General features: G+C 58.1%; 87 protein-coding genes (1 of these 87 only partly in view). 64 read left to right on the forward strand and 23 right to left on the reverse strand.

Annotated elements, in window-relative coordinates:
• Nucleotides 1-855, forward strand: partial view of a polyphosphate:AMP phosphotransferase gene (gene pap, locus ACM6JM_RS15540; protein ID WP_103387092.1) — the 3' portion only. The gene continues 660 nt to the left of window position 1, outside the view; only the last 855 of its 1,515 coding nucleotides appear in the window; the start codon falls outside the window, past its left edge; its stop codon occupies nucleotides 853-855.
• Between the two features lie 102 nt (nucleotides 856-957).
• Nucleotides 958-2,142, forward strand: a complete 1,185-nt coding sequence (locus ACM6JM_RS15545; RefSeq protein ID WP_064383416.1) for a thiolase family protein — start codon at nucleotides 958-960, stop codon at nucleotides 2,140-2,142.
• A 136-nt stretch (nucleotides 2,143-2,278) separates the two neighbouring features.
• On the opposite strand, the gene ACM6JM_RS15550 is transcribed toward ACM6JM_RS15545, so the two are convergent.
• Nucleotides 2,279-2,473: a DUF6316 family protein gene (locus ACM6JM_RS15550; protein ID WP_039770586.1), complete on the reverse strand. Its 195-nt coding sequence runs from the start codon at nucleotides 2,471-2,473 to the stop codon at nucleotides 2,279-2,281.
• 213 nt (nucleotides 2,474-2,686) lie between these two features.
• On the opposite strand from ACM6JM_RS15550, the gene ACM6JM_RS15555 reads away from it, so the two are divergent.
• Complete coding sequence (locus tag ACM6JM_RS15555; protein ID WP_085668120.1) at nucleotides 2,687-3,646, forward strand: DMT family transporter; 960 nt, start codon at nucleotides 2,687-2,689, stop codon at nucleotides 3,644-3,646.
• A 36-nt stretch (nucleotides 3,647-3,682) separates the two neighbouring features.
• On the opposite strand, the gene ACM6JM_RS15560 is transcribed toward ACM6JM_RS15555, so the two are convergent.
• Nucleotides 3,683-5,077, reverse strand: coding sequence for a class II fumarate hydratase (locus tag ACM6JM_RS15560; RefSeq protein ID WP_414882156.1), 1,395 nt, complete (start codon nucleotides 5,075-5,077; stop codon nucleotides 3,683-3,685).
• A gap of 193 nt (nucleotides 5,078-5,270) precedes the next feature.
• Between ACM6JM_RS15560 and ACM6JM_RS15565 the strand changes: the two genes are divergently transcribed.
• The 7 genes from ACM6JM_RS15565 to ACM6JM_RS15595 all read left to right on the forward strand — a co-directional run bounded on the left by ACM6JM_RS15565 (nucleotide 5,271) and on the right by ACM6JM_RS15595 (nucleotide 13,273).
• Complete coding sequence (locus ACM6JM_RS15565; protein WP_085668122.1) at nucleotides 5,271-5,789, forward strand: DUF2059 domain-containing protein; 519 nt, start codon at nucleotides 5,271-5,273, stop codon at nucleotides 5,787-5,789.
• A 12-nt stretch (nucleotides 5,790-5,801) separates the two neighbouring features.
• Nucleotides 5,802-6,101: a BolA family protein gene (locus ACM6JM_RS15570; protein ID WP_007950896.1), complete on the forward strand. Its 300-nt coding sequence runs from the start codon at nucleotides 5,802-5,804 to the stop codon at nucleotides 6,099-6,101.
• Between the two features lie 117 nt (nucleotides 6,102-6,218).
• Nucleotides 6,219-7,160 (forward strand): rhodanese-related sulfurtransferase, encoded by a 942-nt coding sequence (locus ACM6JM_RS15575; RefSeq protein WP_011335384.1) that lies wholly within the window; start codon nucleotides 6,219-6,221, stop codon nucleotides 7,158-7,160.
• A 35-nt stretch (nucleotides 7,161-7,195) separates the two neighbouring features.
• Nucleotides 7,196-7,798, forward strand: coding sequence for a DsbA family protein (locus tag ACM6JM_RS15580; RefSeq protein ID WP_170844877.1), 603 nt, complete (start codon nucleotides 7,196-7,198; stop codon nucleotides 7,796-7,798).
• A complete protein-coding gene (locus tag ACM6JM_RS15585; RefSeq protein ID WP_108562942.1) occupies nucleotides 7,791-9,608 on the forward strand; it encodes an ABC transporter ATP-binding protein in 1,818 nt (605 codons plus the stop codon). The genes ACM6JM_RS15580 and ACM6JM_RS15585 overlap by 8 nt, the downstream gene beginning before the upstream one ends.
• Nucleotides 9,609-9,969: 361 nt before the next feature.
• Nucleotides 9,970-12,432: an EAL domain-containing protein gene (locus ACM6JM_RS15590; RefSeq protein WP_414882157.1), complete on the forward strand. Its 2,463-nt coding sequence runs from the start codon at nucleotides 9,970-9,972 to the stop codon at nucleotides 12,430-12,432.
• A 46-nt stretch (nucleotides 12,433-12,478) separates the two neighbouring features.
• Nucleotides 12,479-13,273, forward strand: coding sequence for a TenA family transcriptional regulator (locus tag ACM6JM_RS15595; protein ID WP_039770573.1), 795 nt, complete (start codon nucleotides 12,479-12,481; stop codon nucleotides 13,271-13,273).
• Nucleotides 13,274-13,334: 61 nt separating this feature from the next.
• Here ACM6JM_RS15595 and ACM6JM_RS15600 read toward each other — a convergent pair whose 3' ends face one another.
• From ACM6JM_RS15600 to ACM6JM_RS15620, 5 genes are all read right to left on the reverse strand, one after another.
• Nucleotides 13,335-14,261 carry a GGDEF domain-containing protein gene (locus tag ACM6JM_RS15600; RefSeq protein WP_074688038.1) on the reverse strand — a complete coding sequence of 309 codons (927 nt, stop codon included), beginning with the start codon at nucleotides 14,259-14,261 and terminating at the stop codon, nucleotides 13,335-13,337.
• A gap of 362 nt (nucleotides 14,262-14,623) precedes the next feature.
• Entirely contained in the window at nucleotides 14,624-15,364 is a 741-nt protein-coding gene (locus ACM6JM_RS15605) for a YciK family oxidoreductase (RefSeq protein WP_085668124.1), read from the reverse strand.
• An 89-nt stretch (nucleotides 15,365-15,453) separates the two neighbouring features.
• Complete coding sequence (mupP, locus tag ACM6JM_RS15610; RefSeq protein ID WP_074688036.1) at nucleotides 15,454-16,125, reverse strand: N-acetylmuramic acid 6-phosphate phosphatase MupP; 672 nt, start codon at nucleotides 16,123-16,125, stop codon at nucleotides 15,454-15,456.
• Between the two features lie 4 nt (nucleotides 16,126-16,129).
• The gene (ubiG, locus tag ACM6JM_RS15615) at nucleotides 16,130-16,828 is read right to left on the reverse strand and encodes a bifunctional 2-polyprenyl-6-hydroxyphenol methylase/3-demethylubiquinol 3-O-methyltransferase UbiG (protein ID WP_039770564.1); all 699 of its coding nucleotides are present in this window, start codon (nucleotides 16,826-16,828) and stop codon (nucleotides 16,130-16,132) included.
• 57 nt (nucleotides 16,829-16,885) lie between these two features.
• Nucleotides 16,886-18,220, reverse strand: coding sequence for a TRZ/ATZ family hydrolase (locus tag ACM6JM_RS15620; RefSeq protein ID WP_414882159.1), 1,335 nt, complete (start codon nucleotides 18,218-18,220; stop codon nucleotides 16,886-16,888).
• A gap of 108 nt (nucleotides 18,221-18,328) precedes the next feature.
• Here ACM6JM_RS15620 and mtnA point away from each other — a divergent pair, with 108 nt between their 5' ends.
• From mtnA to ACM6JM_RS15745, 25 genes are all read left to right on the forward strand, one after another.
• Nucleotides 18,329-19,405: an S-methyl-5-thioribose-1-phosphate isomerase gene (gene mtnA / locus ACM6JM_RS15625; protein ID WP_074688034.1), complete on the forward strand. Its 1,077-nt coding sequence runs from the start codon at nucleotides 18,329-18,331 to the stop codon at nucleotides 19,403-19,405.
• Nucleotides 19,406-19,829: 424 nt separating this feature from the next.
• The gene (gene gyrA / locus ACM6JM_RS15630) at nucleotides 19,830-22,493 is read left to right on the forward strand and encodes a DNA gyrase subunit A (protein WP_039770558.1); all 2,664 of its coding nucleotides are present in this window, start codon (nucleotides 19,830-19,832) and stop codon (nucleotides 22,491-22,493) included.
• A gap of 64 nt (nucleotides 22,494-22,557) precedes the next feature.
• Nucleotides 22,558-23,643 (forward strand): 3-phosphoserine/phosphohydroxythreonine transaminase, encoded by a 1,086-nt coding sequence (serC, locus tag ACM6JM_RS15635; protein WP_085647505.1) that lies wholly within the window; start codon nucleotides 22,558-22,560, stop codon nucleotides 23,641-23,643.
• The gene (pheA, locus tag ACM6JM_RS15640) at nucleotides 23,643-24,737 is read left to right on the forward strand and encodes a prephenate dehydratase (RefSeq protein ID WP_007950913.1); all 1,095 of its coding nucleotides are present in this window, start codon (nucleotides 23,643-23,645) and stop codon (nucleotides 24,735-24,737) included. Before serC ends, pheA begins: the two co-directional genes overlap by 1 nt.
• A gap of 12 nt (nucleotides 24,738-24,749) precedes the next feature.
• Entirely contained in the window at nucleotides 24,750-25,862 is a 1,113-nt protein-coding gene (gene hisC / locus ACM6JM_RS15645) for a histidinol-phosphate transaminase (RefSeq protein ID WP_414882161.1), read from the forward strand.
• A 28-nt stretch (nucleotides 25,863-25,890) separates the two neighbouring features.
• Entirely contained in the window at nucleotides 25,891-28,098 is a 2,208-nt protein-coding gene (locus ACM6JM_RS15650) for a bifunctional prephenate dehydrogenase/3-phosphoshikimate 1-carboxyvinyltransferase (protein WP_246883691.1), read from the forward strand.
• Nucleotides 28,095-28,784, forward strand: a complete 690-nt coding sequence (gene cmk, locus ACM6JM_RS15655) for a (d)CMP kinase (RefSeq protein ID WP_039770555.1) — start codon at nucleotides 28,095-28,097, stop codon at nucleotides 28,782-28,784. The genes ACM6JM_RS15650 and cmk overlap by 4 nt, the downstream gene beginning before the upstream one ends.
• 119 nt (nucleotides 28,785-28,903) lie before the next feature.
• Nucleotides 28,904-30,589 carry a 30S ribosomal protein S1 gene (gene rpsA, locus ACM6JM_RS15660; protein WP_085647508.1) on the forward strand — a complete coding sequence of 562 codons (1,686 nt, stop codon included), beginning with the start codon at nucleotides 28,904-28,906 and terminating at the stop codon, nucleotides 30,587-30,589.
• A 204-nt stretch (nucleotides 30,590-30,793) separates the two neighbouring features.
• The gene (locus ACM6JM_RS15665; protein WP_414882162.1) at nucleotides 30,794-31,072 is read left to right on the forward strand and encodes a hypothetical protein; all 279 of its coding nucleotides are present in this window, start codon (nucleotides 30,794-30,796) and stop codon (nucleotides 31,070-31,072) included.
• 151 nt (nucleotides 31,073-31,223) lie between these two features.
• On the forward strand, nucleotides 31,224-31,517 hold the full coding sequence (ihfB, locus tag ACM6JM_RS15670) for an integration host factor subunit beta (protein WP_414882163.1): 294 nt from the start codon (nucleotides 31,224-31,226) through the stop codon (nucleotides 31,515-31,517).
• 27 nt (nucleotides 31,518-31,544) lie between these two features.
• On the forward strand, nucleotides 31,545-31,784 hold the full coding sequence (locus ACM6JM_RS15675; protein WP_414882164.1) for a LapA family protein: 240 nt from the start codon (nucleotides 31,545-31,547) through the stop codon (nucleotides 31,782-31,784).
• A 227-nt stretch (nucleotides 31,785-32,011) separates the two neighbouring features.
• The gene (rfbB, locus tag ACM6JM_RS15680) at nucleotides 32,012-33,088 is read left to right on the forward strand and encodes a dTDP-glucose 4,6-dehydratase (RefSeq protein ID WP_414882165.1); all 1,077 of its coding nucleotides are present in this window, start codon (nucleotides 32,012-32,014) and stop codon (nucleotides 33,086-33,088) included.
• Nucleotides 33,085-33,978 carry a dTDP-4-dehydrorhamnose reductase gene (gene rfbD / locus ACM6JM_RS15685; protein ID WP_414882166.1) on the forward strand — a complete coding sequence of 298 codons (894 nt, stop codon included), beginning with the start codon at nucleotides 33,085-33,087 and terminating at the stop codon, nucleotides 33,976-33,978. Before rfbB ends, rfbD begins: the two co-directional genes overlap by 4 nt.
• The gene (rfbA, locus tag ACM6JM_RS15690) at nucleotides 33,975-34,874 is read left to right on the forward strand and encodes a glucose-1-phosphate thymidylyltransferase RfbA (RefSeq protein WP_414882167.1); all 900 of its coding nucleotides are present in this window, start codon (nucleotides 33,975-33,977) and stop codon (nucleotides 34,872-34,874) included. The genes rfbD and rfbA overlap by 4 nt, the downstream gene beginning before the upstream one ends.
• Before the next feature lie 165 nt (nucleotides 34,875-35,039).
• A complete protein-coding gene (locus ACM6JM_RS15695) occupies nucleotides 35,040-35,777 on the forward strand; it encodes an ABC transporter permease (RefSeq protein ID WP_414882168.1) in 738 nt (245 codons plus the stop codon).
• A 5-nt stretch (nucleotides 35,778-35,782) separates the two neighbouring features.
• Nucleotides 35,783-36,529 (forward strand): ABC transporter ATP-binding protein, encoded by a 747-nt coding sequence (locus ACM6JM_RS15700; RefSeq protein ID WP_414882169.1) that lies wholly within the window; start codon nucleotides 35,783-35,785, stop codon nucleotides 36,527-36,529.
• On the forward strand, nucleotides 36,522-38,051 hold the full coding sequence (locus ACM6JM_RS15705) for a glycosyltransferase family 61 protein (protein WP_414882170.1): 1,530 nt from the start codon (nucleotides 36,522-36,524) through the stop codon (nucleotides 38,049-38,051). Before ACM6JM_RS15700 ends, ACM6JM_RS15705 begins: the two co-directional genes overlap by 8 nt.
• A gap of 33 nt (nucleotides 38,052-38,084) precedes the next feature.
• A complete protein-coding gene (locus tag ACM6JM_RS15710) occupies nucleotides 38,085-38,507 on the forward strand; it encodes a sugar 3,4-ketoisomerase (RefSeq protein ID WP_414882171.1) in 423 nt (140 codons plus the stop codon).
• 438 nt (nucleotides 38,508-38,945) lie between these two features.
• Nucleotides 38,946-39,467, forward strand: coding sequence for a GNAT family N-acetyltransferase (locus ACM6JM_RS15715; protein WP_414882172.1), 522 nt, complete (start codon nucleotides 38,946-38,948; stop codon nucleotides 39,465-39,467).
• Nucleotides 39,464-40,591 (forward strand): DegT/DnrJ/EryC1/StrS family aminotransferase, encoded by a 1,128-nt coding sequence (locus tag ACM6JM_RS15720; RefSeq protein WP_414882174.1) that lies wholly within the window; start codon nucleotides 39,464-39,466, stop codon nucleotides 40,589-40,591. Before ACM6JM_RS15715 ends, ACM6JM_RS15720 begins: the two co-directional genes overlap by 4 nt.
• An 80-nt stretch (nucleotides 40,592-40,671) precedes the next feature.
• Nucleotides 40,672-41,562 carry a glycosyltransferase gene (locus ACM6JM_RS15725; RefSeq protein WP_414882175.1) on the forward strand — a complete coding sequence of 297 codons (891 nt, stop codon included), beginning with the start codon at nucleotides 40,672-40,674 and terminating at the stop codon, nucleotides 41,560-41,562.
• A gap of 67 nt (nucleotides 41,563-41,629) precedes the next feature.
• A complete protein-coding gene (locus tag ACM6JM_RS15730; protein WP_414882176.1) occupies nucleotides 41,630-42,592 on the forward strand; it encodes an NAD-dependent epimerase/dehydratase family protein in 963 nt (320 codons plus the stop codon).
• Nucleotides 42,589-43,734: a glycosyltransferase gene (locus ACM6JM_RS15735; protein ID WP_414882177.1), complete on the forward strand. Its 1,146-nt coding sequence runs from the start codon at nucleotides 42,589-42,591 to the stop codon at nucleotides 43,732-43,734. The genes ACM6JM_RS15730 and ACM6JM_RS15735 overlap by 4 nt, the downstream gene beginning before the upstream one ends.
• 30 nt (nucleotides 43,735-43,764) lie before the next feature.
• Nucleotides 43,765-44,727: an NAD-dependent epimerase/dehydratase family protein gene (locus ACM6JM_RS15740; RefSeq protein WP_414882178.1), complete on the forward strand. Its 963-nt coding sequence runs from the start codon at nucleotides 43,765-43,767 to the stop codon at nucleotides 44,725-44,727.
• Nucleotides 44,724-45,734 carry an MraY family glycosyltransferase gene (locus ACM6JM_RS15745; protein ID WP_414882179.1) on the forward strand — a complete coding sequence of 337 codons (1,011 nt, stop codon included), beginning with the start codon at nucleotides 44,724-44,726 and terminating at the stop codon, nucleotides 45,732-45,734. Before ACM6JM_RS15740 ends, ACM6JM_RS15745 begins: the two co-directional genes overlap by 4 nt.
• Before the next feature lie 121 nt (nucleotides 45,735-45,855).
• Here ACM6JM_RS15745 and ACM6JM_RS15750 read toward each other — a convergent pair whose 3' ends face one another.
• Nucleotides 45,856-47,058: an acyltransferase family protein gene (locus ACM6JM_RS15750; protein WP_414882180.1), complete on the reverse strand. Its 1,203-nt coding sequence runs from the start codon at nucleotides 47,056-47,058 to the stop codon at nucleotides 45,856-45,858.
• Between the two features lie 476 nt (nucleotides 47,059-47,534).
• Between ACM6JM_RS15750 and ACM6JM_RS15755 the strand changes: the two genes are divergently transcribed.
• From ACM6JM_RS15755 to fabF, 5 genes are all read left to right on the forward strand, one after another.
• A complete protein-coding gene (locus ACM6JM_RS15755) occupies nucleotides 47,535-48,062 on the forward strand; it encodes a hypothetical protein (protein ID WP_414882181.1) in 528 nt (175 codons plus the stop codon).
• 428 nt (nucleotides 48,063-48,490) lie between these two features.
• Nucleotides 48,491-50,485, forward strand: coding sequence for a polysaccharide biosynthesis protein (locus ACM6JM_RS15760; RefSeq protein ID WP_414882182.1), 1,995 nt, complete (start codon nucleotides 48,491-48,493; stop codon nucleotides 50,483-50,485).
• A gap of 112 nt (nucleotides 50,486-50,597) precedes the next feature.
• Nucleotides 50,598-50,933, forward strand: coding sequence for a ComEA family DNA-binding protein (locus ACM6JM_RS15765; RefSeq protein WP_414882183.1), 336 nt, complete (start codon nucleotides 50,598-50,600; stop codon nucleotides 50,931-50,933).
• Between the two features lie 214 nt (nucleotides 50,934-51,147).
• Nucleotides 51,148-51,942, forward strand: a complete 795-nt coding sequence (locus tag ACM6JM_RS15770) for an SDR family NAD(P)-dependent oxidoreductase (RefSeq protein WP_085668130.1) — start codon at nucleotides 51,148-51,150, stop codon at nucleotides 51,940-51,942.
• Between the two features lie 26 nt (nucleotides 51,943-51,968).
• Nucleotides 51,969-53,243, forward strand: coding sequence for a beta-ketoacyl-ACP synthase II (fabF, locus tag ACM6JM_RS15775; RefSeq protein WP_414882184.1), 1,275 nt, complete (start codon nucleotides 51,969-51,971; stop codon nucleotides 53,241-53,243).
• Here the strand turns inward: fabF and ACM6JM_RS15780 are convergent.
• The gene (locus ACM6JM_RS15780; RefSeq protein ID WP_085668132.1) at nucleotides 53,240-53,797 is read right to left on the reverse strand and encodes a TetR/AcrR family transcriptional regulator; all 558 of its coding nucleotides are present in this window, start codon (nucleotides 53,795-53,797) and stop codon (nucleotides 53,240-53,242) included. The two genes, fabF and ACM6JM_RS15780, sit on opposite strands and share 4 nt — an antisense overlap.
• A gap of 175 nt (nucleotides 53,798-53,972) precedes the next feature.
• Here ACM6JM_RS15780 and ACM6JM_RS15785 point away from each other — a divergent pair, with 175 nt between their 5' ends.
• A complete protein-coding gene (locus tag ACM6JM_RS15785) occupies nucleotides 53,973-54,824 on the forward strand; it encodes an urea carboxylase-associated family protein (protein WP_085607190.1) in 852 nt (283 codons plus the stop codon).
• Between the two features lie 45 nt (nucleotides 54,825-54,869).
• Here ACM6JM_RS15785 and ACM6JM_RS15790 read toward each other — a convergent pair whose 3' ends face one another.
• Complete coding sequence (locus ACM6JM_RS15790; protein ID WP_064598378.1) at nucleotides 54,870-55,037, reverse strand: DUF2897 family protein; 168 nt, start codon at nucleotides 55,035-55,037, stop codon at nucleotides 54,870-54,872.
• 119 nt (nucleotides 55,038-55,156) lie between these two features.
• Nucleotides 55,157-56,521, reverse strand: a complete 1,365-nt coding sequence (gene eat, locus ACM6JM_RS15795; protein WP_039770512.1) for an ethanolamine permease — start codon at nucleotides 56,519-56,521, stop codon at nucleotides 55,157-55,159.
• 302 nt (nucleotides 56,522-56,823) lie between these two features.
• On the opposite strand from eat, the gene kdpF reads away from it, so the two are divergent.
• The 6 genes from kdpF (at nucleotide 56,824) to ACM6JM_RS15825 (ending at nucleotide 64,790) form a co-directional block, all read left to right on the forward strand.
• Nucleotides 56,824-56,913: a K(+)-transporting ATPase subunit F gene (kdpF, locus tag ACM6JM_RS15800; RefSeq protein ID WP_007950940.1), complete on the forward strand. Its 90-nt coding sequence runs from the start codon at nucleotides 56,824-56,826 to the stop codon at nucleotides 56,911-56,913.
• Nucleotides 56,914-56,921: 8 nt separating this feature from the next.
• The gene (gene kdpA / locus ACM6JM_RS15805; protein WP_414882185.1) at nucleotides 56,922-58,616 is read left to right on the forward strand and encodes a potassium-transporting ATPase subunit KdpA; all 1,695 of its coding nucleotides are present in this window, start codon (nucleotides 56,922-56,924) and stop codon (nucleotides 58,614-58,616) included.
• A gap of 10 nt (nucleotides 58,617-58,626) precedes the next feature.
• Entirely contained in the window at nucleotides 58,627-60,693 is a 2,067-nt protein-coding gene (gene kdpB, locus ACM6JM_RS15810) for a potassium-transporting ATPase subunit KdpB (protein ID WP_414882186.1), read from the forward strand.
• Nucleotides 60,694-60,750: 57 nt separating this feature from the next.
• Nucleotides 60,751-61,296 carry a potassium-transporting ATPase subunit KdpC gene (kdpC, locus tag ACM6JM_RS15815; protein WP_414882187.1) on the forward strand — a complete coding sequence of 182 codons (546 nt, stop codon included), beginning with the start codon at nucleotides 60,751-60,753 and terminating at the stop codon, nucleotides 61,294-61,296.
• A 95-nt stretch (nucleotides 61,297-61,391) separates the two neighbouring features.
• Nucleotides 61,392-64,043 carry a DUF4118 domain-containing protein gene (locus tag ACM6JM_RS15820; RefSeq protein WP_414882189.1) on the forward strand — a complete coding sequence of 884 codons (2,652 nt, stop codon included), beginning with the start codon at nucleotides 61,392-61,394 and terminating at the stop codon, nucleotides 64,041-64,043.
• Nucleotides 64,044-64,091: 48 nt separating this feature from the next.
• Nucleotides 64,092-64,790, forward strand: coding sequence for a response regulator (locus ACM6JM_RS15825; RefSeq protein WP_039770498.1), 699 nt, complete (start codon nucleotides 64,092-64,094; stop codon nucleotides 64,788-64,790).
• Here the strand turns inward: ACM6JM_RS15825 and ACM6JM_RS15830 are convergent.
• Complete coding sequence (locus ACM6JM_RS15830; protein WP_011335324.1) at nucleotides 64,787-65,824, reverse strand: patatin-like phospholipase family protein; 1,038 nt, start codon at nucleotides 65,822-65,824, stop codon at nucleotides 64,787-64,789. The genes ACM6JM_RS15825 and ACM6JM_RS15830 overlap by 4 nt on opposite strands.
• 216 nt (nucleotides 65,825-66,040) lie before the next feature.
• Here ACM6JM_RS15830 and ACM6JM_RS15835 point away from each other — a divergent pair, with 216 nt between their 5' ends.
• The 3 genes from ACM6JM_RS15835 (at nucleotide 66,041) to ACM6JM_RS15845 (ending at nucleotide 68,080) form a co-directional block, all read left to right on the forward strand.
• Entirely contained in the window at nucleotides 66,041-66,319 is a 279-nt protein-coding gene (locus tag ACM6JM_RS15835) for a hypothetical protein (RefSeq protein WP_007950948.1), read from the forward strand.
• Between the two features lie 77 nt (nucleotides 66,320-66,396).
• Nucleotides 66,397-67,164: a CHAD domain-containing protein gene (locus ACM6JM_RS15840; protein WP_039770496.1), complete on the forward strand. Its 768-nt coding sequence runs from the start codon at nucleotides 66,397-66,399 to the stop codon at nucleotides 67,162-67,164.
• 121 nt (nucleotides 67,165-67,285) lie between these two features.
• On the forward strand, nucleotides 67,286-68,080 hold the full coding sequence (locus ACM6JM_RS15845; protein ID WP_414882190.1) for an acyl-CoA thioesterase: 795 nt from the start codon (nucleotides 67,286-67,288) through the stop codon (nucleotides 68,078-68,080).
• A gap of 1 nt (nucleotide 68,081) precedes the next feature.
• Here the strand turns inward: ACM6JM_RS15845 and ACM6JM_RS15850 are convergent, their stop codons facing one another.
• The 3 genes from ACM6JM_RS15850 to ACM6JM_RS15860 form a co-directional block, all read right to left on the reverse strand.
• A complete protein-coding gene (locus ACM6JM_RS15850) occupies nucleotides 68,082-68,447 on the reverse strand; it encodes an Mpo1-like protein (protein WP_039770492.1) in 366 nt (121 codons plus the stop codon).
• Between the two features lie 124 nt (nucleotides 68,448-68,571).
• The gene (locus ACM6JM_RS15855) at nucleotides 68,572-70,053 is read right to left on the reverse strand and encodes a methyl-accepting chemotaxis protein (RefSeq protein ID WP_085668137.1); all 1,482 of its coding nucleotides are present in this window, start codon (nucleotides 70,051-70,053) and stop codon (nucleotides 68,572-68,574) included.
• Between the two features lie 108 nt (nucleotides 70,054-70,161).
• A complete protein-coding gene (locus ACM6JM_RS15860; protein WP_414882191.1) occupies nucleotides 70,162-70,968 on the reverse strand; it encodes a TatD family hydrolase in 807 nt (268 codons plus the stop codon).
• A gap of 235 nt (nucleotides 70,969-71,203) precedes the next feature.
• On the opposite strand from ACM6JM_RS15860, the gene ACM6JM_RS15865 reads away from it, so the two are divergent.
• The 3 genes from ACM6JM_RS15865 to ACM6JM_RS15875 all read left to right on the forward strand — a co-directional run bounded on the left by ACM6JM_RS15865 (nucleotide 71,204) and on the right by ACM6JM_RS15875 (nucleotide 73,726).
• A complete protein-coding gene (locus tag ACM6JM_RS15865; RefSeq protein WP_074687998.1) occupies nucleotides 71,204-72,625 on the forward strand; it encodes a transglycosylase SLT domain-containing protein in 1,422 nt (473 codons plus the stop codon).
• A 107-nt stretch (nucleotides 72,626-72,732) separates the two neighbouring features.
• Nucleotides 72,733-73,167 carry a DoxX family protein gene (locus ACM6JM_RS15870; RefSeq protein WP_007950955.1) on the forward strand — a complete coding sequence of 145 codons (435 nt, stop codon included), beginning with the start codon at nucleotides 72,733-72,735 and terminating at the stop codon, nucleotides 73,165-73,167.
• 250 nt (nucleotides 73,168-73,417) lie between these two features.
• Nucleotides 73,418-73,726, forward strand: a complete 309-nt coding sequence (locus ACM6JM_RS15875; RefSeq protein ID WP_011335317.1) for a hypothetical protein — start codon at nucleotides 73,418-73,420, stop codon at nucleotides 73,724-73,726.
• A gap of 3 nt (nucleotides 73,727-73,729) precedes the next feature.
• Here the strand turns inward: ACM6JM_RS15875 and greB are convergent, their stop codons facing one another.
• The 3 genes from greB to ACM6JM_RS15890 are packed head-to-tail and all read right to left on the reverse strand — an operon-like array spanning nucleotide 73,730 to nucleotide 77,449.
• Entirely contained in the window at nucleotides 73,730-74,227 is a 498-nt protein-coding gene (greB, locus tag ACM6JM_RS15880) for a transcription elongation factor GreB (RefSeq protein WP_039770483.1), read from the reverse strand.
• 34 nt (nucleotides 74,228-74,261) lie between these two features.
• Nucleotides 74,262-76,766 carry an ABC transporter permease gene (locus tag ACM6JM_RS15885; protein ID WP_414882192.1) on the reverse strand — a complete coding sequence of 835 codons (2,505 nt, stop codon included), beginning with the start codon at nucleotides 76,764-76,766 and terminating at the stop codon, nucleotides 74,262-74,264.
• Complete coding sequence (locus ACM6JM_RS15890; protein ID WP_414882193.1) at nucleotides 76,766-77,449, reverse strand: ABC transporter ATP-binding protein; 684 nt, start codon at nucleotides 77,447-77,449, stop codon at nucleotides 76,766-76,768. The genes ACM6JM_RS15885 and ACM6JM_RS15890 overlap by 1 nt, the downstream gene beginning before the upstream one ends.
• Nucleotides 77,450-77,459: 10 nt before the next feature.
• Between ACM6JM_RS15890 and ACM6JM_RS15895 the strand changes: the two genes are divergently transcribed.
• From ACM6JM_RS15895 to ACM6JM_RS15905, 3 genes are all read left to right on the forward strand, one after another.
• Nucleotides 77,460-78,065, forward strand: a complete 606-nt coding sequence (locus ACM6JM_RS15895) for an arylesterase (RefSeq protein WP_007955652.1) — start codon at nucleotides 77,460-77,462, stop codon at nucleotides 78,063-78,065.
• Between the two features lie 57 nt (nucleotides 78,066-78,122).
• A complete protein-coding gene (locus tag ACM6JM_RS15900) occupies nucleotides 78,123-78,416 on the forward strand; it encodes a hypothetical protein (protein ID WP_003226812.1) in 294 nt (97 codons plus the stop codon).
• Between the two features lie 109 nt (nucleotides 78,417-78,525).
• Nucleotides 78,526-79,497, forward strand: coding sequence for a L,D-transpeptidase family protein (locus ACM6JM_RS15905; protein ID WP_039770479.1), 972 nt, complete (start codon nucleotides 78,526-78,528; stop codon nucleotides 79,495-79,497).
• 123 nt (nucleotides 79,498-79,620) lie between these two features.
• Here the strand turns inward: ACM6JM_RS15905 and oprI are convergent, their stop codons facing one another.
• Nucleotides 79,621-79,872: an outer membrane lipoprotei OprI gene (oprI, locus tag ACM6JM_RS15910; protein WP_025113130.1), complete on the reverse strand. Its 252-nt coding sequence runs from the start codon at nucleotides 79,870-79,872 to the stop codon at nucleotides 79,621-79,623.
• A gap of 637 nt (nucleotides 79,873-80,509) precedes the next feature.
• Here oprI and ACM6JM_RS15915 point away from each other — a divergent pair.
• Nucleotides 80,510-80,791 carry a GNAT family N-acetyltransferase gene (locus ACM6JM_RS15915; RefSeq protein ID WP_007955658.1) on the forward strand — a complete coding sequence of 94 codons (282 nt, stop codon included), beginning with the start codon at nucleotides 80,510-80,512 and terminating at the stop codon, nucleotides 80,789-80,791.
• Nucleotides 80,792-80,859: 68 nt separating this feature from the next.
• Here the strand turns inward: ACM6JM_RS15915 and ACM6JM_RS15920 are convergent, their stop codons facing one another.
• A complete protein-coding gene (locus ACM6JM_RS15920; RefSeq protein WP_007908583.1) occupies nucleotides 80,860-81,936 on the reverse strand; it encodes a 3-deoxy-7-phosphoheptulonate synthase in 1,077 nt (358 codons plus the stop codon).
• 130 nt (nucleotides 81,937-82,066) lie between these two features.
• Complete coding sequence (locus ACM6JM_RS15925; RefSeq protein ID WP_039770477.1) at nucleotides 82,067-82,510, reverse strand: PilZ domain-containing protein; 444 nt, start codon at nucleotides 82,508-82,510, stop codon at nucleotides 82,067-82,069.
• On the opposite strand from ACM6JM_RS15925, the gene ACM6JM_RS15930 reads away from it, so the two are divergent.
• The 5 genes from ACM6JM_RS15930 (at nucleotide 82,509) to cysB (ending at nucleotide 86,467) form a co-directional block, all read left to right on the forward strand.
• The gene (locus tag ACM6JM_RS15930; protein WP_039770475.1) at nucleotides 82,509-82,895 is read left to right on the forward strand and encodes a thioredoxin family protein; all 387 of its coding nucleotides are present in this window, start codon (nucleotides 82,509-82,511) and stop codon (nucleotides 82,893-82,895) included. The two genes, ACM6JM_RS15925 and ACM6JM_RS15930, sit on opposite strands and share 2 nt — an antisense overlap.
• The gene (locus tag ACM6JM_RS15935; protein WP_074687990.1) at nucleotides 82,895-83,848 is read left to right on the forward strand and encodes a putative 2-dehydropantoate 2-reductase; all 954 of its coding nucleotides are present in this window, start codon (nucleotides 82,895-82,897) and stop codon (nucleotides 83,846-83,848) included. The genes ACM6JM_RS15930 and ACM6JM_RS15935 overlap by 1 nt, the downstream gene beginning before the upstream one ends.
• A 23-nt stretch (nucleotides 83,849-83,871) precedes the next feature.
• On the forward strand, nucleotides 83,872-84,777 hold the full coding sequence (locus tag ACM6JM_RS15940) for a 5'-nucleotidase (protein WP_039770472.1): 906 nt from the start codon (nucleotides 83,872-83,874) through the stop codon (nucleotides 84,775-84,777).
• Between the two features lie 98 nt (nucleotides 84,778-84,875).
• Nucleotides 84,876-85,379, forward strand: a complete 504-nt coding sequence (locus ACM6JM_RS15945) for a universal stress protein (RefSeq protein WP_007955683.1) — start codon at nucleotides 84,876-84,878, stop codon at nucleotides 85,377-85,379.
• 113 nt (nucleotides 85,380-85,492) lie between these two features.
• A complete protein-coding gene (cysB, locus tag ACM6JM_RS15950) occupies nucleotides 85,493-86,467 on the forward strand; it encodes an HTH-type transcriptional regulator CysB (RefSeq protein WP_003183769.1) in 975 nt (324 codons plus the stop codon).
• 8 nt (nucleotides 86,468-86,475) lie between these two features.
• Here the strand turns inward: cysB and ACM6JM_RS15955 are convergent, their stop codons facing one another.
• Nucleotides 86,476-86,958, reverse strand: a complete 483-nt coding sequence (locus ACM6JM_RS15955) for a GreA/GreB family elongation factor (protein WP_414882194.1) — start codon at nucleotides 86,956-86,958, stop codon at nucleotides 86,476-86,478.
• Nucleotides 86,959-86,960: 2 nt separating this feature from the next.
• A complete protein-coding gene (locus tag ACM6JM_RS15960) occupies nucleotides 86,961-87,368 on the reverse strand; it encodes a hypothetical protein (RefSeq protein WP_414882195.1) in 408 nt (135 codons plus the stop codon).
• A gap of 124 nt (nucleotides 87,369-87,492) precedes the next feature.
• On the opposite strand from ACM6JM_RS15960, the gene earP reads away from it, so the two are divergent.
• Nucleotides 87,493-88,635 carry an elongation factor P maturation arginine rhamnosyltransferase EarP gene (gene earP, locus ACM6JM_RS15965; protein WP_414882196.1) on the forward strand — a complete coding sequence of 381 codons (1,143 nt, stop codon included), beginning with the start codon at nucleotides 87,493-87,495 and terminating at the stop codon, nucleotides 88,633-88,635.
• Between the two features lie 48 nt (nucleotides 88,636-88,683).
• Entirely contained in the window at nucleotides 88,684-89,253 is a 570-nt protein-coding gene (locus ACM6JM_RS15970; protein ID WP_007955690.1) for an elongation factor P, read from the forward strand.
• Nucleotides 89,254-89,312: the final 59 nt, after the last annotated feature.

An 89,312-nucleotide genomic window follows, 5' to 3' on the forward strand; every position in this document is an offset into this window, starting at 1 on the left:
CTGACGGTCGGCAAGATTCTGCTCGAAGGGCTGCAAAACGCCTTGAAGCGTCCCGATGTGCATCCCCATGAGGTCAACGCTGCACCGTTGGGGACTTCCGTCGATCAGTTGAACCTGCTCGACAGCCTCGACCTGACTCAGCGTCTGGACAAAAAAGATTACGAAGAACAACTGATCACCGAGCAGGCAAGGCTGTCGGGGCTGATGCGTGACAAACGCATGCGCCGGCATGCGCTGGTGGCGGTGTTCGAAGGCAACGATGCGGCGGGCAAGGGCGGTTCGATCCGTCGGGTGGCGGCGGCACTCGATCCGCGTCAATACAGCATCGTGCCGATTGCCGCGCCGACCGAAGAGGAACGGGCGCAGCCGTATCTGTGGCGGTTCTGGCGGCACATTCCGGCGCGGGGCAAATTCACCGTGTTCGACCGCTCGTGGTACGGCCGGGTGCTGGTGGAGCGGGTCGAGGGCTTTTGCAGCACTGCCGACTGGATGCGCGCCTATGGCGAGATCAATGACTTCGAGGAGCAACTGGCCGATGCCGGAGTGATCGTGGTCAAGTTCTGGCTGGCCATCGACAAGGACACGCAGATGGAACGCTTCCAGGAGCGCGAAGAAATCCCGTTCAAGCGCTTCAAGATCACCGAAGACGACTGGCGCAACCGTGACAAGTGGGACGCCTATCGTGCCGCCGTGGGCGACATGGTCGACCGCACCAGCACCGAAATCGCGCCGTGGACCCTGGTCGAGGCCAATGACAAGCGCTGGGCCCGGGTCAAGGTGCTGCGCACGATCAACCGGGCACTGGAAGAGGCTTTCGAGAAATCCGACAAGCGAGCCAAAAAGCACAAGGACTGAACCGATGGGCCCGCATACGCGAGGTGAATGATCGTCGCGGTCGGCGATTGGGTGGACTTATGCTCGTTCCACTCTCAACCGACTGCAACAATGAGGTATGCCATGCGTGAAGTGGTGATCGTCGACAGCGTACGGACCGGCCTGGCCAAGTCCTTTCGCGGCAAGTTCAACCAGACCCGTCCCGATGACATGGCGGCCCATTGCGTCAATGCGTTGCTCTCGCGCAACGACATCGACCCGGCCAGCGTCGAGGATTGCATCGTCGGCGCCGGCTCCAACGAGGGCGCCCAGGGCTACAACATCGGCCGCAACGTGGCGGTGCTCTCGCAACTGGGCACCGGCACCGCCGGCATGACCCTCAATCGTTTCTGTTCGTCGGGTTTGCAGGCGATTGCGATTGCCGCCAACCAGATCGCGTCGGGTTGCAGCGACATCATCGTTGCCGGCGGCGTCGAGTCGATCAGCCTGACCCTGAAAAGCGTCAACACCGATCACCTGATCAACCCGTTGCTCAAGCAGCAGACGCCGGGCATCTACTACACCATGGGTCAGACCGCCGAAGTGGTGGCGCGCCGTTATGGCGTCAGTCGCGAGGCGCAGGATCGTTACTCGCTGCAAAGTCAGATCCGCACCGCCCAGGCGCAGGCAGCAGGCCTGTTCAACGATGAAATCGTGCCGATGGCGGTGAAGTACCGCGTTGAAGACAAGAACAGCGGTGAAGTGCAGATCCTCGACGGCATCGTCGACCGCGATGACTGCAATCGCCCGGACACCACCTATGAAAGCCTTGCCGGGTTGAAACCGGTGTTCGCCGAAGACGGTTCGGTGACCGCCGGCAACTCGTCGCAGTTGTCCGATGGCGCCTCGATGACGCTGGTGATGAGCCTGGAAAAAGCCCTGCAACTGGGGCTCAAGCCAAAAGCGTTTTTCCGTGGGTTCACCGTGGCCGGTTGCGAGCCGGACGAAATGGGCATCGGCCCGGTGTTTTCGGTGCCAAAGCTGCTCAAGGCCAAGGGCCTGCAGGTGGCGGATATCGATCTGTGGGAATTGAACGAAGCGTTCGCCTCGCAATGCCTGTACGCCCGTGACCGGCTGGAAATCGACAACGAGAAGTACAACGTCAACGGCGGTTCGATTTCCATCGGTCACCCGTTCGGCATGACCGGGTCACGGCAGGTCGGGCATCTGGTGCGTGAGTTGCAGCGGCGCAATCTGCGCTACGGGATCGTGACCATGTGCGTGGGCGGGGGGATGGGGGCGACCGGGTTGTTTGAGGCTGTGCGCTAGGCCTTGAACGATGCGTTGACCGGCAAATCGTAATCGCGGGCAAGCCCGCTCCTACAGTGTTCGAGTGTGCTCACAATTCAGTGGCCAACCCGGAACCTGTGGGAGAGGGCTTGCCCGCGATTGGGTTCAGCACGGCTTATCTGCCGGAATCCAGCAATTGCATCCGCGCGATGTACGCGCGGATTTCCTGCTCGGCTTTCTCGTGGCTGTCGAATGGCCCTTCGAGGGTGTTTTCCCGGGTGCTGAAATACAGTTCGCCGTTGACCCGGCACACGCGGTCGCTGCGAAAGTGCGTGGCGGGGGCGGTGTCCTGGGCGCGCATGCCTAACATGACGGGTCTCCTTGGTGAGTGATGTCCCGGGCTGGATCCAATGAGCTTATGCCTGAACCACTTATCCCGCCCGGCCAGCCGATCAACGGCCCAGCGTCAATTTTCTGCTGCGACCTGCACAGTTTCATTTGCGGCTGAAACGCAACTGTCCCTGTGTAGGGCTGGTCCGTACGCCTAGAATGAGCGCTCCTGTCTCTGGCGCTTGGGGTTCTCATGCACGTTTCATCGGGTCGTTGGGTGTACGGCATGTTCCTGGCGTTATTGACGGCGTTTCTCTGGGGAATCCTGCCGATCAAGCTCAAGCAGGTGCTGGTGGTGATGGACCCGGTCACGGTGACCTGGTTTCGCCTGCTGGTGTCCGGCGGTTGCCTGTTCATTTATCTGGCCGCGACCAAACGCTTGCCCAGTCGCAAGGTGCTCGGGCGGAAGGGCGGCTGGCTGGTGCTGATGGCGGTGCTCGGGCTGGTGGGCAATTACGTGCTGTACCTCATGGGCCTGAACCTGCTCAGCCCCGGCACTGCGCAACTGGTGGTGCAGATGGGGCCGATCATGTTGCTGATCGCCAGTCTGTTTGTGTTCAAGGAACGCTTCAGTATCGGTCAGGGCATTGGCCTGGCGGTGCTGCTGATCGGGTTCGCGCTGTTCTTCAATCAGCGTCTGGCGGAATTGCTCACGTCTTTGTCTGATTACACCGCTGGTGTGTTGCTGGTGCTGCTCGCTTCGACCGTCTGGACCTTCTATGCGCTGGGCCAGAAGCAATTGCTGACGGTGTGGAATTCGTTGCAGGTGATGATGGTGATCTACCTGTTCTGCGCCCTGTTGCTGACACCTTGGGTGCATCCGCTCGAAGCACTTTCGCTGAACCCGTTGCAGGGCTGGCTGCTGCTGGCGTGCTGCATGAACACCCTGATCGCCTACGGCGCATTTGCCGAGGCGCTGGCGCATTGGGAAGCTTCGCGGGTCAGTGCGACGCTGGCGATCACGCCGTTGGTGACGTTCGGTGCGGTGGCCGTGGCGGCCGGAGTGTGGCCTGAATATGTACATGCCGAGCAAATCAATCTGCTGGGGTATGGCGGGGCGGTGCTGGTGGTACTGGGTTCGGCGCTGGTGGCGCTCGGGCCTTCGCTGATTGCCGGGCTCAAGGCGCGGCGGGCGAAACTGTTGGTCGGATGACCTTCCCGTGCCGGGCACGGGAAGGATCGGCATGACTCAGCCCTTGGCCCCGGCCTCGATCATGTTTTCCGGCCGCACCCAGGCATCGAACTCCTCATCGGTCAGATAGCCCAGCTCCAGCGCCGCTTCGCGCAGGGTCTTGCCTTCGCTGTAGGCCTTCTTGGCGATTTCCGCCGACTTGTCGTAGCCGATGTGCGGGTTCAGCGCCGTCACCAGCATCAGGCCGCGTTCCAGATGCTTCGCCATGACTTCGGCATCCGGTTCCAGCCCGGCGATGCAATGCTGCTGGAAGTTGCTGCAACCATCGGCCAGCAGGCGGATCGATTGCAGCAGGTTATGAATGATCACCGGTTTGAACACGTTCAACTGCAAGTGCCCCTGACTGGCGGCGAAACCGATCGCCACGTCGTTGCCCAGCACCTGGCAGGCCAGCATCGACAACGCCTCGCACTGGGTCGGGTTGACCTTGCCGGGCATGATCGAGCTGCCCGGTTCGTTGGCCGGCAGGCGCACTTCGGCAAAACCGGCTCGTGGGCCGGAACCCAGCAGGCGCAGGTCGTTGGCGATTTTCATCAGCGCCACGGCGAGGGTTTTCAGGGCGCCGGAGAGGGTAGTCAACGGCTCATGGCCGGCGAGGGCAGCGAATTTGTTCGGTGCGGTGACGAACGGCAGACCCGACAACGCCGCCAGTTCAGCGGCAATCGCTTCGCCGAAGCCGTGGGGCGAGTTGAGCCCGGTGCCGACGGCAGTGCCGCCCTGCGCCAGTTCGCAGACCGCCGGCAACGCCGCGCGAATCGCCCGTTCGGCGTAATCCAGCTGCGCTATGAATCCGGAGATTTCCTGGCCGAAGGTGATCGGCGTGGCGTCCATCATGTGGGTGCGGCCGGTCTTCACCAGTTTCATGTGCCGCGCTGACAGCTCGGCCAGACCGCCCGACAGCTCGGCGATGGCTGGCAGTAGTTGCGTCTGTACCGCTTGCGCGGTGGCGATGCTCATGGCCGTGGGGAAGCAATCGTTGGAGCTCTGCGAGCGGTTGACGTGATCGTTGGGGTGCACCGGCGTCTTGCCGCCGCGCGGGTTGCCGGCCAGTTCGTTGGCGCGGCCGGCGATCACTTCGTTGGCGTTCATATTGCTTTGCGTACCGCTGCCGGTCTGCCAGACCACCAGCGGGAACTGGTCGTCGTGCTGGCCGTCGAGCACTTCGTCGGCGGCCTGTTCGATCAGGCGGGCGATGTCGGCAGGCAGGTCGCCGTTGCGGTCGTTGACCCGGGCCGCGGCTTTCTTGATCAGGGCCAGGGCGTGCAGTACCGGCAATGGCATGCGTTCCTGACCGATGGCGAAGTTGATCAGCGAGCGTTGCGTCTGAGCGCCCCAGTAAGCGTCGTCCGGGACCTCGATCTGGCCCAGGGTGTCGGTTTCGATACGGCTCATCGTGCACACTCCTGTTGGTCTGTTTGCGCAGTTTAGGCCGGTGTCGGCCCGGGTGGTTCCATCCGGTCGATTGTTGACCGGCAAATCCCCGCCAATCAAGCGCGGCAAGGGCCGGGGGTTGAGCCGCAGCGTTATTCAGGCGCAGAATGGTCGCCCTTGGGGTTTTACCTCGCCTAGCTGAAAAGGAAACTCGATGACTCGTCTTCGTGCCATCTGCACCGCGGTTGCCCTGGTTTGCGCCAGCGGCCAGGTGCTTGCCGATACCGCCAGCCACAACGCCAGTGCCGAAGCTTTCCTGACCCTGGCGCACGCTGACAAGCTGGGCACTCCGGTGTACATGCAGGTTCAGCAGATGTTCGCCCAGCGTTTTGAACAGACCAAGGCGCCGGAATCCAAGAAAGCCGTTCTGGATACCTATCAGGCCAAGGCCAATGCCGCTCTGGACCAGGCCATCGGCTGGAACAAGCTGAAGCCGGACATGGTCAAGCTCTACACCAGCAACTTCAGCGAACAGGAATTGAAGGATCTGGTCGCGTTCTACCAGTCGCCACTGGGCAAGAAAGTCCTGGAAAAAATGCCGCAGCTGACCCAGCAATCGGCCCAAATGACCCAGGCCAAACTGGAAAGCGCCGTACCGGTGGTCAACAAGCTGCTGGACGACATGACCAACGAGCTGGCTCCTAAAGGCGCGGCTCCGGCCAAGAAGAAGTAAGCGGAGTTCGTGATGACCATGCAACAACGCATCGAATCGACGCTGGCGCTGCTTCAGCCTGAGCATCTGCAAGTGCTGGACGAAAGCCACATGCACAGTCGCGGGTTGCAGACCCACTTCAAGGCAGTGGTGGTCAGTGCGCAGTTCGAAGGCCTGAACCGGGTCAAGCGCCACCAGAAAGTCTACGGCACGCTCGGCGAGCTGATGGGCGAGTTCCATGCGTTGGCGCTGCACACCTACACCCCGCAGGAATGGGCAGAGACAGGCGTCGCTCCGGCGTCGCCGACCTGTGCCGGCGGCAGCAAGCATTGAGCCTTGCAGCAATGAACTGAGGTTTTTTGCTAGAATCCGCAACGCGCCGCTCACCCGGCGCGTTTTTTTTCGCATCCGGTTCACCCTTTACGAGGGTAGCCACCTGGAGAAATACCCATGACACAACCGATTGTCGTGGCGGCACTGTACAAGTTCGTCACCCTCGAAGATTACGTCAACCTGCGCGAGCCCCTGCTGCAAGCGATGGTCGACAACGGCATCAAAGGCACCCTGCTGATCGCCGAAGAAGGCATCAACGGCACGGTTTCCGGCAGCCGTGAAGGCATCGACGGCCTGCTGGCCTGGTTGCGCAACGATCCGCGCATGGTCGATATCGATCACAAGGAATCGTACTGCGATGAGCAGCCGTTCTACCGCACCAAGGTCAAGCTCAAGAAAGAGATCGTGACCCTGGGCGTCGAAGGCGTCGACCCGAACAAGAAGGTCGGCACCTACGTCGAGCCCAAGGACTGGAACGCACTGATCAGCGATCCGGAAGTGCTGCTGATCGACACCCGCAACGATTACGAAGTGTCGATCGGCACCTTCGAAGGCGCCATCGATCCGAAAACCACCAGTTTTCGCGAATTCCCCGACTACATCAAAGAACACTTCGATCCGGCCGTGCACAAGAAGGTCGCGATGTTCTGCACCGGCGGCATTCGCTGCGAGAAGGCCTCGAGCTACATGCTCGGCGAAGGCTTCGAAGAGGTCTATCACCTCAAGGGCGGCATCCTGAAGTACCTCGAAGAAGTACCGCAGGAAGAAACCAAATGGCAGGGCGACTGCTTCGTCTTCGACAACCGCGTGACCGTGCGTCATGACCTGAGTGAAGGCGACTACGATCAATGTCATGCCTGCCGTACCCCGGTCAGCGTTGAAGATCGCGCCTCCGAGCATTACGTGGCCGGCATCAGCTGCCCGCATTGCTGGGACACCCTGAGCGAGAAGACCCGCCGCAGCGCCATCGACCGCCAGAAGCAGATCGAACTGGCAAAAGCGCGCAACATGCCGCACCCGATCGGCTACAACTATAAGCAAGCATCCACCGAGGCTTAATCATGTCTGCACGCCTGCTCTATGTGATGGATCCGATGTGTTCGTGGTGCTGGGGATTTGCCCCGGTGGCCAAGGCATTGGTGGAGCAGGCGCAGGCAGCCGGGGTGGAACTGCACCTGGTGGTCGGCGGATTGCGCACCGGCAGTGGAGCGGCGCTGGAACCGACCACCCGGCGCTACATTCTCGAACACTGGCAGGCGGTCACCGAGGCCACCGGCCAGCCGTTCAAGCTGGAAGGCGCGTTGCCGGACGGTTTTGTCTACGACACCGAACCTGCCTGCCGGGCCATCGTCACCGCGCGCAGCCTGGCGCCGGATTGCGCGTGGAAACTGGTCGGGTTGATCCAGCACGCGTTTTACGCCGAAGGTCGTGATGTCACTCAGGCCAGCGTTCTGGTGGAGCTGGCCGAGAAGGCCGGCGTCCCGCGTATCGAATTTGCTGCCCTGTTTGATCATGCCGATCAGCACAAGGCGACCCAGGCCGATTTCACTTGGGTTCAGGATCTGGGCATCGCCGGATTCCCGACCCTGCTCGCCGAACGCAACGGCCAACTGGCGTTGCTGACCAACGGCTACCAGCCGCTCAGTGAACTGTCGCCGCTGCTCGGTCGATGGCTGGAGCGCGCGGCCTGTGTCTGACCCGGCCGATGACACGCCAGCCGTCAAGCGTGTCGACCGGCTGAGCTGGGCTGAAGTCCGGCGACTGGCACTTCATCACAAAAAATCCCTGTGGATCGCCAACGGCGTGGCCGTACTGGCGACGCTGTGCAGCGTGCCGATTCCGTTGCTGTTGCCGTTGCTGGTGGACGAAGTCCTGCTCGGCCATGGCGATGCTGCGCTGAAAGTCATGAACCACGTGCTGCCCTCAATGTGGCAGCAAGCGGCGGGTTACATCGGTCTGATGCTGGTGGTGACGCTGACCCTGCGCTGCAGCGCCCTGTGTTTTGGCGTGTTGCAGGCGCGGTTGTTTGCGCGGCTGGCCAAGGACATCGTGTATCGGATTCGCGTGCGGTTGATCGAGCGTCTGAAACGGATCTCGCTGGGTGAATACGAAAGCCTGGGCAGCGGCACGGTCACCACGCACCTGGTCACCGACCTGGACACCCTCGACAAATTTGTCGGCGAAACCCTCAGCCGTTTTCTGGTGGCGATGCTGACGCTGGTCGGCACCGCCAGCATCCTGATGTGGATGCACTGGAAACTGGCGCTGCTGATCCTGCTGTTCAACCCGCTGGTGATCTACGCCACGGTGCAGTTGGGCAAACGGGTCAAGCATCTGAAGAAACTGGAGAACGACAGCACCTCGCGCTTCACTCAGGCGCTGAGCGAAACCCTCGATGCGATCCAGGAAGTGCGTGCCGGCAACCGTCAGGGCTTCTTCCTGGGGCGCCTTGGCCTGCGGGCTCAGGAAGTGCGCAACTACGCGGTCAACTCGCAGTGGAAGACCGACGCTTCGAACCGCGCCAGCGGCCTGTTGTTTCAGTTCGGCATCGATATCTTTCGCGCGGCGGCCATGTTGACGGTGTTGTTCTCCGACCTGTCGATCGGGCAGATGCTCGCGGTGTTCAGCTATCTGTGGTTCATGATCGGCCCGGTCGAACAGCTGCTGAACCTGCAATACGCCTACTACGCCGCCGGCGGAGCGCTGTCGCGGATCAACGAACTGCTGGCCCGCGCCGACGAGCCGCAATACCCCGGCGGCGTCGATCCGTTCAAGGGTCGCGATACCGTCGGGATTCAGGTGCAGGGTCTGAGCTTCGGTTATGGCGACGAACTGGTGCTGGATCAATTGAACCTGTCCATCGCCCCCGGTGAGAAAGTAGCGATTGTCGGTGCCAGTGGCGGCGGCAAAAGTACCCTCGTGCAATTGCTGCTGGGCCTGTACACGCCACTGGCGGGGACGATCCGTTTCGGCGGCTCGAGCCAGCAGGAAATCGGCCTGGAAACGGTTCGGGAAAACGTCGCTGTGGTGTTGCAACATCCGGCGCTGTTCAACGACACCGTGCGCGCCAACCTGACCATGGGCCGTACCCGCAGTGACGAAGCCTGCTGGCAGGCACTGGAAATCGCCCAGCTCGAACCCACCATCCGCGCCTTGCCGGACGGCCTGGACAGCATCGTCGGCCGCTCCGGCGTGCGTCTGTCCGGCGGCCAACGGCAACGTCTGGCCATCGCCCGGATGATCCTCGCCGAGCCCAAAGTGGTGATCCTCGACGAGGCGACGTCAGCCCTCGACGCCGCCACCGAATACAACCTGCACCAGGCCATGGCGCGCTTCCTCCATGGCCGCACCACGCTGATCATTGCCCACCGCCTGTCAGCGGTAAAGCAGGCGGACCGGGTGCTGGTGTTCGACGGCGGGCAAGTGGCCGAGGATGGCGACCATCAGCAACTGATTGCCGATGGTGGGTTGTACGCCAAGCTGTATGGGCATTTGCAGCGGTTGTAGGTCAGCCCTGCAACACCTTGAGTCTTTGACATATCGTTCGCATTACGCTTTTTTGGGTGTGCTGGCATTGGCGTGTGCCTGCCTGTCGAGCAATAACGAAGTGCTGATGCTGCGCCTGGGTGCGCAGCTCTGCCCGGGTAGTTTTGCGTGTAATTGAAGCTCGGTATGAGCGCCTGTAACGAAGGTCTGAAGTACCTGGTGAATCGTTCTCACCAGTGACCATGGCCATGCATAAGTCTATTCTGCGTTTGTCCTGAACTGAGGCGGATCCGTCGCTTGCCGGAACCCCGAACGCCTCCTAGTCTTGGGGGGATGCTCGCAAAGAGAAGGACGACCAGGCAGTGCTCATGCAAGGAATCCCATGAAGCAAAAGCGGACTCTCGGAACGCCACGGTTGTTGGGCATCGTCTGGCCATTCATTGCCGTCGTGTTGTTTCAAGCCTTGCTGGGGGGCGTGAGCCTTTACGTCCTGTCAGCCGTTCGCGGCTATGTCGCGGGCGAAAGTCTCTGGTCCAAGGGCCAGAAAGACGCGATCTATTACCTTAACCTGTACGCCGACAGTCGCGACGAGGCGATCTACCTCAAGTACCAGAACGCCATTGCCGTGCCTCAGGGCGGTCATCAATTGCGTCTGGCACTGGACAAGCAACCGCCCGACCTGCAGGCGGCACGCGAAGGCATTCTCAAGGGCGGCAACCATCCCGACGACGTTTCCAGCCTGATCTGGCTGTACCTGAATTTCCGTCACTTCAGTTATCTCGAAACCGCCATCGACCGCTGGACGCTGGGCGATGCCTATCTGGTGGAGCTCGATGGCGTGGCGCAGGAGATGCATCAGCGCATCACCGCCAATGCCGCCACCGAGGCCGATATCCGCCGCTGGAAGGACCGGATTTTTGCCATTAATGACGGGGTGACTCCGGCCGCCAAGGCGTTCAGCGATGCCCTGGGTGAAGGCTCGCGAATGATCCTGCGCCTGCTGCTGTTCACCAACCTCGCCACCGCGCTGGGCCTGATCGTGCTGGCGCTGCTGCGCACCCGCAAGTTGCTCAAGCAACGGCATGCCTTTGCCGAAGCGCTGCAACTGGAAAAGGACCGTGCGCACGTCACGTTGCACTCGATTGGCGACGGGGTGATCACCACCGACGTGAGCGGGGCCATCGAATACATGAACCCCGCCGCCGAAGCCCTGACCCACTGGAAAGCCGAACAGGCGGCCGGGCTGCCCCTCGCGGCACTGTTCAATCTGCTGGACGACAACGCCCAGACCGAGGGACTGACCCTGATCGAGCATATTCTCAGCGGTCAGCTCAGCGGTGGCAGTGAACACTCCAAGCTGATCCAGCGGCTCGATGGCAGTACCGTGTCGGTGACTCTGGTCGGGGCTCCGATCCGCAATTCCGACAAGGTCAGCGGCACCGTGCTGGTGCTGCATGACATGACCCAGGAGCGGCAATACATCGCCAATCTGTCGTGGCAGGCCACCCACGATGCACTGACCGGGCTGGCCAACCGTCGCGAGTTCGAATACCGCCTCGAACAGGCCCTGCATAACCTGACGCGACAGGCCGGGCGGCATGCGCTGATGTTCCTTGATCTCGATCAGTTCAAACTGGTCAACGACACCTGCGGGCATGCGGCCGGCGATGAATTGCTGCGGCATATCTGCGCGTTGCTGCAATCCGGCTTGCGCGAGGGCGACACCCTGGCGCGGCTGGGGGGGGACGAGTTCGGCATCCTGCTGGAGAACTGTGCCCCGGAGGCCGCCGAGAAGATCGCGGAGAGTTTGCGCCAGACCGTACAGAACCTGCATTTCGTCTGGAAGGGGCGGCCGTTCCTGACCACGGTGAGCATTGGCCTGGTGCATGTGGCGCAGACGCCGACCACCCTCGAAGCCTCGCTGAGGGCTGCCGACATGGCCTGCTACATGGCCAAGGAAAAGGGCCGCAATCGGGTGCAGGTCTACCATGCCGACGACTCGGAACTGTCCCTGCGCTTCGGCGAGATGGCCTGGGTTCAACGTCTGCACATGGCCCTGGAAGAAAACCGCTTTTGTCTCTACGCCCAGGAAATCGCGCCATTGGGCTCGGTTGCCGGTGGTACCCGCGGGCACATCGAGATTCTGCTGCGTCTGCATGATGAAGCGGGCCGGATGATTCTCCCGGACAGTTTCATACCGGCGGCCGAGCGTTACGGATTGATGACATCGCTGGATCGCTGGGTTGTGCAGAATGTATTTAAGGTTATTGCCCAATGTATTAACGATAAGTGTCAGGGTCCTCTGGCAATGTGTGCGATTAATCTTTCAGGCATTACTATCGGAGATGACGCGTTCTTGCACTTTCTGCGGGAACAGTTTGATAACTACTGCGTACCGCCTGAAATGATTTGTTTTGAAATTACAGAAACCAGTGCCATTGCAAATCTGGGTAGTGCAATCAGATTTATCAATGAACTCAAAGGCTTGGGTTGTTACTTTTCCCTGGATGATTTTTGCGCCGGAATGTCTTCATTCGCTTATCTGAAACATTTGCCTGTAGACTTCCTGAAGATCGACGGGAGTTTCGTAAAGGATATGCTGGACGACCCGATTAACCGCGCTATGGTCGAAGTGATCAATCACATCGGGCATGTCATGGGTAAGCAGACAATTGCCGAGTTTGTCGAGACAGCGCAGATCGAGCAGGCATTGCTTGAAATCGGCGTGGATTACGCTCAGGGTTATGTTATTGAACGCCCGCAGTTGTTTACCTGTGACAGTTTGCAAAGTCGGCCCGCCAGACCGCAGCCGTTGTTGTTCAAGGCGCCTGGCACATTCCGTTGAAGTCTCTTGCCGATCCTTACAATCACAAATCAAAAGGAGCCGAACAGTGATCGACACATTCAACCGAACCGGACCACTCATGGAAGCTGCAAGTTATCCCGCCTGGGCGCAACAGTTGATCCAGGATTGCAGCGAGAGCAAACGCCGGGTTGTCGAACATGAACTTTATCTGCGCATGCGTGATAACAAGCTCAGCGCCAGAACCATGCGCCAGTACCTGATCGGGGGCTGGCCCGTCGTTGAGCAATTCGCGTTGTACATGGCGCAGAACCTGACCAAAACCAAATTCGCCCGCCACCCGGGCGAGGACATGGCGCGGCGCTGGCTGATGCGCAACATCCGCGTCGAACTCAACCACGCCGATTATTGGGTGCACTGGAGCCGGGCCCATGGGGTGAGCCTGGAAGACCTGCAAGCGCAACAAGTGCCACCGGAGTTGCATGCTCTGAGCCACTGGTGCTGGCACACCAGTTCGGCGGATTCACTGATCGTGGCCATCGCGGCCACCAACTACGCCATCGAAGGCGCAACCGGGGAGTGGTCGGCGCTGGTGTGTTCGACGGGTGTCTATGCCGCCGCTTTCCCTGAAGAAGATCGCAAGCGGGCCATGAAGTGGCTGAAAATGCACGCCCAGTACGATGACGCGCACCCGTGGGAAGCGCTGGAGATTATCTGCACCCTCGCCGGGCTAAACCCGAGCAAAGCCTTGCAGGCGGAACTGCGACAGGCCATCTGCAAGAGTTACGACTACATGTACCTGTTCCTTGAGCGCTGCATGCAGCTTGAGCTGTCGGAGCGGGTGTTGGTCGGGCGTGAGCGTCGGGCGCTGGTCGAGAGCTGATTTGGGCGACACCCATAAAAAACGGGAGCCTTGGCTCCCGTTTTTTGTTGGCGCAGAAAATCTAGCCTGCCATGGTCAGGCGATTGCGGCCTTCGCGCTTGGCGACATAGAGCGCGCTGTCGGCGCGACGCAACAGGCTGTCGGCGGATTCGCCCGGCAACAGGGTCGAGCAGCCGAGGCTCACGGTCAGTTCGATCAATTGATTATTGGCGTAGTAATCCTGGGTCTGCGCCGCCTGACGAAGGCGCTCGCCGACCATGGCGGCCGCATCGCGACCGGTGTTGGACAGCAGGATCAGAAATTCTTCCCCGCCATAACGGAACACCATGTCGACATTGCGCAACTGGCCCTTGATTGACGCGGCCACGGCTTTGAGGACGTCATCGCCGGCGCTGTGACCATGAAGGTCGTTGACCTGTTTGAAGTGGTCGATATCCAGCATCAGCACCGACAGTGGTTGCAGGTGCCGGCGCGACATTTCGATTTCTCGCAGCAGCGTCTGCTCCATCGCAATGCGGTTACCGGCTCCGGTCAACGGATCACGCAGGGCGCTCTGAGTGGCGGCGCGGTAAAGCAATGCATTGCGCATCGGGTACAGCAGGGCCGACAGCAGTGATTCGAGATAACCCAGTTCCTGTTCGTTGAAGCGCTGGTTGCGGCGGAACACCAACTCACCCATATGCTCGCCTTCGTGGCTGAGGCTATAGCTGGCCGAATGGTGCCCGCGAGCACCGAACTCCAGGCGCAGGTCGCTGCCGTCGTGCACGTAGGTCAGGGCGTCCAGGGGCACCAGGCGCTGAACTTCGCGGAAAAACAGACCGAGGATGCGTTGAGGCTCAAGGCTGGTTTGCAGTTGCAGGCTCATGTGCTGGCGCAATTGCGCCAGGCTGACAGGTCGCGCCAGCAGGGGAGGCTGCTGACCAAAGCCCAGGCGTTGCAATTTGGCACTGTCGAAGTCAATTGCAGTGGTCTGGGAGGGTGATTTCATATGGCGTGAGCCCCTAAGCAGTAAGTCTGTCTTACAGGCTGGGTGAGAGCGGCTATGGGCTGCGCGTCATACTGATCCATCAGTCCCGTAGGACATTTGGGGTAAGTTTAGTCTGCCCGATGACGATTAGTCAGCTATCGCATCAGGCCCTGCCCGGCTGCCTTCACACGGCGTGCTTTGAGGAGATGTAGAGCGAAAGTCATGCCATACGGTTCATATTTTTTGAAAACCGTTGAGAATCAATAGTTTGGATTTTTTAGAGCGGAGTAGGTGGTGGTTGTTTGACAGAGTTGGAGGTACTGAAGGCGGCAATTGCCTGCCGCGACGGGATTCCGTCACGGCAACAATTGCGACGTATGGCATTACTGGGCGTTGAAGGCCTGGCCATTGATACCCGTGCTGTCCGGGCCCATCAGGTACAGATAGACCGGCATGATTTCTTCCGGTGTCGGGTTGTTCAGTGGGTTCTCACCGGGGTACGCCTGTGCGCGCATGCTCGTGCGGGTGCCGCCCGGATTGATGCTGTTTGAGCGTACCGGCGCCACGCCGTCGATTTCATCGGCCAGAGTCTGCATCAACCCTTCAGTGGCAAACTTCGACACGCCATAAGCGCCCCAGTAAGCCCGGCCCTTGCGCCCGACGCTGCTGGAGGTGAACACCACCGAAGCATCCTGTGAAAGCTTCAGCAGCGGCAGCAGGGTGCTGGTCAGCATGAACATCGCGTTGACGTTGACCTGCATGACACGCATGAAGTTTTCACCGGACAACTGCTCGATCGGCGTGCGCGGCCCAATGATCGAAGCGTTGTGCAACAGGCCGTCGAGGTGGCCGAACTCGGTCTCGATCATCGCCGCCAGCTGATCGTATTGATGGGGCAGGGCGGTTTCGAGGTTGAACGGGATCACGGCGGGCTGTGGATGCCCGGCTGCTTCGATCTCGTCATAGACCTGGGTCAGATTGGCTTCGGTCTTGCCCAGCAGCAGCACGGTCGCGCCGTGGGCGGCGTATGTCCTGGCGGCCGCCGCACCGATGCCACGACCGGCACCGGTGACCAGAATGACCCGATCCTTGAGCAATTCGGGGCGAGCGGTGTAATCAAACATAAAAAACCTCATCAAGAGTCAGATCGTTCCCGCGCCGAACGTCGAACCGCCCGCGCGGGAATGCAGCCAACGACGCTCCGCGTCAGGTCTCAGCAGCTGCAGAGTGCGTTATCCAGCACCTTGCGCAATTCCAGCGGATGATCCACCACCACGTCCGCGCCCCAGTGCCGAGGGTTGTCGTCCGGGTGGATGTAGCCATAGGTCACGGCAGCGGTTTTGGTGCCGGCGTCACGGCCGGATTCGATATCGCGCAAATCATCGCCGATGAACAGGACGGTCGACGGATCCAGATCAAGCATCTTGCAGGCCAGGGTCAGCATCTCGGGATCCGGCTTGCTGTTCTTCACGTGATCCGGGCAGATCAGCAGCGCGGAGCGCTCGGCCAGCCCCAGTTGCTGCATGATCGGCTCGGCGAAGCGCAGCGGCTTGTTGGTGACCACGCCCCAGACCAGATTGGCTTTCTCGATGTCGGCCAGCAATTCGCCCATGCCGTCGAACAGCTTGCTGTGCACGGCGCAGCCCACCAGATAGCGCTCGAGGAACTCCAGGCGCAACTCCTCGAAGCCCGGCGACTCCGGATCCATCGAGAACGTCACCGCGACCATGGCCTTGGCGCCGCCGGAGATTTCATCGCGGATGTGTTTGTCGTTCATAGGCGGCAAACCGCGATCCGCGCGCATCGCCTGGCAGATGGCGATGAAGTCCGGCGCGGTGTCGAGCAGAGTGCCGTCCATGTCGAAAAGGACTGCTCTGATGGCCATCGGCTTACTCCTCGCGCAGGGTCTGGATCATGTAGTTGACGTCAACGTCCGCCGCCAGCTTGTAGTGCTTGGTCAGCGGGTTGTAGGTCAGACCGATGATGTCCTTGACGGTCAGGCCGGCCATGCGGCTCCAGGCGCCCAGCTCGGACGGGCGAATGAATTTCTTGAAATCGTGAGTGCCGCGCGGCAGCAGCTTCATGATGTATTCGGCACCGATGATGGCGAACAGGTAGGCCTTCGGGTTGCGGTTGATGGTGGAGAAGAACACCTGGCCGCCGGGCTTGACCATGCGGAAGCAGGCGCGGATCACCGAGGACGGATCCGGTACGTGCTCGAGCATTTCCAGGCAGGTGACGACGTCGAACTGCTCGGGCATTTCTTCGGCCAGGGCTTCGGCGGTGATCTGGCGGTACTCGACGTTCACGCCGGATTCCAGCTGATGCAGTTGCGCGACCGCCAGTGGCGCTTCGCCCATGTCGATACCGGTCACGGTCGCGCCGCGCTGGGCCATGGCTTCGCTGAGAATGCCGCCGCCGCAACCAACGTCGAGGACCTTCTTGCCGGCCAGATTGACACGCTCGTCAATCCAGTTGACCCGCAGCGGGTTGATGTCGTGCAGCGGTTTGAACTCGCTTTCGCGGTCCCACCAGCGGTGGGCCAGGGCTTCGAATTTGGCGATTTCGGCGTGGTCGACGTTGCTCATGATTCAATCCTCTAAAACTTGAAAAAGGCTGTAGCCCCGGAGTTTGCGCCGGGGTGTTTACGATTCGGTGTGGCCGCTGATGCGTCGGCCCCAGGCCCGGGCGGTTTCGCCTAGCTGTTGTTCGTCCAGTCGGGTCAGGCGGCGGTCGTCGAGCAACTGCTTGCCTGCGACCCACAGGTGTTTCACGCAGTCGCGGCCGGTGGCGTATATCAGTTGCGAGACCGGGTCATAGATCGGTTGTTGCGCCAGGCCGGACAGGTCGAAGGCGACGATGTCTGCCGCCTTGCCGAGTTCCAGCGAGCCGGTCTCGGCTTCGATTCCCAAGGCACGCGCGCCGTTCAGCGTGGCCATGCGCAGTGCCCGATGGGCGTCCAGTGCGGTGGCCGAGCCGGCGACAGCCTTGGCCAGCAGGGCGGCGGTGCGGGTTTCGCCCAGCAGATCCAGGTCATTGTTGCTCGCCGCGCCATCGGTGCCGACCGCGACGTTGACCCCGGCCTGCCACAGGCGCTCCACCGGGCAGAAGCCGCTGGCCAGTTTCAGGTTCGACTCCGGGCAATGGATCACGCTGGTGTTGCTTTCTACCAGTAACGCCACGTCGTCATCGCTGATCTGGGTCATGTGCACGGCCTGGAAACGCGGGCCGAGCAGGCCGAGGCGACCGAGCCGGGCCAGCGGGCGTTCGCCGCGCTGTTCGACCGCTTGCTGTACTTCGAACGCGGTTTCGTGGACATGCATGTGGATCGAGGCGTCCAGCTCTTCGGCGATCACGCGGATTTTTTCCAGGTTCTCGTCGCCCACGGTGTAGGGTGCATGAGGGCCGAAAGTGATCTTGATGCGCTCGTGATGCTTCAGGTCGCCAAACAGTTCGACGCCCTGACGAATGGCTTCATCGGCACTGGCGGCACCCGGAATCGGGAAGTCGAGGATCGGAATCGCGATCTGCGCACGGATTCCGCTGTTGTGCACGCGCTCGCTGGCAACCTTGGGGAAGAAGTACATGTCCGAGAAACAGGTGATGCCACCTTTTATCTGCTCGGCGATGGCCAGGTCGGTGCCGTCACGCACAAAGTCTTCATCGACCCATTTGCCCTCGGCCGGCCAGATGTGGTTTTCCAGCCAGGTCATCAGCGGCAAATCGTCGGCCAGACCACGGAACAGCGTCATCGCGGCGTGGCCGTGGGCGTTGATCAGGCCGGGGCTGAGCAGAACGTCCGGCAGTTCGCGGACTTCGGCGGCGTTACACTTCAGCGCTTCGGCACGCGGGCCGATGAACACGATGCGGCCGTCGCGAATGCCCAGGCCGTGCTCCTTGAGCACAACGCCTGCGGGTTCGACGGGTACCAGCCAGGTCGGCAGCAATAATAAGTCGAGCGCAATGGCAGGTTTCGGCATCGAGGGTCGGTTCCAGTGCTTTTGTAAAGGATGGCGAAGTATACCCGAGCGTCTTCGCGGGGGGATCGCTATAATCGGCGGCTTTTGTTCATGAGTGCGGGGTGAGGGATGCGCGATCGACTGTTGGCTGCGGAGAAAGTAAAGGCCATCGATTGGCGTGATGGCGCGCTCCACCTGCTGGATCAGCGCGTTTTGCCGTTCGAGGAAAACTGGGTCGCCTACACCAGCGCCGCCGGCGTGGCCGAAGCGATTCGTTCGATGGTGGTGCGCGGTGCGCCGGCCATCGGCATCAGTGCCGCCTACGGCATCGTACTGGCGGCCCGTGCCCGGATTGCCGAGGGGGGCGACTGGTACGCGGCGCTGGAAGAGGATTTCATGCTGCTGGCCGATTCCCGGCCGACAGCGGTCAACCTGTTCTGGGCGTTGAATCGCATGCATGACCGGCTGGACCGTTTGAAGGAAAACGCCGATCCACTGGTGGCGCTGGAAGCCGAGGCCATCGCAATTCATGAAAGCGATCGCGAGGCCAACCTGACCATGGCTCAGCTCGGCGTCGACCTGATCCGCAAGCATCAGGGCAATGCCCAGGCGATTCTGACGCACTGCAACACCGGCGCCCTGGCCACCGGCGGTTTTGGTACGGCGCTCGGGGTGATTCGTGCTGCGTTCATCGAAGGCATGGTCGAGCGCGTCTACGCCGACGAGACCCGGCCGTGGCTGCAAGGCTCGCGCCTGACCGCGTGGGAACTGGCCAACGAAGGCATTCCGGTGACCCTGAATGCTGACTCCGCTGCCGCGCACATCATGAAAACCAAAGGCGTGACCTGGGTGATCGTCGGCGCCGACCGGATTACCGCCAACGGTGACGTGGCGAACAAGATCGGCACCTATCAACTGGCGGTCAACGCCATGCACCACGGCGTGCGTTTCATGGTGGTGGCGCCGAGCTCGACCATCGACATGAATCTGGCCAGCGGTGATGACATTCCGATCGAAGAACGCGATGGCGCCGAGTTGCTGGAGGTTGGCGGCAAACGTGTCGGGGCTGACGTTGAGGCGTTCAACCCGGTGTTTGACGTGACCCCGGCGGACCTGATCGATGCGATCGTCACCGAAAAAGGCATCGTCGAGCGCCCGGATACCGCGAAAATGGCGCAGTTGATGTGCCGCAAGCGCCTGCATTGATTGGCTTGATGTCTGCGTTATCTTCTTCGCGAGCAGGCTCGCTCCCACAGGTTTTGTGATCGCCGCAGAACCCTGTTGGAGCGAGCTTGCTCGCGAAGGGGTCTTGAAAGTCAATAAACATCCGTAATTTCGTACCGAAATTTGCATTCAGGGAGGCTCTGAGCCTCTCTCGTCCCCGTTAAGCCTGTCATCGGTCATCTAACTATGCTCCATGCGCATCTGGGGGATAGGTGCGTGGCGGCTCTTGTGATAACATCCGGCGTTTTCCGAGGCAGTCCCACGGGGTTGTCTTCACTGCGCAAATCCAGGGTCAACTTGTCGATTTGTCGTAAGTCGACGCATGGCACTCGGCCTGCATCGACGAGCTTCGTGCGTCCCCTATGGATATGGCGAAGTTTCACCAGAAAAAGGAATCAGGCTTCTCATGGGCGAACTGGCCAAAGAAATCCTCCCGGTCAATATCGAAGACGAGCTGAAACAGTCCTATCTCGACTACGCGATGAGCGTGATCGTCGGTCGTGCACTGCCGGATGCGCGCGATGGCTTGAAGCCCGTGCACCGTCGCGTGCTGTTCGCGATGAGCGAGCTGGGCAACGACTTCAACAAGCCGTACAAGAAATCTGCCCGTGTCGTCGGTGACGTGATCGGTAAGTATCACCCGCACGGTGATACCGCGGTGTACGACACCATCGTCCGCATGGCGCAGCCATTCTCCCTGCGTTACCTGCTGGTCGACGGCCAGGGCAACTTCGGTTCGGTGGACGGCGACAACGCCGCGGCCATGCGATACACCGAAGTGCGCATGACCAAGCTGGCGCACGAGCTGCTGGCCGACCTGCACAAGGAAACCGTGGACTGGGTGCCGAACTATGACGGCACCGAACTGATCCCGGCGGTCATGCCGACCCGCGTGCCGAACCTGCTGGTCAACGGTTCCAGCGGCATCGCCGTGGGCATGGCGACCAACATTCCGCCGCACAACCTCGGTGAAGTTATCGACGGTTGCCTGGCCCTCATCGACAACCCCGAGCTGACCGTCGATGAGCTGATGCAATACATTCCCGGTCCGGACTTCCCGACTGCCGCGATCATCAACGGTCGCGCCGGCATCATCGAAGCCTACCGCACCGGCCGTGGCCGCATTTACATGCGCGCCCGTTCGATCATCGAAGACATCGACAAGGTCGGTGGCCGTCAGCAGATCGTCATCACCGAACTCCCTTACCAGCTGAACAAGGCACGCCTGATCGAGAAGATCGCCGAGCTGGTAAAAGAGAAGAAACTCGAAGGCATCACCGAACTGCGCGACGAGTCCGACAAGGACGGTATGCGCGTCGTGATCGAGCTGCGTCGCGGCGAAGTGCCTGAGGTGATCCTCAACAACCTCTACGCCCAGACCCAGCTGCAATCGGTATTCGGCATCAACATCGTTGCGCTGATCGACGGTCGTCCACGGATCCTCAACCTCAAGGACCTGCTGGAAGCCTTCGTCCGTCACCGCCGCGAAGTGGTTACCCGCCGTACCGTGTTCGAACTGCGCAAGGCGCGTGAGCGTGGTCACATCCTCGAAGGTCAGGCCGTTGCCCTGTCGAACATCGACCCGGTGATCGCCCTGATCAAGGCTTCGCCGACTCCGTCGGAAGCCAAGGAAGCGCTGGTCAGCACGCCGTGGGAATCCACTGCCGTGGTGGCGATGGTTGAGCGTGCCGGTGCCGATTCGTGCCGTCCGGAAAACCTCGATCCGCAATACGGTCTGCGCGACGGCAAGTACTTCCTGTCGCCTGAGCAGGCGCAAGCCATTCTGGAACTGCGTCTGCACCGCCTGACCGGTCTGGAACACGAAAAGCTGCTGGCCGAGTATCAAGAGATCCTCAACCAGATCGGCGAGCTGATCCGCATCCTCAACAGCGCCGTGCGCCTGATGGAAGTGATCCGCGAAGAGCTGGAAGTGATCCGCGCCGAATACGGCGACGTGCGCCGTACCGAAATCCTCGATGCCCGTCTCGACCTGACTCTGGGCGACATGATCCCGGAAGAAGAGCGCGTCGTGACCATCTCCCACGGTGGCTATGCCAAGACCCAGCCGCTGGCTGCGTACCAGGCCCAGCGTCGTGGCGGTAAAGGCAAATCGGCTACCGGCGTGAAGGATGAGGACTACATCGCTCACCTGCTGGTCGCCAACAGCCACACCACGCTGCTGCTGTTCTCCAGCAAGGGCAAGGTGTACTGGCTGAAGACCTACGAAATCCCTGAAGCATCCCGCGCCGCCCGTGGTCGTCCGCTGGTCAACCTGCTGCCGCTGGATGACGGTGAATACATCACCACCATGCTGCCGGTCGAGGAATACACCGAGGGTCACTACATCTTCATGGCGACCGCCAACGGCACCGTGAAGAAGACGCCGCTGGAATCCTTCAGCCGTCAACGCAGCGTCGGTCTGATCGCGCTGGAGCTGGACGAAGGCGACGTGCTGATTTCCGCAGCCATCACCGATGGCGAACGTGAAGTGATGCTGTTCTCCGACGGCGGCAAGGTGACCCGCTTCAAGGAATCCGACGTTCGCGCGATGGGCCGTACCGCCCGCGGTGTGCGCGGCATGCGTCTGCCGGAAGGACAGAAGCTGATTTCGATGCTGATCCCGGAAGAAGGCAGCCAGATCCTCACCGCTTCCGAGCGTGGTTATGGCAAGCGCACCGCGATCACCGAGTTCCCCGAGTACAAGCGTGGTGGCCAGGGCGTGATCGCCATGGTCAGCAACGAGCGTAACGGCCGTCTGGTCGGTGCGGTTCAGGTGCTCGACGGCGAGGAGATCATGCTGATTTCCGACCAGGGCACGCTGGTGCGTACCCGTGTCGATGAAGTCTCCAGCCTGGGTCGTAACACCCAGGGCGTGACCCTGATCAAGCTGGCCAAGGATGAAACCCTGGTCGGTCTGGAGCGGGTTCAGGAGCCTTCGGAAGTTGAAGGTGACGAGCTGGAAGGCGAAGAAGGTGTCGAGCTGGAAGAAGGCGTGATCGGCGCCGAACCGGACGATGCGGTCGACAACCTGCAGGCGGACGCCGCAGACGAAGAAGAGTCGCAAGACTAACCAAATCGTAGCAGGGCAGAGTGTTTGCTCTGTCCGCTACCGTGATTGCATAGCGAGAGTGGATGTGAGCAAACGAGCCTATAACTTCTGCGCAGGTCCCGCTGCGCTGCCTGAAGCTGTCCTGTTGCGTGCCCAGTCCGAGATGCTCGACTGGCACGGCAAGGGTCTGTCGGTCATGGAAATGAGCCATCGCAGTGATGACTACGTGGCCATCGCCGAGAAGGCCGAACAAGACCTGCGCGACCTGCTGTCCATCCCCTCCAATTACAAAGTGCTGTTCCTGCAGGGCGGTGCGAGCCAACAGTTCGCCGAGATTCCGCTGAACCTGCTGCCCGAGAACGGCACCGCCGACTATGTCGAAACCGGCATCTGGTCGAAGAAAGCCATCGAAGAAGCGCGTCGCTTCGGCAATATCAACGTTGCCGCCAGCGCCAAGCCTTATGACTACCTGGCCATCCCTGGTCAGAACGAGTGGAAGCTGACTCCGGGTGCGGCCTATCTGCACTATGCGTCCAACGAAACCATCGGCGGTCTGCAGTTCGACTGGGTTCCCGAGGCCGGTGACGTTCCGCTGGTGGTCGACATGTCCTCCGATATCCTCTCGCGTCCGATCGATGTGTCGCAGTACGGCCTGATCTACGCCGGCGCGCAGAAGAACATTGGTCCGAGCGGTCTGGTTGTCGTGATCGTCCGTGAAGACCTGCTGGGCCGCGCCCGCAGTTCGTGCCCGACCATGCTCGACTACAAGGTCTCGGCCGATAACGGTTCGATGTACAACACCCCGGCCACCTATTCCTGGTACCTCTCGGGCCTGGTTTTCGAGTGGCTGAAGGAGCAGGGCGGCGTCGCCGCGATGGAACAGCGCAACAAGGCGAAGAAAGATCGCCTGTACGGCTTCATCGACAACAGCGATTTCTATACCAACCCGATCAGCACCAACGCCCGCTCGTGGATGAACGTGCCGTTCCGTCTGGCTGACGAGCGTCTGGACAAGGCTTTCCTGGCCGGCGCCGACGCTCGTGGCCTGCTCAACCTCAAGGGTCATCGTTCGGTCGGCGGCATGCGTGCCTCGATCTACAACGCCCTGGGTCTGGACGCCGTCGAGGCGCTGGTTGGCTACATGGCTGAATTCGAGAAGGAGCATTCCTGATGTCCGAGCAGGAGCTCAAGGCGCTGCGCGTTCGCATCGATAACCTGGATGAGAAGATTCTCCAGCTGATCAGTGATCGCGCGCGCTGCGCCGAAGAAGTTGCTCGAGTCAAGATGGCCAGTCTGGCCGAAGGTGAGCAGCCGGTGTTCTACCGTCCCGAGCGTGAGGCGCAGGTCCTCAAGCGCGTCATGGAGCGCAACAAGGGGCCGCTGGGCAATGAAGAGATGGCGCGTTTGTTCCGCGAAATCATGTCTTCGTGCCTGGCCCTCGAGAATCCGCTGAAAGTCGCTTATCTCGGTCCGGAAGGCACCTTCACCCAAGCGGCGGCCATGAAGCACTTTGGACACGCGGTGATCAGCAAGCCGATGGCGGCGATCGACGAAGTGTTCCGTGAAGTGGCGGCCGGTGCGGTGAATTTTGGCGTGGTGCCGGTGGAAAACTCCACTGAAGGCGCGGTCAACCACACCCTCGACAGCTTCCTCGAGCACGACATGGTGATCTGCGGCGAAGTCGAGCTGCGGATTCACCACCACCTGTTGGTCGGTGAAAACACCAAGACCGACAGCATCAGCCGCATCTATTCCCATGCCCAGTCGTTGGCGCAGTGCCGCAAGTGGCTGGACGCCCATTACCCGAATGTCGAGCGCGTGGCGGTGTCCAGCAACGCCGAGGCGGCCAAGCGGGTCAAGGGTGAGTGGAATTCGGCGGCGATCGCCGGTGATATGGCGGCCGGGTTGTACGGCCTGACCCGTCTGGCCGAGAAGATCGAAGATCGCCCGGACAACTCCACGCGCTTCCTGATGATCGGTAACCAGGAAGTGCCGCCGACCGGCGACGACAAAACTTCGATCATCGTGTCCATGAGCAACAAGCCCGGCGCGCTCCACGAGCTGCTGGTGCCGTTCCATGACAACGGGATCGACCTGACCCGGATCGAAACCCGTCCGTCGCGCAGTGGTAAATGGACCTACGTGTTCTTCATCGACTTCGTCGGCCATCACCGTGATCCGCTGATCAAGGGTGTACTGGAAAAGATCAGTCAGGAAGCAGTAGCACTCAAGGTGCTGGGTTCCTACCCGAAAGCAGTTCTTTAAGGGGTGGTAGCAATGAGTGGCAACTTCCTCGCTCTGGCACAGCCGGGCGTGCAACAACTTTCGCCATACGTACCGGGCAAACCCGTGGACGAGCTGGCTCGCGAACTGGACCTGGATCCGGCGAGCATTGTCAAACTGGCGAGCAACGAAAACCCGTTGGGCGCCAGCCCGAAAGCGCTGGTCGCAATCCGCGAAGCGCTGGATGAGCTGACCCGTTATCCGGACGGCAACGGTTTTGCCCTGAAATCCCTGCTGGCCGAGCAGTGCCGTGTCGAGCTGAACCAGGTGACCCTGGGTAACGGCTCCAACGACATTCTCGAGCTGGTGGCGCGCGCCTATCTGGCGCCGGGCCTGAATGCGGTGTTCAGCGAGCACGCGTTCGCGGTGTACCCGATCGCGACCCAGGCGGTCGGCGCTCAGGCCAAGGTCGTTCCGGCCAAGGATTGGGGGCATGATCTGCCGGCCATGCTGGCCGCGATCGACGCCAACACTCGCGTGGTGTTCATCGCCAACCCGAACAACCCGACCGGTACCTGGTTCGGCGCCGAAGCGCTGGACGAGTTCCTGCAGGATGTGCCGGAACATGTGCTGGTGGTGCTGGACGAGGCCTACATCGAATATGCCGAAGGCAGCGATCTGCCGGATGGTCTGGATTTCCTCGCCGCTTACCCGAATCTGCTGGTCTCGCGCACGTTCTCAAAGGCCTATGGTCTGGCGGCGCTGCGCGTCGGTTACGGCTTGTCCACTCCGGTGGTGGCGGACGTGCTGAACCGTGTACGCCAGCCGTTCAACGTCAACAGTCTGGCCTTGGCTGCGGCGTGTGCGGCGTTGAAAGACGAGGAATATCTGGCGCAGAGCCGTCAGCTCAACGAATCCGGCATGCAACAGCTGGAAGCGGGTTTTCGCGAGCTGGGTCTGAGCTGGATTCCGTCCAAGGGCAACTTTATCTGCGTCGACCTCGGTCAGGTGGCGGCTCCGGTGTTCCAGGGCCTGCTGCGCGAAGGCGTGATCGTGCGTCCGGTGGCCAACTACGGCATGCCGGACCATCTGCGGGTGACCATCGGTCTGCCGGCGGAAAACAGCCGCTTCCTCGAAGCGCTGCGCAAGGTTCTGGCTCGTGGGTGATGTCACTGCGCTGCAATCTGTTGCACCTATGATCGGGCGCCTGGTGGTGGTCGGTCTGGGGTTGATCGGTGGTTCGTTTGCCAAAGGCTTGCGTGAAATCGGCGTGTGCCGTGAAGTGGTCGGGGTCGATCTCGACCCGCAATCGCGCAAGCTGGCGGTCGAGTTGGGCGTGGTGGATCGTTGCGAAGACGACCTGATGGCGGCTTGCCAGGGCGCGGACGTGATCCAGTTGGCGGTGCCGATCCTGGCCATGGAAAAAGTGCTGGCCCGTCTGGCCGGCATGGACCTGGGGCAGGCGATTCTCACGGATGTCGGCAGCGCCAAGGGCAATGTGGTGCGCGCGGCGACCGAAGCGTTCGGCGGCATGCCGGCGCGTTTCGTGCCGGGGCATCCGATTGCCGGCTCCGAGCAGAGCGGGGTGGAAGCCTCCAACTCAGAGCTGTTCCGCCGTCACAAAGTGATTCTGACCCCGCTGGAGCAGACCGATCCGGATGCGCTGGCGGTGGTGGATCGCTTGTGGCGCGAGCTGGGCGCCGACGTCGAGCACATGCAGGTCGAGCGTCACGATGAAGTGCTGGCCGCAACCAGTCATCTGCCGCACCTGCTGGCCTTCGGTCTGGTCGATTCGCTGGCCAAGCGCAATGAAAACCTTGAGATCTTCCGTTACGCTGCGGGCGGTTTCCGTGATTTCACAAGAATCGCCGGAAGCGACCCGGTCATGTGGCATGACATCTTTCTCGCCAACCGCGAGGCTGTCCTGCGCACTCTCGATACATTTCGCAGCGACCTCGACGCCTTGCGCGACGCGGTCGATGCAGGGGATGGGCACCAATTGTTGGGCGTCTTCACGCGCGCCCGGGTTGCCCGCGAGCATTTCAGTAAAATCCTGGCCCGCAGGGCCTATGTGGACGCTATGAATTCCAACGATCTGATTTTCCTGGCTCAACCTGGTGGCCGCCTGTCCGGTCGGATTCGCGTACCAGGTGACAAATCGATTTCCCACCGTTCCATCATGCTCGGTTCCCTGGCTGAAGGCGTCACTGAAGTCGAAGGCTTCCTCGAGGGCGAAGACGCTCTGGCGACCCTGCAGGCGTTCCGCGACATGGGCGTGGTCATTGAAGGCCCGCATCACGGTCGCGTGACCATCCACGGTGTCGGCCTGCACGGCCTGAAGCCTGCGCCGGGCCCGATCTATCTGGGCAACTCCGGCACTTCGATGCGCCTGCTGTCCGGCCTGCTGGCCGCGCAGGATTTCGACAGCACCCTGACTGGTGACGCTTCGCTGTCCAAGCGCCCGATGAACCGCGTCGCCAACCCGCTGCGGGAAATGGGCGCCGTGATCGAAACCGCTGCCGACGGTCGTCCGCCGATGACCATTCGTGGCGGTCACAAGCTCAAGGGCCTGACCTACACCATGCCGATGGCCAGTGCCCAGGTTAAATCCTGCCTGCTGCTGGCGGGTCTGTACGCCGAAGGCAAGACCACTGTCACCGAGCCGGCACCAACCCGTGATCACACCGAGCGTATGCTGCGCGGCTTTGGCTATCCGGTGAGCGTCAGCGGTGCCACGGCATCGGTTGAGTCTGGTGGCAAGTTGACCGCGACCCACATCGAAGTGCCTGGCGACATCTCGTCGTCGGCGTTCTTCCTGGTGGCCGCGTCGATCGCCGAAGGTTCGGAGCTGGTGCTCGAGCACGTCGGCATCAACCCGACACGCACCGGCGTGATCGACATCCTGCGTCTGATGGGCGCCGACATCACTCTGGAAAACCAGCGTGAAGTGGGTGGCGAGCCGGTTGCCGACCTGCGTGTGCGAGCAGCTAAACTCAAGGGTATCGAGATTCCGGAAGCGCTGGTTCCACTGGCCATCGACGAGTTCCCGGTGCTGTTCGTGGCCGCGGCCTGCGCCGAAGGGCGCACCGTGCTGACCGGCGCCGAAGAGCTGCGGGTCAAGGAATCGGACCGTATCCAGGTCATGGCGGACGGTTTGCTGGCGCTGGGCGTCAAGTGCGAACCGACCCCGGACGGCATCATCATCGACGGCGGCCAGATCGGCGGCGGCGAAGTGCATGGTCATGGCGATCACCGCATCGCGATGGCATTCAGCGTGGCCTCGCTGCGCGCCACGGCACCGATCCGCATCCATGACTGCGCCAACGTCGCGACATCGTTCCCGAACTTCCTGGCGCTCTGCGCGCAGGTCGGCATTCGTGTGGCGCAAGAGGCTCAGTCGTGAACAACATTGCACCGGTCATCACCATCGACGGGCCAAGCGGCTCGGGCAAAGGCACCGTAGCCGGGATTCTGGCCAAGCGTCTGGGCTGGAACCTGCTGGACTCCGGTGCGCTGTATCGCCTGCTGGCATTTGCTGCGCACAACCACGGTGTCGACCTGACCAATGAAGAGCTGCTGAAGAAACTGGCTGCTCATCTGGATGTGCAGTTCATCGCGGCGACCGACGGTCAACTGCAACGCATCATTCTGGAAGGTGACGAAGTCAGCGATGTCATCCGTACTGAAAGCGTCGGATCAGGCGCTTCCCAGGTGGCCGCATTGCCGGCTGTGCGCGAGGCGCTGCTGCAGCGCCAGCGTGCTTTCCAGGAATTTCCGGGTCTGGTGGCCGATGGTCGCGACATGGGCACAGTGGTGTTTCCCGATGCGCCGCTGAAGATTTTCCTGACCGCCAGTGCCGAGGAGCGGGCGCGCCGCCGATATTTGCAGTTGAAGGGCAAAGTCGAGGGTGTTAGTCTGTCGAGTCTGCTAGATGAGATCCGTGCGCGCGACGAGCGTGATACCCAGCGAGCGGTGGCCCCGCTCAAGCCGGCGGCTGACGCCATACAGCTGGATTCCACGGAGTTGTCCATCGATCAGGTGCTTGAACGCATCATGAGTGAGATCGCCATTCGCGATATCGCCGGGTGACCAAGAAGGCTGCAGGGGACCAGTCATAGTCCTGTGGCGCTTCTTTTAAATGAAACTAACCCACATTGTCTGGGATGTGGAGATGGGCGTATTTTTCGCCCTAATCAACAGGAATTAAAATGAGCGAAAGCTTTGCGGAACTCTTTGAAGAAAGCCTAAAGACCCTGAACCTTCAGGCAGGCTCCATCATCACCGGTGTTATCGTTGATATCGATTACCAGGCTCGCTGGGTAACCGTTCACGCTGGCCTGAAGTCCGAAGCACTGATCCCGCTGGAGCAGTTCTACAACGACGCTGGCGAACTGAACATCAACGTCGGTGACGAAGTTCACGTTGCTCTGGACTCGGTTGAAGACGGTTTCGGTGAAACCAAGCTGTCCCGTGAAAAAGCCAAGCGCGCTGAATGCTGGATCGTTCTGGAAGCAGCCTTCGCAGCTGAGGAAGTGGTCAAGGGCGTTATCAACGGTAAGGTTAAAGGCGGCTTCACTGTCGACGTTAACGGCATCCGTGCGTTCCTGCCAGGTTCCCTGGTTGACGTCCGTCCAGTGCGCGACACCACGCACCTGGAAGGCAAAGAGCTGGAATTCAAGGTCATCAAGCTGGACCAGAAGCGCAACAACGTTGTCGTTTCCCGTCGCAGCGTCCTGGAAGCCGAGAACTCCGCCGAGCGTGAAGCTCTGCTGGAATCCTTGCAGGAAGGCCAGCAAGTCAAAGGTATCGTCAAAAACCTCACCGATTACGGCGCATTCGTCGATCTGGGTGGCGTGGACGGCCTGCTGCACATCACCGACATGGCCTGGAAGCGCATCAAGCATCCTTCCGAGATCGTCAACGTTGGTGACGAAATCGACGTCAAGGTTCTGAAATACGATCGCGAACGCAACCGTGTTTCCCTGGGCCTGAAGCAACTGGGCGAAGATCCATGGGTTGCTATCAAAGCTCGTTACCCAGAAGGCACTCGCGTTACCGCTCGTGTAACCAACCTGACCGACTACGGCTGCTTCGCTGAGCTGGAAGAAGGCGTTGAAGGTCTGGTACACGTTTCGGAAATGGACTGGACCAACAAGAACATCCACCCTTCGAAAGTCGTACAAGTCGGCGACGAAGTGGAAGTCATGGTTCTGGACATCGACGAAGAGCGTCGTCGTATCTCCCTGGGCATCAAGCAGTGCAAGTCGAACCCATGGGAAGACTTCTCTGGCCAGTTCAACAAGGGCGACAAGATCTCCGGCACCATCAAGTCGATCACCGATTTCGGTATCTTCATTGGTCTGGACGGCGGCATCGACGGTCTGGTTCACCTGTCCGACATCTCCTGGAACGAAGTGGGCGAAGAAGCCGTACGTCGTTTCAAGAAGGGTGATGAGCTGGACACCGTTATCCTGTCGGTTGACCCGGAGCGTGAGCGTATCTCCCTGGGTATCAAGCAACTGGAAAGCGATCCGTTCTCCGAGTACGTCTCGGTTAACGACAAAGGCGCAATCGTTACTGGCACCGTGAAAGAAGTTGACGCCAAAGGCGCCATCATCGTTCTGGCCGACGATATCGAAGCGACTCTGAAAGCCTCCGAAATCAGTCGTGACCGCGTTGAAGACGCGCGCAACGTTCTGAAAGAAGGCCAGCAAGTAGAAGCCAAGATCATCAGCGTTGATCGCAAGAGCCGCGTAATTCAGCTGTCGATCAAATCGAAAGATGATGCTGAAGAGAAAGAAGCCATCCAGAGCCTGAAAACCGCTCCGGAAGGTGAAGCAGCTGACACCACTATGGCTGCACTGCTGCGTCAAGCAATGGCCAAACAGAACTGAGTTCTGTCTGATCATGAAAAAGGGCGACTTCGGTCGCCCTTTTTTGTGCCTGCGATTTGGTGAGGTATCGCTCTCTGGCTATTCGGGTGAAACCATTCCCTTTGCGTGGCGGTCTGTTTCTTTAATCGGATCAATCGTCTATTCGCGTCTAGGCTTAGTCTGAAGATCGCAGTAGTCTGGCAGGCGCCTGGTATAAGGAAGTGAATGAACAAGTTTATAGTCTTGGTGAGTGTGTTGATGTTGGCGGGTTGCACTACCAGCGCCAAGACCCATGCGGTGCGTGGAGTCAGCGGCATCGAAGTCGACTGCTCGGGCTTGGGCTCAGGCTGGGAGAGGTGTCAGAAGCGCGCCGCCAAGGAGTGCAAGGGCGCAGGCTATAAGGTGATTACGCGTTCTGATGATGCCCGGGAAGAAGATGAGTTTCCCTTCGGCTTCAATCCTGCTGGCTACGTCACTCGAACCATGCTGGTGATTTGTCGGTGAGTGGGCGTTCATGGGCTTGCAATCCGATGCCCTGAAAATGGGCGTTTTGGCGAGCGGAAAGATATGTCAAGCCCTGGGCTGTTCAAAATCTTCCGGGCGTGCTAAAACCTTTCAAGCGCTGATCTAGCTGCTTGAAAAAGAAGGGAAAAATATGACGAAGTCGGAGTTGATCGAACGAATTGTCACCCATCAGGGGCTGCTCTCATCCAAAGATGTAGAGCTGGCCATCAAGACCATGCTTGAGCAAATGTCCCAGTGTCTGGCCACAGGGGATCGTATCGAGATCCGTGGTTTTGGCAGCTTTTCTTTGCACTATCGTGCGCCGCGGGTCGGTCGTAATCCAAAGACCGGTCAGTCTGTCAGCCTTGACGGTAAATTCGTTCCGCATTTCAAGCCAGGCAAAGAGCTGCGTGATCGCGTAAATGAGGAAGAGGAGTCGGATTGATGTCATCTTTCATGAGTGAGGTTGACAATGCGTAGCTTCCAACGTCTTCTGTTTGGGCTAATTGTCCTTTTGTTGGTTTTGGGTATCCTGGCTTTTGTCCTCGAAAACCAGCAATCGGTTTCCTTGGCATTCCTTGGCTGGTCAGGCCCCGAGTTGCCAGTGTCCGTATTGATGGTTCTGACGCTGCTCATCGGCATGCTGATCGGTCCCGTGCTTGGATGGATCCTTGGTCGCACATCGAGAGTGGGTCGCAGGCGTCTTGTCTAATCGCGCCAACCCGAAGACTTGTATCGAAATTGCGTCACAGCTTGTCTATATCCATTAGTAAAACCCTCATTAAGCTGTAAAATGCTGCTCTTGATCGATAGTGGCATATTCCTCTTCGTATCAGACTGACTCTGACGAGAGCCTTGGCAGCTTGATGGCTTTTGTATTCATGGATTAGACAGTGCTCGGTGGACGGCCCTGTCAGCAACTCAAGGGTATGGTTTCGCGTGAAAATTCTAGTAACCGGCGGCGCCGGGTTTATCGGTTCGGCGGTCATTCGCCATATCATCTCCAACACCTCCGACTCTGTTGTTAACGTCGATAAGCTTACCTACGCCGGCAACCTCGAATCATTGGCTGAAGTTAGCCAGAATTCACGATACGTGTTCGAGCGCGTTGATATCTGTGATCGTGAACAAATTGACCGCGTTTTTCGTGAGCATCAGCCAGATGCCGTTATGCATCTGGCTGCCGAGTCCCACGTTGACCGTTCGATTACGGGGCCGTCCGAGTTTATTCAGACCAACATCATAGGTACTTACACCTTGTTGGAGGCTGCGCGTCACTATTGGCTTGCGCTGGACGAATCGCGTAAAACTGCGTTTCGCTTCCATCATATTTCTACCGACGAAGTTTACGGCGATCTGGAAGGTCCTGAAGATCTCTTTACGGAGACCACGCCTTATCAGCCAAGCTCCCCATACTCTGCGAGCAAGGCTAGCTCCGACCACCTGGTAAGAGCTTGGAGTCGTACCTATGGATTACCGACACTGGTAACCAACTGCTCGAACAACTACGGCCCTTACCACTTCCCTGAGAAATTGATCCCTTTGATCATTCTCAATGCATTGGAAGGCAAGCCACTTCCTGTATACGGCCAAGGTACCCAGGTACGTGATTGGCTTTATGTAGAAGATCACGCACGCGCACTCTACAAGGTAGTGACCGAGGGCGTTATCGGCGAGACTTACAATATTGGTGGGCATAATGAAAAACAGAACATCGAAGTAGTGCGCACCCTTTGCGCATTGCTAGATGAGTTGCGTCCCGACTCCAGTCATTGCCCACATGCGAGCCTCATTACCTACGTTCAGGATCGTCCGGGGCATGACCTGCGTTACGCCATCGATGCCAGTAAGATTCAGCGCGAACTTGGTTGGACACCGGAAGAAACCTTCGAGACTGGTATTCGTAAAACTGTCGAATGGTACCTGAGCAATACGGAGTGGGTTGCCCACGTGAAAAGTGGCAGTTATCAACAGTGGATCGAACAAAATTACGCGGATCGTTCGAGCCAGTCATGAAAATCCTCTTGCTGGGAAAAAACGGCCAAGTGGGATGGGAGTTGCAGCGTTCTCTTTCCCCGCTAGGTGAGTTGATTGCGCTTGATCGTCATTCCGATAACGGACTTTGCGGAGATCTGCACAATATTGATGGGTTGCGTTGCACTATTCGTCAAGTCAAGCCAGATATTATCGTAAATGCCGCGGCTTATAACGCAGTCGACAGGGCTGAATCTGAAGCTGACTTGGCTTTTGCCATCAATGCACTTGCTGTTCAGGCTATGGCCGAAGAAGCCAAAGCCTTGGATGCCTGGCTGGTTCACTATTCGTCGGACTATGTTTTTAATGGTGAGGGACAGGACGCCTGGAAGGAAGCCGATACCGCCAATCCTCTTAATCTGTATGGCAAAAGTAAATTGGCTGGTGAGCAGGCGGTACAGGCGTCTGGCTGCAAGCACCTGATCTTTCGTACCAGTTGGATTTATGGAACCCGTGGGCAAAATTTTGCCAAGACGATGTTGCGGCTGGCACAAGAGCGTGAAGTGCTGAATGTCATTGCGGATCAAGTAGGTTCCCCGACTGGAAGTGATTTGATCGCAGATGTGACAGCCTTGGCACTGCAACAGGCCTTGCATCAAACGGAGCTATCGGGTCTGTACCACTTGGCTGCAGGTGGCGAGGTCTCATGGCATGGTTACGCATCTCATGTGATTGATTTTGCGAGGACTCATGACGATAGCCTTCGTGTTAAGTCAGTTAATCCAGTTTCGAGCGATGAGTATCCTACCGCTGCGCGCCGTCCGTTGAACTCGCGCTTGAACACTCAGAAACTGTGTAACAATTTTTCTCTGCACCTGCCGGATTGGCAAAGTGGTGTAACCCGAATGCTTAGGGAAGTTCTAATCAAATGATCACGACAAATCGTAAAGGCATCATCCTCGCAGGTGGCTCCGGAACTCGTTTACACCCTGCAACGCTTGCGATTTCGAAGCAACTTTTGCCGGTTTTTGACAAGCCGATGATCTATTACCCGCTAAGCGTACTGATGCTTGCCGGAATTAGAGAGATTCTGATTATTTCGACTCCGCAGGATACTCCGCGATTTGAGCAACTGTTAGGTGACGGTCAGCGCTGGGGCATCAACTTGCAATATGCTGTTCAAGACTCTCCGGATGGCCTTGCGCAAGCGTTTGTAATTGGCGAAGAGTTTCTCGATGGGCAGGCCTGTGCGCTTGTCCTTGGCGATAACATTTTTCATGGTCATGATTTTCACAATCTGCTGATGAATGCGATGTCTCGCACTGAGGGGGCCAGTGTCTTTGCTTATCATGTCAATGATCCAGAACGTTATGGTGTTGTTGAGTTTGATAGCAAGGGAAAGGTCATTAGTCTTGAAGAAAAACCTGTCGTACCAAAATCGAGTTATGCGGTGACTGGTTTGTATTTCTATGATTCGCAAGTCGTAGAGTTTGCTAAATCCCTGAAGCCTTCCTCCAGGGGAGAGCTTGAAATTACTGACCTGAATCGACTCTATTTGGAAAAAAATCAGTTGGATGTTGAAATCATGGGTAGGGGTTATGCTTGGCTGGACACAGGCACGCACGAATCCTTGTTGGAGGCCGGGCAGTTCATTGCCACGCTTGAAAGTCGCCAAGGTCTAAAGGTTGCGTGCCCTGAGGAAATTTCGTTCAGAATGGGCTGGATTGATCGCGCACAACTCGAAACTCTCGCCGCACCCCTCGCGAAAAATGGTTATGGAAAGTATCTACTTGCTATTTTAAAAGAGATCAATAGTGAGCGAGCTTGAGAGTGCCCAATTCTTTGCGCTAAATTTCCGCAAAAAAGGCATATTCGGCTAGTAGAAAGGCAAGAGAATGAAACGGAATATTTTTGATTTTGCTGTAATTGCTGAGGTAATCGCGTGATTAATTCGGCATTCAGGCAGCTTTTTGAACTATGCAGTAGTCATGCCGTGCTGTGGCAACTGGTTCGGCAACACTTGATCCTGCGTTATCGTAGGACAGCGCTTGGTTATCTGTGGACGTTAATCAATCCACTGATGATGATGACTGTTACAGCTGTTGTTTTTTCTACCTTGTTCAAGGCAGATCTCAAAACGTACGCGGTTTTCCTGTTTGCAGGAATGATTCCATGGAACTGTTTTAGCGCAATTGTTACGCAGTCCGGTGCGGCATTCATTAATAATGAAAGTCTGATTAAAAAGATATATTTACCAAAGCTGATCTTTCCACTGAGCGTCGCTTTGGGTGTCTTGATTGATAGCTGTCTATCATTTATTGCACTGTTTTTGATTATCTTTGCAATAGGTGGGCATTTGACTTGGGCTCTCTTGTTTATTCCCGTTGCCTACGTCTTGTTGTTTGTTTTCGCATTGGGTATTGCATTGTTTGTATCGATTGCGACAGTTTTTTTTCGCGACTTGCAACACATCATTCTGATCGCAATGCAGGCTTGGTTTTTCCTGACTCCGATCATGTACAAGAATGACGCCTTGATGGGCAAGGTAGCCTGGTTGGTGAGCTTTAACCCAGTCGTCCCGTTTGTAGATATGTTTCGCGCGCCTTTGACTCAGGGAGTATTGCCAAACTCCTCGACGGTTCTGGTTTGCGCGGGATTGGCAGTGACAAGTATTTTTCTCGGTTTTGTTTTTTTTCTCCTTAAAGAGAAAAAAATCATTTTTAGGCTGTAACTGACATGTCGAATGTATCCATTGTCGATTTATCAATTAAGTTTCGTATTTATCACGATTCGACGCCTTCTTTCAAAGATTATTTTACCGGAATATTCAAAAGAAAGAGTACGTCAGCGTATTCGGATTTTCTTGCGGTAAATAACGTCTCCTTCAATCTTAATGCGGGTGATCGTGTTGGTATTGTTGGTCACAATGGCGCAGGCAAGAGTACTTTGTTGAAGGCGTTGTGTCGTATTTATGAGCCTTCGGATGGGACGATCAAGGTGTCGGGGCGGATTGCCCCGCTCCTGGAAATTGGGGCGGGGTTTCACCCGGAGTTCAGCGGGCGAGAAAATATCTATCTCAATGGTTCTATTCTCGGATACTCAAAGGCCCAGTTGGCAGAGATCGAGCCGGAAGTCATCGCATTCGCCGAGTTGGAGGAGTTTATTGATACGCCGGTCAAATATTATTCCACCGGTATGTATATGAGACTGGCATTCTCTCTGGCGACCGCTGTGCACCCGGAAGTGTTGATTTTGGACGAGATCTTTGCTGGTGGTGATGCTGCCTTCATGGAGAAGGCCAAGGCGAGAATGCACTCAATGATCGATAAAGCCGACATCATGATCATGGTATCTCACGATCACAATCTGGTTAAGACCTTGTGCAATCGCGTTATCTGGATGGACCATGGGAAGATGGTGGCGGATGGTAGTCCGGACGAAGTAATTGAGATGTATCTCAAAGGAGCGCCTCAACATGGATGAAATGAGCATGACTGAGCTCAGAGAGCAACTGCGGCTACTTGAGGCTAAAGTAGCCAGGCATGAAGAACAGTTGCGTTCGTTGAGCTTGATGCTAAACGCACAGGGACGTATTTTCGAGGTGTCGAGATGGACGCCCTCCGCCAGCGCTGGGGTAAAAGAGACTCTACCGCCTGAAATAGAAGTTCAAAGGGTCGAATTCACGGCGGAGAAGCCTCACAACAAGGTCGAGGCACTAAGAAATACGGTTTTCGGCCAATTCTATCTCAAACACCTGAAGCAGAATTCTTTTGTTCGCTGGGTCGTATTATGGCTCTGGCGCAACGGGTATCCTGTTTACGCCAATGTTCGGGCTCATTTGTCTGGCAATAAAAATCAGAGTTGGCGCGGGCTCTCTAGCCATAAAGAATATATTGCGGATAATAATCTGGCCGTAAAAGTTCTTGTGAAGGAGGAGCGGGTTGATACGCCTGCGCCCCGCGTGCTGCCTGCGAGTGATCAGGAATATCTGGTTTCTCCGCACGAGGCGTATACTTATCCGAAAATCTATACGTTCTTCCTTAATCAAGCGACCGTATATGGCGGCACAAATCTGGTGTTGGTCGATAATAAAGTCCTACATCACGACTTATATGATTTCACTCGAGATTACACGAGCGAAGAGTTGCACGGCAGGTTGATTCTCGATAAAGATTTTAGTAGAGCCCGTTGGGTATCGCACGACCCATTACCTGAAGTTATCCCGGTCGCGGCGTCGTTTCTCGACTCTTGCGCCTCTAATTATGCTCATTGGATGACAGAGGTATTGCCCCGCGTCGCAGTTTTTTGTGCGGACGATGATTATAAGGATGTTCCAATCCTGGTAAATGATGGCTTGCATCCTAACCTGATGCAATCGCTGAGGGTTGTCTCGGGCAATGATCGTAAAATTATCGCACTTCCTACTGGCAAGGCCGCAACTGTTGGGCAGCTATTTATCACTTCAGTAGCGGGCTACGTGCCTTTCGAGCGCCGCCCAAACGCCCTTGGCGAACATTCGCATGGCCTTTTCAGTCCTGCTGCATTTGATTTGTTAAAACTTCGTTCAAATAGCTTCGCTGCTGAATCGGGTGGAGACTGGCCAGAAAAAATTATCCTTAGGCGTAGAACCGGCGCACGGTTGGTCAGCAATTTTGCGGATCTGGAGTCGGCTTTGGTACCAAAAGGCTTTAAGGTCGTCGAGACTGAAGGTCTGAGCTTTATCGAGCAAGTGGCGTTGTTTAGTCGTGCCAAAGTTATTATCGGTTCTTCCGGGGCGGCGCTTGCGAGCCTTGTTTTTGCACCGAAGGATGCACAGATTTTCATACTGATCAGCAAGTTTCCAGACACAAGTTATTGGTACTGGCAGAATATGGCCTGCTCATCGGGAAAAAAGGTCAACTACGTACTTGGTACGGCGGATTCCACTGGGAAGGGCATTCATGCAGATTTCAGCATTGATTTGAAAAACTTTCTGGTTGAGCTTGATGCGGATATTCCCGCGTGAGTTTTCTTGACCCGACGAGAAGAGGAGTTTGAAATGAATTTGGACAAGTGTGACGTATTGACCTTGCCGAGAATCAATGATCCTCGGGGTAATCTTACCTATGTCGAAGCCGGTCGCCATATTCCGTTTGATATAAAGCGTGTTTATTATCTTTATGATGTACCAGGTGGCGCAGAGAGAGGAGGGCACGCACACAAGGCTTTACATCAATTAATTATCGCCATGTCCGGTTCTTTTGATATTCATATTGATGACGGTTATGGAAAAAAAACCATTCATATGAACCGAAGCTATTCCGGTTTATATGTTTGTCCAATGATTTGGCGAGAGATCGATAATTTTTCTTCTGGTGCAGTTTGTATGGTTTTGGCGTCTGACTTTTATGATGAAGATGATTATTATAGAGACTACGATAAGTTTATTGCCGACGCTAATCCCGGGTTGAGCGCTCGTTGATGCTATATAGCCAAATCCTGTAACTCAGGGTTTGGCTTTTTTGTGCGAAATCTTGTAATTTTTTTTCTTCAGTTCCTTTCCCGTGCTTTATATCCCACTCTGCAATTATAAAACGGCGTAAGCATTCATTCTTTAGCTCTCAGCAATAGGATGATTGCTGGGGCGGTAGTTGCCATTGTATTTATTACTGAATTGAATCGATCAGGATAGTGAGGTACCTACCCGGGATCACCCGCATCAAATGGATAACCGGTTCCAAGACGTTCTGGTATTTTTAAGAAGGGGCCGCTACAATATTTTCAGCTCTTCGAACCTGTCGAGCCGCTCAAGCAGTGCGCTCCGCTCGCCAGATTGAAAAAATAGGCCTGCAACAAATTAACGAGAAGTGTGATTTGGTTTTTATTTGATTCCGATTACACACTGATGGAGAAATTGATAGTGAACTTACAGCATTCCACAGTACGCCTCAGGTTTGTAGAAGTAGAGGACGCGGAATTCATCCTGAGTTTGCGTTTGGATGACAGGTATAACAAATTTTTATCAGGGGTTTCTCCAGATCTCGAGTCACAAAAAAGCTGGATCAAGAAGTACAAGGTCGACGAGGCGGAGCAGAAGCAGTTTTATTTCATTATTGAAAAGCTCGATGGCACACCATGCGGGACAGTACGAGTCTACGATATTCGGGATGGATCATTTTGTTGGGGGAGTTGGATCCTCAATGAAAACAAGACACGCTTTGCAGCCATCGAAAGTGCGTTTCTGATATACAAGTTTGGCTTTGAACATTTAGGATTCAAGAAGTGCCATTTCGATGTGATGAAGGGTAATGATAAGGTTATATCCTTCCATAAAAAAATGGGCGCGGTTCAGGTGGGTGAGGATGAGGCTAATAATTACTATGAAATTACGCCTGACGCGGTAAAAAAATCAGAAGAGCAACTTTCGGGTATTTTTAAATGACGACTATTCCATTTCTTGATCTGGCTTCGGTAAATGCGGCTTCTCGCGATGAGCTGATTGAAGCAGTTACTCGGGTAATTGATTCCGGTTGGTATATTGGCGGAGCGGAACTTGAAGCATTTGAGAAAGAATTCGCAGAGTACTGTGGCGTAAAATATTGCATCGGTGTTGCTAATGGTCTTGATGCTTTGATATTGACGCTGCGCGCCTGGAAAGAACTGGGCAAGCTTAAAAATGGTGATGAGGTTATCGTACCCGCTAATACCTACATCGCTAGTGTTATGGCTATTACCGAAAACAACCTTACTCCTGTACTGGTAGAGCCTGATGCCAAGTCCTTCAACATATCTCCAGAAAATGTAAAGGCAGCTTTGACCGAACGAACTCGAGTCATTTTGCCTGTGCATCTGTACGGGCAAATCGCGAATATGCCCGAACTCTTGGCTATCGCGAACGAACACAAACTTCTGGTTTTGGAAGACTCTGCTCAATCGCATGGTGCAAGCATCGATGGTAAGCGTGCCGGTAATTGGGGAGATGCTTCCGGATTCAGTTTTTACCCAGGCAAGAATCTCGGTGCATTGGGAGATGCCGGCGCAATTACTACCAACGATCCAGAATTGAATGAAGCTCTTCGAGCTATTCGCAATTATGGTTCGCATGTCAAGTACAAAAGTTTGTACCAGGGCGTAAACAGCCGGCTGGATGAAATTCAGGCAGCGATTCTGAGTGTAAAGCTAAAAAACCTCGATGAAACTGTTGCTCATCGCAGAGAAATTGCTCAAATCTATTCAAGCGGTATTGATAACCCATTGATTACATTGCCTGTCGATAAAGGCTCCGACGTTACTAAAATGCACCAGCATGTTTGGCATTTGTACGTTATCAAGTCTGCGCAGCGTCAAGAGTTGCAAAAACACTTGGCTGACTTGGGTATTCAGACTTTGATTCACTATCCAATTCCTCCGCATAAACAACAAGCTTATGCTGAGTTCAATCATCTGAGTTTCCCACTAACTGAGCAAATTCACGATGAAGTTTTGAGTTTGCCAATGGGTCCAACTTTGAGCTTGGAGCAGGCTAAAGAAGTGATTAAGGCCTGTAATTCTTTTAAGAAAAATTAATTGCTCCAAACCCGTCAGGCGTTTCTGCCCTGGCGGGTTATGATTTGTTGTTGGTGAGTGTGTGACTTTGGGAAATTAGAATGTACTCACGTAGTGCAGGGCCGCTTGTCAGTATATGTATCCCGGTGTTTAATCACTCGAGATTCGTCGCAGAATGTATCGAGAGTGTCATTGCGCAATCCTATCAGAATATAGAGCTCATCATTATTGATGATGGTTCTACAGATTCTTCCTTTGCCGTTGTTGAGCAATACTTGGCTGCCTGTAAAGCGCGTTTTCGGAGGTTCAAAGCGATTTCTAGACCTAATGTTGGCGTTTCTGCAACATTGAATGAGGGGTTGGAATGGGCAGACGGTAAGTACTTTTGTGGTTTGGCTTCCGACGATTTGATACTTCCTGATAAGACTCGGGTCTTGGTTGAGTATCTTGAAAACCACCAATCATGCGTTGCAGCATTTGGTTCGGTTTACATGATTGACAATGACTCCAGAAAGATAGGAAAGCGTGTAGGTAATGCAGTCTATAATTTCAAGGATGTTTTTTTGCTTCGTGCCGAACTTCCTGCACCGGCGGCTTTGATAAGGCGAGAAGTGTTAGAGCTTGTAGGAGGATTCGACAAAGATACGAAAGTTGAAGACTGGGATATCTGGTTGAGAGTATCAAAGGCAAGAGATTCAGCTGTCGCTGTAATTCCGGATCTGTTGGCGAACTATCGTGTTCATTCGACAAATACATGGAAAAATATTGATGCTATGCATTCTGCCAAGATGGAAATTATTCAAAAATATTCAAATGATGAAAATTATGATCGAGCGCAAGCAGTGTTGGAGTGTGCTCTTTTCAGGGATTTATCGATAGCAAGGAAGAAGGAAGCCCTTAGGGTTTTTTTTAGTATTTTTAGACGAGTTCAGGTATACAGGGAAATTCGTTTTTATCAGGGTGTTTTTTATCTTTTTTTTCGGTGGAAGTGATGCCTGATAATAATCGTTTTCGGGGGGGTCTAATAATTTTTCAATGCTTTAATGGCAAAGGAGAAGTATGAAGTTCTTTGTAACGGGAGGCAGCGGCTTTATCGGTAGAGCGTTATGTCGTGCGTTGGTGGGTCGCGGTGATGAAGTAATTGTTTTAACTCGGAATGCACGGCTCCATATCCCAGGGGTAAAGATTTTAGTCGGCGATGTTCACGAATGGTGTGGAGAATTACCGGCTCAGCTACAGGATGTTGATGTAATAGTTAACTGTATGGGGGAGATTTCATCCGAATCAAAAATGTATAGTCTGCATGTAGCAGGTACGCGAAAAGTCATTGACAGCTTTCTGAATAGTTCAAAGGAAAATAATAGGCCGATTCACATAGTTCAGTTGAGCAGTGTGGGCGCCTATGGAATGGTCTCCAGGTCAAACGGGCACAAGATAATAGTAGATGAGAAAGACTTCCCTTGTCCGGTAGGTCTCTATGAAGTGACAAAGACCGTCGCAGATGAAATTATTGTCAGCTATTGTGCAGCAGAACCTGCGTTAAGCTATACAATTGTTCGACCTACGAATGTTGTCGGGCATGATATGTCAAATCAATCGTTTCGTCAGTTGTCGCAGGTTGTACGCCGGGGTCTGTTTTTTTACATAGCCGATAAGCAGTCGATTGCTAACTATATTCATGTTGAAGATGTCGTTCGCGCACTTGTGCTTTGTGCTTTAGATGAACGTGCAAAGAATAAGACCTATATTGTTTCGAATGATTGCCTATTGTGCGAAGTAGTGGACGCGATGGCGGATTTTCATAAAGTTAAAGCTCCTGCGCTCGTCGTTCCTGAAAAGCTGGTTCGTGTTTTTACCGCACTGTGCTCGCATATTCCGAAATTTCCTTTGAAAAAAAGCAGGGTTGATGCGCTGGTTTCAAGAGTCGAGTACTCAAGTGCGTTGATCCGAAGAGAATTAGGGTTTAATGCCTCCTTTAGTATTCCCAGTTCTATCTCTTCCATTCTGGCGCATCAACAATGAAGAGTAGAAAGAGAATTTGTATTGTCTCGACTGTTCCAGTCGTTCTGCATGTCTTTATGCGTGCCCATATCCTGAAGTTGTCGAAGGCCTTCGATGTGACATTGGTAACTTCTGGTCCAGTCGATGGCGTAGATAAATTGTTGTCCAAAAACGTTAGTTTTGTACGTCTGGACATTGAGCGAAAAATTTCTATCGGCAAGGATCTTTGTGCACTATATTTATTATCCAGGCATTTAAAAGCTTTTCAGTATGATTGTGTATTTTCCCTTATGCCGAAATCTGGATTAATTGGGATGCTTTCAGGGCTGATAGCCAGGATTCCCGTTCGACTACACATTTTCACCGGCCAGGTATGGGCGACTAAATCTGGATTGTTTCGCCTGTTGTTGACGATGCTTGATACGCTAATGGCTATGTGTGCAACTCATCTTTTGGCAGACAGTCATTCGCAAAAAAGCTTTTTGGAAGGTAATCGAATAGCCCCTCTCGGAAAAATTAAAGTACTGGGTAACGGCTCTATAAGTGGTGTGGATACGGCGAAATTTTCCGAAAACTATCCTGTAAGGCAAGCACTCAGATCGGCGTTAGGCATAGAAGAAAGTGACGTGGTTTTCCTTTTTCTGGGGCGTGCTGCGCGGGCAAAGGGAGTCCTTGATCTCGCAAGTGCATTCAGAAAATTATCCGAGCAGTATTCCAACGTTTACCTACTTATAGTTGGGCCTGATGATGATGATGGTGTTGATATCGAGTTAAACGCCATTTTGAAGGGGCATGATTCACGCTATCATCGGAAGGGATTCTCGGAAACCCCAGAAGAATGGATGGCCACTGCTGATATATTTTGCCTCCCCAGCTATCGAGAAGGGTTTGGTACTGCAGTTGTAGAGGCGGCGAGTGTTGGGCTGCCGTCAATTGCCTCGAGAATCTACGGACTTACTGATGCTGTTGAGGAAGAGGTCACAGGAATTTTTCATTCTCCAGGCAATAGAGATGAAATATTTTCTTGTATGAAGAGACTTCTTGAAGATACCGATTTCAGGAGAAGACTTTCACTGCAGGCCCGTCAACGGGTTGAGGATTTGTTCTCTCAGGATTATGTCACCAGTGAGATGGTATGCTTTTTGAAGTCTATCTTGAAGTGAAGACTTGTTTATATAGTTGGAGTTGTCTCAGTGAAAATATTAATAACAGGTGCCACAGGGTTTGTTGGTGGTGCGTTGCTGAAGCAACTCGGTCAAATGCCTGGATATCATATCGTAGCGCTGGCGCGTCGCCCCATTGGTGATATTCCGCATAATACAACTGTCGTTATTTCTGATGATTTTAGTGTCCCGGATGATGATTATCCATTGTTGAAGGGGCTCGATGTTGTAGTTCATTGTGGCGCCCGAGCTCATCAAATGCATGATAATCCAGAGACCTGTCTGGAAGAGTACCGCCGTGTAAATGTGACCGGTACCTTGATGCTGGCGAAGCAGGCAGCGGAAGCGAAGGTCAAGCGTTTTGTCTATCTCAGCTCAATTAAAGTAAATGGAGAGATGACTGAGGCAGGAAAAAGTTTCACTGCAGAAGATACACCTGCTCCTGCTGATCCATACGGCGTATCAAAAATGGAAGCCGAGTTAGAGCTTCAACGTTTCGCGAGCTCAGTAGGTATGGAGTTAGTGATAATCAGGCCGGTCCTTGTCTATGGGCCCGGAGTCAGAGCTAATTTTCTGACACTTATGAGTCTGATAAGCAAAGGCATCCCGCTTCCCTTTGCGAGGGTTAATAATAAGAGAAGTTTTTTATATGTTGGGAATTTGGTTGAGTTTATTAAAGTATGTATGACGCATCGCGCAGCCAGGAATAATATCTTCTTGATTAGTGATGGTGAAGACCTTTCGACGCCCTCTCTTATTGTGAAAATTTCAAAGGCGTTTGGGCGAGCTGCCATATTATTGCCAGTCCCTGTCAGTCTTATGGTTTTTTGTGCAGCTGTTCTAGGCAAACGGGCCATAACAACCCGACTCTGTTCATCCTTACAAGTCGATTTGCAAAAAAATTCGAATTTATTGGATTGGAAGCCCCCATTTAGTGCTGATCAAGGTATAGAAAGCACGGCAAAAGCGTTCTTGGAGGCAGAAAGAGCATGAGATATTTTTTTATTATAGCATTCTTCGTATTGCTTTCATTTTTCCTGACCTTCGGTTTGCGACGTTATGCAATAGCGCGCAATCTCATCGATGTTCCGAACTCGAGGAGTTCGCATGCCATTCCAACCCCCAGGGGAGGGGGGGTGGCAATAATTATCTCCTTTTTGTTGGCCGGTGCATTGTTGTTTTCACTGAATCTTATTCCCTCAAGCTTGTTCCTCGCCTTGTTGTTCCCAGGGCTGTTAGTGGCTGTTTTGGGGTTCGTTGATGATCATGGGCATGTCTCAGCCCGCTGGAGATTGCTCGGTCACTTTGCGGCTTCGCTCGGAGTATTATGTTTTTTTCAAGGCGCCCCTTCGTTATCGATTCTGGGAGCTGTGATTGAGTCTTGGTATCTATGTGGAGTGTTTGCCGTTTTTTACTTGGTATGGATGATCAACTTATATAATTTCATGGATGGTATCGATGGATTGGCAAGTGTCGAGGCTTTGACCGTCACGCTTTCAGCCGCATTTTTGTATTGGTGGATGGGCTTCGACGGCCTTGTTTGGGCGCCACTGATAATGGCCGCTGCTGTTACAGGGTTTCTATTTCTCAATTTTCCCCCAGCTCGAATTTTCATGGGGGATGCGGGAAGCGGGTTCATCGGTCTGGTGATAGGTATCTTTTCGTTATATGGTGCGATGGTTTCTCCCCAACTTCTATGGAGTTGGTTGATTTTGTTGGGCGTCTTTATTGTTGATGCGACTTATACGCTGGGCCGACGGTTGCTGCGTGGCGAAAAGATCTATGAAGCCCACAGGAGTCATGCCTACCAATCAGCCTCTCGAGTGCATGGTAGCCATCTGGTTGTGACGCTGACTGTCAGTCTGATCAATATCTTTTGGCTGCTACCTATCGCAGCAATGGTTGCGTGTCAGAAAATTGAAGGCTTTCTGGGGGTGCTAATTGCCTACTTGCCTGTGCTACTGCTAGCGCGTACATACCGGGCAGGCGAAGCAGAATAGGGATAGGTGTAATTTTTTCGCGTCGCTGGGCGCGTAAAGAGAATTTTGCGCCCAGTAACATCAGCCTCTTTGTTCTATCCGTCGCGTCTAGATAATCTGATCAAAAAGGACCGGTTCGATACTATCGAGTTATCGGCAAGCTCTGGTTATCAATCGTAGCAGCGTCTGGCGTGCCAGTTCTTGCTGAGATATTCTTTTTATCAAAACGCTTGATGATCCACTTTCTCGCGGGTTCCTCGATAAGGTGGTGCGCAATTGCTGATGCGGCAATGAGCACCAATAGCGCAGTTACCATAAGTATCTTAGGATTATTAAGTGCGTTGAATTTCTGGGTTATTGTGTCGTGGTGTTTGATTAAGGGGACAATGATCAGGAACTGTAATGAGTAAAAGCAGTAGCTGATTTTGCCTAGCCATACAATCATCCTGGATGAAAGGATTTTGGTAAAAATTCCATTTCCATTAGAGAAGGATATCAGTAAGAAAGCTATCGATGGAACGATGATCCAATGATGCCCCACATAAAGTGGCATTTTACTTCCAATGAAGGCCAGATAAATGACTACGCTTATAATTAATATGGCTTGTACGAGTGGTGAGCAATATTGTTTGTACCCTCTTAGAAAAAAAAGGCAAGCACATATTCCGACAATAAACTCCGGCAGCCTGAAGATGGGAATCGAGTAGAATACCTTGTTGGACGGATCATCGAAGACCGCTACGCTTACTCCTATCATTGCCGAGAAACATACGCATACAATGGTTAGTAAGGCAAGACGTTTATCATCGAGCCTGGTCAAGGCCGGAAGTAGAAGTGGTAGCAGGAAATAGCAGAATACTTCAACAGAGATCGACCAACTTGCCCCATCATTCCAATAACTAAACATCTGAGGAAACCATGCCTGAATTACCAAGGCATTGGATATCAATAGTAACGCTATCTTGGCCCCGCCTGTAATGCTCTCTGTCATTGTGCCGTTGCCGAAGTCGACCCCGATCCATGGCAGCGTAGCAATTGCAGCAAATGCGTAAATTGGATAGATTCTTGAAAATCTGTTTATTAGATATGATCTATAAGATGTATTGTCGTTCGAATACCTGTAGGCGAGCACAAAACCCGAAAGGATAAAAAATAGGCTCATCCCTATCGCACCTTGTTCGAGTACATTCTTTACATAGATGTTGCCGGACAGTGGCCAGCGTATGTGTATATGAAAAAGAAAAACGTAAAGTGCTGCAAAAAATCTCAACCCGGTAAGCGGGAGAATTTCTGATTTTGCAATCATGTTGCTGATTCCGTCGAATATTTGAGCTGATTTTAACATGAGGCCTCCTCCGCTTGTGGCGGCTTTTCGCCGGGTGGCTGCAAGAGCGATTTCCTGCAGACCATGCGGAGGCCGTTGTTTGCGGCGCCGGAGGTGTGGCGGGTCTTCTGGTAGACGTTAGCTCTGGCTGTTGGCCCGGCAAACCACCTTTGGCTCAGGAAAGCCTTCTGAGTCTGAAATTCCCGTGCTGATTCAACTCTTGGACTCTCAGGGTGTTGTCGCGGACGCTGTTTGTACAAAACGGCCAGACCTTTGGGAACAAGCAGCTATTCAATCATGAGAGCAAACATACTTAATCCTTTGTTTTTACTAGGGCTTGCCATCCGTTTTTTTTACTAGCGGCGATTACCCCTACTGCGGTTGCTGATTGGTACGCTCATTTTTTGCAGGCAAGTATCAGTACCTTCAGTTTGGATCCGTGGTCTGTCTGGCTCTAGCAAGGTGGTGACATCGCGGCTTTTCCTTATGGTTTTGCCATGTGGCTGGCTTTCTTGCCAGCAACATTGCTGTGTGAGGCTATAGGAATACCCGTTTCCTATGCGTATGGCGCTACGCTGTTTCTGGCGGTCCTGGCGATACTGTATCTTTTGAAGAGACTTTTACCAGGTCGAGATCGATTGCTGTTGGCCACGTATTGGCTGTCTCCGATAGTGATCGTTGCCAGTTATTTTGGGTTTAATGATCTGATACCGGTACTGTTGTTGGTTGTGTCCTTGCACTATGTAAGGCAAGCAAGATTGTTACTTGCGGGTCTGGCCTGTATGGCGGCTGTATCCGCGAAGCTGAGCATGTTGTTGGCGTTGCCATTCTTCATGATCTACTTTTTTCATAATCGCGCGTTGCGTCAGTTTCTACGCTATTTTGTTAAGGGTTTGCTCGTCGGTAGTTTTTTTACTTTACTTCCATTTTTTCTAGTCTCGGACGCAGGCGTAGCGATGTTGCTCAGCAATCCAGAGATAGGGAAAATTTATCGCCTGCCGGAAAGTACTGTGATCGGCCGTTAGACTTCGTTGTTCTCGATAAACATGCCCAAGGGTGGTTGCCCGATTCGGAATTCAATAAAAAGCTTGCGGTGATGGACTCGAAGCTTGTAAACGGTGTTAAAACTGATCGTTTGATGCGCTTTCAGTTGTTGGAAAGAAACACGTTCAATAATCAACAGTTCAAGCGAATTTGTGAGTTACCTTCTGTGGACGTTTTCGAGGTTGTCAAGTAATAACGGCAATGACACGGGGCCGAAAGCCTGCGCGTCGCTGAGTGTCCCCCGTTAACCGGGCCTGGGGCAGTTTTTACCCAAAGTGCACCCGGCCTTGGTGAAAATCGATCTGCGGAGCCGCTTCGATTGTGATTTTTCTGTGACGTCCCACTAGACCTACGTACAATGGGCCTGCCGATTCAACCAAGGGAGTAGGCCAGATTGGTAAAGGGTTGCATGGATAAATTACGAGCGTTTTTGCTGGCGTTGCCGCGTCGGCGAAAACGGACAATTCAGGTTTTGACGGACGTCGCACTCGTCTGGGTAGCCTTGTGGATGGCATTTATTGTTCGTTTGGGCATCGACGATATAGTCAATCCTTTCCGCGAGCACCTTTGGCTGTTCGTGAGCGCGCCCGTAATCGCGATTCCGCTTTTCATTCGGTTCGGCATGTATCGAGCGGTGATGCGTTATTTCGGTAATGATGCACTCATCGAAATTTTCAAGGCGGTGACTTTGTCTTCGCTGATTCTTTCGGTAATCGTCTACTGGTATAGCAACCATCAGACGGTCGTTCCCAGGTCCATCATCTTCAACTACTGGTGGTTAAGTCTGGTCATCATTGGCGGACTTCGCCTCGCCATGCGCCATTACTTCATGGGCGACTGGTTTTCGGCTTCTCAACGTTCGCCGTTTTCCGGTCGTGATGACGGTCTCACCAAAGTGGCAGTCTATGGTGCGGGTGCTGCAGGCAATCAGTTGGTTGCAGCGTTACGAATGGGGCGCGTTATGCGTCCGGTTGCGTTCATTGATGACGATGCCAGTATTGCTGATCGTGTCATTTCCGGATTGCAGGTCTACAAGCCTAAACAGATTCAGCAAATGATTGATGTGACGGGCGCGCAGGAGATTCTTCTGGCGATACCTTCCTCCAGCCGTGGGCGCCGTCGCGAGGTCCTTGGTTTTCTGGAAGGGTTCCCCCTGCACGTGCGAAGCGTGCCCGGCTTTATGGATCTGGCGAGTGGCCGGGTGAAAGTCGATGATATTCAGGAAGTGGACATCGCCGACTTGCTCGGCCGTGACGCGGTGCCGGCGCAGGAGGTCTTGCTGGAGCATTGCATCAAAGGACAGACCGTGATGGTCACCGGCGCTGGTGGTTCGATAGGATCGGAATTGTGCCGACAGATTATTGAGTTGGCGCCTACTACGCTATTGTTGTTTGATCACAGCGAATTCAATTTGTACACGATTCTTTCCGAACTTGAGCAGCGGATACAGCGTGAATCGTTGCCAGTGCGGATATTGCCGGTACTGGGCACCATTCGAGATCCACACAAACTTCTCGACGTGATGAAAACCTGGCGGGTTGATACGGTTTACCATGCGGCTGCCTATAAGCATGTGCCAATGGTTGAGCACAATATCGCCGAAGGGGTACTTAATAATGTAATGGGGACCCTGAATACGGCGCAGGCTGCATTGCAGTCGGGGGTTGCCAATTTTGTTCTGATCTCTACCGACAAGGCGGTACGGCCGACCAATATCATGGGTAGTACTAAACGACTCGCCGAGTTGACGCTCCAGGCATTGAGTCGCGAATTGGCGCCTGTGTTGTTTGGAGACAAATCCAATGTCTCCCGGGTCAACAAAACCCGTTTCACGATGGTGCGCTTTGGCAATGTCCTAGGGTCGTCCGGCTCGGTGATTCCGTTGTTTCATAGCCAGATCAAATCGGGTGGGCCTCTGACTGTCACTCATCCAAAGATCACCCGCTACTTCATGACTATCCCGGAAGCCGCGCAACTGGTGATCCAGGCCGGATCGATGGGGCAGGGGGGAGATGTGTTTGTGCTGGATATGGGGGAGCCGGTCAGGATCGTCGAGTTGGCGGAGAAGATGATTCATTTATCGGGCCTGAGTATTCGATCGGACAAGAATTCCCATGGCGACATTTCTATCGAATTCACCGGATTGCGCCCTGGCGAAAAGTTGTACGAAGAATTGCTGATTGGTGACAACGTTGCAGCCACTCAGCATCCGATGATCATGTGTGCCAACGAAGATCATTTGCCCTGGGATGTGCTCAAGGGCTGTTTGACAGAGTTGTTGGCTGCCGTGGAGCAGGATGACTATTCACGTGTTCGCCAACTGTTGCGTGAGTCCGTCAGTGGTTACACGCCTGACGGTGAGATTGTTGACTGGATTCATATTCAGCGTCGACTTGAACCCTGATTGTTTCATATTTTGTAACTGATGCATTTTTGACAGGTACCAGAGATCGCCTAGGTTTGGGAGGCAGCTTCGGAAAAGCTGCTTTCTCATTCGACGTCATGGAGCTTCAATTATGCGTACTGGTTATTTCTACTCTCTGCTTTTCGCATTTCTTACTACGGCCTCGATTGCGGCAATTGCCGCCCCGACGGCCGCTGTTGGTAATGCTTCTGTGCCGGCGGTGACGACAGTCACTGCCGAGAAGGCTTCGGAAAAAATCGATCTGAATGCGGCTGATGCAGCAACGCTGCAGAAAGAGCTCTCTGGAGTGGGAGAAGCGAAGGCGAAGGCGATTGTTGCTTATCGTGAAACAAACGGGCCGTTCGCATCGGTGGATGAGTTGCTGGAAGTGAAGGGTATCGGCAAGGCGATTCTGGATCGTAATCGCGACAAGCTGGAAGTGAACTAAGCTGATTGTTCAACGCCAAGGGGCCGGTCATTGACCGGCCCTTTTTGCTTCCAGGTGGAGCACAACACAGGAGGGCTACAGCCTTTCCGTCGGGAAATAGAAAATTATGGCTGTCATATTGCCTTGAGATTATGCCTATAATAATTTCAGTCGCCACTGAAGCCTTCTGCTTTTCAGCGGTCGTTCATTCCTCACGCATCCCAGGAGTATCGTCATGAATTCCCCGAAATCCCAAGGTACGGCGCTGGTCACGGGCGCTTCTTCCGGTATTGGTGCGGTGTACGCCGAGAGACTGGCGGCGCGTGGTTTCGATCTGCTGCTGGTCGCTCGTGACAAGGCGCGTCTGGAATCGGCTGCGAGCAAACTGCGAGACGTCCATGGCGTTGAAGTTGAAGTGCTCAAGGCCGATCTGACGCAAAAGGATGATGTGATCAAGCTTGAGCAGCGTCTGCGCAGCGATTCCAGCATCACGCTACTGGTCAACAATGCTGGCGTAGCGTCCAACGGATTGCTGGCCAACGCCGATCCCGATGAACTGGAGAAGCTGATCCAGCTGAATGTCACGACCCTGACCCGACTGGCTTCGGCCGCCGCCGCTGCTTTCACCAGCGCCGGGCGCGGCACGATCATCAACATTGCATCGGTGGTTGCCCTGTTTCCTGAGCGTTTCAATGCCACCTACAGTGCCAGCAAGGCTTATGTATTGAGCCTCTCCCAAACGCTGAATGCGGAACTCGAAGGCACTGGTGTCAAGGTGCAGGCGGTTCTGCCCGGAGTGACGCGCACCGAAATCTGGGAGCGTTCGGGTCTGGATGCCACCAATATTCCGGCGGAAATGGTCATGGAGGCGGGCGAGATGGTCGATGCCGCGTTGTCCGGTCTGGATCAGGGCGAGCTCGTCACGATTCCTTCGCTCCCCGATGCCGGGGAATGGCAAGCCTTCGTCGCCGCACGCCATGTGATGGCGCCCAATCTGTCCCATAGCTCGGCCGCCAGTCGTTACAAGTAAATCAAGTCGAGAGAGGTCAACCCGATATGGATCAGCGTCGAGTAGTTGTCACGGGTATGGGCCTGGTATCGCCCTTGGGAAGCAGCGTCGAAGTCGTCTGGCAGCGCCTGCTGGCCGGGCGTTCGGGATTGCGAAATCTGCCGGAAGCGGTGATTGCCGATCTGCCGACCCGGGTTGGCGGCGTGGTGCCGACGATGGAGGAGGACGCCGAAGCGGGTTTCGATCCTGACCGCGCCACGCCACCCAAAGAGCAGAAGAAAATGGACCGTTTCATTCTGTTCGCGATGGAGGCTGCGCGGCAGGCGCTTGAACAGGCCGGCTGGCACCCGGCCGAATCCGGCGCTCAGGAACGCACCGCCACGATCATCGGCTCCGGTGTCGGCGGCTTCGGCGCTATCGCCGATGCGGTACGCACCACCGACAGTCGTGGTCCGCGACGGTTGTCGCCGTTCACCATTCCCTCGTTTCTGGTCAATCTCGCCGCAGGGCATGTCTCGATCCAGCACGGTCTCAAGGGCCCGCTCGGTGCGCCGGTCACCGCGTGTGCCGCCGGCGTGCAGGCGATCGGTGATGCGGCCCGGCTGATTCGTGCCGGTGAGGCCGACATCGCGGTGTGCGGCGGTGCGGAAGCCTGCATCGATCGGGTCAGTCTTGCCGGATTTGCGGCGGCGCGGGCTTTGTCCAGCGGCTACAACGACACCCCTGAACGCGCCTCGCGTCCATTCGACAGCGGACGTGACGGGTTCGTGATGGGCGAGGGCGCCGGGCTGCTGGTGATCGAGTCCCTGGAGCACGCATTGGCACGGGGGGCGCAGCCATTGGCTGAACTGGTCGGATATGGCACCAGCGCCGATGCCTATCACCTGACCGCCGGGCCGGAAGACGGCAGCGGTGCACGGCGGGCAATGGAATTGGCGTTGGCCCAGGCCGGTATCGCGCCGGATCAGGTGCAGCATCTGAACGCACATGCGACCTCGACACCGGTGGGCGACCTCGGTGAACTGGCCGCAATCAAATCAGTATTTGGTGTGCAAAACAGGATCGCCGTGACCTCGACCAAATCCGCGACGGGGCATTTGCTGGGGGCGGCTGGAGGTCTGGAAGCGATCTTCACGCTGTTGGCGATCCGCGATCAGATCGTTCCGCCCACCCTTAATCTGGAAAATCCCGATCCGGCAAGCGAAGGCGTGGATATCGTCCACGGTCAGGCGCGGTCGATGCCGATCGAGTATGCGTTGTCCAACGGGTTCGGCTTCGGTGGGGTCAATGCCAGCGTGCTGTTCAAGCGCTGGCAGGCTTAGTCTTCCGAGCGTTTGAGGTGTTCGCGGGTGACGTCCAGAATCTGCTGCGCAAATTCAGGATCCGCGACACTGCGTGACAGCAGGAGCGCCCCGGCCAGTGTCGCCATGATGACGATGCTGCGCTCGGCGGTGCTCTCGCCTTCAAGGGTGCCTTCGATCTGGCCCAGGCGCGCCTTGAGCACTTCATCGCTGGTCGGGCTCGGCTGGCCGCGCAACCCCAGCTCCGATGAAATGGTAACCAGCGGGCAGCCTTCATGCGGCGTGGTCTGATGCCACTCGGACAGGTAGGTGTCGATGAACAGCTCCAGCGGGTTTTCCTGGGCGAAGATCTCCGCACACAAGCCGGCCACTTGATCTCCGGCCGCTTGCAGTGCTTTTTCAACGAGTTCGTCCTTGGACTTGAAGTGCGAGTAGAAACCGCCGTGCGTCAGGCCCAGCGCTTTCATCAATGGCTGCAGTCCGGTCGCACCGATGCCGTCCTTGCGAAACCGCTCGGACGCTTCCTTGATAATGCGCTGATGGGTCTGGGCTTTATGATCCTGCGAGTAACGCATTTAAACTCTCCGCAACAAGATCGCCATCTTAACCAATGCAAATTGAATGGTGACTGTACTTCTACTTCTAAAAAAACGGCCGGTGACTCCGACATGTTCGTAACAGCCACTCGCGGTTGGCACGGATAGTGGTTGCAGCTTGCAAAGTTGCCATCGCTTGAGGAGCAGGAGAATCATGTACAAAGACTACCCGGCCGCCTATCAGGTCAGCAAAGGCTCGGCGTTACAGGTCAATACACCTTTCTACGAACGGATTCGCGACCGCAAGGACGGGCGCACGCTGATCGAACAATTCGAAGTGCCGATCCGCACCGGGCGGGCCTGGCACGTGCCGGCGGGGCATGTGTTTCGTGTCACCACACCGGTCGGGCCCCAGGTGGGCGATTTCAATGTGTGGAACGCACACGATCCACGTGAACGGATGTGGGCGGCGCGCACCCGGCAGCTGCAGGGCGCGCATGTCAGCACTCATGACCGGTTGTGGTCGAACCTGCCTTTTCTGCGTCCGCTGGTGACCATCACCGATGACAGCCTGGCCGACTATGGCATCGACGAGCACGGCGGGCGCCTGCACGATTTGCTCGGCACCCGTTGCGATCCTTATGTGAACAAAATGCTCACCGGCGAGGATTTCCATCATCACTGCCATTCCAACCTGACCCGCGCCGTGTTGCCCCATGGCCTCACCGAGTTCGATGTGCATGACGTGCTGAACATCTTCCAGTGCACCGGCCTGAATCACGATGACCTGTATTTCATGAAGGCCTGCCCAGCACAGAAGGGCGATTATCTGGAGTTCTTCGCCGAAATCGACTTGCTGTGCGCGTTGTCGACCTGTCCCGGTGGTGATCTGTCACTGGCGATGTGGGGGCCGGATGCGCAGGATCCGCTGACCGTCTGCCGCCCGCTCGGGGTGGAAATCTATCGTCTGGACGACGCGCTGCTCGAAGGCTGGAGCCAGCCGGAACGTGCAGCGTACAAAGGCCTGCATGGCTTGCACATTGCCAAGGCCGAGTGGGAAAAGTAACCGCGACAAAAAACAAACCCCGCCGATTCAGGCGGGGTTTTTCGTTCAGCGGTCCTGCGCGTCCTTGATGTCCGCTTCGGCGTTGCGTTCAGCAACACGCTTGCGTTGTTCTTCGGTCAGTTCGACCTTGTTGGCGGTGTCTCGCAACATCATCAGACCGCCGACGATCGAGCCGATTGCAACGACCAGAATCAACCAGGCATACCAGGGCATAACGGCTCTCCTTAAAGGCAGGTCGACGGGCGAGGGTTTCGCCGTGCGACGCTGCATACCACTTTGAGCGAAGTGCATTCGCAGTGGTTCCATTCTAGGCCGGTTATGCCCGTCGCGGTTTACAGTCCGGTGAGCATGGCGTCTGCCGGAGCGTTGGCGCGCAATTGGCCGGTCAACAGGAAGTAGCCGAAACCGACCGCCATGAAGCCGAGAAAGATCAGCCCGATCAGCGCATTGAACCAGGCCATCGCAACCAGGCACACCACGGCCAGCGCCAATGCAATCAGCGGAATCAGCGGATAGCACGGCGCACGGAAGGTGCGCTCCAGATTCGGTTCGGATTTACGCAGTTTGAACAGGCTGAGCATGCTCATGATGTACATCACGATCGCGCCGAACACCGCCATGGTGATCATCGCGGCAGTGAGGGTCATGCCGCCGAGGTTGATCAGGCCGTCGCTGTAGATCGCCGCGATGCCAATCACGCCGCCGGCGATGATCGCCCGGTGCGGGGTCTGGAACCGCGAGAGTTTAGCCAGCGAGGCGGGCAGGTAACCGGCGCGGGCGAGGGCGAAGAATTGCCGCGAATAGCCAAGGATGATCCCGTGGAAACTCGCCACCAGCCCGAACAGACCGATCCACACCAGCATATGCAGCCAGCCGGAGTTGTCGCCGACCACCGCTTTCATTGCCTGAGGCAGCGGGTCGTTGATGTTCGACAGGGTGCGCCAGTCGCCGACGCCGCCTGCAAAGAACATCACGCCCATGGCCAGCAACACCAGCGTCAGAATGCCACTGATGTAGGCCTTGGGAATCGTGCGTTTCGGGTCCTTGGCTTCTTCGGCCGCCATGGCTGCGCCTTCGATGGCGAGGAAAAACCAGATCGCAAATGGAATCGCCGCGAACATCCCGGCAATCGCCGGAGCGCCGAAGATGTCCGAACCGGCCCAGCCGTTGAGGGCGAAGTTGCTGAAGCTGAACGCCGGGGCGACCACGCCCATGAACACCAATAGCTCGGCGACGGCCAGGACGCAGACGATCAACTCGAAGGTCGCGGCCAGTTTCACGCCAAGAATATTCAGACCCATGAACACGATGTACGCGCCGACCGCCGCGTGTTTCGGATCGAGGGCCGGAAACTGCACGTTCAGGTACGCACCAATCGCCAAGGCAATCGCCGGCGGGGCGAAGACGAACTCGATCAGCGTCGCCAGTCCGGCGATCAATCCGCCTTTTTCACCGAAGGCGCGGCGACTGTAGGCAAACGGCCCGCCCGCGTGGGGGATCGCCGTGGTCAGTTCGGTGAAGCTGAAGATGAAACAGGTGTACATGGTCGCGACCATGAACGAAGTCACCAGGAAACCCAGGGTTCCCGCGACGCCCCAGCCGTAACTCCAGCCGAAGTACTCCCCGGAAATCACCAGCCCCACCGCGATGCCCCACAGGTGCAACGTGCCCAGTGTGGGTTTGAGTTGTGTGTTCATGCGTTTGCTCCCTGAACGGTTTGGAAAGCTCGGGGAAGGGCGTGTGCAGTGGGCGTGCCATTTTGTATTGGCGGGTCGTAATGGGCTGAAAGCTGTCGTATCGGGGATGTTCGCGGCTCGATGGCCACATTTGCGTGCGCCAGTCAGGTGCGCCGCCAGCCGGATACAGTCGTAAAGAAGGCATAAACCCACTCTTTACGCTTTCTTTATGCCCCGCCCACACCCTCGCTCTCGTTCCTTTACAGCCTCCTTTCCGACAATGCCTCCACACGCGGCAATACGCCGTAACACGGAGATCTTCCATGAGCGTTCTGGACGGGGTGTCACTGCTGCTGGCAGTGGGGCTGTTCATTTATCTGTTGGTTGCGCTGTTGCGCGCGGATCGGACTTAGGAGCGGCTATGCACAGTTATGACTATTGGCTGATCCTCGCTTTCTTCGCGGTGGTCTTGCTGCCGGCGCCGTTCCTCGGGCGCTTCTACTACAAGGTGATGGAGGGCCAGCGCACCTGGCTGACGCCGATTCTCTGCCCGGTCGAGCGCGGCTGTTACCGCATCGCCGGGGTCAATCCGCAGGACGAACAGAGCTGGCAGAAGTACACGCTGGCGCTGCTGGCGTTCAACCTCGCCGGTTTTCTGCTGCTGTTCGCGATCCTGCTGTTCCAGGATCACCTGCCGCTGAACCCGCAAAACCTGCCGGGTCAGGAGTGGACCCTCGCGTTCAACACCGCCGTCAGTTTCATGACCAACACCAACTGGCAGGCCTACAGCGGCGAAGCGTCGCTCAGCTACCTGAGCCAGATGGTCGGCCTCACCGTGCAGAACTTCGTCAGCGCCGCCACCGGCCTCGCCGTACTGGTTGCGCTGTGCCGTGGCATCGGGCGCAAGTCCACCAAAACCCTCGGCAACTTCTGGGTCGACATGACCCGCGCCACCCTCTACGGCCTGCTGCCGCTGTGCCTGCTGCTGGCGCTGTACCTGGTGTGGCAGGGCGTGCCGCAGACCTTCGCCCAATATGTGAATGCAGTGACGATGCAGGGCGTTGATCAGGTGATCCCGCTCGGCCCGGCCGCCAGCCAGATTGCGATCAAGCAACTGGGCACCAACGGCGGTGGTTTCTTCGGCGTCAACTCGGCGCATCCGTTCGAGAACCCGACCGCCTGGAGCAACCTGTTCGAAGTTGCGTCGATCATCCTGATCCCGGTGGCGCTGGTGTTCACCTTCGGCCACTACGTGAAGGATCTGCGTCAGAGCCGCGCCATCATCGGTTGCATGCTCGCGCTGTTCATCATCGGCGGCGCCACTTCGCTGTGGGCCGAGTATCAACCGAACCCTGCCTTGAACAACGTCGCCGTTGAACAGACCGCGCCGCTGGAAGGCAAGGAAGCGCGCTTCGGCACCACTGCCACCGTGCTCTGGTCGGTGACCACCACGGCGGCGTCGAACGGTTCGGTCAACGGCATGCATGACAGCCTCAACCCGCTCAGCGGCATGGTCGCGCTGGTCAACATGATGGTCGGCGAAGTGATCTTCGGCGGCGTCGGCGCGGGGCTCTACGGCATGTTGCTGAACGTGCTGATCGCGGTGTTCCTCGCCGGCCTGATGATCGGCCGCACCCCGGAATACCTCGGCAAGAAACTCCAGGCCCGTGAAGTGCAGTTGCTGGTCGTCACCCTGCTGGTGATGCCGGTCGGCGTGCTGGTACTCGGCGCGATCGCTGCGAGCCTGCCCGGCCCGGTGGCGGCGGTGAGCAACCCCGGCCCGCATGGTTTCAGTCAGTTGCTCTACGCCTACACCTCGGCCAGCGCGAACAACGGCTCGGCGTTCGGCGGTTTCGGTGCCAACACTGCGTTCCACAACCTGATGCTCGGTCTGGGCATGTTGATTGGTCGCTTCGGTTACATCCTCCCGGTACTGGCCCTGGCCGGCAGCCTGGCGATGAAGAAAACCGCACCGATCGGCCAGAACAGCTTCCCGACCCACGGCCCGCTTTTCGTGACCCTGCTGACCGTGACCATTTTGCTGGTGGGCGGCCTGACCTTCTTGCCGACCCTCGCACTGGGCCCAATCGCTGAACACCTGAGCATGGGCTTCTAAGGAATCCATCATGAATATGCATGTTCCAGCTTCAAAACCAGCGGCAGCTGCCAAGTCGACAGAGGCGCCCAAAACCGCGATCAGCGCCCTGTGGCGTCCGGCGCTGGTGCAAGCGTTCGTCAAGCTCGACCCGCGCCAGTTGCAGCGCTCGCCAGTGATGCTGGTGGTCGAACTGACAGCGATCCTGACCACCGTGCTGTGCTTCATTCCCGACAGCAGCGTGCCGACCTTCGTTGCCGCGCAAATTGCCCTGTGGCTGTGGTTCACCGTGCTGTTCGCCAACTTCGCCGAAGCGCTGGCCGAAGGTCGCGGCAAGGCCCGCGCCGACAGCCTCAAGGCTGGCAGCGAAGGCCTCAGCGCCCGACGCAAACTGGCCAACGGCAGCTTCCAGGTCGTGCCGGCCACCAGCCTGCGCAAGGGCGATGTGGTGCGCGTCGAAGCGGGGGAGATGATCCCCGGTGACGGCGAGGTCATCGAAGGCATCGCGGCGGTCAACGAAGCGGCGATCACTGGCGAATCGGCGCCGGTGATTCGTGAGTCCGGTGGCGATCGTTCCGCCGTCACCGGCAACACCCGGCTGGTGTCCGACTGGCTGCTGGTGAAGATCACTGCCAACCCCGGTGAATCGACCCTCGACCGCATGATCGCGTTGGTCGAAGGCGCCAAGCGCCAGAAGACCCCGAACGAAGTGGCGCTGGACATCCTGCTGATCGGCCTGACCCTGATCTTCCTGCTGGTGGTCGTGACCCTGCAGCCGTTCGCCCACTTCGCCAACGGCAGCCTGCCGCTGGTGTTCCTGGTGGCGTTATTGGTCACGCTGATTCCGACCACCATCGGTGGTCTGCTGTCGGCGATCGGGATTGCCGGGATGGATCGTCTGGTGCGCCTGAACGTGATCGCCAAGTCCGGTCGCGCGGTGGAAGCGGCGGGTGACGTGCACGTGTTGCTGCTGGACAAGACCGGCACCATCACGTTCGGTAACCGTCGTTGCAGTGCGGTATATGCCGCGCCGGGTGTGAACGCCCGTGAGCTGGCCGAAGGCGCGCTGTTCGCCTCGCTGGCTGACGAAACCGCTGAAGGCAAGTCCATCGTCGAGTACCTGCGCGGCACCAATCCGCAGCCGGAACCGGCGCCGGAAACCCTGACTGCCGTGCCGTTCAGTGCGGAAACCCGCTTGTCCGGTGTCGACTACCAGGGCCGTGTATTCCGCAAGGGCGCGGTGGATTCGCTGCTGGCGTTCCTTGGTCAGCAACGCAAGGATCTGGCCCCGGCGCTGTCCCGGGAAATCGACAAGATCGCCCAGAGCGGCGGCACCCCGTTGCTGGTTTGTGCCGACGGCAAATTGCTCGGTGCGATTCATCTGAAAGACGTGGTCAAGCCAGGCATCCGCGAGCGTTTCGCCGAGCTGCGCAAGCTGGGGATCCGCACGGTGATGGTCACCGGTGACAACCCGCTGACTGCTGCCGCGATTGCCGCTGAAGCAGGCGTCGATGACGTACTGGCCGAAGCCACCCCTGAGAAAAAGCTGGCGCGCATCCGTCACGAGCAGAACGACGGTCGGCTGGTCGCGATGTGCGGCGACGGCGCCAACGATGCCCCGGCACTGGCCCAGGCTGACGTCGGCATGGCGATGAACGACGGCACGCAAGCCGCGCGCGAAGCGGCCAACATGGTCGACCTCGACAGCGACCCGACCAAGTTGCTGGACGTGGTGCAGATCGGCAAGGAATTGCTGGTGACTCGCGGCGCGCTGACGACCTTTTCCATCGCCAACGACGTGGCCAAGTATTTCGCGATCCTGCCGGCCCTGTTTGCCGCGATCTACCCGCAGCTCGGCGTGCTGAACATCATGCAGTTGAGCAGTCCGCAGAGCGCGATCCTGTCGGCCATCGTGTTCAACGCTTTGATCATCGTGGTGCTGATTCCGTTGGCCCTGCGTGGTGTGCGGGTGCAGGCGGCGAGCGCGGCGGCGCTGCTGCGTCGCAATCTGCTGATCTATGGCCTGGGCGGGATTCTGGTGCCGTTCGTGGGGATCAAGGCGATCGACATGCTGTTGACGGCGTTGCATCTGGTTTGAACCTGAACAGCGGTGTGCCGGGCACACCGCTTCAAGCACGAATTCGAGGATTTTGAAATGTCCACACTGTTACGTCCGGCCCTGAGCCTGCTGGTGCTGATGACCCTGGTCACCGGCGTTGCCTATCCACTGGTGGTGACCGGCGTTGCCCAGGTCGCCTTCCCCGAGCAGGCCAACGGCAGCCTGGTGCGCGATGCCGAAGGCAAGGTGCGCGGCTCCTCGCTGATTGCTCAGGATTTTGTCGGCGATGCCTGGTTCCATCCGCGTCCATCGGCCGGTGCCTTTGCCACCGTTTCGAGCAGTGCGAGCAACCTGTCGCCAAGCAATCCGGCGCTGGCCACTCGGGTGATCGATGACGCCAACAAGCTGCAGGTGCCCGGTCAGGGCCCGGTGCCGCTGGCGCTGCTGACCACCTCCGGCAGCGGTCTCGATCCGCACTTGCCACCGGCCGCGATTGCCTATCAACTGGCGCGTGTCGCGGCAGCGCGCAATCTGCCGGTGGCGACCCTGCAGCAACTGCTCGACACGCACATCGAACAGCCGCTGGTAGGCCCGCCCGTGGTGAATGTGCTGGCGCTGAACATGGCGCTGGAAAAGTTGTAATGGATGGGACGCAGAGCGTCCCGGGCTGCATTCCCACGCAGACGGTTCGACGCCTCGACGTGGGAACGATCAACTTCAGGAAGAGAGCTTCAAGCATGAGTGACTCCGGCCGCGCCGACGCGCTGTTAGCAGACTTGCCCCGCGATGGACGCGGCCGGCTCAAGGTTTTCCTCGGCGCCGCGCCGGGCGTGGGCAAGACCTACGCGATGTTGCAGGCGGCTCACAGCCAACTGCGTCAGGGCGTGAAAGTCATCGCCGGGGTGGTCGAAACCCACGGCCGCGCCGAAACCGAAGCGCTGCTCGGCGGCTTGCCGCAACTGCCGCTGGTACGCTCTGAATATCGCGGCGTGACGCTTGAAGAAATGGACCTCGACGGCCTGCTCGCCGCCAAGCCGAAGCTTGTGCTGGTGGATGAACTCGCCCACAGCAACGCACCCGGCAGCCGCCACGCCAAACGCTGGCAGGACATTCAGGAACTGCTCGCTGCGGGCATCGACGTGTACACCACGGTCAACGTCCAGCACCTGGAAAGTCTCAACGATCAGGTGCGCGGCATCACCGGTGTGCAGGTACGCGAAACCCTGCCGGACTGGGTGTTGCAGGAAGCCTACGAACTGCTGCTAATTGACCTGCCGCCCCGTGAACTGCTCGAGCGGTTGCGCGAAGGCAAGGTCTACGTGCCGGAACAGGCGCGGGCGGCGATCGATGCATTTTTCACCCAGACCAACCTCACCGCCCTGCGCGAACTGGCGATGCAGACCGCTGCCGCGCAGGTCGATAACGATCTCGCTCAGGGCTATCGCCAGCTCGGTCAGGCCGCGCCGGCGGTGCGTGGGCGCTTGCTGGTCGGGGTCGATGGCGATGCCCAGGCCGAACGGCTGGTGCGACACGCCAGCCGCGTCGCTCAGCGTCGGCATTTGCCGTGGAGTCTGGTGCACGTCGACAACGGCAGCGTGCGTGACGAGCAATCGCGCCTGCGCCTGCAAAGCGCCCAGCAACTGGCCGAACGCCTCGGCGGCGAAGTGGTGTTGCTACGGGCCGGTGAAGTGGCGAAAACCCTGATTCAGCATGCCGCTGAACGTCGGGCGAGTCTGGTGCTGGTCGGCCAGTCCCGGCCGCGTCTGCGCAGGCGCCTGTTCGGTGGTGGGCTGGCGGCGCGTTTGCTGCGTCAGGCCCATGGTCTGGAAATCAACGTGCTGGACAGTGATCAGGAACAGCATCAACCGCGCCCGCGTGTAGCGCCGACGCTGGTGTGGTTCGACTATGCGCTGGCGCTGGTCGCCACGCTGTTGGCCAGTGCGCTGGCGTGGGCGGTGTCCAGCGTGTTGCCGTTGCCGAACATCTCGCTGGTGTTCCTTGCGGCAGTGCTTCTGGTGGCGGTGCGCAGCAGTCTCGGCCCGGCGCTGGCCTGTGCGGCGCTGTCGTTTTTGACCTACGACTTTTTGTTCATCCCGCCGAATTTTTCCTTCAGCATCCAGCGCGAAGAAGACGTGCTGACGTTGCTGTTCTTCCTGCTGATGGCGGCGCTCACCGGCAACCTCGCGGCGCGTCAGCGGCGGCAATTGCAGGCGCTGCGCGATACCCAGGAAGAAACCACCGAGCTGCTCGACCTGTCGCGCAAACTCACCGCCGCCACCGACCGTCAGGCCGTGGTCAGCGCCGCAGCCCAACACCTCAATGGCTGGAGCGATCTGCAACTGTGCCTGCTCAATCGCGACGGGCAGGGCGGCTGGAAAGTCGAAACCGGCGGGCCGCTGCAATTCACTGAATCCGAACGCGCCGCCGCCGACTGGGCCTGGCAACACGATCAGCCGGCGGGCATGGGCACCGGCACGTTGCCGTTCGGCCGCTGGTGGTGGTGGCCATTGTCGGTGGAAGACGGTCCGCTGGCGCTGCTCGGTGTGTGCGCCAAAGAGGGCCAGACCCTGAGCGGCCAGCGCCGTCGCTTGCTGACCGCGTTGAGTCAGCCTTTGGCTCAAGCATTGGCCCGGGCGCAACTCGCCGATGACCTGGAAGCCGCGCGCCTGCACGGCGAAACCGAACAACTGCGCAGCGCCTTGCTGGCCTCGGTGTCCCACGATCTGCGCACGCCGCTGACCTCGATGCGCGGCAGCATCGACAGCCTGCTGGCCCTCGGCGAAGCGATCCCGCTGGAGGATCGCCGCGAGCTGCTCGAAGGCACCCGCGATGAAGCCGAACGTCTCGACCGCTACATCCAGAACCTGCTGGACATGACTCGTCTCGGCCACGGCGCCCTGAAGCTGGCGCGGGATTGGGTGTCGCCGGCGGACATCGTCGGCAGTGCGTTCAATCGTCTGCGAGCCGTATTGTCGTCGTTGCAAGTGAGCACTGATGTACCGGCCGAGTTACCGCTGCTGTATGTGCATGCCGCGCTGATCGAGCAGGCGCTGGTGAACGTGCTGGAAAACGCCGCCCGCTTCTCGCCATCCCACGGCCGTCTGCAATTGCGCGCCGGGGCGGATGACAGCGAAGTGTTTTTCTCGGTCAGTGACGAAGGGCCGGGGATTCCGGTCGATGAGCGGGCGAAGATTTTCGACATGTTCTACACCGCCGCCCGGGGTGATCGCGGCGGGCAGGGCACGGGGCTGGGGCTGGCGATCTGTCAGGGCATGGTCGGCGCCCATGGCGGGCGGATCAGTGTCGGCGACGGCATCGACGGGCGCGGCACTTGCATCACCCTGCACCTGCCGTTGCAGACGCAACCGGGGATGGACGGTGAAGCCTGATCCGCGCTGCGCTACTCTCTTGCCACTCTTTTGTGTTGATGTGAATTCATGAGCCAGACCGCGACCATTTTGGTCATCGATGACGAACCGCAGATCCGCAAGTTCCTGCGTATCAGCCTCGCTTCCCAGGGCTACAAAGTGCTGGAGGCAGGCACCGGCGCCGAGGGCCTGGCCCAGGCGGCGCTGAATAAACCCGATCTGCTGGTGCTCGACCTCGGCCTGCCGGACATGGACGGCCAGCAAGTGCTGCGCGAGTTTCGCGAATGGGCCACGGCGCCGGTGCTGGTGCTGTCGGTGCGCGCCAGCGAAGGGCAGAAGGTCCAGGCGCTGGATGGCGGCGCCAATGACTACGTGACCAAGCCGTTCGGCATTCAGGAATTTCTCGCCCGGGTGCGCGCGTTGCTGCGTCAGGCACCGGCCGGGGAAGCGCAGCAGGCCGCGTTGAATTTCGGCCCGCTGACCGTGGACCTGGCGTATCGCCGGGTGCTGCTGGACGGCGTTGAAGTTGCCCTGACCCGCAAGGAGTACGCGGTGCTGGCGCAACTGGCGCGGCATCCGGGGCGGGTAATCACCCAGCAGCAATTGCTCAAGGACATCTGGGGCCCGACTCACACCGAGGACAGCCACTACCTGCGGATCGTGGTCGGGCATTTGCGGCAGAAGCTGGCAGACGATCCGACCCGGCCACGCTTTATCGTGACCGAGGCGGGTGTCGGTTATCGGTTGTTGAGCGAGAGCAGTCTTTAGTTCTGCTCGCTCTCGTAGCGATCCAGCGTATCCCGGGCAATCTCCCGGCCCAGCGCGATCAATTCGGGCGCCTTGTAGAACTCGAAGAACCGGCACACTCGCTTCGGCACGTTGATCAGGATGTCCGGCGGATACCCGGCGATCTTGTACTGCGCCAGCGAGGTCTGCATCACCTCGAAACTCTGGTTGATCAGATCGAGCAATGAAGCCGGCCCGACGTTATCGACGATGAACGATCCGGTGGCGGATTTCGGTGCGCCGTCGCGTTCAGGCGCGGCGGCGGGTTGCTGGGCTTCCGGCTCGGCACTTTCGACCCACGGATTGATTTCCGCCGCTTCGGCACGCAACGCTTCCTGTTCCAGCAACAGCAATTGCTCGGCCTGTTTGCGGCGGAACGGCATCTTCGAACCGAGTGAACTGATCAGACTGTCGAAGCGCGTGCGGAACGCGGCGGGGCGCTGGATCACCGGCAATTTGTAATGGCGCTGGTTGGTCGAGTTGAGATTGACCGCGATGATCAGGTCGCAATGGCTCGACACCACCGGCACGATAGGCAACGGGTTGAGAATGCCGCCGTCCACCAGCATCCGGTTGCCCTGCATCACCGGAGTGAACAGGCTGGGAATCGCCGCCGAGGCGCGCATCGCCTGATGCAGGCAGCCTTCCTGGAACCAGATTTCCTGTTGATTGGTGAGGTCGGCGGCCACCGCCGTGTAGGGGATGCGCAGGTCTTCGATGTTGATCTCGCCGACGATCTTGCGGATCTGGCCGAAGACTTTTTCGCCACGGATTGCGCCGAGGCGGAAGCTGACGTCCACCAGGCGCAGCACGTCGAGGTAATCCAGGCTTTCGATCCAGTTGCGATACTCGTCGAGCTTGCCGGCGGCGTAGATTCCGCCGACCACGGCCCCCATGGAACAGCCGGCAATACAACTGATGTCATAGCCCCGTCGTTCGATCTCTTCAATGACCCCGATATGGGCATAGCCCCGGGCGCCACCGGAGCCCAGCACCAGCGCGACACGCTTTTTCATCAAACTTCCTCCCGACAAGGTTGCACAATGCACCCATCGAGGGCCGGGCTTCAATCGCCGGGGTCGCTCGGGGCGGCGATGGCGTCGTTTTTTCGATACTTCATGACCCGTCGGCGTTATCTTGGCCGTGCAGCGCAATGGCGGGGCCCAAGGCACTTTTTCGCTGGCGCACCGTCTTACCTGCACGACTGTTGACCTATCTTTGAGGTGTGAGTGATGAAAGCCTGGATCTGTGTGCCGTTGATGGCTCTGGCATTGGCCGGTTGCGCCGGCAAGACCGCTTATCGTGACAGCTGCGGCAGCCAACTCGACGCGGCGTGGCATGAACTGGATCTGGCCAAGGCCGAAGGTTTTGCCGGCACCGTCAGCTATTCCAAGGCGCTGTCGCTGTTGACGGCGGCCAAGACCCAGCAGCAATTCGAAGGCTTCGAAGGCTGCACCAAGAAAGCCGAAAAAGCACGTTTCTACATTCGCGAGTCCCGCGCCGGGCGCTAAGCTGCTGACGTAGCGCAAGGGCAGGTCGCTTGCGCCGGCGCACACTCGTGCAAAGTCATTGAATTCAGGAGCAAGCGATGTCTGCGTTGGTTGATCGGCTGGTGGCCCATGTCCTGAGCCTGGAAGTGCGGCTGCTGGCCTGTCAGGCGCGTCTGACCGCGCGGACCGACCCTGAAGCGCTGCACGACCTGCGCACTACCGTACGGCGCTTGCGCAGTCTGTTGCGACCGTTGCGCGGCTTGCCCGGTGTCGAACAACTGGAAAGCGCGGCGGCCAGCGTCGGGCAACTGACCACGCCGTGGCGCGACCGCGAGGTGCTGGCGGCCTGGCTGATCAAGCATGATCAGCCGGAAGCTGCACAGCGCCGGATGGCGCAAATGGCCGAGGCGTACCCGACGCTGGCGGCCAGCGCCGAAGTGGCTTCGCTGCTGATGATCATCGATGCCTTTCCACGTTTTCTGCGTGCGTCCCAGCGCCAGGGATTGCTCAAGCGCCTGGACAAACGCCTCGAAAAACGTCTGGGCAAACAGTGGAAGCACCTCGACGTGGCGCTGCACGACCCGGCCCACGACCGCCATCGCCTGCGCCTGCTGATCAAGCGTGTGCGCTACGGCATTGAGGCTTACCCGGAACTCGATCGACTGCCCGAAGCCGCATTACCCCGATTGAAATCCGCACAAGGCGCCCTCGGTGACTGGCACGATTGCTGGCAATGGCTGGCACGCGCCGAACTGGAGCAGGATCTGCAACCCTGCGTCGCCACGTGGCAGGCAACCATGGCCAAGGCCGAAATCAAGGCCGACCGGGTGCTGGATAAGCTCAGCGCGGCCTGCTTCAAGTCCTGAAACCCGCTGGCGCGCAGCACCGCTGTCTTATCTGTCAGTCTCTTTGACCGGAATGGACGCTGCGCCGCTCTGCCGTGCTGGTTAAGATCCGCTCATTCCCTTTTTCGTGTCCGAGGTTTCCATGCGCTTTTGCGATCTGATCGATGCTGTCCGTCGTCAACCGGAGGTCACGATTCTGGCGGAGTGGGGCCAGGGCCGGGCCAGCTTTGGCGGCTTGGTGGCCGCGCTGCAATTTGAAGTGATGCGCACTAAAGTGTCGGCCGATCGACCGGTGCGTTCGCTGGCGATCACCTTTGTCGGCCCGGTTGAGCCCGAAGTGCCGGTGAGCTTTGAAGTCGAGGTGCTGCGCGAAGGCAAGGCAGTCAGCCAGGTGCTGGGGCGCGCCGTGCAGAACGGTCAGGTAGTGACGATGGTGCAAGGCAGCTTCGGGGCTTCGCGGTCGTCGGAAGTGGCGGTTGAAGCCTATCCCGCACCGGAGATGAAACACTGGGACGACTGCCAGGAGCTGCCGTACATCAAAGGCGTAACCCCCGAGTTCATGCGTCATCTGGCGATGCGCTGGAGTGTCGGCGGCATGCCGTTCACCGGCACTCAATCGCGGCTGATGGGCGGCTGGGTGCGTTTGCGTGGGGATGTGAAAGAAGAGCCGGTCAACGAAGCGCATCTGCTGGCACTGGTCGATGCCTGGCCGCCGGCGCTGTTGCCATACCTGAAGAAACCGGCACCGGGCAGCACCCTGACCTGGACCATCGAATTCGTTCAGCCGTTACGGGATTTGAGCACGCTGGATTGGTGCCAGTATCTGGCGGACATCGAATATGCGGCTGACGGTTATGGCCATGTCGCCGCCAAGCTGTGGAGCGCGAAGGGTGAACTGATTGCCATGAGTCGGCAGACGGTGACGATCTTCGCCTGACTCAATGGCGGCGATGGCGTTCACGCCAGGCGCGATACCAGCCGCCACTGAGGAAGAACCGCGGAAACGTCAGAAACTGCTCGACCAGCAGCCGCGAGACAGCGTCCTTGCGATCACTGAACGGCTCGGAGGCTTGCGCCTCCAGGCTGTGACCGTGACGCTGCAGACCCAGCGCCGCGATGATGCCGATCACACCGATCGCCACGCTGGCCAGACTCAGGCTGAACACACCTGAGACGATCAACAGAAACGCAACGATGAACAGCGGCACGGCAATCAGGTGCAGCACCAGATTGGTCGGGTGCTGATGGTTGTTCGGGTACGCGCGCCATTGCCACGCGGGAAGGTTGGGGTGACGCTTGCCCATGTTGCTGCTCCTCGATCCATGTTCGTTCGGTACATGGTTGAAGAATAGGCCGGGGCAGCGAGGGCGGCGAATCAAGGTTGGCTATTGAAGTGATAGGAACAATGGCCATTCTTGATGTTGCCCCCTAGAGCTTCAATTGGCCGATCGCCTTGTTCAATTCCCCGGCCAGTGTCGCCAACTCGTTACTGGTGGTCGCCGAATCCACGGTCTGTTGCACGGTGTTTTCGGTCACATCACGAATGCTCACTACCGCGCGGTTCATCTCTTCGGCCACCTGGCTCTGCTGTTCCGCCGCCACCGCAATCTGCGTGTTGCTCTCACGCATCTGCGCCACCGCACCGGTGATTTCCGCCAGTGCTTCTCCCGCCTCTTGCGCCTGCTGCACGCAGTCGTCGGCCTTGTACGAACTCTCCTGCATGAAGTCCACCGCATCGCGGGTGCCCGCCTGCAATGCCGAGACCATGGTGGTGATTTCATCGGTGGAGGTCTGTACGCGTTTGGCGAGGTTGCGCACTTCATCGGCGACCACCGCGAACCCGCGACCCATTTCCCCGGCACGGGCCGCTTCGATGGCGGCATTGAGCGCCAGCAGATTGGTCTGCTCGGCGATGCTGTGGATCACGCTGACCACGCCGTTGATCTTCTGGCTGTCCTCGGCCAGGCGCTGGATCATCTCGGCAGTCTGCTGCACGCCGCTGGACAGGCCGGCAATCGAATGCTGGACGCGGGTCACCACTTGCTGGCCGCTGCCGGCCAGGCCGTCGGCGGTCTGCGACAGGTCGCGTGTGGCGCCGGCGTGCTGGGCGATGTGGTAGACGGTGGCGGTCATTTCGTTGATCGCCGTGGCGGCCTGATCGGTTTCGCTCTGCTGGCCGAGCATGCCGTGACGCACCTCGTTCATGCTCGACGCCAGTCGCGCGGCGCCGACGTCCAGTTGCCGCGCAGTGTTGGCCACGGTGGTCACCACTCGCTGATAACCGGCCTGCATCGCATTGAACGCGTTGGCCATCTGCCCGACTTCATCCTTGCAGGCCAGTGGCACCCGGGCGGCGAGGTCGCCGGTTTTCTCCACGTGCAGCATCACGTCCTTGAGAGTGTTGAGCTGGCTGAGCAGGAAACGGATCAACAACTGTGAAGCGCCGAGCATCGCCAGCATCAGGATGAACACCGCCACCGCGTAGTTGGCGAAGCGCTCGCTGAATACCTGGCTGAGGCTGGGGGCGTAGGCGATCACGGCGACCTGCTGGCCATCGGCGCGGCTGAAGACCTCGGCGCCGAGCAGCGGGTTTTCACCAAACAATGGCAAGTGACTGATCTCGATCCAGCCGCTGCTGTCGGTGATTTCCAGCAGCGGTTGATCGTTGAGGCGCGGCGCTTCACCGCGTTTGAAGGTCAGTACCTGATCGGATTTGGGTAAGGCCTGTCCGGCCGGCCACGCTTTGAGCAACTGCGCCTGGGCCTGGGCCGAGGTTTGCGCGGCATGGCTGCGGGCCTGTTGTTCGAGCTGCACGGCGTACAGCACCAGCAACAGGGTGGTGACAAAGGCGACCGCGTTGACCGCCCAGAATTTGTATTTCAGCGAGATATTGCTAAGCCAGGCACCCATGGAGGTCTTCTCTGATAGCGGAAACAGTTTTGGCAAGGTGCCATTATTGTGCCGCTACCCAGGTGCCCGGTTCTTGATATGCATCAACAACCGATGCATCTGCCTCTTTCAGGGCAGGATAGGTAAACCGTAGAACGCCCGCGCGCAGGCGGTGGTATGGGCCGCCAGATCTTCCTCGGTTTCGCCTCGATGCAGCGCAACCTCACGCAGCACTTCGGTCAGATACGCCGGCTCGTTGCGCCCGTTCTTCGGCTTTGGCCGCAGTGTGCGTGGCAGCAGATACGGCGCATCGCTTTCCAGCATCAGGCGACCGCGTTTGATCTCCTTCACCAACGGATGCAAATGGGTGCCGCGACGCTCGTCGCAGATCCAGCCGGTGATGCCGATGTGCAGGTCCAGATCGAGGTAGCTGAACAAGGCTTTCTGCTCGCCGGTGAAGCAATGCACCACGGCGGCGGGCAATCGGTCGCGGAAGTCACGGAGGATTTCCAGCAGGCGCTGGCTCGCATCACGCTCGTGCAGGAACACCGGCAATTGCAGTTCGGCGGCCAGCGCCAGATGTTCTTCGAGGACTTTTTCCTGCTGCGGGCGCGGCGAGAAATCGCGGTTGAAATCCAGTCCGCATTCACCCACCGCCATTACGTTCGATTCCTGCAGCAGGCTGCGAAGACGCCGTGCGCTGTCGGCGTTCCAGTCGCTGGCCGAATGCGGGTGAATGCCGGCGGTGGCAAACAGTCGCTGGCCGTCCGGATCCAGTTGCTGGCAGAGCTCCAGCGCCTGTTCGCTGCCCTCGACACTGGTGCCGGTCAGCACCAGTTGGCAGACCCCGGCAGCGTAGGCGCGGTCGAGCACGGCCTGGTGTTTGTCGGCGAAACTGGGGTTGGTCAGGTTGACGCCGATATCGATGAGTTGCATGGTGCTACCTCGGGCCGAAGGCCGGAAAGCATATCAGAGCTGTAGATTTATAAGAAAAGCCAAGAACTACAACGGCTTATGGCTGTCTGTTGAGGCCGCGTAGCAGGCCGGGTTGGCAGAATTGCCATCACTGTGCCAGTCTTTCGCACTTTATCAGCGCTCCAGGCGCTCTGTTTTCGTCGGTGTTTTACGACCGCTCAGCGGTGAAACGCCCCGTATTCTTTCCGGAGAGTGGATGATTCGTCCCTCGGTTTTGCTCCTGCTGTGTGGTTCGCTGCTGTTGCCGATGACGGCGGTCGCGCGGCTGCCCGGACCACTGCAAGCCGTGCCGGCCGCCAAGGTTCGCGACCTGACCGAAATCCGCAGCAGCCGCGTCTTGCGGGTGCTGGTCAACCAGAGCCGCAACAGCTCCGGCGAAGTCCAGGGCCAGGCCATCGGCATCGAATACCACCGGCTGCGCGCCTTCGAGCAATACCTCAACGGCCACGCTCGCGACGGCCAGGAAATCACCCTCAAGATCATCCCCAAAGCCAAGGATCAATTGCTCGGTGCGTTGCAGCGTGGCGAAGGCGATCTGGTGGCGCCGGGCGAACTGCTCGAGCTGCAACCGGGCCACGCAGTCGCCAGTAGCGAGCCGATTGCCAGCAACGTGCCGCTGGTGCTGGTCGGCATCAAGGGTGAAAAGCGCTACACCAAGGTTGAACAACTGGCCGGCAAAACCCTGGCGTTGCCCACCGGCAGTGCGGCGGGGGAGGCGGTCAGCCAGCTCAACCAGAAACTGGCGCTGCACAAACTGGCGCCGATCAAGATCGAATGGGTCGATCCAACGCTGGCGGTCGAGGATGTGCTTGAGATGGTTCAGGGCGGGATTTTCCACCTGACCATCGTCGAGCAACCGATTGCCGAGCGTTGGGGCAAGATCCTGCCCAAGCTGCGTTTCGACCGGCAGGTAATGATCAACGAGCCGGGCGAGGAATACTGGTTCGTGCGCCGTGATGCGTCGATGTTGCGGGCGAGCATCGACCGCTTCCTCACCGGCTACAAGAAGCCGGCGAACGAAGATGCGGCCTTCCTGCGGATCTACCGCCGTCTCTATCAAGTGCACTATCCGTTGGCCAAGGCTGACCGTCAGCGTCTGGAAAAACTGCGCCCGACCCTGCAGAAGCACGCCGAAGCGCAAAACATGGACTGGCTCAACCTGGCGGCGCTGGCCTTCAAGGAATCGGCGCTGCAGCCCAACGCGCGCAGCGGCAGCGGGCCGACCGGGCTTATGCAGATCACCCCGTCGGCGGCACAGCGGGTTGGCGTCAACAACATCCAGAATCTCGATGCGAATGTGCAGGCCGGGGCCAAGTACCTGGCGATGATCCGCCGCAAGTTCTTCAACAGTCCGAAACTCAATGAGCGCGAGCGCATGGCGTTCACCCTGGCGGCCTACAACATTGGTCCGGAGCGAGTGCAAGGCATGCGTGCCGAAGCGCGGCGTCGCGGCCTGAATCCCAACCAGTGGTTCTTTCAGGTCGAGCGCATCGCCATGGAGCAGGTGGGAATGGGCCCCGTCAGCTATGTTAATAGCGTGAACAAGTATTACTTGGCGTTCGACCGGGAGCGGGAGTCGTTGGAGCCCGGGGGGCAGAAAGTTGTCTCACGCAAATGATCAAATAAGTTGATTGTTATGGCGGAATTTTTGCGCTTTTAACATGAAAATAACTGATTAATATAGCGGCCAACCAACAAGCACTTCTGACAACAAGGAAACGCAACATGAGCTCTCTGATCAACAAGGTTCTGTTCACCCGCGCCGGCTACGGTCTGACCATTCTGCGCATTGCCGTCGGCGTGATCTTCGCTGCCCACGGCTCGCAGAAACTCTTCGGCCTGTTCGGTGGCTACGGTCTGGCGGGCACTGCGCAATACATGGAAAGCATCGGCCTGACCCCGGGTTACCTGATGGCCACTCTGGCCGGCGGTACCGAGTTCTTCGCCGGTCTGGCGCTGATCATCGGCCTGCTGGTTCGCCCGGCGGCACTGGGTCTGACCTTCCTGTCGCTGGTGGCGATCTTCACCGTACACATCAGCAACGGTCTGTTCATGGCCAACAACGGTTACGAGTTCGCCCTGGCTCTGCTTGGCGGCAGTCTGGCAGTACTGATCGAAGGTGCCGGCAAGCTCTCGGTGGATCGCGCCATCGCCGGTTGACCGCTCTGGCTCAAGCAAAAGGCCCGCATTCTGCGGGCCTTTTTTGTTGCGGCTGATTCTTGACACTGGGCGGTCACGTTCTCTAGGATGCCGCTCATGCGCCGATTTAAACAGCTACTTGCGGGGCGCCAGGTGACTATTCTTCAGTTGCCGTCAGAAGCCGGAACAGGGCTTCGAAATACCGCTAAAGCGCTGGTTCGGTGTTGCCTCTCACCTGCCATGCAGACTTTTGAGGCAGAGACACGACACGATGAATGCACTACGCCCTCCAGCACGTCCCGCGCCGATCACGGCACATATCACCCAGCGCAATCCGAAAATCCTGCTTGGCGGCAAACATCAGCCGACGCTGTTGCGTTATCTCGATGGCTGGCCACGTCGCAGCGGCGGTCCTGCCGCATTCCTGATCCAGTTCGTTGAAGACGGTGAGTCGCTGGCGCGTTTTGCCGATGACAGTTTCGATCTGGCCGTCATTCAGGCCCCGAGCCGTGAAGAGGCGCCGGAAATGATTCGCCAATTAACCCGCGTCGCACGCCAGGGCCTGATCACCCGGCGCTGAGTGTCAGGGATATTCGATCGCCACGATGTAGACGAACTGTTCGCCGGTTGGCGTCTGTACCCGAACTTCGGCATCCAGCGCCTTGCCGATCAGGGCGCGGGCCAGCGGTGAGTCGATGCTGATCAGGCCGAGTTTCAGGTCCAGCTCGTCCGGGCCGACGATGCGATAGCGCGACTGTTTGCCGTCTTCGTCTTCGATGGTCACCCACGCGCCGAAGTAGACCTTGTTCGGATCACTGGGTTTTTCGCTGACCACTTTCAACGCCTCAAGGCGTTTGGTGAGAAAGCGCACGCGGCTGTCGATCTCGCGCAGCATTTTCTTGCCGTAGGTGTACTCGGCATTTTCCGAACGATCACCCTGAGCCGCCGCTTCGCTGACCGACTGCGTCACCTGCGGTCGGCGCACATGCCACAGCTCATGGAATTCGGCGCGCATCCGCGCTTCACCCTCGGGGGTGATCAGCGCGGTGCCGGCGGTGCGGGGAGGGCGATAACGGCTCATGGCAACTTCTTTTGATGGAGATCGCTGGAGTCTATCAACCCTCGCGCAACACTGTCAGCGGGCTGGCGTTCAGCGCACGTCGCGTGCCGAACACTCCAGCGCCACCGATCAGCGCCGCGCCGATCAACGGCAACAGCAGCAACCATGGATGGGGGTGCCATGGCAGGTCGAAGGCGAAGCGATACAGCACGAGGCTCACCACTTCCGAACCGATCGCCGCGAGCAATCCACTGACCGCGCCGAGCAAGCCGAACTCGATTCGTCGCGCCTTGATCAGCAACTGGCGCTCGGCACCCAGCGCACGCAGCAGTGCGCCCTGGCGAATGCGTTCGTCCAGCGTTGCCTGCAACCCGGAAAACAGCACCGCCATCCCCGCCGCCAATACAAACAACAACACATACTCCACCGCCAGGGTGACCTGGGCGAGGATGCTGCGCAGCTGTTCGAGCAAGGCTTCGACCTGCAGGATGGTCACTGCCGGGAATGCTCGCGACAGCTCGACAATCTGCTGATCGTGACCGGGCGCCAGATAGAAGCTGGTCAGGTAAGTCGCCGGCAGATCCTTCAGGGTGCCGGGCTGGAAGATCATGAAGAAGTTCGGCTGGAAGTTGTCCCAGTTGATCTCCCGCAGGCTGGTGACCTTCGCTTCACGATTGACCCCGCCGACGCTGAACACCATGTGATCGCCCAGTTTGAGCTTGAGGCTTTCGGCCACCTTGCCTTCCACCGAGACGCCCGGAACATCGTCCGAAGGCCGGCCGGTCCACCACGAACCGGCGGTGATCTTGTTGCCCGCCGGCAGATCGGCCGCCCAGGTCAGGCTCAGGTCGCGCTGGATCGCGCGGTCGCCGGCCGAATCCTTGCTGACAATCTGCTGCACCGCTTCGCCATTGATGCTGATCAGCCTTCCCGGTACCACCGGATACAACGGCGCGGCCTGGGCCGAGACATTGATCAGGTGATCGGTGAAGGCCTGTTTGTCCGCCGGCAGGATGTTCAGCGCGAAGTAGTTGGGTGCGTTTTTCGGCAACTGGTTTTGCCAGGTGTCGAGCAGTTCGCCGCGCAGCAGTGCAATCAACGCCATGGACAGCAGGATCAGCCCGAAGGCCAGTGACTGGCCGGCTGCCGCCAAAGGATGGCGCAACAACTGACCCAACCCGAGGCGCCACGGCAGAGACGCGCGTGCGAGCAGGCGACGCAGACTCTGCAGCAGCAAAAGCAGCAAGCCGCCGAGTACCAGCGCGGCGACCACACCGCCGCCGAGCAGGGCGAACGTCAGCAGCAGATCCAGGCTCAGGCGCCACATGATCAACCCGAGCGCGCCGAGTGCCGCGCCATAGACCATCCAGGTGCTCGATGGAATCGGCAGCATGTCCCGACGCAATACCCGCAACGGCGGCACGCGGCCCAGTGCGGCGAGCGGTGGCAGGGCGAAACCGGCCAGCGCCACCAGCCCGGTGCCGATGCCGGCCAGTGCCGGCAGCAAGCCACCCGGCGGTACGTCGGTCGGTAGCAGATCATGCAGCAGCGCAAACAATCCCAATTGCGCGAGCCAGCCGAGCAGGGCGCCGCCGAGGCTGGCGAGCAGGCCGAGCACCGTCAGTTGCAGACTGAACAGCACCAGGGTTTCCCGGCGTGACAGACCCAGGCAACGCAGCAGGGCGCTGGCATCGAAGCGGCGACTGGCGAAGCGGTTGGCCGACAACGCCACCGCCACCCCGGCCAGAAGCACGGCGACCAGACTGGCCATGTTCAGATAACGTTCGGCCTTGCCCAGTGCGCCGCCGATCTGTCGGTTGCCGTCGCGGGCATCCTGAATCCGCTGGTTGGCGGCGAGGCCCGGTTTGATCAGTTGGCGATAGGTTTCCAGCGCCTGCGGCTCACCGCGCCACAGTTCGCGGTAACTTACCCGGCTGCCGGGTTGCACCACGCCGGTGGCGGCGAGGTCGTCGAGGTTGATCAGCACCCGTGGCGTCAGGCTGTAGAAGTTACCGGCGCGATCCGGTTCGTAAGTCAGCACTCGCGTCAGTTTCAACGTCTTCATGCCGACGTCGATGCTGTCGCCGATCTTCAAGTCCAGCGCCGTCAGCAGGCGCGCTTCGACCCAGGCTTCACCGGGCTGCGGCTCGCCTCCGGCCTCCTCTGTCGCGTAAGGGGCGGGAGCGCTTTTCAGTTCGCCGCGCAGCGGATAGGCGCGGTCGACGGCTTTGATACTGGAGAGCTGAATGCCGTTGTCCGTGGCGATGACGCTGGAAAACTCCACCACCTGTGCATGATCCAGGCGCAGCTCGGTGCCGCTCCGGATTTGTTCCGGACGAGCCGGCGAGCTGCCTTCGAGCGACAGGTCGGCCCCGAGAAACTCGGTGGCGCGCAGCATCATCGCGCCGTTGAGGCGGGCGCCGAAATAGCCGATCGCGGTACTCGCCGCGACCGCCACCACCAAGGCGAAAAACAGCACCCGCAGTTCACCGGCGCGGGCATCGCGCAGCAGTTGGCGCAGGGCGAGACTGAACAGACGCAACAGCGGCAGACGTGCCATCAAGGCTCCAGAGGGGCGACCAACAGGCCGGCTTCAAGACGGATCAGGCGCCGGCAACGATGGGCCAGGCGTTCGTCGTGGGTCACCAGCACCAGGGTGGTGCCGCGTTCCTTGTTCAATTCGAACAGCAAGTCGCTGATGCGCTCGCCGGTGTGACTGTCTAGGTTGCCGGTGGGTTCGTCGGCGAACAGCACGTCCGGCTCGGCGGCGAAGGCCCGGGCAATCGCCACGCGCTGTTGTTCTCCACCGGAGAGCTGACGTGGCGAGTGAGTCATGCGCTGGCCGAGGCCGACCCGTTGCAGCAGTTCGGTGGCGCGACTTCGGGCGTCTTTGCGGCCGTCGAGCTCCAGCGGCAGCATGACGTTTTCCAGCGCGTTCAGACTGTCGAGCAATTGGAACGACTGAAAGACGAAGCCCACGTGCTCGGCGCGAATGCGCGCGCGCTGGTCTTCGTCGAGATTGCTCAGGCCTTGCCCGGCGAGCGTCACTTCGCCGCTACTCGGCAGATCGAGGCCGGCGAGCAGACCCAGCAGGGTGGATTTGCCGGAACCGGACGCGCCGACGATGGCCAGGCTGTCGCCCTTGTTCAGTTCCAGGCTGAGTTCGTGCAGGATGGTCAGTTCACCTTCCGCGCTGGGAACCACTTTGCTAAGGTTCTTCGCGGTGAGAATGCTTGCGCCCATGGAGAATCCGATGCGTGTGTGGTTTTTGAGTGCTGGCCTGGCCTTGATGTGCATGGCCCAGAACGCAGCGGCGGGTACAGTCCTGATCGTTGGCGATAGTATCAGCGCCGGTTTCGGGCTGGATACCCGGCTTGGGTGGGTGTCGTTGCTTGAACAGCGGCTCAAGACCGAAGGTTTTGACGATAAGGTGGTCAATGCGTCCATCAGTGGCGACACCAGCGCCGGAGGCCAGGCGCGGCTGCCGGCGCTGCTTGCAGAGCACAAGCCGGAACTGGTGATCCTCGAATTGGGCGGCAACGACGGCCTGCGCGGAATGCCGCCGACGCAATTGCAACAAAATCTTGCTTCGATGATCGACAGCTCTCGCCAGAGCGGTGCCAAGGTGCTGTTGCTCGGCATGCAATTGCCACCCAACTACGGCAAGCGCTACACCGATGCCTTTGCCGAGGTCTACGGCAAGCTCGCCGAGGAGAAAAAAATCCCGCTGGTGCCGTTTTTCCTCGACGGCGTGGGCGGGCATCCGGACCTGATGCAGGCCGACGGTCTGCACCCGGCGGCCGGGGCTCAGGGCAAGTTGCTGGAAAATGTCTGGCCGACGCTAAAACCGCTGCTATGAGGCTTTTCTAGCGGCAGGCTTTCGGCTAATGTGGCGCCCCCTTATTTGGAGCCCCCGATGCCGCGTCCTGCCTGGTCCCTGTTCGCCTACCAACTGATCGAGCCTGACGAACAGCTGGATCTGTTCGCCTGCCAGGAAGTGCGGGTGCATCTGGTGACCCGTCAACTGGAGCTCGGTGGTTCGGCGGACCGCACCCTGTGCGGCAGTCTGCTGCCGGCGCAACCGCGCTGGTCGAGCGTGGATCGCCGGGTGTTCCAGGATCAGCGCCTGTGCTCGCTGTGCCGGGCAATCCTCGAATCGCAGAAGCGCGGCACCTCGCCGATCTGGCCTGAGCTGCGTTTCGAGCTCTGAGTCCTTTTTCGTCGATATCGCGGTCTATCGGCGCATCTCCCCGAATTCCCTGGGCGCGGTGTACAATCGCGCTCTTATACCCTTGTCGATCTTGCGAAGGATTCTCCGGATGTTGCCGCGTTTTCCTGCCGTCACCCGCTGCCTGTCTCTTGCCGCCCTGTGTGTGGCCGGTCCCGTTGCCGCACTGGAGTTTCCCCTGCCACCACCCGGTGAGGACATCATCGGCCAGGTACAGGTGATCAAGGCCAAGTACGAAGACACTTTTGCCGATCTGGGCACCACCTACGATCTGGGTTATTCGGAGATGGTCGCGGCCAACCCGGGCGTCGATGCCTGGTTGCCGGGTGCCGGTACCGAAGTGGTTTTGCCGACCCGCTTCATCCTGCCGCCGGGGCCGCGTGAAGGCATCGTGATCAACCTGGCCGAATACCGTCTCTACTACTACCCGAAGGGCCGGAACGTGGTGTACACCTTCCCATTGGGCATTGGTCGTGAGGGCTGGGGTTCGCCGATTGCCCACACCTCGATCACTGCCAAGACTCCGAACCCGACCTGGACGCCGCCTGCCTCGATCAAGGCCGAGCACGCCGCCGATGGCGATCCGTTGCCGAACGTGGTGCCCGCCGGTCCCGACAACCCGCTGGGCCCGTTCAAGTTCACCCTGGGGACTCCAGGCTACCTGATCCACGGTTCGAACAAGAAGTTCGGCATCGGCATGCGCACCAGCCACGGTTGCTTCCGCATGTTCAACAACAACGTGCTGGAAATGGCCAGCATGGTGCCGGTGGGTACGTCGGTGCGGATCATCAACGATGCGTACAAGTTCGGTCGCAGTGGCGGCAAGGTCTATCTGGAAGCGCACACGCCGATTGACGACAAGGGCAACCCGTCGGTGGTCGACAAGCACACCGCCGTGATCAATGCGATGCTCAAGCGCGAAGACATCACCAACAATCTGCGCATGAACTGGGATGTGGTGCGTGATGTGGTGGCGGCCGAAGATGGCCTGCCAACTGAAATCGGCACGCCGAACACTTCGGCGCCGATGGTCTCCAGCGCACCGATCGACCTCCAGCAATAAGCTGTAAGACAGAACCCGCCGAGGCTATTGCATCGGCGGGTTTTTTGTCGCCCGTAGAAAACAGCGGGCACAAAAAAGCCGACCCAAAAAATGGGTCGGCTCGATAACAATCCCGGAGGATTATTACTTGCGGCTAGCTTTGTCCAGCATGCGCAGAGCACGCTCGTTAGCTTCGTCGGCGGTCTGTTGTGCTTTTTGAGCAGCAGCCAGAGCTTCATCAGCTTTACGGTAAGCTTCATCTGCACGAGCCTGGGCGCGAGCAGCTGCGTCTTCAGTAGCGGTCAGACGTGCTTCGGTTTCTTTCGATGCGCTGCTGCAACCGGTAGCCAGAACTGCGGCCAGAGCCAGAGCAGAGAATTTCAGAACGTTGTTCATCGTGTTCCCCTTCAAGGACTTTCAATTAAGTGGCTGTCTCCTCCGATTGAGGAAATAGCCGGCGTACATACTACCCATTACTTGTAGTAAGTAAACTGACGTAAGGCAAGAAGCAAAAAAAATTGTAGGCGTTGATTCTTTTTCGAGCAACTTTTAACTGCGCTGTATAAAAAATATCCAGCTGTAAGCCGCGAGATGAGCGAGTTAATGAGAAAAAGTTCCCGGTGCCGTGCGCTGTTTTGCAGGTAGTGGCCAAAGTCTGTCTATATGGATTCGTCCACACTTTTGTTGCGAATTTGCGCAGCGCCTCGCATATCTTTGTCCATGTTGAGGTGACTTTAAAACAGGCGGCTCGTCTTAAGTCTCAACATCCGGCGATGTTCAGCCTTTCGGCTCGGGAAGATCGTCTCCCGAACCGGCCCTGAGTCCACCGGAACTGCCCCGTCAATTCGCACGATGACGAGCGTACCTTGAGCATTTTCGCCAATGGTGCCTACTATTTGATACGTGCTCGGGTTGCGCGAGATCGGTGCAGTTCTTCTCGGTGTCCATCAGGCACGGGGTGGCGTAGATGTTCCTTCGCCGGGAAAACATCGGTAAGGTAGGGGTCAGAATTCGAGACCCGCGAGGAGTAGTGATGAGCGAGGCGTTGTCCATCCACCATGACCAGGCTGGTCATCAGTTCGAGACCAATGTGGACGGTCATCGTGCCTACCTGACCTACATGGATCTGGGGAAACAGACCCTGGATATCTACCGCACCTTCGTGCCCAACGCGCTGCGTGGCCGAGGCATTGCGGCAGCCCTGACCGAGCGGGCGCTGCAATACGCCGATGAAATGGGTTACACGGTCATTCCTTCGTGCTCCTACGTGGAGCGCTACATGGAGCGTCATCAGCGGCGCACCGCCAAGATCTGACTGACCTCACCGCACACACAAAAACGCCGGGCAATGCCCGGCGTTTTTTTGTGCCTGCGAAACGGCTCTCAGCTGCGCTGACGTTTGGGCAGTACATCCTTGAGCTTGGCGTGCATGCTGCGCAAGGTGTTCTCGGTAGCAGACCAGTCGATGCAGGCATCAGTGATCGACACGCCGTATTGCAGGTCGGCGAGGTCTTTCGGGATGGCCTGGCAGCCCCAATTCAGGTGACTTTCGACCATCAGGCCGATGATCGACTGGTTGCCCTCGAGGATCTGGTTGGCGACGTTCTCCATCACCAGCGGTTGCAGGGCCGGATCCTTGTTGGAGTTGGCGTGGCTGCAATCGACCATGATGTTCGGCTTGATCTTCGCCTTGTTCAGCGCCTGCTCACACAGGGCGACGCTCACCGAATCGTAGTTCGGCTTACCGTTGCCGCCGCGCAGCACCACGTGGCCGTAGGCGTTGCCCTTGGTGGTGACGATCGACACGCCACCTTCCTGGTTGATGCCCAGGAAACGGTGCGGGCTGGAGACCGACTGCAAGGCGTTGATCGCCACGGTCAGGCCGCCGTCGGTGCCGTTCTTGAAGCCGACCGCCGAGGACAGGCCGGAAGCCATCTCGCGGTGGGTCTGGGATTCGGTAGTCCGTGCGCCGATGGCCGACCAGCTGATCAGGTCCTGCAGGTACTGCGGGGAAATCGGGTCGAGGGCTTCGGTCGCGGTTGGCAGACCTTTCTCGGCCAGGTCCAGCAGCAACTGGCGACCGATGTGCAGACCGTCCTGGATCTTGAACGAGTCATCCAGGTACGGGTCGTTGATCAGGCCTTTCCAGCCGACGGTGGTCCGTGGCTTCTCGAAATACACGCGCATGACCAGATACAGGGTGTCCGAGACTTCTGCCGCCAGCACCTTCAGGCGATCGGCATATTCATGGGCAGCCTTGATGTCGTGGATCGAGCAGGGGCCGATCACCACGAACAGACGATGGTCGGTGCCATCGAGAATGTTGCGGATGACTTCGCGACCCTTGGTGACGGTGCGCAGGGCCGCGTCGCTCAGAGGGATATCACGCTTGAGCTGATCGGGAGTGATCAGGGTCTCGTTGGAAGCGACGTTCAGGTCGTTGATCGGTAAATCAGCCATCGTTTACTCGTCAGGTCACGGGTGCCGGCCGCCAGCGATCCCCGCGCGGCGGAGCACAGCGGATTTAAGCGCGTCGGGGAGCCGAACCTTATCGCGTTAGGCGCCTGCTAGACAATGGGCAAGTCACTGTTCAGTCCAGCACAGGCTGCGCGAAAGCCTTGCGAACGGTGTCGTGGGAGAACTCGTCGGCGTGTTGTTCGACCCATTGCAGGGCCAGGGCCTGAATATCCTGGAGGTCTTCGTGGGCGTAGTTGAGTCGGCAATAGCGTTCGATCTGACACACCTGCTCACCCATTCGGGCGCTGAACAGCGTCTGTTCGTCGGTGAAGGCGATGCCCACCAGATAGCCTTTTTTACGTCGCAGGCACCAGGCCACGTAGCCCGGATAACAGATGTCGGCGTTGAGGGTGGGCATGCGCACTTGCAATGCGGTGCCATGGCGCCAGGCACGGTGGTAATTGCAAGCGATGCCGCCGAGGCTGATAGTGTGCAGCCGTTGACGCGAAATACACTCCGGTGTGAGCAAGGTCAACTCAACGGGTACTTCATCCGGATGAGGAATAAACCGTCCCATGAGCACAGACTCCCTGTGTCGGCCATTTGACATTGTTTCCCCCAGTATAGTGGTCGAATCGCAGCTGACCGATTTCGACGCCGACCAGCGGCTGCTGACGATGAGCGGCGTTTCGCTGGTGATTTTCACCAGCGTCGGCTGCGCCAGTTGCCGCTATGCCCGCGAAGTGTTGCCGGGGCTCGATCTGGTCGTCGATCGCGTGTGCTGGATCGATGCCGGTGACAACGGCGGACTGGTCGAGCGTTATCAGGTCTTTCATTTGCCGGCGCTGTTTGTGGTGCGCGACGGCGAGTTCTTTGGGGCGGTACACACGCGCCTGAATGCCGATGAGCTGAACGCAGCCGTGGCGCAGGCGCTGGGTCGAATTGCAGAGGAGTTGCCGTAATGGGAGCAGTGAACAAACCGGTGGTGGGGATCATTGGCACCGGCGCCATCGGCGGGTTTTATGGGGTGATGCTGGCCCGGGCCGGGTTCGATGTGCACTTTCTGTTGCGCAGTGAATTTTCCGCAGTCGCCGAGCGCGGCTTGCAGGTAGACAGTGCCGTGCATGGTGCGTTGACGCTGAGCCCGGTGCAGGCCTATTCGTCGGCTGAAGACATGCCGCCCTGCGACTGGCTGCTGGTCGGCGCCAAGACCACCAGCAATGCCGGGCTGGCGCCGTCGATCATTCAGGCGGCGAAACCCGGCGCGAAAGTGCTGGTATTGCAAAACGGCCTCGACGTCGAAGACAGCTTGCGGGCATTGCTGCCCGACTCCCTGCATTTGCTGGGCGGCTTGTGCCTGATCTGCGTCCACCGCGAAGGGCCGGGCCAGGTCACCCACCAGGCGCTGGGGGCGGTGAACGTCGGTTATCACAGCGGCCCGGCAGCGGATGACGCGGCGCGCATGGCAATCGTCGAGGAGGGCGCCAGTCTGTTTAGGGCCGCCGGTCTCGATTCCCAGGCGATGCCGAACCTGCATCAGGCGCGCTGGCAGAAACTGGTGTGGAACATTCCCTATAACGGGCTTTCGGTATTGCTCGGCGCCGGCACCACGCCGTTGATGGCCGACAATGACAGTCGCGCATTGATTCAGGCACTGATGGCTGAAGTGGTGCAGGGCGCCAAGGCCTGCGGCCACGACATGCCGCCCGGTTACGCCGAATACCTGTTCATGATGACCGAGAAAATGCCCGACTATTGGCCGAGCATGTATCACGATTTCCTGCACAAGCGACCGCTGGAGCTGGAGGCGATCTACGCTCGTCCTTTGGCGGCGGCAAAAGCGGCAGGCTGCGAGTTGCCGCGTATCGAATCGTTGTATCGCACATTGAGCTTTATCGACCGGCGCAACGTTTAAACCGGTCGCATTGGGGGAAAGGCATGGCCAAGAACATCGATGACAAACTGGTGCTGGCGATCTCGTCCCGTGCCCTGTTCGACCTCAGTGAGAGTCACAAGGTCTACCTGTCGAGCGGCGTCGAAGCCTATCGGCAATATCAGATCGAACACGAAGACGAAATCCTCGCGCCGGGTGATGCCTTTCCGCTGGTGGAAAAACTGCTCAATCTCAACAGTCGCCTCGGTCGCGCCCGGGTCGAGGTGATTCTGGTGTCGCGCAACAGCGCCGACACCGGCCTGCGCGTTTTCAACTCCATTGGTCACTACGGCCTGGCGATCTCCCGTGCGGCGTTCGTTGGCGGGCGCAGTCCTTATCCGTATCTGAAGGCTTTCGGTTGCGACCTGTTTCTCTCCACCCATGCCGAAGACGTACGCGCCGCACTGGATGCCGGTTTCGCGGCGGCGACCATTCTGTCCGGCGGCGCCAGTCGTGCGGCCAGCGACGAATTGCGCATCGCCTTCGACGGTGATGCGGTGCTGTTTTCCGACGAGTCGGAGCGCGTCTATCAATCCGGTGGCCTCGAAGCCTTCCAGGCCAAGGAGCGTGAATCCGCTCGCGAACCGTTGCGCGGCGGGCCGTTCAAGGGCTTTCTCGCGGCGCTCAATCTGTTGCAGCGCGAGTTCTCCGATGAGGAGTGCCCGATCCGCACCGCACTGGTCACCGCGCGCTCGGCTCCGGCCCACGAGCGGGTGATCCGTACCTTGCGCGAGTGGGACATTCGTCTGGACGAGTCGCTGTTCCTCGGCGGCCTGACCAAATCGGCGTTCCTCGAAGCCTTCGCCGCCGACGTGTTTTTCGACGATCAGGCCGGCCACTGCGAGCTGGCCCGGGAAGTGGTGGCGACCGGTCACGTGCCTCATGGCATCAGCAACGAACCGGCGGTCTAAAGCCCTCGTGGTTCAAGACGTTGCGTCGCACGTCGTACTCGCCAAGGCACTGCTAAGCTGAATCAAATCTCCGCCATGTTGGCACGCGAGGAGGTCATATGATTCGTTCGATGCTGTATGCCACTGACCTCGGTCTGTACGCACCGTTAGTGATGCAGCATGCCCTGGCGATGGCGCGAACGTTCAATGCCGATCTGTACGTGGTGCACGCGGTGGAGCCCATGGGGCTGTTTGCCGAATCGGTGTTGCAGAGCTATCTCGACGAACAGGCATTGAACGAATTTCACAGTCAGGGTCTGAAAACGGTCATTGCCAATATCGAGCAGCGGGTGCTCGACAGTTTTCGCGAAGAACTGGGGGACGAGGGCGAGCAGGACCTGCAGCGGATACGCGCAGTACGGGTGCTGCAGGGCGATCCGTCACAGGTGATTCTCGATCAGGTGCAGAAACTCTCTGTCGATTTGCTGATCGTAGGAAGTCACAGCCACGGGGTCGGGGCGGAAACACCTTTGGGGCGAACGGCGGCCCGGCTGCTGCAATTGTCCAAGGTGCCGGTTTATCTGGTGCCGCTGGTGGAGCGTCGGCGTCGGGAGGATCGCTGAAGCAGGAATAATGGCACTTTGATAAAAAAGTTCTAGATTTATTCTTCAAACCATTAATATAGTTATATACCGTCGCTGATGCCCGTGGCGTCTACCTGCTTTGAGGGATTCATATGAAGCTTCAACAATTGCGCTACATCTGGGAAGTGGCGCACCACGACCTCAACGTTTCCGCTACAGCCCAAAGCCTCTACACCTCACAACCGGGCATCAGTAAACAGATCCGTCTGCTGGAAGACGAACTGGGCGTCGAAGTGTTCGCCCGCAGCGGCAAGCACCTGACCCGTGTCACGCCAGCCGGCGAGCGCATCATCACCACTGCCGGTGAAATTCTGCGCAAGGTCGAAAGCATCAAGCAGATCGCCCAGGAATTCTCCAACGAGAAGAAGGGCACCCTGTCGATCGCCACCACTCACACTCAAGCACGCTATGCGCTGCCGCCGGTGATCAGCAATTTCATCAAGCAATACCCGGACGTGGCGCTGCACATGCACCAGGGCTCGCCGATGCAGATCGCAGAGATGGCCGCTGACGGCACCGTCGATTTCGCCATTGCCACCGAAGCGCTGGAGCTGTTCGGCGATCTGGTGATGATGCCGTGCTATCGCTGGAACCGTTGCGTGGTCGTGCCTCAGGGCCACCCGCTGACCAAACTGCCGAAGCTGACCCTCGAAGCGCTGGCCGAATACCCGATCGTGACTTACGTGTTCGGTTTCACCGGCCGTTCGAAACTTGACGAAGCCTTCAGCCATCGCGGCCTGACGCCGAAAGTGGTTTTCACTGCTGCCGACGCCGACGTGATCAAAACCTACGTACGGCTGGGCCTGGGTGTTGGCATCGTGGCGAAAATGGCGGTCGACACCAAACTGGATAACGATCTGGTGGTGCTCGATGCCAGCGAACTGTTCGAGTCCAGCGTGACCAAGATCGGTTTCCGTCGCGGCACCTTCCTGCGCGGCTTCATGTGCGACTTCATCGAGAAGTTCGCGCCGCACCTGACCCGCGAAGTCATGGCCAAGGCCATTCAGTGCCACAACAAGCAGGAACTGGAAGAGCTTTTCGATGGTGTCGAACTGCCCGTCCACTAAGTCCCCGTCTACAGCACCTCGGTGACAGCAAACTGTTGCCGGGTGCCCGCCACCAGAATCTCCACCTCGTCACCCTCGAACTTGCCCAGCAGGCTTTTGCCCAGCGGCGAGCGCGGGGTGATGACTGTAATCGGCTGACCCACCACATCGACTTTCAGACCCGCCGCATCCTGCGCCAGAAACAGCCATTGCTCGCGACCCTTTTCGTCTTCCAGACCGAGCAGGGCGCCGATCTCAATCCCGCGTTGATCGTCATACGCGCGCAGCGTCAGGTTCTGGCACAGCGCCAGTGACTGACGAATTTCCTCGACCCGTTTCGCCTGGCCCGCCGCCAGATACGACGCCTCGAGGCCCAGAGTGTCGTACTTGTTTTCGGCGATGTTCTCTTCGTGGGTTGCGGTTTCGTAAGCGGTTTGCGCCGCGCGTTCGGCGATGTCGAGATCGACGCGCAGCTTGTCGAGAATCAGTTGGTGAACCGTCTGTTTATTCATGATCAATCGCAGAATTGCAGGACGTTGGCGCGGCTCTTTTCGCTGGGGGCCGTCTGATCCTGTTGCAGCCAGAACTGGCATTTGGGGTTCGACAGATTACGTGTGCTGCCACGGGCCTGGTCCAGGCGTGCCTGCTGCTCGTTCTTGCGCAGGTTTTCTTCGTACTGTTCGAACAGGCGGTTTTGTGGCTCAGGTTCTGGCTGCGGCTGGGCGGTTACGGGAGGCTTGCTCAGCTGTTGCACCGTCTCCGCCACTGGCTGCAACTGACGGCTGAAGAGTAGTGAGGCGAGCCAGCAGGTCAGTGCAATGGCCAGAAAACCCAGCCACAGACCCAGGGCAATGCTGCCAGTCAATTGCAGCGCGCTAAGCTGAACAGGTAACGGGCGACGCGGGTTGGGACGATAGGGCATGGCTGCCTCCTGGCGGATGTATGCGGGCGAGCAGCGATTGTCGCACGAAGATTAATTGCCGTCGGCTCTTCTGCACGGAGACATTTATGCGGACAATCGGCGCTTTTGCCAACGGGAGCCTTGAATGTCGCCACTGAACACCCGCTGGGACATTTTTTGTACGGTCGTCGATAACTACGGCGACATCGGCGTGACCTGGCGTCTGGCCCGGCAACTGGTCAGCGAGCAGGCAATGACGGTGCGATTGTGGGTCGATGACCTGCGCGCTTTCGAACGCATTTGCCCGGAAATCGACATCGGCCTCGATCAGCAATGGCAGCAGGGCGTCGAAGTCCGGCACTGGCCGGCTGAGTGGCAGGAATCAGCAGCGGCCGACGTGGTGATCGCGGCTTTTGCCTGCCAGTTGCCGAGCATTTACATGGACGCCATGGCCGAACGGGAACAGTCGCCGTTGTGGATGAACCTCGACTATCTCAGCGCTGAAGACTGGGTGACTGGCTGCCACGGTCTGCCGTCGGTGAAGTACAAGTCGGTGCAGAAGTACTTTTTCTTTCCGGGATTTCAGCCGGGGACCGGCGGCTTGCTGCGTGAGAGCGGTTTACTGGAGCGGCGTCAGCAGTTTCAACAGAATCCCGAGGCGCAGCGACAATTCCTGCACGCTCTGGGAATAGCTCCTGCGCCCGGTGCGCAGCTGATTTCGCTGTTTGCCTACGAGAATGCTGGACTCGCCAGTTGGCTGGATGTGCTCGCGGCGGACGCTACGCCTATCCATCTGCTGGTGCCGGAAGGACGGATTCTCGGCGATGTCGCCCGTTGGCTCGGAGTCGAGTCGCTGCCGGTCGGGGCAATGCACGTTCGTCAGTCGCTGACCTTGCAGGTGCTGCCGTTCGTCCGTCAGGATCAATACGATCAATTGCTCTGGTGCTGCGATTTCAATGCGGTGCGCGGCGAGGACTCGTTCGTTCGGGCGCAGTGGGCGGGGCGGCCGATGCTGTGGCACATCTATCAGCAGGACGAAGACATCCACCTCGACAAGCTCGATGCCTTCCTTACGCTTTACACAAAACGCCTTTCGCCCGCTGCCGCCGAGGCGATGAACGGTCTCTGGCGTGCCTGGAGTGCCGGCCAGCCTATCGGCGACCACTGGCTTGAGGCCCGTAAATACTGGCCCGAACTGCAGGAAAATGCCCGCGCGTGGTGTCTGGAACAAGCCTTGCAGGCCGATCTTGCGACGGCGCTGGTACAGTTTTACCGAAATTGGATATGATACGCGGCCTAGATTTTTGTAAATCCCATCCAAATTCGGATATTCGCAATGAAAACTGGTAAAGAACTCAAACCCGGTACCGTGATCCGTATCGACAACGATCCTTGGCTGGTTCAGAAAGCTGAATTCACCAAGTCGGGCCGTAACAGCGCGATCATGAAGACCAAGCTGAAGAACCTGCTGACCGGTTACAAGACCGAAACCGTTTACGGTGCGGACGACAAGCTGGACGACGTGATCCTGGACCGCAAAGAAGCGACCCTGTCCTTCATCAGCGGTGACTCCTACACGTTCATGGACACCACCGACTACACCATGTACGAGCTGAACGCCGAAGACATCGAAAGCGTTCTGCCATTCGTGGAAGAAGGCATGACCGACGTTTGCGAAGCCGTATTCTTCGAAGGCCGTCTGGTTTCCGTAGAGCTGCCGACCACCATCGTGCGTCAGGTTGACTACACCGAAGGTTCCGCTCGCGGCGACACTTCCGGCAAGGTGATGAAGCCTGCCAAACTGAAGAACGGTACCGAGCTGTCGGTTGCTGACTTCATCGAAATCGGCGACATGATCGAGATCGATACCCGCGAAGGCGGTTCCTACAAAGGCCGTGCCAAATAAGCACTGCTTTTTGCGGAAAGAAAAAGCCCGACCATTGAGTCGGGCTTTTTTATGCCTGA

Origin of the sequence: Pseudomonas sp. IT-P2 (assembly GCF_949767575.1) — a bacterium.
Taxonomy (GTDB): Bacteria; Pseudomonadota; Gammaproteobacteria; order Pseudomonadales; family Pseudomonadaceae; genus Aquipseudomonas; species Aquipseudomonas pharyngis.

Bases quoted from the DNA above. Each gene is read 5' to 3' on its own strand.
- ACM6JM_RS15545 (WP_064383416.1), top strand. From the start codon at position 958: ATGCGTGAAGTGGTGATCGTCGACAGCGTACGGACCGGCCTGGCCAAG.
- ACM6JM_RS15550 (WP_039770586.1), bottom strand. From the start codon at position 2,473: ATGTTAGGCATGCGCGCCCAGGACACCGCCCCCGCCACGCACTTTCGC.
- ACM6JM_RS15555 (WP_085668120.1), top strand. From the start codon at position 2,687: ATGCACGTTTCATCGGGTCGTTGGGTGTACGGCATGTTCCTGGCGTTA.
- ACM6JM_RS15560 (WP_414882156.1), bottom strand. From the start codon at position 5,077: ATGAGCCGTATCGAAACCGACACCCTGGGCCAGATCGAGGTCCCGGAC.
- ACM6JM_RS15565 (WP_085668122.1), top strand. From the start codon at position 5,271: ATGACTCGTCTTCGTGCCATCTGCACCGCGGTTGCCCTGGTTTGCGCC.
- ACM6JM_RS15570 (WP_007950896.1), top strand. From the start codon at position 5,802: ATGACCATGCAACAACGCATCGAATCGACGCTGGCGCTGCTTCAGCCT.
- ACM6JM_RS15575 (WP_011335384.1), top strand. From the start codon at position 6,219: ATGACACAACCGATTGTCGTGGCGGCACTGTACAAGTTCGTCACCCTC.
- ACM6JM_RS15580 (WP_170844877.1), top strand. From the start codon at position 7,196: ATGTGTTCGTGGTGCTGGGGATTTGCCCCGGTGGCCAAGGCATTGGTG.
- ACM6JM_RS15590 (WP_414882157.1), top strand. From the start codon at position 9,970: ATGAAGCAAAAGCGGACTCTCGGAACGCCACGGTTGTTGGGCATCGTC.
- ACM6JM_RS15600 (WP_074688038.1), bottom strand. From the start codon at position 14,261: ATGAAATCACCCTCCCAGACCACTGCAATTGACTTCGACAGTGCCAAA.
- ACM6JM_RS15605 (WP_085668124.1), bottom strand. From the start codon at position 15,364: ATGTTTGATTACACCGCTCGCCCCGAATTGCTCAAGGATCGGGTCATT.
- mupP (WP_074688036.1), bottom strand. From the start codon at position 16,125: ATGGCCATCAGAGCAGTCCTTTTCGACATGGACGGCACTCTGCTCGAC.
- ubiG (WP_039770564.1), bottom strand. From the start codon at position 16,828: ATGAGCAACGTCGACCACGCCGAAATCGCCAAATTCGAAGCCCTGGCC.
- ACM6JM_RS15620 (WP_414882159.1), bottom strand. From the start codon at position 18,220: ATGCCGAAACCTGCCATTGCGCTCGACTTATTATTGCTGCCGACCTGG.
- mtnA (WP_074688034.1), top strand. From the start codon at position 18,329: ATGCGCGATCGACTGTTGGCTGCGGAGAAAGTAAAGGCCATCGATTGG.
- gyrA (WP_039770558.1), top strand. From the start codon at position 19,830: ATGGGCGAACTGGCCAAAGAAATCCTCCCGGTCAATATCGAAGACGAG.
- pheA (WP_007950913.1), top strand. From the start codon at position 23,643: ATGTCCGAGCAGGAGCTCAAGGCGCTGCGCGTTCGCATCGATAACCTG.
- hisC (WP_414882161.1), top strand. From the start codon at position 24,750: ATGAGTGGCAACTTCCTCGCTCTGGCACAGCCGGGCGTGCAACAACTT.
- ACM6JM_RS15650 (WP_246883691.1), top strand. From the start codon at position 25,891: ATGATCGGGCGCCTGGTGGTGGTCGGTCTGGGGTTGATCGGTGGTTCG.
- rpsA (WP_085647508.1), top strand. From the start codon at position 28,904: ATGAGCGAAAGCTTTGCGGAACTCTTTGAAGAAAGCCTAAAGACCCTG.
- ACM6JM_RS15665 (WP_414882162.1), top strand. From the start codon at position 30,794: ATGAACAAGTTTATAGTCTTGGTGAGTGTGTTGATGTTGGCGGGTTGC.
- ihfB (WP_414882163.1), top strand. From the start codon at position 31,224: ATGACGAAGTCGGAGTTGATCGAACGAATTGTCACCCATCAGGGGCTG.
- ACM6JM_RS15675 (WP_414882164.1), top strand. From the start codon at position 31,545: ATGCGTAGCTTCCAACGTCTTCTGTTTGGGCTAATTGTCCTTTTGTTG.
- rfbD (WP_414882166.1), top strand. From the start codon at position 33,085: ATGAAAATCCTCTTGCTGGGAAAAAACGGCCAAGTGGGATGGGAGTTG.
- rfbA (WP_414882167.1), top strand. From the start codon at position 33,975: ATGATCACGACAAATCGTAAAGGCATCATCCTCGCAGGTGGCTCCGGA.
- ACM6JM_RS15700 (WP_414882169.1), top strand. From the start codon at position 35,783: ATGTCGAATGTATCCATTGTCGATTTATCAATTAAGTTTCGTATTTAT.
- ACM6JM_RS15705 (WP_414882170.1), top strand. From the start codon at position 36,522: ATGGATGAAATGAGCATGACTGAGCTCAGAGAGCAACTGCGGCTACTT.
- ACM6JM_RS15710 (WP_414882171.1), top strand. From the start codon at position 38,085: ATGAATTTGGACAAGTGTGACGTATTGACCTTGCCGAGAATCAATGAT.
- ACM6JM_RS15720 (WP_414882174.1), top strand. From the start codon at position 39,464: ATGACGACTATTCCATTTCTTGATCTGGCTTCGGTAAATGCGGCTTCT.
- ACM6JM_RS15725 (WP_414882175.1), top strand. From the start codon at position 40,672: ATGTACTCACGTAGTGCAGGGCCGCTTGTCAGTATATGTATCCCGGTG.
- ACM6JM_RS15730 (WP_414882176.1), top strand. From the start codon at position 41,630: ATGAAGTTCTTTGTAACGGGAGGCAGCGGCTTTATCGGTAGAGCGTTA.
- ACM6JM_RS15735 (WP_414882177.1), top strand. From the start codon at position 42,589: ATGAAGAGTAGAAAGAGAATTTGTATTGTCTCGACTGTTCCAGTCGTT.
- ACM6JM_RS15745 (WP_414882179.1), top strand. From the start codon at position 44,724: ATGAGATATTTTTTTATTATAGCATTCTTCGTATTGCTTTCATTTTTC.
- ACM6JM_RS15750 (WP_414882180.1), bottom strand. From the start codon at position 47,058: ATGTTAAAATCAGCTCAAATATTCGACGGAATCAGCAACATGATTGCA.
- ACM6JM_RS15755 (WP_414882181.1), top strand. From the start codon at position 47,535: ATGTGGCTGGCTTTCTTGCCAGCAACATTGCTGTGTGAGGCTATAGGA.
- ACM6JM_RS15760 (WP_414882182.1), top strand. From the start codon at position 48,491: ATGGATAAATTACGAGCGTTTTTGCTGGCGTTGCCGCGTCGGCGAAAA.
- ACM6JM_RS15765 (WP_414882183.1), top strand. From the start codon at position 50,598: ATGCGTACTGGTTATTTCTACTCTCTGCTTTTCGCATTTCTTACTACG.
- ACM6JM_RS15770 (WP_085668130.1), top strand. From the start codon at position 51,148: ATGAATTCCCCGAAATCCCAAGGTACGGCGCTGGTCACGGGCGCTTCT.
- fabF (WP_414882184.1), top strand. From the start codon at position 51,969: ATGGATCAGCGTCGAGTAGTTGTCACGGGTATGGGCCTGGTATCGCCC.
- ACM6JM_RS15780 (WP_085668132.1), bottom strand. From the start codon at position 53,797: ATGCGTTACTCGCAGGATCATAAAGCCCAGACCCATCAGCGCATTATC.
- ACM6JM_RS15785 (WP_085607190.1), top strand. From the start codon at position 53,973: ATGTACAAAGACTACCCGGCCGCCTATCAGGTCAGCAAAGGCTCGGCG.
- ACM6JM_RS15790 (WP_064598378.1), bottom strand. From the start codon at position 55,037: ATGCCCTGGTATGCCTGGTTGATTCTGGTCGTTGCAATCGGCTCGATC.
- eat (WP_039770512.1), bottom strand. From the start codon at position 56,521: ATGAACACACAACTCAAACCCACACTGGGCACGTTGCACCTGTGGGGC.
- kdpF (WP_007950940.1), top strand. From the start codon at position 56,824: ATGAGCGTTCTGGACGGGGTGTCACTGCTGCTGGCAGTGGGGCTGTTC.
- kdpA (WP_414882185.1), top strand. From the start codon at position 56,922: ATGCACAGTTATGACTATTGGCTGATCCTCGCTTTCTTCGCGGTGGTC.
- kdpB (WP_414882186.1), top strand. From the start codon at position 58,627: ATGAATATGCATGTTCCAGCTTCAAAACCAGCGGCAGCTGCCAAGTCG.
- kdpC (WP_414882187.1), top strand. From the start codon at position 60,751: ATGTCCACACTGTTACGTCCGGCCCTGAGCCTGCTGGTGCTGATGACC.
- ACM6JM_RS15820 (WP_414882189.1), top strand. From the start codon at position 61,392: ATGAGTGACTCCGGCCGCGCCGACGCGCTGTTAGCAGACTTGCCCCGC.
- ACM6JM_RS15825 (WP_039770498.1), top strand. From the start codon at position 64,092: ATGAGCCAGACCGCGACCATTTTGGTCATCGATGACGAACCGCAGATC.
- ACM6JM_RS15830 (WP_011335324.1), bottom strand. From the start codon at position 65,824: ATGAAAAAGCGTGTCGCGCTGGTGCTGGGCTCCGGTGGCGCCCGGGGC.
- ACM6JM_RS15835 (WP_007950948.1), top strand. From the start codon at position 66,041: ATGAAAGCCTGGATCTGTGTGCCGTTGATGGCTCTGGCATTGGCCGGT.
- ACM6JM_RS15840 (WP_039770496.1), top strand. From the start codon at position 66,397: ATGTCTGCGTTGGTTGATCGGCTGGTGGCCCATGTCCTGAGCCTGGAA.
- ACM6JM_RS15845 (WP_414882190.1), top strand. From the start codon at position 67,286: ATGCGCTTTTGCGATCTGATCGATGCTGTCCGTCGTCAACCGGAGGTC.
- ACM6JM_RS15850 (WP_039770492.1), bottom strand. From the start codon at position 68,447: ATGGGCAAGCGTCACCCCAACCTTCCCGCGTGGCAATGGCGCGCGTAC.
- ACM6JM_RS15855 (WP_085668137.1), bottom strand. From the start codon at position 70,053: ATGGGTGCCTGGCTTAGCAATATCTCGCTGAAATACAAATTCTGGGCG.
- ACM6JM_RS15860 (WP_414882191.1), bottom strand. From the start codon at position 70,968: ATGCAACTCATCGATATCGGCGTCAACCTGACCAACCCCAGTTTCGCC.
- ACM6JM_RS15865 (WP_074687998.1), top strand. From the start codon at position 71,204: ATGATTCGTCCCTCGGTTTTGCTCCTGCTGTGTGGTTCGCTGCTGTTG.
- ACM6JM_RS15870 (WP_007950955.1), top strand. From the start codon at position 72,733: ATGAGCTCTCTGATCAACAAGGTTCTGTTCACCCGCGCCGGCTACGGT.
- ACM6JM_RS15875 (WP_011335317.1), top strand. From the start codon at position 73,418: ATGAATGCACTACGCCCTCCAGCACGTCCCGCGCCGATCACGGCACAT.
- greB (WP_039770483.1), bottom strand. From the start codon at position 74,227: ATGAGCCGTTATCGCCCTCCCCGCACCGCCGGCACCGCGCTGATCACC.
- ACM6JM_RS15885 (WP_414882192.1), bottom strand. From the start codon at position 76,766: ATGGCACGTCTGCCGCTGTTGCGTCTGTTCAGTCTCGCCCTGCGCCAA.
- ACM6JM_RS15890 (WP_414882193.1), bottom strand. From the start codon at position 77,449: ATGGGCGCAAGCATTCTCACCGCGAAGAACCTTAGCAAAGTGGTTCCC.
- ACM6JM_RS15895 (WP_007955652.1), top strand. From the start codon at position 77,460: ATGCGTGTGTGGTTTTTGAGTGCTGGCCTGGCCTTGATGTGCATGGCC.
- ACM6JM_RS15900 (WP_003226812.1), top strand. From the start codon at position 78,123: ATGCCGCGTCCTGCCTGGTCCCTGTTCGCCTACCAACTGATCGAGCCT.
- ACM6JM_RS15905 (WP_039770479.1), top strand. From the start codon at position 78,526: ATGTTGCCGCGTTTTCCTGCCGTCACCCGCTGCCTGTCTCTTGCCGCC.
- oprI (WP_025113130.1), bottom strand. From the start codon at position 79,872: ATGAACAACGTTCTGAAATTCTCTGCTCTGGCTCTGGCCGCAGTTCTG.
- ACM6JM_RS15915 (WP_007955658.1), top strand. From the start codon at position 80,510: ATGAGCGAGGCGTTGTCCATCCACCATGACCAGGCTGGTCATCAGTTC.
- ACM6JM_RS15920 (WP_007908583.1), bottom strand. From the start codon at position 81,936: ATGGCTGATTTACCGATCAACGACCTGAACGTCGCTTCCAACGAGACC.
- ACM6JM_RS15930 (WP_039770475.1), top strand. From the start codon at position 82,509: ATGAGCACAGACTCCCTGTGTCGGCCATTTGACATTGTTTCCCCCAGT.
- ACM6JM_RS15925 (WP_039770477.1), bottom strand. From the start codon at position 82,510: ATGGGACGGTTTATTCCTCATCCGGATGAAGTACCCGTTGAGTTGACC.
- ACM6JM_RS15935 (WP_074687990.1), top strand. From the start codon at position 82,895: ATGGGAGCAGTGAACAAACCGGTGGTGGGGATCATTGGCACCGGCGCC.
- ACM6JM_RS15940 (WP_039770472.1), top strand. From the start codon at position 83,872: ATGGCCAAGAACATCGATGACAAACTGGTGCTGGCGATCTCGTCCCGT.
- ACM6JM_RS15945 (WP_007955683.1), top strand. From the start codon at position 84,876: ATGATTCGTTCGATGCTGTATGCCACTGACCTCGGTCTGTACGCACCG.
- cysB (WP_003183769.1), top strand. From the start codon at position 85,493: ATGAAGCTTCAACAATTGCGCTACATCTGGGAAGTGGCGCACCACGAC.
- ACM6JM_RS15955 (WP_414882194.1), bottom strand. From the start codon at position 86,958: ATGAATAAACAGACGGTTCACCAACTGATTCTCGACAAGCTGCGCGTC.
- ACM6JM_RS15960 (WP_414882195.1), bottom strand. From the start codon at position 87,368: ATGCCCTATCGTCCCAACCCGCGTCGCCCGTTACCTGTTCAGCTTAGC.
- earP (WP_414882196.1), top strand. From the start codon at position 87,493: ATGTCGCCACTGAACACCCGCTGGGACATTTTTTGTACGGTCGTCGAT.
- ACM6JM_RS15970 (WP_007955690.1), top strand. From the start codon at position 88,684: ATGAAAACTGGTAAAGAACTCAAACCCGGTACCGTGATCCGTATCGAC.